Annotated in this window: 71 protein-coding genes (1 of these 71 running past the window's edge); 33 read left to right on the plus strand and 38 right to left on the minus strand. The window is 55.5% G+C overall.

The genetic code is table 11. From position 1 onward, the window contains the following. Positions 1–82: 82 nt before the first annotated feature. Positions 83–634 carry a DUF1579 domain-containing protein gene (locus ABD971_RS22995; RefSeq protein ID WP_345325952.1) on the minus strand — a complete coding sequence of 184 codons (552 nt, stop codon included), beginning with the start codon at positions 632–634 and terminating at the stop codon, positions 83–85. Positions 635–1,839: 1,205 nt separating this feature from the next. Here ABD971_RS22995 and ABD971_RS23000 point away from each other — a divergent pair. The 3 genes from ABD971_RS23000 (at position 1,840) to ABD971_RS23010 (ending at position 8,469) form a co-directional block, all read left to right on the plus strand. After that, positions 1,840–5,559 (plus strand): DUF1553 domain-containing protein, encoded by a 3,720-nt coding sequence (locus ABD971_RS23000; RefSeq protein ID WP_345325954.1) that lies wholly within the window; start codon positions 1,840–1,842, stop codon positions 5,557–5,559. 210 nt (positions 5,560–5,769) lie between these two features. Further along, positions 5,770–7,056, plus strand: coding sequence for a DUF1501 domain-containing protein (locus tag ABD971_RS23005; RefSeq protein WP_345325956.1), 1,287 nt, complete (start codon positions 5,770–5,772; stop codon positions 7,054–7,056). A gap of 348 nt (positions 7,057–7,404) precedes the next feature. Continuing rightward, complete coding sequence (locus tag ABD971_RS23010; RefSeq protein WP_345325958.1) at positions 7,405–8,469, plus strand: NHL repeat-containing protein; 1,065 nt, start codon at positions 7,405–7,407, stop codon at positions 8,467–8,469. 53 nt (positions 8,470–8,522) lie between these two features. On the opposite strand, the gene ABD971_RS23015 is transcribed toward ABD971_RS23010, so the two are convergent. The 4 genes from ABD971_RS23015 to ABD971_RS23030 form a co-directional block, all read right to left on the minus strand. Next, on the minus strand, positions 8,523–8,846 hold the full coding sequence (locus ABD971_RS23015; protein ID WP_345325960.1) for a hypothetical protein: 324 nt from the start codon (positions 8,844–8,846) through the stop codon (positions 8,523–8,525). A gap of 206 nt (positions 8,847–9,052) precedes the next feature. Then, a complete protein-coding gene (locus ABD971_RS23020) occupies positions 9,053–9,622 on the minus strand; it encodes a CIA30 family protein (RefSeq protein WP_345325962.1) in 570 nt (189 codons plus the stop codon). Between the two features lie 762 nt (positions 9,623–10,384). After that, positions 10,385–16,168, minus strand: coding sequence for a PVC-type heme-binding CxxCH protein (locus tag ABD971_RS23025; RefSeq protein ID WP_345325964.1), 5,784 nt, complete (start codon positions 16,166–16,168; stop codon positions 10,385–10,387). A 379-nt stretch (positions 16,169–16,547) separates the two neighbouring features. Further along, positions 16,548–18,002, minus strand: a complete 1,455-nt coding sequence (locus ABD971_RS23030) for a sulfatase family protein (RefSeq protein WP_339938827.1) — start codon at positions 18,000–18,002, stop codon at positions 16,548–16,550. 687 nt (positions 18,003–18,689) lie between these two features. On the opposite strand from ABD971_RS23030, the gene ABD971_RS23035 reads away from it, so the two are divergent. The 3 genes from ABD971_RS23035 to ABD971_RS23045 all read left to right on the plus strand — a co-directional run bounded on the left by ABD971_RS23035 (position 18,690) and on the right by ABD971_RS23045 (position 25,353). Then, positions 18,690–19,607 carry an amidohydrolase family protein gene (locus ABD971_RS23035; protein ID WP_339938829.1) on the plus strand — a complete coding sequence of 306 codons (918 nt, stop codon included), beginning with the start codon at positions 18,690–18,692 and terminating at the stop codon, positions 19,605–19,607. A 2-nt stretch (positions 19,608–19,609) separates the two neighbouring features. After that, positions 19,610–22,858, plus strand: coding sequence for a dienelactone hydrolase family protein (locus ABD971_RS23040; RefSeq protein WP_345325968.1), 3,249 nt, complete (start codon positions 19,610–19,612; stop codon positions 22,856–22,858). 143 nt (positions 22,859–23,001) lie between these two features. After that, positions 23,002–25,353, plus strand: a complete 2,352-nt coding sequence (locus tag ABD971_RS23045) for an alpha-galactosidase (protein ID WP_345325970.1) — start codon at positions 23,002–23,004, stop codon at positions 25,351–25,353. A gap of 560 nt (positions 25,354–25,913) precedes the next feature. Here the strand turns inward: ABD971_RS23045 and ABD971_RS23050 are convergent. The 5 genes from ABD971_RS23050 to ABD971_RS23070 all read right to left on the minus strand — a co-directional run bounded on the left by ABD971_RS23050 (position 25,914) and on the right by ABD971_RS23070 (position 30,141). Beyond that, positions 25,914–26,084, minus strand: coding sequence for a hypothetical protein (locus tag ABD971_RS23050; RefSeq protein WP_339938835.1), 171 nt, complete (start codon positions 26,082–26,084; stop codon positions 25,914–25,916). 119 nt (positions 26,085–26,203) lie between these two features. Continuing rightward, positions 26,204–27,448: a DUF1559 family PulG-like putative transporter gene (locus ABD971_RS23055; RefSeq protein ID WP_339938836.1), complete on the minus strand. Its 1,245-nt coding sequence runs from the start codon at positions 27,446–27,448 to the stop codon at positions 26,204–26,206. A gap of 508 nt (positions 27,449–27,956) precedes the next feature. After that, positions 27,957–28,121, minus strand: coding sequence for a hypothetical protein (locus ABD971_RS23060; protein WP_339938837.1), 165 nt, complete (start codon positions 28,119–28,121; stop codon positions 27,957–27,959). Positions 28,122–28,273: 152 nt separating this feature from the next. Next, positions 28,274–29,512, minus strand: a complete 1,239-nt coding sequence (locus tag ABD971_RS23065; protein WP_339938838.1) for a DUF1559 family PulG-like putative transporter — start codon at positions 29,510–29,512, stop codon at positions 28,274–28,276. Positions 29,513–29,931: 419 nt separating this feature from the next. Then, positions 29,932–30,141 (minus strand): hypothetical protein, encoded by a 210-nt coding sequence (locus ABD971_RS23070; RefSeq protein ID WP_345325975.1) that lies wholly within the window; start codon positions 30,139–30,141, stop codon positions 29,932–29,934. Positions 30,142–30,307: 166 nt separating this feature from the next. Here ABD971_RS23070 and ABD971_RS23075 point away from each other — a divergent pair, with 166 nt between their 5' ends. The 5 genes from ABD971_RS23075 (at position 30,308) to ABD971_RS23095 (ending at position 40,993) form a co-directional block, all read left to right on the plus strand. Continuing rightward, on the plus strand, positions 30,308–31,879 hold the full coding sequence (locus ABD971_RS23075; protein WP_345325978.1) for a sulfatase family protein: 1,572 nt from the start codon (positions 30,308–30,310) through the stop codon (positions 31,877–31,879). 223 nt (positions 31,880–32,102) lie between these two features. Further along, positions 32,103–33,851, plus strand: coding sequence for a sulfatase-like hydrolase/transferase (locus tag ABD971_RS23080; RefSeq protein WP_345325980.1), 1,749 nt, complete (start codon positions 32,103–32,105; stop codon positions 33,849–33,851). 375 nt (positions 33,852–34,226) lie between these two features. Continuing rightward, positions 34,227–37,067: a hypothetical protein gene (locus ABD971_RS23085; RefSeq protein WP_345325982.1), complete on the plus strand. Its 2,841-nt coding sequence runs from the start codon at positions 34,227–34,229 to the stop codon at positions 37,065–37,067. Positions 37,068–37,076: 9 nt separating this feature from the next. Next, positions 37,077–38,567, plus strand: a complete 1,491-nt coding sequence (locus ABD971_RS23090; protein WP_345325983.1) for a DUF7133 domain-containing protein — start codon at positions 37,077–37,079, stop codon at positions 38,565–38,567. A gap of 80 nt (positions 38,568–38,647) precedes the next feature. Next, positions 38,648–40,993 carry a glycosyl hydrolase family 95 catalytic domain-containing protein gene (locus ABD971_RS23095; protein WP_345325985.1) on the plus strand — a complete coding sequence of 782 codons (2,346 nt, stop codon included), beginning with the start codon at positions 38,648–38,650 and terminating at the stop codon, positions 40,991–40,993. 309 nt (positions 40,994–41,302) lie between these two features. Here the strand turns inward: ABD971_RS23095 and ABD971_RS23100 are convergent, their stop codons facing one another. Then, a complete protein-coding gene (locus ABD971_RS23100; RefSeq protein WP_345325987.1) occupies positions 41,303–42,457 on the minus strand; it encodes a hypothetical protein in 1,155 nt (384 codons plus the stop codon). 1,024 nt (positions 42,458–43,481) lie between these two features. Here ABD971_RS23100 and ABD971_RS23105 point away from each other — a divergent pair. Then, positions 43,482–46,196, plus strand: coding sequence for a hybrid sensor histidine kinase/response regulator (locus ABD971_RS23105; RefSeq protein ID WP_345325989.1), 2,715 nt, complete (start codon positions 43,482–43,484; stop codon positions 46,194–46,196). Here the strand turns inward: ABD971_RS23105 and ABD971_RS23110 are convergent. The 7 genes from ABD971_RS23110 to ABD971_RS23140 all read right to left on the minus strand — a co-directional run bounded on the left by ABD971_RS23110 (position 46,193) and on the right by ABD971_RS23140 (position 56,664). Continuing rightward, a complete protein-coding gene (locus ABD971_RS23110; protein ID WP_345325991.1) occupies positions 46,193–47,101 on the minus strand; it encodes a DUF1571 domain-containing protein in 909 nt (302 codons plus the stop codon). The two genes, ABD971_RS23105 and ABD971_RS23110, sit on opposite strands and share 4 nt — an antisense overlap. A gap of 216 nt (positions 47,102–47,317) precedes the next feature. Beyond that, on the minus strand, positions 47,318–49,036 hold the full coding sequence (locus ABD971_RS23115) for a hypothetical protein (protein WP_345325993.1): 1,719 nt from the start codon (positions 49,034–49,036) through the stop codon (positions 47,318–47,320). A 433-nt stretch (positions 49,037–49,469) separates the two neighbouring features. Further along, positions 49,470–49,691 carry a translation initiation factor IF-1 gene (gene infA, locus ABD971_RS23120; protein WP_040764994.1) on the minus strand — a complete coding sequence of 74 codons (222 nt, stop codon included), beginning with the start codon at positions 49,689–49,691 and terminating at the stop codon, positions 49,470–49,472. Between the two features lie 253 nt (positions 49,692–49,944). Beyond that, a complete protein-coding gene (rpsI, locus tag ABD971_RS23125) occupies positions 49,945–50,358 on the minus strand; it encodes a 30S ribosomal protein S9 (protein WP_339938859.1) in 414 nt (137 codons plus the stop codon). 106 nt (positions 50,359–50,464) lie between these two features. Next, entirely contained in the window at positions 50,465–50,905 is a 441-nt protein-coding gene (gene rplM / locus ABD971_RS23130; RefSeq protein ID WP_339938909.1) for a 50S ribosomal protein L13, read from the minus strand. Positions 50,906–51,415: 510 nt separating this feature from the next. Further along, the gene (locus ABD971_RS23135) at positions 51,416–52,891 is read right to left on the minus strand and encodes a deoxyribodipyrimidine photolyase (RefSeq protein WP_345325997.1); all 1,476 of its coding nucleotides are present in this window, start codon (positions 52,889–52,891) and stop codon (positions 51,416–51,418) included. 86 nt (positions 52,892–52,977) lie between these two features. Then, positions 52,978–56,664: a mechanosensitive ion channel domain-containing protein gene (locus tag ABD971_RS23140; protein WP_345325999.1), complete on the minus strand. Its 3,687-nt coding sequence runs from the start codon at positions 56,662–56,664 to the stop codon at positions 52,978–52,980. Between the two features lie 352 nt (positions 56,665–57,016). Between ABD971_RS23140 and ABD971_RS23145 the strand changes: the two genes are divergently transcribed. The 3 genes from ABD971_RS23145 (at position 57,017) to ABD971_RS23155 (ending at position 59,953) form a co-directional block, all read left to right on the plus strand. Continuing rightward, positions 57,017–58,201: a prepilin peptidase gene (locus ABD971_RS23145; protein ID WP_345326001.1), complete on the plus strand. Its 1,185-nt coding sequence runs from the start codon at positions 57,017–57,019 to the stop codon at positions 58,199–58,201. Positions 58,202–58,306: 105 nt separating this feature from the next. Continuing rightward, positions 58,307–58,837 (plus strand): Spy/CpxP family protein refolding chaperone, encoded by a 531-nt coding sequence (locus tag ABD971_RS23150; RefSeq protein WP_339938867.1) that lies wholly within the window; start codon positions 58,307–58,309, stop codon positions 58,835–58,837. A 189-nt stretch (positions 58,838–59,026) separates the two neighbouring features. Beyond that, the gene (locus ABD971_RS23155; RefSeq protein WP_345326004.1) at positions 59,027–59,953 is read left to right on the plus strand and encodes a ThuA domain-containing protein; all 927 of its coding nucleotides are present in this window, start codon (positions 59,027–59,029) and stop codon (positions 59,951–59,953) included. 254 nt (positions 59,954–60,207) lie between these two features. Here ABD971_RS23155 and ABD971_RS23160 read toward each other — a convergent pair whose 3' ends face one another. Further along, complete coding sequence (locus ABD971_RS23160) at positions 60,208–60,372, minus strand: hypothetical protein (protein ID WP_339938871.1); 165 nt, start codon at positions 60,370–60,372, stop codon at positions 60,208–60,210. A 158-nt stretch (positions 60,373–60,530) separates the two neighbouring features. After that, entirely contained in the window at positions 60,531–63,590 is a 3,060-nt protein-coding gene (locus ABD971_RS23165) for a CRTAC1 family protein (protein WP_345326006.1), read from the minus strand. A gap of 547 nt (positions 63,591–64,137) precedes the next feature. Here ABD971_RS23165 and ABD971_RS23170 point away from each other — a divergent pair. Then, positions 64,138–65,319 carry a DUF1559 family PulG-like putative transporter gene (locus tag ABD971_RS23170; protein WP_345326008.1) on the plus strand — a complete coding sequence of 394 codons (1,182 nt, stop codon included), beginning with the start codon at positions 64,138–64,140 and terminating at the stop codon, positions 65,317–65,319. Between the two features lie 488 nt (positions 65,320–65,807). On the opposite strand, the gene ABD971_RS23175 is transcribed toward ABD971_RS23170, so the two are convergent. Both ABD971_RS23175 and ABD971_RS23180 read right to left on the minus strand, forming a co-directional pair. Then, the gene (locus ABD971_RS23175) at positions 65,808–68,117 is read right to left on the minus strand and encodes an AMP-binding protein (RefSeq protein WP_425571359.1); all 2,310 of its coding nucleotides are present in this window, start codon (positions 68,115–68,117) and stop codon (positions 65,808–65,810) included. A 493-nt stretch (positions 68,118–68,610) separates the two neighbouring features. Then, positions 68,611–69,711 carry an exonuclease/endonuclease/phosphatase family protein gene (locus ABD971_RS23180; protein ID WP_345326012.1) on the minus strand — a complete coding sequence of 367 codons (1,101 nt, stop codon included), beginning with the start codon at positions 69,709–69,711 and terminating at the stop codon, positions 68,611–68,613. 390 nt (positions 69,712–70,101) lie between these two features. Between ABD971_RS23180 and odhB the strand changes: the two genes are divergently transcribed. Both odhB and ABD971_RS23190 read left to right on the plus strand, forming a co-directional pair. Next, positions 70,102–71,427, plus strand: coding sequence for a 2-oxoglutarate dehydrogenase complex dihydrolipoyllysine-residue succinyltransferase (odhB, locus tag ABD971_RS23185; RefSeq protein ID WP_345326014.1), 1,326 nt, complete (start codon positions 70,102–70,104; stop codon positions 71,425–71,427). A 28-nt stretch (positions 71,428–71,455) separates the two neighbouring features. Beyond that, the gene (locus ABD971_RS23190; protein ID WP_345326016.1) at positions 71,456–72,367 is read left to right on the plus strand and encodes a universal stress protein; all 912 of its coding nucleotides are present in this window, start codon (positions 71,456–71,458) and stop codon (positions 72,365–72,367) included. Between the two features lie 110 nt (positions 72,368–72,477). Here ABD971_RS23190 and ABD971_RS23195 read toward each other — a convergent pair whose 3' ends face one another. Further along, the gene (locus ABD971_RS23195) at positions 72,478–73,548 is read right to left on the minus strand and encodes an SDR family oxidoreductase (protein WP_345326018.1); all 1,071 of its coding nucleotides are present in this window, start codon (positions 73,546–73,548) and stop codon (positions 72,478–72,480) included. Positions 73,549–73,644: 96 nt separating this feature from the next. On the opposite strand from ABD971_RS23195, the gene ABD971_RS23200 reads away from it, so the two are divergent. Then, complete coding sequence (locus ABD971_RS23200; RefSeq protein ID WP_345326020.1) at positions 73,645–74,523, plus strand: histidinol-phosphatase; 879 nt, start codon at positions 73,645–73,647, stop codon at positions 74,521–74,523. A gap of 409 nt (positions 74,524–74,932) precedes the next feature. Here the strand turns inward: ABD971_RS23200 and lipA are convergent, their stop codons facing one another. After that, a complete protein-coding gene (gene lipA / locus ABD971_RS23205; RefSeq protein ID WP_339938884.1) occupies positions 74,933–75,853 on the minus strand; it encodes a lipoyl synthase in 921 nt (306 codons plus the stop codon). Positions 75,854–76,054: 201 nt separating this feature from the next. Here lipA and smpB point away from each other — a divergent pair, with 201 nt between their 5' ends. The 3 genes from smpB to ABD971_RS23220 all read left to right on the plus strand — a co-directional run bounded on the left by smpB (position 76,055) and on the right by ABD971_RS23220 (position 78,799). Further along, entirely contained in the window at positions 76,055–76,558 is a 504-nt protein-coding gene (gene smpB / locus ABD971_RS23210; protein ID WP_339938886.1) for an SsrA-binding protein SmpB, read from the plus strand. A 116-nt stretch (positions 76,559–76,674) separates the two neighbouring features. Beyond that, complete coding sequence (locus tag ABD971_RS23215; RefSeq protein ID WP_339938888.1) at positions 76,675–77,367, plus strand: ABC transporter ATP-binding protein; 693 nt, start codon at positions 76,675–76,677, stop codon at positions 77,365–77,367. A gap of 67 nt (positions 77,368–77,434) precedes the next feature. Continuing rightward, positions 77,435–78,799 carry an ABC transporter permease gene (locus ABD971_RS23220; RefSeq protein WP_339938890.1) on the plus strand — a complete coding sequence of 455 codons (1,365 nt, stop codon included), beginning with the start codon at positions 77,435–77,437 and terminating at the stop codon, positions 78,797–78,799. 109 nt (positions 78,800–78,908) lie between these two features. On the opposite strand, the gene ABD971_RS23225 is transcribed toward ABD971_RS23220, so the two are convergent. Further along, positions 78,909–84,899 (minus strand): ATP-binding protein, encoded by a 5,991-nt coding sequence (locus tag ABD971_RS23225; protein WP_345326024.1) that lies wholly within the window; start codon positions 84,897–84,899, stop codon positions 78,909–78,911. A 667-nt stretch (positions 84,900–85,566) separates the two neighbouring features. Between ABD971_RS23225 and ABD971_RS23230 the strand changes: the two genes are divergently transcribed. Continuing rightward, entirely contained in the window at positions 85,567–86,604 is a 1,038-nt protein-coding gene (locus ABD971_RS23230) for a class I SAM-dependent methyltransferase (RefSeq protein ID WP_345326026.1), read from the plus strand. A gap of 44 nt (positions 86,605–86,648) precedes the next feature. Here the strand turns inward: ABD971_RS23230 and ABD971_RS23235 are convergent, their stop codons facing one another. The 3 genes from ABD971_RS23235 to ABD971_RS23245 all read right to left on the minus strand — a co-directional run bounded on the left by ABD971_RS23235 (position 86,649) and on the right by ABD971_RS23245 (position 89,637). Next, positions 86,649–87,980 (minus strand): OmpP1/FadL family transporter, encoded by a 1,332-nt coding sequence (locus ABD971_RS23235; protein ID WP_345326028.1) that lies wholly within the window; start codon positions 87,978–87,980, stop codon positions 86,649–86,651. Positions 87,981–88,147: 167 nt separating this feature from the next. Continuing rightward, on the minus strand, positions 88,148–89,245 hold the full coding sequence (locus tag ABD971_RS23240; RefSeq protein ID WP_339938896.1) for a response regulator: 1,098 nt from the start codon (positions 89,243–89,245) through the stop codon (positions 88,148–88,150). Positions 89,246–89,247: 2 nt separating this feature from the next. Beyond that, the gene (locus tag ABD971_RS23245; RefSeq protein WP_339938898.1) at positions 89,248–89,637 is read right to left on the minus strand and encodes an Hpt domain-containing protein; all 390 of its coding nucleotides are present in this window, start codon (positions 89,635–89,637) and stop codon (positions 89,248–89,250) included. Between the two features lie 435 nt (positions 89,638–90,072). Here ABD971_RS23245 and ABD971_RS23250 point away from each other — a divergent pair, with 435 nt between their 5' ends. Next, complete coding sequence (locus ABD971_RS23250; protein WP_345326031.1) at positions 90,073–92,151, plus strand: YgiQ family radical SAM protein; 2,079 nt, start codon at positions 90,073–90,075, stop codon at positions 92,149–92,151. 836 nt (positions 92,152–92,987) lie between these two features. On the opposite strand, the gene ABD971_RS23255 is transcribed toward ABD971_RS23250, so the two are convergent. The 4 genes from ABD971_RS23255 to ribA all read right to left on the minus strand — a co-directional run bounded on the left by ABD971_RS23255 (position 92,988) and on the right by ribA (position 99,409). After that, on the minus strand, positions 92,988–94,016 hold the full coding sequence (locus tag ABD971_RS23255) for an ATP-binding protein (RefSeq protein WP_339943880.1): 1,029 nt from the start codon (positions 94,014–94,016) through the stop codon (positions 92,988–92,990). 50 nt (positions 94,017–94,066) lie between these two features. Beyond that, positions 94,067–97,012: a phosphoribosylformylglycinamidine synthase subunit PurL gene (gene purL / locus ABD971_RS23260; protein ID WP_345326034.1), complete on the minus strand. Its 2,946-nt coding sequence runs from the start codon at positions 97,010–97,012 to the stop codon at positions 94,067–94,069. A gap of 248 nt (positions 97,013–97,260) precedes the next feature. After that, positions 97,261–98,118, minus strand: coding sequence for a prephenate dehydrogenase (locus ABD971_RS23265; protein WP_345326036.1), 858 nt, complete (start codon positions 98,116–98,118; stop codon positions 97,261–97,263). A 67-nt stretch (positions 98,119–98,185) separates the two neighbouring features. Beyond that, positions 98,186–99,409 (minus strand): GTP cyclohydrolase II, encoded by a 1,224-nt coding sequence (gene ribA, locus ABD971_RS23270; protein ID WP_339943886.1) that lies wholly within the window; start codon positions 99,407–99,409, stop codon positions 98,186–98,188. 155 nt (positions 99,410–99,564) lie between these two features. Here ribA and ABD971_RS23275 point away from each other — a divergent pair, with 155 nt between their 5' ends. Beyond that, complete coding sequence (locus ABD971_RS23275) at positions 99,565–100,629, plus strand: alpha/beta fold hydrolase (protein WP_345326038.1); 1,065 nt, start codon at positions 99,565–99,567, stop codon at positions 100,627–100,629. Positions 100,630–100,649: 20 nt separating this feature from the next. On the opposite strand, the gene ABD971_RS23280 is transcribed toward ABD971_RS23275, so the two are convergent. Further along, complete coding sequence (locus ABD971_RS23280) at positions 100,650–102,731, minus strand: vWA domain-containing protein (RefSeq protein WP_345326040.1); 2,082 nt, start codon at positions 102,729–102,731, stop codon at positions 100,650–100,652. Positions 102,732–103,034: 303 nt separating this feature from the next. Here ABD971_RS23280 and ABD971_RS23285 point away from each other — a divergent pair, with 303 nt between their 5' ends. The 4 genes from ABD971_RS23285 (at position 103,035) to ABD971_RS23300 (ending at position 106,538) form a co-directional block, all read left to right on the plus strand. Then, the gene (locus tag ABD971_RS23285; protein ID WP_345326042.1) at positions 103,035–104,039 is read left to right on the plus strand and encodes a ZIP family metal transporter; all 1,005 of its coding nucleotides are present in this window, start codon (positions 103,035–103,037) and stop codon (positions 104,037–104,039) included. A gap of 49 nt (positions 104,040–104,088) precedes the next feature. Then, a complete protein-coding gene (locus tag ABD971_RS23290) occupies positions 104,089–105,006 on the plus strand; it encodes a hypothetical protein (RefSeq protein ID WP_345326044.1) in 918 nt (305 codons plus the stop codon). A 48-nt stretch (positions 105,007–105,054) separates the two neighbouring features. Continuing rightward, positions 105,055–105,867 (plus strand): site-2 protease family protein, encoded by an 813-nt coding sequence (locus tag ABD971_RS23295; protein WP_345326046.1) that lies wholly within the window; start codon positions 105,055–105,057, stop codon positions 105,865–105,867. 419 nt (positions 105,868–106,286) lie between these two features. Next, positions 106,287–106,538 (plus strand): hypothetical protein, encoded by a 252-nt coding sequence (locus tag ABD971_RS23300; RefSeq protein ID WP_339943897.1) that lies wholly within the window; start codon positions 106,287–106,289, stop codon positions 106,536–106,538. 289 nt (positions 106,539–106,827) lie between these two features. Here ABD971_RS23300 and ABD971_RS23305 read toward each other — a convergent pair whose 3' ends face one another. The 4 genes from ABD971_RS23305 to ABD971_RS23320 all read right to left on the minus strand — a co-directional run bounded on the left by ABD971_RS23305 (position 106,828) and on the right by ABD971_RS23320 (position 110,515). Further along, complete coding sequence (locus tag ABD971_RS23305; RefSeq protein WP_339943899.1) at positions 106,828–107,922, minus strand: Mrp/NBP35 family ATP-binding protein; 1,095 nt, start codon at positions 107,920–107,922, stop codon at positions 106,828–106,830. 109 nt (positions 107,923–108,031) lie between these two features. Then, positions 108,032–108,523, minus strand: a complete 492-nt coding sequence (locus ABD971_RS23310; protein WP_345326050.1) for a hypothetical protein — start codon at positions 108,521–108,523, stop codon at positions 108,032–108,034. Beyond that, the gene (locus ABD971_RS23315; protein WP_345326053.1) at positions 108,520–109,980 is read right to left on the minus strand and encodes an AAA-type ATPase lid domain-containing protein; all 1,461 of its coding nucleotides are present in this window, start codon (positions 109,978–109,980) and stop codon (positions 108,520–108,522) included. Before ABD971_RS23315 ends, ABD971_RS23310 begins: the two co-directional genes overlap by 4 nt. Before the next feature lie 211 nt (positions 109,981–110,191). Next, entirely contained in the window at positions 110,192–110,515 is a 324-nt protein-coding gene (locus ABD971_RS23320) for a calmodulin-binding protein (RefSeq protein ID WP_339943905.1), read from the minus strand. A 348-nt stretch (positions 110,516–110,863) separates the two neighbouring features. On the opposite strand from ABD971_RS23320, the gene ABD971_RS23325 reads away from it, so the two are divergent. From ABD971_RS23325 to ABD971_RS23335, 3 genes are read left to right on the plus strand one after another with little or no spacing between them, the layout of a single operon-like run. Beyond that, on the plus strand, positions 110,864–112,363 hold the full coding sequence (locus ABD971_RS23325) for a hypothetical protein (RefSeq protein WP_345326055.1): 1,500 nt from the start codon (positions 110,864–110,866) through the stop codon (positions 112,361–112,363). Between the two features lie 35 nt (positions 112,364–112,398). Next, positions 112,399–113,076, plus strand: coding sequence for a DUF3299 domain-containing protein (locus ABD971_RS23330; protein ID WP_345326056.1), 678 nt, complete (start codon positions 112,399–112,401; stop codon positions 113,074–113,076). Between the two features lie 11 nt (positions 113,077–113,087). Next, complete coding sequence (locus tag ABD971_RS23335) at positions 113,088–113,783, plus strand: DUF3299 domain-containing protein (RefSeq protein WP_425571350.1); 696 nt, start codon at positions 113,088–113,090, stop codon at positions 113,781–113,783. Between the two features lie 226 nt (positions 113,784–114,009). Here ABD971_RS23335 and ABD971_RS23340 read toward each other — a convergent pair whose 3' ends face one another. Then, positions 114,010–114,201, minus strand: a complete 192-nt coding sequence (locus ABD971_RS23340; RefSeq protein ID WP_339943910.1) for a hypothetical protein — start codon at positions 114,199–114,201, stop codon at positions 114,010–114,012. 871 nt (positions 114,202–115,072) lie between these two features. On the opposite strand from ABD971_RS23340, the gene ABD971_RS23345 reads away from it, so the two are divergent. Next, on the plus strand, positions 115,073–115,343 hold the start of the coding sequence (locus tag ABD971_RS23345) for a hypothetical protein (RefSeq protein ID WP_345326057.1). 539 nt of this gene lie beyond the right edge of the window; the window shows 271 of its 810 coding nt (coding positions 1–271); it begins with the start codon at positions 115,073–115,075; the stop codon falls past the right edge of the window.

A 115,343-nucleotide genomic window follows, 5' to 3' on the forward strand; every position in this document is an offset into this window, starting at 1 on the left:
ACGTACGCGTGCATCTCGCCAAGGCGAGTAAAACTAAGTTCGGCCATGACAGTGCTTTGATCTCTCCTGATGATCAGCTCATCTACTTCTCTTTTCTTGTGTACGCCAATTGCATGAATTTGGTTTCTTCGCCGCCTTTGAGAGTGATGTACATGGTCATCACACGTCTTCCATCCTTGTAGACCGTGGTCAACCTGTGTTTGGCCGGGTTGCCGTCCATGCCAGGTGCAATTCCGACAAGAGTCATTGTCTTTTTGTCTTTGTCGTAGTCACCTTTCATGTGCATTATTCCAGGACTCAAAGAATCCACCCAGGTTCCAACGTATTTCTTTGCCTCGGCGTCGTAGCCAGTGGTTCCATGGCCTTTGAATTCTAACCCCATCATTTTGCCTTCAAAGTTGCTGATCAGCCAAAAGTCGCCTAGCATCCTGTTGGATTCAATGCCTTTGGTGACTTCAGGAGTTCCACTTGCGTAACTGGTGATTTCAACATCCCACTCCCCGGCATCGTCTTTAAGAACATCGTATTCGGGGCCTGCAGTTGGAAATTGAGCAACCGCGTTGGATTGCAAGAGTCCGCATTGAACAATCGCGCAACCGAACGCGAAGGTAAACAATTTGAGTGAGTCTGTCATTTTGACTTCCTGGAAAGTACTGAAACTGAATTGTATCGCTGACTGTCGGCGAGAATTGAATATTCTAGCGGACAAGTGATGCATACTATACCTATCCCAGGAAACACTATACCTATCTCAGGAAACACAGTTCCGAGCACGTAGTCCCTGCAGATCCCGCAAGTAACGCAGTCACGAAACCGACCAAGTGACCCCAGAAAGCCCAGGGCACTCATCGGTTTAGTCCAAACCAGACCACGAAGCGTGCCAACACGGAGTCCCGATTGCGGTTCACATTGGTAACTTAGGACGATCCGTCCTGACTCATTCACGACCAAGTTGCTAGGCTGCTTCGGTCACTTCGACCGAACGCAGTTCGCAAGTTTCCGAAATGAACGAGGTTGGAGCAGCCCCCAGCTCGAAGCCGATCCACCGCTTCAGTGCCCCCCACCGAAGTGATTTCCGACAACAGTTTCGATGCTCCGGCGGCCGACGCCGGAGCGAGTTCAGACGAGCGGCCTGCAAAGGCAAGGTCGATGAAGGCAATTCCAGTCTATTGACGTCGTGACCGACGTTTTATTGCCCCAAGCAAGTGCGTTCAGTTCACCGGTCACTTCCACCTCCGATTAATGCTTTTGTGGTATATCGACCACACGTTTGATTGGTCTTCTGTTTGGTCTTCTTGGATCAGCTGTTTTCGATCACGCCTGCCGCTGGCAAGAAAGTCGTCGCCGAGAGTCCGAAAATCGGATGCGGATCGATAAGCGGATTGTTGATTTCTTGACAAAATGCAGTTCCTGCGGTGCTCGCTACTCTCCGGGGTGACCGTTGCCCGGCTGCCCAACCACTTGCGACTAGCGATGCACTGTGGAGGCGATGCTTCCACGATCAATAGGAATCAGCAAGGCAAAATCTAGCGTCCACTTGCCTCGCCGTCCTTTTCTAGTCCTGGACTTCGTTCCCGCCGCCGGTGTCTTCGTGACCCCCGCAGTCTGGAATCAGCCCCTTAGTGCCACATAGTGGGTGAAAGTGCGGCTTCGATCGTGTAGAATCAGAGCCCCACCCCCAAGCACTCCCCTGACGCCCCACCTCGCAAGCCTGATTCCCCCACCTCCGCCTCGGGATTCGCGACGAGTCGAGACCGGTTCGATTGAATCGTCACGCACTAGCCTCACCCCCAGCTCCCCCGCCATCCTCCCGCCCGCTGCACGACCTCGAGTTTTGAAATGCGTCCCACCTGTTTCGCCCTCTTGCTGTTGCTCGTTTCGTTCACCTCGACGGTTGCAGCTGAATCGCCCGTCCGCTGGGACTTCGGCAGCGAAGAAACCACTCCATTGGCGGTGCATGGCAACGTGGCACGCGATCAAGCTGGTCCGCGTCCGCCCGAGTTTCCCGAAATGTCGGCCGACAACACAGCGGTGCGTATTGATGCCGGAGCCTACCTCTCGATTCCCGATTCCGGCGCGGACAGCGAATTTGATTTCAAAAACGGCGATCCGATTACCCTCGAAGGCTGGGTCAATCCAACCAGCATCCGCGACGGCGAGCCGCGGTACATCGTCGGCAAGGGACGCACCAATTTGCCGGGATTCGCGCGAGACAATCAGAACTGGGCGTTGCGGATCGTGGGCGACCAGGGCGAAGCCAAGGTGAACTTTTTGTTTGCGACCAAGCCTTCCAGCGGCGACAAGCACTGGCACCGCTGGACGTCTAAACTGGGCTTTCCGGTGAACACGGGTTGGCATCATGTCGCGATCACGTACCGCTTTGGCGAACCGAAATCGATCCGCGGCTGGGTCAATGGTAAACCGACCGATGGCCGCTGGGACATGGGCGGCCCGACCACCGAGCCGCCAGTGGTCGATGACGATGAAGTCCGTATCGGCGAAAGGTTTGCCGGTATATTAGATGCCGTTGCCATCCACCGCACAGTGCTCAGCGACAAAACCTTGGCCGCCCGATTTAATCGCGTCGGCGACGAGCGTGTCGTTCGCATGGCACCGGAGGTCATGCCCGACCTAGGCCCGATTCCCGCTGGCCGAGTGCTGTTTCAGCTGTCCGAAAGCATGCCCGCCGCCAACCGTTGGTTGTACGAGGCTGAGTCATGGCCAGCCGAATCGACTCGCTGGTTGGGCGACGCATTCCTGTTGTCGCGAATCCCGGTGCGTTATGACGACTGGGGCATCCGTTCGGGCTGGAAGGCCCCGTTGTTGTTGCGGATCGCTGGCGACGTCGAACTACCCGCTGGCGACCATCGATTCCTGGTCCGCGTCCGCTCGCTCAGCCGATTGTGGATCGACGGCAAATTGGTAGCTGACACCAAAACGGTCCGCAGTCGCGGCGGTAATCTCGAACCCATAGTGCCGATTCCCGATCCGCTGGTGCCCGGCGCCCGGCTGTTGCCGTTCCCGCAACAGGAAGCATTCACGTCGTTTGAAATCCCAACGTCCGAAAAAACAACAGCGTCCGAAAAAACAATAGCGTCCAAGCAAACCAATGCGTCGGAACAATACGGATCGCGGACCGCACGCGTGGTACTGGAGGTCATGGTAGGCGGCAATGGCGACCGCACGGAAACCGGCGAAGTCTGTGTGGCGATCCAGCCCCATGGCGAGGGGTCGCTGTTTGTGCTGCAACCCGACGCGTCGAGCCCGTTGGTGATGTCCGACGCGGCGGTTGAACCGGTGCTGCGAAAATTCGAAACCGACTTGGTGGCATTCGAAGACGCGACACGTCGCCGGGCGGCCGCATCGCAAGACGCCTTCTGGCAGCAACGACACAAAATGGCTCGGGAAACTGTCGCAGCGGAGCAAACATCCGACACCGATCCTGAATCACATCCGATCGACCGCTTTGTGGCTGACAAGATCTCGCAAGCAATCAGCCAAGCGGCCAAGACGGATGAAGCGACCACCGCGCACTTTCACAATGAGGTGCTACCGATTTTGCGTGATCAATGTTTCCGGTGTCATGGTGAAAAGGAACAGGGTGGGCTGCGGCTGAATTCCCGCGAGCACGCGTTGGCGATGGGCGAGTCGGAATTGCCGGCCGTGGTGCCAGGCGATCCTGACGCCAGCGAAATGATCGTTCGAATTCGTGATCGCGACATGCCGCCCACCGACGATGGACTGAGCGATCAGCAGATCGCGACGTTGGAGCAGTGGGTCGCCGACGGCGCCGTGTGGCCCAATCCGCCAATCGATCCGGCAGCCGTCGCACAATCGCCGTTGGTGGACGATGCCTCGTTCCTTCGCCGAGCATACCTGGACACCGTGGGCGTCGGTCCTCGTGCCGATGAAGCACGTGAATTTTTGGCCAGCACCGATTCCGACAAACGCAGCAAATTGGTCGAGCGGTTGTTGCAGGATGATCGGTATGCCGACCACTGGGTCAGTTTCTGGATGGACTTGTTGGCCGAAAACCCAACGCTCCTAAATCAATCGCTCAACTCGACGGGGCCCTTTCGCTGGTTCTTGTACGAATCGCTGCGGGATGGCAAACCGCTGGACCGCATGGTGACGGAATTGTTGCTGATGCGTGGCAGTCGTCACGAAGGGGGTAGCGCCGGTTTCGCGATCGCTGGCGAGAATGATTCACCGATGGCGGCCAAGGGACACATCGTTGCTTCGGCCTTCCTAGGCATCGAATTGCAATGTGCCCGTTGTCACGATTCGCCCTATCACAGCACGACTCAAGAAGACCTGTATTCGTTGGCGGCGATGTTGAACCGAAAATCGTTGGCGCCGCCCAAGACTAGTCGGGTGCCGGATGCATTCTTTGAAGGCATCGGACGCGAGTCATTGATCCGGGTGACGCTAAAACCGGACGTGCAGGTCCAACCCAAATGGCCGTTCGCATCATTCACCGGCGTCGAGGATGGGAAAAATATCGACGCTCTGATGCGCGACCCCAAGGATTCACGCGAACGGTTGGCGGCCTTGATTACCTCGCCCGAAAACGAGCGATTTGCCCAGGTCGTCGTCAATCATCTGTGGAACCGTTTGCTGGGGGCTGGTTTGGTTCAACCGGTGAACGACTGGGAAGGCAAGACGCCCAGCCATCCAGAACTGCTGCAATGGTTGGCCGACCAATTGGTGTCGCACGATTACGACCTGCGACATGTGCTGCGACAGATCATGATGTCACAAACCTACCAACGTGAAGCGATCGGGCGCAACAAGCACGCTGCCGCCGAACAGCGTTTCTTCAACGCCCCCGACCCACGTCGTTTGGCTGCGGAGCAAATCGTTGATTCGCTGTTTGCTGCATCAGGTCGTCGCATGGATACGGGCGAGTTAACGTTCGTGCACGACGGAGCCGAGCCAATTACCACGCGACAGACCTTGGGCGATCCACAGCGTGCCTGGATGTTTGCTGGGCTCAACAACGAACGGGACCGCCCCAGTTTATCCTTGCCGCGAGCGCAACCGATCGTTGACGTATTGGAAGCGTTTGGTTGGACCGGCACCCGACAGCAGCCGATCGCGCAGCGTGAAACCGATCCCAATTTGTTGCAGCCGGGGATCCTGGCCAACGGAACGCTGTCGATGTCGCTGACCCGCGCGTCGGACCAAAGCCCGCTAGCGGAATTGGCTCTTGAGGCTCCATCACCCGAGGCACTTTTGGACACGTTGTTCCTGCGGTTCCTGTCGCGTTACCCCAACGCCCAGGAACGAGCCGACCTGTTATCGGCTTTGGCAAGCGGCTTCGAATCTCGCACGGTCCCCGCAGATCAAGTGCAACGACCATCGCCGCTACCCCCACTGCCGCAATCGACTTGGTCCAACCACTTGGTCCCCGAAGCCAACGAGATCCAAGAAGAATGGCAGCGCCGGGTACAGCGTGGCCCCGCTGTCGATCCACGACTGCAGCCCGAGTGGCGTGAAGTTTACGAAGATGTCGTTTGGAGCCTCGTAAACCATCGCGAGTTTGTTTGGGTTCCTTGATCGTTAAGAACCTATTTGGAATCCAGTAGCGGAAGTCGTCAACGGTTTGTTGATTTAGTGAGCCGAGTCGCGTGAGCGGCCGGGTCCGACGCAATCCCCGGGGCCTCACGGCCCTCGGCTCACGAGTGCAATTCGAATTTCGATAAAAATCGACAAACCTTTGACAAATCCCGCTACGTCACGTGTTACCCCACGAATCTGAGACGAGTTATGCAAGATCCCAACCGACGACAGTTTTTGGCCAGCAGTATGGCGGCCGCCGGAGCGCTAAGTGTCGCACCGATCGCTCGAGGCAGCACGCCGCAAACGCTGCTGCAAGGCAAAGCCGAACATGTGATTTCAATCTGGCTCGGCGGCGGCATGGGCCAGATCGATACGTTTGATCCCAAAGCCAAAGGCGACCCCAAGGCCAGAAAGCCGGGCGCTTACTACGATTCTATCGACACCGCCATGGACGGAGTTCAGGTCTGCGAGCATCTGTCGTCGATGGCCAAAGTGATGGACCGCGTGACCGCCGTGCGGACGGTGAGTCACGACGTGATTGACGAACACGCAGCGGCCACCAATCGCATGCACACAGGTCGTGCGATCAGCGGAACGGTGACCTATCCCTCGCTCGGTTCGTTGATCGTGCACGAGCGCGGCTCGGCCAGCGAAGACGCGCCGCCCTACGTCTTAATCGGCTATCCGAATGTGACGCGTGGCCCGGGATTTCTGGGATCCAAATACGGCTACCTGTACCTGACCGAAACCGGTCGCGGCCCCGCCGGGTTGTCTCGCCCGGACATCATCACGCCACAGCGTCAAAGCCGACGCGAGCAGTTCCTCGCGTCGTTGCGGAAAAACGCAGGCTCCACTGCGGTGACCGAATTGATCGACTACGAAGCCGCGATTGACCAGAGCATGAAGCTGAGCGGCCCCGAATTCAATCGCGTCTTCAACCTTGATGGCGAACCGGACGATCTACGCAATCGCTACGGTGGCGAATTCGGACAACGCTGTCTGCTGAGCCGCCGACTGATCCAGCGCGGCGTGCGGTTTATCGAAGTCAGCCACAACCTGAACTTTTTGAACGGCTCGGGCTGGGACGTCCACAACAGCGGCATTGTTAACCAACACAAGTTGATCCAAGAAATGGACACCGCCGTTGCCACTCTGATCGCCGACCTCCAGGACAAAAAATTGCTGGACAAAACCTTGATCGTGATCACCAGCGAATTCGGCCGTCCGCCAGAATTCGACAGCGGTGGTGGACGCGGCCACCAAGGTTCGACGTTCAGCTGTGTACTGGCCGGCGGTGGTTTGGCGCACTGCGGAGCGTTTGGCGAGACCGACGAATTGTCCAAGAAGATCGTCGCCGATCCAGTCAGCGTTCCCGACTTCTTCGCCACCATCTGCGGCTGCGTCGGCGTCGACTACAGCAAGTACCTATACGCCGGCGACCGCCCGGTTCCCGTGACCGACCAGGGAACCCCGATCGCAAAACTGTTTGCCTAGGGCTTCGTCCACTCTTAGTCTTGGGGTAGCGGAACTCGTCAAGAGTTTCGTCCAGTTCAGGGGTTCGCCGAAAGTCTTGACGACTTCCGCTACGGACTAAACCCTCATTTTAAGGCTGGGTAAATCACTAGATCGACACACCGCTTCCTTTTCCTGTAGTGGAGCTTGCGAAAGCTCGCTGTTGCTAGGGGGCGGAAGGATCTTTAGCAAGATCCACTACCATTAATCCGCTGGATCACGTAGCAAATCAGACGCAACATGTGTCAACATCGCACCGTCCCGATTCACACCGCCCCGATTCGCACCACACCAGTCACGACAACAACCATCCTGAAAGATTTACACCCGATGCACCATCTTCTGATTCATCCTATTGCGTGGCGTTTGTCACCGTTGGCCGCGGTTCTGCTCACAGCGGTCTTCCTTCCGGCTTCGCCTGTTCGAGCCGAGCAGGTAACCGTGTTGATCGGCGACCCCACACCGGCGCCGCAATCGCTGACGACCGACAAACTGAATATCCCCTTTGGTGTCGAATTTGATCCGCAGGGAAAGATGGTGATCGCCGAGTACATCGGCGGTCGCGTGTTTCGCGTCGATGATCAGGGCCAACTTGAACGGATCGCGGGAACGGGAAAGAAAGGCTACCAGGGCGACGGTGGCCCGGCCACGGACGCCACGTTTGACGCCATCCACAACCTGGCGATTCTGCCCAGCGGTGACGTCCTTTTGTCCGACCACCTCAATCACGTGGTGCGGCGGATCGATGCAACCAACGGCAAGATTTCGACCTTCGCCGGCACCGGCCAGAAAGGATTTTATGGAGACGGTGGCCCGGCAGCCGAGGCCCAGATGAATGTGGTAATGGCCGTCGCCCTGACGCCCGATAAGTCGCGGCTGTTGATCGCCGATCTGGGCAATCACCGCATCCGTGCCATCGATATCGAATCAGGGCAAATCACAACCCTTGCCGGCAACGGTCAACGCGGCGTCCCCGAAGATGGCCAGCAAGCCACCGCGGCTCCGTTGGTCGATCCTCGTGCGGCGGCGATGGATGAGGCCGGCAACCTGTACATCGTGGAACGCAACGGAAATGCGCTGCGAGTCGTTCGTCCTTCGGGCGTGATCGAAACGGTCGCTGGCACGGGGAAGCCAGGCGACGCCGACGGACCGGCGTTGGAAGCTCAATTCAAGGAACCTAAATATCTGGCGATCGCCCCGGATGGCAACGTGTTTATCGCCGACGATATGAATCACACGATTCGCAAATACGATCCCGTTGCCAAGACGCTGACGACCGTGCTGGGCAAGGGCGAGTTCAAACTGCAGCGGCCGCACGGCGTGACCGTTCGCGGTGATTGGTTGTACGTCGTCGACAGCTACCACCACCGAGTGCTGCGGATGCCGCTGCCGTAAGGCAGTCGTAGCTACCAGGGCACGTTGATCAACGGGGGGGGGCATTTTCCGCATCAGCAGCGATAGCTGCGGCAGCATTTAGCTGCGGGTGTCAACCGGCAGTTTGCTTTTCTCGGATGCCCATTGTTCAAGTGGGCCAGTGCCGTTTTTCGCAGTAGCCAGACTTTTCTGGGGGATGTTTCGACATCAAATTCCATTAGCCGCATCCCGTCATCGACACGGCCGTCCTTGATCAATTGATTTGCCAGCTCCCAGTTGGCGCCTCCCCAACCGCTGTTCTTTGTTGGCTTGAACCATTCGATCGCGGCTTCGACTCCTTCTGATTTCACGATTTGGTACATCCGCTGTACTTGCGTCAATCGGACTTTGCCAGGCATTTTGTAGGGCTGGTCCGTCCCGATTTGGTGTGGACATCAGTCTGCGATGCTTTTCATCCAGCAGCTGATCGGAATACAGAGCACGATCCCAGAGGAACATGTCTTCCACGGCCGAGTACAACTCTACGGCGGGTCCGGGCGAGGAGTCCAGCTCTACGAATGCGAGACGAGTTGCATTGAGTGCCGAGTGATATTCACTTTCCAGCTTAATCGACGTTGATCCAGTCCACTAAAATCTCGAACGGCCCCGACTTTTTATCGCCCAGTAGAATACCGACGGAGTGAACTTGGTTCGGGTCGAGTTTCATGCTGGGCATCGGCCGTCCGTACGAGTGAGCAACGAACTTATCAACGGGCAATCGCACTTCCGTCCACTCGCCGGCCTTCGTATCGAAATCCATCTGGTAGGAGAACGCGGTCCGGCGGTCCGGAGTGTACAGATTAAACGTGTAACGACGCCCGTCCCCTTTGACTCGCAAGACAATTGATTCGCCGCTAGCCAATCCCAGCGATCCGTCAGGTCGTGATCGTACTGACGCAAATCCGCCGTTGTTCTCTAGCGACAGAATGCCCTCAAACCGCAGCACGCCTTGATCGATGATCGTGGCCGTGCTGGTCGAGCGGCCTCCCATGACGCCGTCGTTGACGATCTGCCACTTTGCCACCTCATCCGCCTTGGCGAACTGAAAAAGCGTTTCTATCGTTTGTGCCGATGCGGTGGAGTAAAGCATCGCTAGACAAACGAACGAGCATAAACATCGATTCCAAGAATTCATGGCAGCGCCTTGATACGGGGGATGAGTTGACACAGCCACTGTAGAGGGCGATCAAATCGGGCAGCCAAATCAAAGATCCATCAGACGCAGAATCGCCAGTCGCCCGCGATGTGGGCAATGGGCGATAGGGGCTCGATTTCCTTTGATTGAGGCCACTCAGCCGTCCAGCCGCCACCACCCGAATCAGGGACAAAAAACCAACCCCGAATCTTCGGATTCCAAAGCAGTTAGGCAGGAGTCTTTCAGTAAATTGGCCGTTTTGGCGCTAACCCCGGTTCCGGCGGTGAACCGGCACTAGCGCCCAAACGCAACGCTGTGAATCATTCTTCCTAACCCGAAGGCGTAAGTTTTGAAGTTGCGCGTTTAGACGTTCTTCGGGCCAAAGGCTGGGCTAGGTAAACGTCCAGGGCTTTGCCCCTAAATACAAAAACAGCAACTTCAAAACTTACGAGTTCGGGTTGTGATGGCCTAGCAAAACACGACTCAGAAATGCTTCACAGCGTTGGCCCAAACGGCTAACGGGATTTCAGCCAATGACTCCTGCCTACCCGCTAACACCTACGATTTCACGATTCCGTGATCACAATCGTGGCGACGGCTGAGCGATGATCCGAAGACCATGCCTATACAGGAATTTCTGAATTCCCAGGTTCGCCAACGCGTTGGCAAGCCGTTGTCAGTTCCGCCTGACAATGCGCAAGCGGCACCACAAGCAGCAGGCTCCAAAATAACACAAGTCGTCGCATCATAGTCGTCGATGGGCTATTGGCTGGTTTTTGGTTTCGCGGTTAGCAAGGCAAACAAGTCGGCGACGGCTTGCGGCGACAGATCTTTTTCTAGCCCCTCGGGCATCAATGATTTTCCTGACGCACGCAATTCTTCAATCTCCGTACGCAAAATGGTTTCGCGTTTGCCTTCGTTGGATATCAGCGTGATGCTGCTTCCGGTTTCGGTTGCCAACAACCCGTTATGAACGCGACCATCCACCGTGACAACGATATAGGTCAAGTAGCGGGCTTCGACTTCGGCGCTGGGGTCCATAATGTTGGCCAGCAAAGTGGGTGGTCTCTTGTCGGTGATCGAGGCCAGGTTTGGGCCCACGTCATGGCCGACGTTGCCAATCTTGTGACAGGCCGCGCAGCTAGTCGCAAAAACTTTGCGTCCACGTTCGACATCACCAGTCAATGTCAACGCAGTCTGGTAACGCTCGATAACCTGTTTGCGATCAGGGCTTGTCGACGCAGTGAAGGCTTCCGTCCAAGCGGTGCGCAGCATTTCGTCTTTGGTTGCCAGCAAGCGTTCTCGCATCGAGGGACTGATTTCGCCACTGGAAACATGTCGCGATTGAACGTTTGTTAGCAGCACGTTGCTCCACTGCGTACGACTCGCCAGTACGTCCAGCACTCGCGCTCGCAGCGATGGCCCATGGGACTGCCAACCTGCCAGCAGCACCTCGGCGACCTGTTGATCGTCCTGCAGTGCCAAGCGATCGACGACAGCCAACTGCAACTCTACCGCCGACTGTGGCACCAACAAGTTTGACAACAGCCGCATATCGTCTGCATACATGTCGTCCTGCCGCAACAACAATCGCAGTGAAGCCGCGGTCAACGGCGTCAACCGTTCGGAAGCTTTTGAAGCTCTTGAAGTTTCAGAAACCGATGCACGTGCCTGATCGATTGATTGGACAATCAGCGTTTGGTGATCTGTGGTCAGCTGAGCAAGTGAAAGTTTGCGTTTCGCTAGTCCGTCCAGCAGATCCGCCAGTCCGGAAAGCTGCCACGGCTTGAGCGGGCCGTCCGCACTGTCGCAGATTCGCTGAACGACTTGACCAATGGCCGTGGCATCGCCGAGAGCCGCGACCTGCCCGAACAACTGTTGTTGCAAGCGACGTTGGTGGTCCGTGGATGCCGCCACATCGGACGACATCGCAATCGTGGCAGTCAGTACCTCTGCGATGTTGCGTTGGTTCAGCGAGCTCATGACGTTCGCCAAGATGTAAACGTCATCCGCCGAATCCGCCGCCAACTGGGCCAGCAATTGTGCGGCCATCGGATCATTGTAGGCACCCAGAGTCGCGGCCAGTTGTAGTCGCACTTTGGCGTTGGGGTCATCGACAAGCGGCTTCAACCATAGGACGTCAACGGTATGCTCCGCCGCCAGCCGTACGGCTTGTCGACGAACTCCGGCATGCGGATCTTGCAATGCGGATTGCAAAATATTGGTGCGGAGTGCTTGCATGCCATTGAGCGTACACAGGGCTTGTAATCGCTGTTCTGGTGTGTCGCCCCCGGTTGCCATCGATTCGATAGAGGGCACGGCGGCGGCGGCTTTATTGCGGACCAAGCTTTGTTGAGCTGCATCGCGCTGCCAACCGTTGGAACTTGCCAGAGCACCCAGCAAGCCGGCCGTCGTGTTTGCGATCCGTGGCGTGGCGAGCGATTTGCCGGTAGGCACGACGCGATAAATGCGGCCATGATTTTCACCGAGCCGGTAATAAGGTCGCAGTTCGTCTTTCCCGTTTTGCGGCAGCCATTGCGGATGTTCGATCATGTAACGATACATATCGACGATCCACAATGCTCCGTCCGGCCCGGTACGAGCCATCACCGGTCGGCACCAACGGTCTTGGCTGGCAAAGAAATCGAAGTCCGACTCAGCCGGATCGCGGTGAAAGTCAAAACTGACGCCGTCGTCGGTGATGATGTTGTGCTGGACCAAGTTATGAAACGGTTCGCATGTGAACGCATGCTGTTGGTTCTCGGCACGCGGGAACAACACGTTGTCGCGATAGATGATCGCTGAACAAGCCGATGTAAAGCGGCCCGATTGGTCAAAGTTGTGGAATCGTTTTTGCAGCTGCGCCGCGGGATAGACAGGCGGGTTGCTGGGTGTTACCACCTGCCGTTTGGGATCGGGCGGAGCAAAGTGTGGGTTGCGGCGAATGTCTTGATCGGCCAACACATAGTGCCACAGCGGAAGACTATTCTGCACCCCAAACCAGTTTCCCCAGTCGTCACGATTGCGGCCGTATTGCGAGGGACCACTCTGCGGATCGATGTCGCCACTATCAGGCCGAATGCGAAAGTCGCGACTGCCAATCTGGTGAGCCTGGCCAGTCAGCACGGAGGTAATCTGATTGCCTTTTCCGTAGCCCGAGTGGTGGCTGCCACTGGCACAGTGAACCCAATTGTCCAGCCCCCAGCGCAGACCGTTCACTCGCAACTGCTGATTGCCCTCCAAGAATCCGCTGAACACACTGCGGCGTATGTCGGCTTTGCCATCGCCGGTGCTGTCTTCCAAATACAGGATCTCGGGCGCGGCGGTCACCAGGACGCCGTCCCCCCAAACCAAAATCCCGTTGGGGAAACTGAGCCCTTCGGCGAACAGCGTTGACGAATCATATCGGCCATCATCGTCTCGGTCCTCGAGTACACGGATGCGGCCTCCTGGTTTACCGGCCCCGTCCATACCCAGCGGATAGTCCGCCATTTCAACCACCCACAATTTGCCGTCGAGTCCCCAGTCGATGGCGACGGGGTCTTTCACGAGCGGTTCGCTGGCGACCAACTGGACTTCGAACCCGTCTCGAATGTGAATTTTTTCAAGGGAGGCTTCAGCCGCTGTTGGCTGGAGTTCCTGCGACGGCTCCGTTTTCGCTTGGGCAACCGATTTTGTTTGGGCAATTGGTTTCGTGCCAGCGGTGGCAAAGTGAGTTTGGGCTTCGTCGGCCGAAAGAGCTCGATCGTATACCGCGACCTCGTCGATCATGCCCTGAAAATTTGCGAAGTTATCGTTGCGGCCACCGATCTGGATTTCGGGGCAACCATCGGGGTAGGTTTTGGCAAGCTGGCCGTCGATTTCAAGTTCGCCGTTTAAGTAAACTTTCACTTGGTTTGCATCGCGGACAAGCACAACGTGGTTCCAGCTATCGGTTCTCAGCACGGTTTCGCCGCTGATTAGTTCGCCGTGTTCGTTGCCGTTGTACACCAGCAACCGCCCCATCGATGCATGCGTGCCACCGATTCCCAGGCTATCGCCGGGTGCGCCATGGGCGCCGTCGACGCCACGCGTAAACAGGTAACCGGTGACCGCACGGTTGGTGTGGGGCAGTTGATTGCAGAACCAGAATTCGACGCTGCATTGGTCTTTCAAATCAGGAACGCTGGCCAGCATCCGGCCACCCGAAAAATTCGGCTGCACCGTACCGGGTTTGCGAGGCCCCGATTTCGGTTCGTAGCGTCCATCGTGGGCAGCCCGTTCGTCGCCGGCAGCGGTACGGTTGCTGTCATGTAGCCGCCAATAAGCGACCGGCTGCGATTTCTGAATTCCCTCGGCGTACTGTTTTAGGGATTCGGCGTCCGACGGTTTTTCACCGAGCACGACGGGTTTCGGCGGCGCCTTGGGAGCTTTCATGTTCGAGGCACGATAAAGGTCCACCGCATCGTCCACCGACAGGGCACGTGCGAACAAGGCGATTTCGTCAAGCTTGCCATCGAAGTTGCCAAACGAAAATTCAGTCGATGCGGGGCCGGACAAACGCAGCGAAATGTCCAGTTCCGGCTGGACGTTGCCGTCCAAATAGATTCTCACGGCGTCGGCATCGCGGACCACGGTCACGTGATGCCACGCCTTGCTGACCAGGGGCGTCGATCCCACGTGCTGCTCGGACCGTTCCTGTTGGGTCGTTTCTTGTTTGGCGACTCCGCTGCAAATGGCCAACACCGGCAGACCCTCATTGCTGCTGACAATCGATAACGACTCTTGTGCCTCACCCGACCCACGAGAAAACAAAGTTGCCGACGGATTTTCACTGCCAGCGGGCAAGCCGTTCCAAAACCACATCGACAGACTGTAGTTGGCAGGAAGGTTTGACACGTTTGCCTGCAGCGAACCGCCAGCAAAATAGACGCAGCGGTTGGGGGATTCCTGTGCTGCAGTGTTAGAGTTTTCCTGCAGATCAGGTCCCTGCAGGTACAGAGCCACACCACCGTCGAACTGCGCAGGGTGCTTGCCGGTCGCGTCGGCGGCTTGGTCCGAGACCATGTCGCCAAGTCGCCAATAGGCAGTGGGCTTGGCTTTCATCACTGCCTGAGAAAACGCATTTGGCGGATCGACGAGGGCTCGTCGCTGTTTTCCCGATACGGACTCCAACAACGTTAAAACGCGTTCGACGATCTTCGGTTCCGCTTCGACTTCCAGACCTGCCGTTCGCGCGGGCCAGGTCGTGTATCCGCCCAGACGATGCTGTTCCGGCGGCGGGATGTAACCTTCGGCGCCATTGGCAAGTTCCAGGTTGAAGGTGCTGACCAGGGGGCTCTGTTGTTTCAGTTTCAGCCCCGTGATTCCATAGACTTCGTTGGGCAGTGCAGTGATACCCAGGTCGCCGATCCGCACGGCCTGCAACACCACCTCGGTTTCCGGATGTTCGTGAATCCACTCCGCCTGCTGGGCGTAAACCTCCGTGCGGTTTTTGGGTGGGGCATCGCCGCGATGCTCGTTTATCGGCTTGGCCCAGGCGAGCCGCTCGGCGTCGGGAACTCGTCTTTGTAAATTCATCCGAGATTCGGACATCGCGATGGTCATATCCGATCGATGTTCGATCTGTTTCCAGGCCGTCAAAGCTGTTTCGGCAATCGTTTTCGCATACTCCGTGCGGTCGACGCGTCGCTGCGACTTGCCGTAGTCCATCCAGTGCAGATCGCCGCTGGTGCCTTGCGACATAATCCCCACGAAGTGGCGAGGCGTGTGTTCCGCCGTCGCGGCGATACCCGATTCCAGCAAGCTCGCGACTTCGCCAAAGTAGTCGGCCGAAAAGCCGGAGCCTTGTCCGAAGTAGTGCATCGAATAGTTGGCCAGCAAGCACAGCGGAGCGTCATCGGCGGCAGCCACCACGCTTAGCAACGACAGTTGCGGGTCGATCGGACCGGCGGGATGAACGTAATCGGGGTTCAGATAGCCGGGATGCATCATGGCCCGGACCGTTTGCTGACCAAAGGGATCCGTCCCCTTGCGATCGCTGCGGGTGATCCAGCGACGGCAATTGGTTTGCCCGGCAGCGTCGACGGCCGTCCAACCGATCTTTGCCGGTTGTAATTTTGCATGCGCCGAAACGATGGCTTCCGCCACGCGCGGCACAACGTACTGGACGTAAGCTTCATCGCGGCTGGTGCCCAAGCAATACGCCATGACTGAGGGAGCGGAATGCGTGTGGGTGGCACTGATTAGGATCCGATTGGCGGGCAGGCCTATTTGTTTCGCCACTCTCGACTTGATCGCATCGCAGATGTCGGTGGGAAACATACACGAATCGACAATCGTGATCGCGATCGTTTCATTGCCATCGGACAGTACCAAACATCTCGCGTGCAATGGATCGGCGACCCGCGTCTCGGTGGCTTGCAGAAACCCTCCATTACGGATGGCGGGAAAATTGCGAGGAGAAATATCAACCGACGATGCTCCGGCTCGTAACACAGTGTCAGCAGAGGCCAAGCTGATTGGGCATACCAGCCATATCAACAACGTGGAAAACAGAATTTTCATGAGCGTTGAGGCATTCGAAGATGGTTAAGAATTGGCCGGCGGTAGGACAGTCGCACAGCGGGCGGGGGTTATAGTGTAACCTAAGTCGCAGCGGGTCGGTCGCCCGCCAGCACCGTCTCGGCTGAGTAACCAACAGAAAGAATTTCGGCGGTCGGCTGAACCAATTGATTTGCACTCGAGCAAATTGACGAAAGACGTCGGACATACGCGGTAGCTGCATGCTGGTGAACGAGTCTGCTTTTTAAGCTACCGCATTTCTCATAACGCGTTAGACGGACACAGGCCAGACGGGCCGAGGGAGGAAGGGGCGTGTAATCTGGATGGCCGCGTTCACCGAGCGGCGTGGGCGTCTACAAGCTTGAGCGAATTGATACCAGTGCTATTGATGATAGTCCTTGCCGTTGATGCTACCGACGACCGAAACCATCCAGCCACTGAGTTCTCGTTTCATCCGTTCCAGTCGCGTTTGCTGATCTGGATCGGCAGCGCGATCCGTTGTCTCCATGGGGTCGTTGGCGAGGTTGTAAAGTTCGTACTTTGTGCCGTTGATTCGATGCAACTTCCACGGCCAGTCGTTCCACGCAGCGTGGCCGGTTGCGACGTCTTCGGAGAACTGCGGGAACTCATCGACGTCCTTGCGGATCCGTTCTGGGTCGTGAGGCAAGGGGGCCCCGGCCTGCTGCTTCTCCATGATCGCTTTCTGGATTCGGTCACTCCAAGTCGCCTGGCCCTGTTGGAAGAGGTGCCAAAAGCCCATCGGCTTACTATGCTTGTCGGCTTCGCCCGAGATAATGTTGCTGATGTCGGTTCCATCAAGAGGGTGCGGAGCATCTAAATGAATTCCGGCCATTGCCAATAGCGTTGGATAGATGTCACACGTCCAGGCGGGTACGTCAGTTCGCCCTTTAAGATTGCTCGCCGGCCATTCGATAATCGCCGGAATTCGCAGACCGCCTTCGTAGATGCTGCCCTTTCGGTCGCGACCACCGGAAGTCGCCTCAACCAGGCCTCCATTGTCGCTGCAGTACCAAAGGATCGTGTCGTCAGCGATGTTCATGGTCTTCAATTCACGACGCAACCGCCCAAGTTGTTGGTCCAGCAGCGTAATTTCACGATAGTACCCGGCATGCTTTTCGCCATCGTAAAGCGATGGGCCTTCGGGAACTTCCTGATGAGGATCATGAGGCGACGGGAACCAGACGACTGCAAACATGGGTTGATCGCGGTCCTTATGTTTACCGAGAAACGCCAGCGTATCGTCCATCGCGATCACCGAACCTTTGCCCTTGCGGTGTTCGATCTTGCCGTTGCGACTCAGGTAGGGATCATTGTCAAAGAAGTTCAGGCCGATGACCCATTCGTCGAATCCCATCCCCGTGGGATTGCAGGGCGAGTCGGGTTGACCGGATCCTAAATGGACTTTGCCGAAAATCCCGGTGACGTATCCAGCCGCTTTCAAAGTTTCTGCAATCGTTTGCTCATGAGGACGCATGTAGCGACCGTGGTTGGTCACTTTGGTTCGAATTGGGTTGCGTCCCGTCATGACGCTGGCGCGAGTTGGCGAACACACCGGCGCCGCGGCATAGAAGCGGTCGAACACAAAACCGTCGTTCGCCATCGCGTCCAACTCCGGCGTCTGCACGAACGGATGGCCATTGTAGCCGACATCCCCCCACCCCTGATCGTCCGCCATGACAAGAATGATGTTGGGCTTGCGATTGCTCTCGGCGCGGTCGATCGCTTTCGAATCCGCGGCCAACGGCGGCTCGGCTCCAGACGCGACGGAAAGCATCAGAATTTCCGCCAGTAGCAACGATTTGATTAGGATTTTCATGTGGGTGTCCGAGGTGCGAGTTGGCAGCGTATTACATCATAGATGCTGTGCATCCGCCATGCATCGAACGAGATGAGGCGAGAAGATGCGTTGGGGGCGGGTGAAGGACCGGGTTGAGGGGCAGGGGGGAAGTGGCAGGAAATTCGTATTGGACAATGGTAAGCAGCTAGGCAGGAGTCTTTCAGTAAATTGGCCATTTTGGCACATGCGGGCTGTTGATTTAGTGAGCCGCTCGCGCGTGAGCGTCCGGGTCCCGCGCATGACCCGGTGCCTTACGGCCCACGGCTCACAACTGCGAGTTGCATTTCGAACAAATCAACAACCCGCTAGCCACGATTCCGGCGCTGAAACGAGGCTAGCGTCCAAACGGCTAACGGGATTTCACCCAATGATTCAAGCCTAACTGCTTAGTTGTCATTCGTTATCCCGCCAGGGCAAGCCCGGCGGAAATGCGTGACTTGCACAGCTTATAAATCACACGCCCCAAGTGGTTATAGACATGAGGCGACGGTAAGCGATTCGGGGTATGCTAAGCAAACACCGCCAGCAGCGTCCGCTTCGAAGCCGGAGGGTTGGCAGGCACCGCTGTGAAGCATTTCACGTAGCCGAACTCGCCAGAGTTTGGATTTTCCGCCGAGCCATCCAAAGTATGGCGATCTCGCGTTTTATCCGATATCCGATACATCCATGAATAAACTCAATCGTCGCGATCTACTTCGTTGTCTTAGCACCCTACCGCTTTCATCGGCTACAGCCTTTGCGGATGACGCCGCGCCGAGCGTGGTTGTTGACACGCATCTTCATTGTTTCGCCGGTCAGGACCGACGTTTCCCGTATCATGCGCGGGCGCCGTATCGGCCCGACGCTGCGGCAACTCCCGAGCATCTTTTGAAGTGTATGGACAATGCCGACGTCGATTTTGCCATCGTCGTTCATCCGGAGCCTTATCAAGACGACCACCGGTACTTGGAGCACTGCTTGAACGTTGGCCAGGGAAGATTGAAGGGGACGTGTTTGTTCTTTGCCGATCGCCCTGGTTCGGTCGAAAAGATGGCTCCGTTGGTTCAGCGAAATCCGGGACGGATCGTTGCCGCTCGCGTGCATGCATACGCGTCTGATCGTCTGCCGCCCTTCGGTACAAAAGAGCTGCGTCATCTTTGGAAAACAGCGTCGGACCTAGGGCTTGCGATTCAACTGCATTTCGAGCCTCGATATGCCCCGGGGCTCGAACCGTTGATTCAAGAGTTTACCGACACAACGGTCATAATCGACCATCTGGGGCGACCGATGCAAGGCACGCCTGAAGAGCATGAGGTTGTTGTTCGCTGGTCACGGTTTCCCAATACGGTGATGAAGATTTCCTCGATACCTGATCAGAACAGTTATCCTCATCGCGATGTGCAACCCATCATTCGGCGTTTGACGGACGCATTTGGCGCGGAACGAATGATCTACGGAGGAGGCTTCAATTCGGGAGCGACCGGAGAGTCCTATCGAGACTATCGCTTACGCGTCGCGGATTTACTGTCACATATGTCGGCCGATGATCGCACGAAAATTCTTGGCGGCACCGCGGCAAAACTATTTGGATTCACCGGTTCCTGAACATGCTTCGAACATCCGCCATTGTTGTTGCCATCCTTTTGTATGTTAGCTCCCACTGCCATCTGCTGGCGGCCGCGGAGCCGCTGGGTTTTACGGAACGGGTGCACGATGCAGTCGAACGATCGCTGCCACTTCTGGAAATCGCGTCGGCCGAAACGGCGCAGCGCCGCACATGCTTCACCTGTCACGGGCAAGCGATGCCGGCCGTGGTCTTTGCCGAGGCCCGCAAACATGGCTTTCACATCGACCCTGACAATCTGCTTCGCCAGCTTGATCATACCTACGCGCATTTGAAACGATCGCAGAAACAATATGCCGACGGTCGAGGCACGGGAGGGCAAGTCGATACGGCCGGTTGGGCTTTGTGGGGACTGGAAGCTGGCGAGCGATCCGCAGACGACATTTCCGATACGGTCGTCGAGTACTTGCTGGGTAAGCAACGTGAGAGCGGCGTCTGGTCGTGCTCGAGCAATCGCCCGCCATCGGAGAAAAGCAATTTCGCGACGACGTACTTGGCGCTTCGCGCGATCGAAAACTTTGGTCGTCCGTCGCATCAGTCGAAGATTGACGAGGTCACGCGGAATGCAGCGAAATGGTTTGAAACCGCCGAACCGAAAGACACCGAGGATCGTGTGTTTCAACTGCTATCTCTGCCCTACATCGGTCTTGATGAGCGCTCCGAAAAACTGATTCAGGACTTGATTTCCCAGCAACGACCCGACGGCGGTTGGGCTCAACTAGCGGAGATGGAAAGCGACGCCTACGCGACCGCAACGGTTCTGTATGCGTTGGCCGAGTCGGGGATTGCGGTAACGGCAGACAGTTACAAACACGGTCTGGAGTATTTACTGCGAACGCAATTGGACGACGGGTCGTGGCATGTCGTATCGCGTAGTAAGCCGTTCCAAACCTACTTCGAAACCGGTTATCCGCACGGCAAGGATCAATTCATATCGACGACGGCGGCCTGCTGGGCAACATTGGTGTTGTTGAAGGTCCTGCCAGAGCAGTCGGCTGCGGAGATTGAAACGCTTGCCGGCACAAAGCCGCTTCAGTGGCCTGAATCGGATCTATCAAGCCGCTTGATGAGCGGAGCTCACAAGTTCGTTGACTCGCAGATCGCCGTCGCCAACGAAAAACGCCACGAACTGGAAATTGATGACATTCAGCAAGCATCGCTTCGATCGGAGCTTCTGTCGGTACTTGGGATTGCCGAACAACGTCTGCCACCGCAATTGGAACAATACGGCGATCAGTTGAACCCGGCACTCGTTGCCGAGTCGGATCGTTTTCGCATTTTTCAAGTTCGCTGGCCGGTGTTCGCCAATGTTTTCGGCGAAGGACTTAGGGTGCAGCAAAAGGAGTCCGCCGTCGGCATGTGCGTTGTGGTTCCCGACGCCGATCAGTCACCCGAGCAATTGCTGGGACTCGCGGGCGGACTCGGCCCCAATGAACAGATTGCGAAGCGACTAGCAGCCAACGGTTTCGACCTGATCGTCCCGACAATCATCAGTCGCGAAAAAATGCAGACCGATGACGAACGGATCATGCGAGCGGACATGACGGATCGCGAATGGATCTATCGGCAAGCGTTCCACATGGGCCGGCACGTGATCGGTTACGACCTGCAGCGAGTGTTCGCAGCCGTCGATTGCTTCGCAGATCAAAACGCTGCCAACAAGCCGATCGGAATTGTCGGCTATGGCGAAGGCGGATTGATCGCGTTGCACGCCGCAGCGATTGACGATCGAATCGACAGCACGCTCGTCAGTGGCTACTTCGACAGCAGTGACGCCGCTTGGTCCGAACCGATCTACCGCAATGTGTGGCGGCGCTCGGTGCGGCTTGGCAATGCCGAAGTTGCCTCACTGATCGCGCCTCGCGAATTGCTGATTGAGCACAGTCCGTTTCCGACCGTCATGCAGCACAAGGGCGACATCGTCACTCCGCCAGCGGAACGTGTGCAGACCGAATTCAACAGGATTCGGCAAACCTCGAAGGAACAAGCCCCACAACTAATCCTCGGTGATAACGAGGGTCCGGCGACTCGTTGGTCCGACAAGGCATTCACTGCATTCCTTAAAAGCTTTGACGCTACAGAAATCGCCACAGTAATCGACGGCCTCGATGACCGACGCGCCGATGCCGAATTGCGAATTGCACAGCGGCAGCAGCGATGCACCGATCAGGCCGAGCAGCACGTCCAATCTCTGGTGCGGCAATCCGAGCACATTCGAGACGACTTCTTTCTGTACAACGTGCACCCGGAATGGAAGAACCAACCTTGGAGCACGAACAAAACGCACGACGTCGTCGCGGATGACGCTTTCATTGCAGCCACCCAAAAGTTCCGCGAGCGTTTTGTTAGCGAAGCAATGGGCCGCTTTGACGTGCCGCTTTTGCAACCCGATGCGCGGACGCGAAAGGTTACAGAAACGGACAAGTGGACTGCATACGACGTGGTGCTAGACGTACACGAGTCGTTGTTTGCCTGGGGCACATTGTTGATTCCGAAAGATTTGAAGCCAGGAGAACGACGACCGGTTGTGGTCTGCCAACACGGTCGCAATGGCGTCCCGCGTGATACGATCGACAACGGCAAGACGGCCTACAACGACTATGCCGCCAAATTAGCCGAGCGAGGCTTCATCACATTTTCGCCCCATAACTTGTATCGTGGTGAAGACGAGTATCGTTGGCTCGATCGCAAGGCCAATGCGATCGGCTGCACGCTGTTCAGCTTCATCATCGCCTCACACGATCAAATGCTACGATGGCTGGATTCATTGCCGTTTGTCGATGGTGACCGGATCGCGTTCTACGGCCTAAGCTACGGCGGTGAATCCGCAGTCCGAGTGCCCACGGCGCTGCCGAAGTATTGTCTATCGATCTGTTCGGGCGACTTCAACCAGTGGACTCGCAAAGTTGCATCGACCGACCAACCATTCTCGTTCATGCGGTCCATCGAGTGGGAGATGCCATACTGGAATCTCGGACACACGTTCGACTATGCGGAGATGACTTATCTGATGTACCCAAGACCCTTCATGGTGGAACGCGGTCATCACGACGGCGTCGGCCGCGACCACTGGGTGGCCCATGAATTCGCCAAAGTCCGCTGGCTGTATGCACAATTCGGAAAATCCGATCGCGTCGGCATCGAGTTCTTCCAGGGCGGCCACAGCATCAATGGTCAAGGTACTTTCGATTTTCTTCACAAGCACCTGAACTGGCCACCACCGCCGCAGTAAGGAACGACTAGAAACAACTTTGTCTTGACCGTTCGGGAATCCGGCTGAATGTCGCACGTCCCGTCCGCAGGACCAACATCCAATCCGCTCGACGCAAAGGAAAGCGGTGGTTACATAACTCGATAAACAAGATCACTCGATTCATGACAAACCTCATTGGCCGATGGCTTGCTGTTGCCGTGTTCCTCCCAACGTTGTGTTTGGCAACGCAAGCGGAATCCAGCCCGAATCAACAGGGCTCGTTCGTAACGCTCGAGAATGCCTTCCTGAAACGCAGCATCTCGACGGTGGGCGAGGTCCACACCACCTCGATCACGAACAAGCTCGACGGCAAGATCCTCACGCCGATATCTGGTCACGCATTTGTTATTCATCTCCGTGATGGCAGGCAACTCAGCTCGGCGGACTTCCGAATCACGGATTTCCGCAAAACTCGACACGGCGAAACCGATAGGCTCAGCATCCAGTTGTCCTGCTCGAAGCTGCTGCTGAAGGCTGAGCTGATTTATACGCTCAACGATAGAGACTTTTTCCTGCGAAAACAGCTCACGCTGACTCCCGAAAAACCGCTGAGTATCGAACGCATCGACCTCGAATCGATGCAGTTGGACGAGGCGTATCAGCCTTACACGATTTCTCAAATCACCGCACAGGGACCCGCTCAGTGGCGGCCCGGGCTCGGTCAACCGCTTTATACAAAAACGACCGGCACTTTCTGGGGTGTCGAATTTCCTGCCGCCGAAAACACGGTACGTGATGGTGTGCTCACCTGCTCGTATTCGGCCGCTAGAACGATTCCCACTGGGGCAACCTTCACCACACACACCTCCGTGATGGGCGTCTCGGACTCGCCCGAATTCATTAAAGACGCGTTCTTCGAATACATCGATCGAACTCGCGTGCGTCCGCTGCGGCTGCAGACCCAGTACAACTCCTGGTTCGACTACGGCGGTAACGTAAACGCGGCGAAGTTCGCCAGCAGCGTCGCGCTGGTTCACCGGCAACTACACAAGCAGCGCGGCGTGCCGCCGCTGCGTGCGTACGTGATCGACGACGGTTGGCAGAACACGAGTGCGGATTGGTCGCAGCAGGTTTGGCAGGTGAACGGAAAGTTCGACGCGAATTTCTCTCGCAGCCGGCAAGCCACCGATGCCGCCGACTCATCGCTTGGCCTGTGGCTCAGCCCCGGATGTCTGTTCGGCGGCCAGGCCGCGATTCCCAAAATGCGTGCCGCGGGTTTTCGTTCGCTCGACCCCTGGATGTCGCTAACCGACCCCGGCTACATGGACAAATTGGAAGAACGCATGACCGGCCTAGCACGTGATGGCGTCAGCTATTTCAAACTGGACGGTGTGTTTGGCCACCTCAACACCCGCAACTTCGATGTGCCCGGTTTCAAGGGCTCCGAAGCAGCGCTCAACGCCCCCCAGTACGATCCGCAGAAGATCCAGTATCTCGCGGCCGGAAGCGAACGCCTGATTCAGATGTTCGCCGCGATGCACGATGCGAACCCGGATGTCTACATCGTCATCTCCAACGGAGCGTGGCTGTCGCCGTGGTGGCTGCAGCACATCGATTCCGTCTGGATGATCAATGCCGGAGACGCTGCGGGTGGCTCCACGCGAACACAAGAACTCGTCTATCGCGACGGCGTTTATCATGATCTTGCCGTCACCGAGAACACACAATTTCCGCTGCACTCGCTGTTTAATCACGAGCCCAAGAAGACCAGCAGCAAAGAGACGAAGGAAACCTTTCGTCAGTATCTGTACATGAACATGTCACGCGGTACCGGATTCGTCGAGCTGTACATCAAACCCTCCGTGTTGCAGGACTACGACTGGGATGTGCTTGCCGAAGGCCTGCACTGGGCGCACGCCGTTTTTCCGACTTTCAAAAGGGCACGCATGCATGGCGGGAATCCGAAAGCAGGCGAGCCCTACGGCTACACCGGCTGGCTGCCAACACAGGGTTATATCTCGCTCCACAATCCGTCGGATGAAACGCAAACGTATACACTCACGCTCGACCGCAGCTTTGGGCTTCATCCGGACGCCAAGAACACCACCTACTTGCTTTCGTCACCCGTCGCAAGCTGGCTCGACGGTCTGAACGAGCAATACCGTTACGGCGATTCGCTCCGTTTCACGCTCAAGCCCCGCGAGATCCGTGTTCTCAACTTCGACGTCACAGAGCGTGATTGGAAAACCCTTGTCGCGCTACAGACTCGCACCGCGGACGACTTCACACCTCCTCAACCTATCCCAATCGCAGACCACGCCATCCTCGGTATCTGGAAATACGGCCCGCACACCCGTGAGTTCAAAGCGGATGGCACTTGCACGCTGCGTTCCAGCGGCGTCGAGCAATGGACAAAAAACTTTGTCGCCAACTCGCCGACGCAGGTGACCATCGAAGGCACCTATGGTCATAAAATCCAGAAAGACGGCAGCTTGAACATCGAGGGCAGGTACACTGCGACGAAGGTCAAATAAGCCCACCGCTGCCACCATTTCGGCGACGACAATAGACGCCCTACCGGAATTTCATGTAGCCGAACTCGCCAGAGTTTGGATGTTTCACCAAGCCGTCCAAAGTCTGGCGACTATCCCTACTGGCAGAATGGGTAGAAGGTTGGCTTGAGTTTGAGTGGATGCCTGATCCTGGCGATTCGTGATAAAATGAGACCGAAACAACTGTCTTCCTCAGAGCAGGTGGAGCCTGGAATTGGCTAATGGGTCGTGATTTCAGATGCGATTTCATGATCAGCGCAGCGACGAACACTCAACAAGCGGATTGAGCAAGACAAGAAACGGGGCAGGTACCTTTGTTGTGCGTCAATGCTGTGCGTCAAACGCTTCAAATTCGCCGTCTTTTTGAGAGATCGCATTCCGCCGATTGGCCCGTTTCCGCGTGGGGTAAACCGCACCGGCCTCGTCACGTCGGTCAGAGCAAAAAAAATCGAGGGCAGCCCGATGGCTGCCCTCGATGGTCGTTTACTTGATGCCGGAGACTCAGGACGCTGATCGATTGATGCGTCGAGCCTCCCGATTAATCAATCGGGTTGTCCCTGACCTGCTTTTTCTTTTGCATCCACAGCCGCCTGGATTTCTTCGGCTGATCTTTCTGGCACGATCATTTTTGGCGGGCCGCCCGAATCGCAACCCGCGAGGGCCATCGAGATGCAACTGATCGCCAATAACAAAATTGGTTTCATTTGTTTCATTTGGTTTCTCATCATTTGTAGTTGTTACTGAATGTCTCGCAACGAGGCCTACCTACGTTTTAGCAAGCGGAATGAGCCGCCTCACGAGACAGAACACTGATTTGCAAACACGCGGTTGACTAAAGCGGATCCGAAACGATTTCGCGAGATGCTCGAGTCCCTAATGCGCCCCAAAGTCCATATGGGCTCGCACCGCCGACAAGGTTGTTATTTGAACTGCTGTACCAATAGGGCGTTGCAGCTTCTGCATTACCTGCTTCGATCGAATCGGTGACAAATTTGATGGCACCGTCTCCCATCAACACATGCGTACCACCTTGGTGACGACTACTTGTGGACATGGGACCACCATAGGTCGCCGAGTTGCTCGAAGTCGTACAGGCAGCACTATTGGGTGCGTGCAGAGTGTAGAAACCCGAGAACACAGGCCCCCAATCGGCCCAGCGATACCCACGTTTGTCAGACGACGGCATCAGGGACACGCCGGAAGCCTGCCAAAATTTTGGACGGGCGGGATCAACAAGATCGTCGCATAGACCAGGCTCGAGAAAGGCCTGGCCGGCCGAAGGTGCCTGGGTTGACGAGGCAGAAACGATGCCTAGATCGGTGCGTACATCACGATCGCCTAGGTCGGTTGCAATTTCGCCACCCATGATCGTATTCGACAATCCATCGAGCGTATCACGAAACTTCATCGCTACTCGCGGACGAAACATCCCACGATGACTGCCGCGTGCCCGCTCGCCTGCGGTGGCTTCCGAAACGCCACCGGGATAACCTCGATGATCGCCCCAAGGATGAGGGTCGGTGTAATGGTAGACGTAGATTCCATCACCGAGACAACACGCGTAATTGGTGCGGCCTTGTGCTGGTAGTCCCGTTCCAGGATCACTTGGGCAACGGAATCCTGGAATCTCGCTCGCCCATGGCACGTAACCGTCTTGGGTCCAAGGGTTGGGCCCCATCGGACTCCACGGGCCGGTCATGGCGGTACCGGTCGTATTTTCGAGACTTGGGTTCGAGATTTTTTCCCACAACGCTTGCTGTTCAATGAACGGGGTCAAGCCAACGAGAAAACTGAGACGCCGCGAACTGCGACCACCACCCGAGGTGATATTGCCTCCGCCGTCGCCAAATCCATTGCCGTTTGCACCGCCGCCTTGGACCGGCATTTGATTGAACGTCGAATGATAGTTGTGAATTGCCAAGCCAATCTGCTTGAAATTATTGCTACAACTCATTCGTCTAGCGGCCTCACGAGCCGCCTGTACCGCCGGTAACAGAAGCCCGACGAGCACTCCAATAATTGCGATCACCACTAGTAACTCAACTAGCGTGAATCCCTTCGAAAACTTCGATTTCATTGCCTACCCTTTTTAAACTAAACAGAAAAGAAAACTGAATGTGACACACTCGCGAGACTGCTTGAGTGAAGCCTTCGTGTGTCGTAATGGGGACGCGAAAAACCCAAAGGGGACGCGGCAAGAATCGGAATGTTGCGTAGGTACAACGCATTCCCCACTTACAACATCATCCTAGAATTCATCCACAACGAGTGCTTGGACAAATTAGTTGCTATATGAAGTATTTGCGCACAACAGAAATTTGCCAACACATTCTCAACGTTTTGCAACTGCGATCAGGGCAGGCAAAAGGGGGCGCCCAATCACCCCATCCGCCCCGCACTAACCTGCAATTTCGTCCCGTCGCAAATTTGAACTCACTTCAACGCCGTCTCGAATGGAGCGCAAAAAAAGCCCACCTCATTCGGCCTTGCCGACGGAGATGGGCTCTTGTGACGCAACAAAACCACGCGGACGGTGAGAATCAGATCCCGCTCCCGTCTTAGGCTCGTTTCTCGTCAATCGTAATTCACTCAGCATATTCTGGCGGAGGGGGATCATTCAGTTCGGGATGATCCTTCAACAGCTGCTCAACATCAGAAGCGCTATAGCTTTTTTCTACTTTCTTCTCTGCGCAACCCACAGAGCACACCGCCAATAACAAAACAACAAACGAAACCACGCGAACGTTCATAACAAACTCAGATTCCTGAGGAAACAATAAGACAACTCATCTCAAGTGCAACGAGATTGATTTCGCTGCCCTCAAACACGAGAAAACAAAAGAACCAGCAACCAAGCGTGCCCGAACTCCGGGCACGCTTTCTACAAGATGGCACTTAGCGATTAAATCTCATCGCTAAGCACTTCTCGAGAAGCTCGGGTGCCCAACGCTCCCCATACTCCAAACGGACTCGCCGAACCGGGCATCGACATCGGGTCATCGTTCTGGCTGTCGACAGAGACCATTGCTCGGCCACCCAGATTTCCCGCGTCAATGGAATCCGTCATGAATTTGACAGCTCCATCGCCCATCAAAACGTGAGCACCGCCTTGGTGCCGGCTACTCGGTGGGCACACAGCTTCGGATTGGTGCCAGTTCAGGCTGAAGCACATCTCTCGGTTTGGTGGCAGGACGGTGTAAACCCCCGAGTGGAGATGCAAGCCCCAAGCCCAGCGATAGCCACGCCGATTGTCAACGGCGCTCGAGGTGAAAGGAGCACCTGAATCCCAGAACAAAGGTCGATTCGAATCGACAAAGGTTTCGCATGACAATGCACCGCCCGTCGATTTCAACGGTCCGGTTGGGCCGGAGGTACCGTTGACAGGAGTCGATCGTTTGTCATTGTCACCAATGTCGGTGATCATTTCCCCCATCGCGATTGTGTTCGACAAACCATCCAACACATCACGAAAGGCGGATTTCAACTGACTCTTGAAAAAGCCTCGGTTGCTGGCGTTGGCTTCCTGGAAGATGGTTGTCGATTTCGCCGTCCCATTCGTGTTATAGATCTGGCCAAGATTGGTCACATCGACAGAGTCTCCCATGCATACGCCGTAATTAGTACGGCCCATCGCAGGAAGCCCGACACCTGGATCGCTCGGGCAACGGAACGTTGGAATATCCGATTCGAACGGATCGTAAGGGCCAGCATCGGACGCAACGAGACGGCTGAACGCACGGCCAGGGTATGGCCCCATAGCCGCGTAGACGTTTCCGGCTCCGGGTTCGCCCGCAGGAACCTGGTACGGATTTGAGATTTGCTCCCAAAGCGCTTGCTGTTCGATGAATGGCGTAAAGCCGACCAACGCGGACAATTCAAGACTGTTGCTTCCTGGAGTCTTTTCTCGGCCCGAAATCAACGTGGAAGTCCCACCGCCTTGGGTAGGCAACTGCTGATAGGTCGATTCGTAATTGTGCATCGCCAAGCCGATTTGCTTGAAGTTATTGCTACAACTCATTCGCCTAGCAGCCTCACGAGCCGCTTGCACCGCCGGCAACAAAAGCCCGACGAGCACCCCGATAATCGCGATCACCACCAGCAGCTCGACTAGTGTGAATCCCTTTGAAACCTTCGATCTCATTGCTTACCCTTTTAATCTAACCAGATAAAAAAACGTGATGTGATACACCCGCAAGACTCACTTAGTGAAGCCTTCGAGTGACGCAGTGGGGAGGCGGTAAACCGTAAGGGGAGGCGGCAATAATCGGAACGTTGTTTAGGCACAACGCTTTCCCCACACAAAGAGTTTAGAATTCATCTTCGATGGGTGATTGGATGAATTAGTTGCTCTATGAAGTATTTGCGCACAACCCAAAAAATTGGCCATGGTTCGCGTCCTGCGTGATCGCAATCAAGACATGCGAAAAGCGACACCAAACAGTGCCAACCACCTGCTGCGACCCCATCCTTTAGTGACCATGCTTTCGTGACAAACACCACCACCGCAGGCCATCTATTGCGAAACAATCCACCACTACAGCGAAGTGCAGTCGCTTGCCACTAACACACCACCCAGCGAGCGACAACGTTTAACGCATCCGTGGATCCCGCCACCTGATCGTTATCAACAAAAAACTGACGAGAAAATGCCAATTGTCCGATCCAGAGCGCACCGCCCGATCGACAGTAGCACGCGATCCTATCTTCCGTTAAAACCGCTTCGCCCATGGATTCGGCTACCGCCAGCATCAAACGACGAAGACGCGACATTTCGATGGGATCTTACGAAACCTGCTCGGCCGCGTCCTCTTGCACGCGGAAGTCCGCATTGCAATCGCCATTGCCATTACTAACATCGATTAGACTGTTGTGTCTGCACCATGCCGATTGTGTAAGCCTTTCACCCACCTGTGACGCTAGCGTCGAAAGCAAAAAGATGAAGTTCTCTATCACTACGATTTACGCCAGTATCATTTGGCTCGTGTTATGCCCGTGGATGACCGAGTTATCCGCAGCCGATTCAGATCGCCCTAACGTCGTGTTTGTTTTCTCAGACGATCATGCCGTAAACGCAATCTCCGCTTACGGTGGTCCGTTGGCCGAAGTGGCCCCGACGCCCAACATCGATCGCATCGCAAGAGAAGGAGCGTTATTTCAAAATTCGTTTTGTGCAAACTCGATCTGCGGCCCATCACGTGCATGTATCTTGACGGGGAAACATAGTCACAAAAATGGCTTCATGCGAAACGACGGCAAGGGCTTTGATTCGAGCCAATGGACGTTTGCAAAATCGATCCAAGCTAGCGGTTACCAAACCGCGGTGATTGGCAAGTGGCACTTGCACACGGATCCCGTCGGGTTCGATTACTGGGAGATACTGCCGGGACAGGGGCACTACTACAATCCCGTTTTCCTACAGATGGATGGCTCGCAGAAAAAGTTCGAAGGCTACGTCACGGATCTAACAACCGACAAATCAATTGAATGGTTACAGCAACGAGACAAGGACAAACCGTTCCTGCTAATGTGCCAGCATAAAGCTCCCCATCGAACGTTTGCACCGGCGCTCCGTCATCTGGGATCGCTAGACGAAGTGGAGATCCCTGAGCCTGCGACGCTGTTTGACAACTATGCCAATCGTTCTGCCACGCTGGCGAAGAACGAAATGGAAATCGATCGTCACATGACTTGGGCCTACGACTTGAAACTTCGCGACGATGAACGAGGTGATCTCGAGTTGCCATCCTTTCGAAATTACGGAACGCCTGAATACAACCGAATGACAAGCGAGCAGCGAGCCCAATGGGACGCTCACTTTGCACCGAAAAACGCCGAGTTCGTCCGTGACTATCGCGCCGGCAAAATCAATGACCGCCAGTTGGTGCAGTGGAAGTATCGCCGCTATGCACAAAACTATCTCGAAACAGTCAAAGCCGTCGACGACAGCGTGGGTCGTTTGCTGAAATACCTTGACGACAATGATCTGGCAAAAAACACTATCGTGATCTATTCGTCCGACCAAGGTTTTTACCTGGGCGAGCACGGCTGGTTCGACAAACGTTGGATGTTCGAAGAGTCATTCAAAATGCCTTTCGTGATTCGTTGGCCCGGAATGATCAAACCGGGTTCGCGACCAGAAGCCATGATTCAAAACATCGACTACGCACCGACTTTCATGGAGTGTGCCGGATTGCCAATTCCTGAGGAAGTGCAAGGACACTCGTTGATGCCCGTTTTACGTGACAGTTCTAAGAAGGTGCGAGATTCGCTGTACTATGCGTATTATGAACTCGGCGAACACGCGGTTCCGCAACACTTCGGAGTCCGCACAAAGGACCACAAACTGTTCTATCTTCCCGCGACCGACGAATGGCAGATGTTCGATCTAAACAAAGACCCGAGCGAGTTAGTCAACGTTTATCACAATCCAGAATACTCGGCCGTGAGAACCCAATTGTCACAAGAGTACGAACGTCTTCGTCGCAAATTCGACGCGCCGAACTACTAAGAAGCGATGACGGCTGGCAATGCCGTATAACCCAACGCTGTGAAGCATTTTTTGCTCAGAGGGTTTAACCAATTTTGCGTAGCGGAAGTCGTGCGTGACTTTCGCTCTATGGCGTATACCCCCGAAACTCTTGACGAGCTTCGCTTCCCATTGCTTCATAGCGTGACGTATCGCCGAAAACACGATTACGGGACTGACCCCCTTTTACGCTCGGAGAATAAGAATGCAACCGCTTGCCACCCTCGTTTGTCGCGTGCGATGGATGATTCCGTCGCTGATGCTTTGTCTGCTATGGACATCGTTTTTGCCCCCGTCGATAGCGGAACAGCCCAATGTCTTGTTCATTTCGGTTGATGACCTAAACGATTGGATCGGATGTTTAAAGGGACACCCTCAAGCCCGCACACCAAACATCGATCGACTTGCACAATCGGGAATGCTGTTCAGCAACGCTCATTGCGGATCCCCTGCGTGCAACGGATCTCGATCGGCCATCATGTCGGGTCAACCGGCCTACGTGTCAGGCATGTACGACAACCTGCAAAAAATGCGGAGCGTGATGCCTGACGCGGAATTGATCCCGAAGTATTTTTCGAAGCATGGATATTGGTCGGCCGGTTCTGGCAAAATCCTGCATTACTTCATCGATGCCCAGTCCTGGGATGAATACAATCCGCCCAAAGAGACCGAGGATCCGTTTCCAAGAACACTGTACCCCGAAAAACGTCCGGTCAGCTTGCCACGCGGTGGCCCGTGGCAATACATCGAGACCGATTGGGGAGGACTCGATGCCACCGACGAAGAGTTTGGAGGTGACTGGTTGGTCTCGAAATGGATTGGGGAACAACTAAGCCGCGAACATGACCAGCCCTTTTTCCTGGCCTGCGGGATCTATCGTCCTCATGAGCCCTGGTTCGTCCCTCGAAAATACTTTGACCAATTTCCGCTCGACGAGATTCAGCTTCCCCCCGGGTATGCTGCTGATGACATCGACGACCTGCCGCCCGCAGGGAAAAAGCTTGCCCGCAATCGCTATTTCGCTCACATCCAAAACGAAGGCCAATGGAAGAAGGCGATCCAAGGCTACCTTGCGTCCATCGCGTTCGCCGATGCGATGGTCGGCCGTGTGATCACGGCGTTAGAAGAGGGGCCCAATAACGACAACACGATCGTGATGCTGTGGAGCGACCATGGTTGGCATCTAGGCGAAAAAGAACACTGGCAAAAATACACCGGCTGGCGAGTTTGCACCCGCGTGCCGCTGATTGTTCGAGTGCCCCCAGGCACAAGTGGATTGGAACAGGGCACACAACCTGGCAGCGTGTGCCAGGCTCCGGTGAGTTTGGTAAGTCTGTATACAACCTTGATCGAACTAGCGGGCCTGCCTGCCAAAGCATCACTGCATGAACCCAGCTTGGTTCCGCTACTGAAAGACCCGAAAACCGCTTGGCCTCATATGGCGGTGACGCAGCTGATGACACCCGAGAACTTCAGTGTCAGCGGTTCACGCTATCGCTACATCCACTACGCCAACGGGGATGAGGAGCTGTACGACATCGAAACGGATCCGTACGAGTGGAACAATTTGGCCGGAGATCCAAAATTCGCCGAACCGCTTACACGACTGAAACAGCATGGTCCCAAAGATCCCGCAAAATTTGTCCCTCCAGCTGCCTCGTCGTTAACAAAATTAAAATGGCATCCGGCTGGATCGACGACGGTCCCGGCATCCAATCCGGATGGCAATCGCTTCAATGTGACCTTCTCGAATCAAAGCGGTCAGCCAGTCAAAGTTTTCGAGAGTGTTCGCGATGGGTCCCCTCAGCCCTTCGGAGTTTTGGAAAGCGGCTGGTCGAAACCGCAACTGACTCGCCCCGGCACTGTCTGGTTGATCACCGACACCAACGACCGACCGCTTGGTCATTTCGTTGTCGGCGATCGCACCGCCCAAGCGATCATCCCGAAACCTTAGGCGAGACCATCAGCATTCAACTCGCTGTGTGCGCGGATTCCTTGTTTCCTGAGGATTTCAAACAAGAATATGCAAAGCAGAGAGTTTAGGCTGTGGGGTGGCCTTTCAGGCAGTTGGGCAGGAATCATTGGGTGAAATCCCGTTAGCCGTTTGGGCCAACGCTGCGAAGCATTTCGTAGCGGAACTCGTCAAGAGTTTCGGGGGGCATACACCATGGAACGAAAGTCTTGACGACTTCCGCTACGCTAGATTGGCACAAATTAAGTACTCCTGAGATTGCGGCTAGACGAAAATCATATGTTTATTTGCCAATTGCATTTGCCAGCGGCAAGTCCGTGTCCATTTAGCCGAACCAACATCAGAGGTCGCGTCGTCGTGAAAAACGCTTGCTTTATCACGTTCATGATTCTTGCCTTGGTTCAGAGCGTCTTGCCCGTCCAGGGGCAGACGTTAAGCGAGCGTCTTGTCCAAGAAGACCCAATCAAGCTCGTTCAGCAGGCTCGTCAAAACGGTGACATCGTTCGCGGTGCGATCCTGTTTCACCAAGGCAACATCAACTGTGCGAAATGCCATCGGCCGATCAGCGAGAATGATCGCATTGCTCCCGACCTGAGTCGCTTGGGACAAGAGGTTACCGACGAGTCGATTGTCGAATCGATCCTGCAGCCTTCGAAGACGATTCGGCAAGGCTTCGAAACCGTTTCGGTCTTAACCGCCGATGGGCGTATTATCAATGGAAGCGTCGTTAGCCAAGACGATCAGAAAGTTGTTTTGCGAAGCAGTCAAAACATCGAACAGCTGATTACGATCGAGCAAGACGACATTGACGCGATCAAACCTAGCACCAAGTCGAACATGCCTGACGGATTGGCGAACGAACTAAAGGATCGCCAACAGTTCCTTGACCTACTTCGATACACCCTTGATCTGAAACAACGCGGTCCCACGGACGGTGCTTCGAACGAAGAAACAATGGTTCGTCGCGAACTAAGCGACGAGACCCAAGGGATCGTGCTGATCAAGAAGTTGAATTGCGTCGCCTGTCACGATTGGAAAACTGCCGAGACGCTACCGCCGCTGCAACACGCACCTGATTTGAAATGGTCCGCCAAATGGCTGAACCCGAATCAGCTCGCAGAATTCATCGCCGATCCCCAGCAGATCAAGCCTGGGACAAGCATGCCTCACATGCTCGGACACCTGGACGCCCCGCTGCGAAAAGATTCGGCAACAGCCATTGTTCACTTCCTAACATCCATCGCAGGCAACCGGATCGCGGGCAACCGGATCGCGGGCAACCGGATCGCAGGACAGGCGGATTCGGAGCAACACGCGGACCTGGGGCATGATGGCGAGGGAGCTCTCCGGGGCGAGACGCTGTTTCATTCAGTGGGCTGCGTTGCTTGTCACTCGCCACGCGATGCGATGGCGATCGAGCAACCGCTGGATGACTCGATTCCACTTGGCGATCTCACCGACAAGTACGACATCAATGCACTCACGGCGTTTCTAAAAAATCCGCATGCGGCTCGGCCCTCGGGCCGGATGCCGAACATGCAACTGACTCACCCCGAAGCTCTGGATCTGTCGCGTTACCTGCTGCAGCCGAGTGAGCATGGCGAAAACACGTCAACCTCGTCATGGGAAATTGACAGCAAGCTTGCGAGAAAAGGCAAACAACTTTTCGTAGAATTTCGCTGCGTCAATTGCCACACCGGCATCGTCGACACCGCTTCTTCCTTGACCAGTCTAGGTGCTCTCGCAGACCTCGACCCGGCGCGAGGATGTTTGTCTGGCGACCCAGGCGAATGGCCGGAATACCGTCTTGATGAACTCGACCAGCAACGCATTCAAGCGGCGCTACGAAGTTTGCCAACGGAGCTAACAGCGAAACAGGAAATCGACATCACGCTTGCGACGTTTAATTGTGTCGCGTGTCATCGCCGGGACGATGTCGGTGGCGTCACTGCGGCTCGCAGCCATCATTTTCAAACCACGAATCTGAATCTGGGTGAACAAGGAAGAATCCCGCCAACGCTTACCGGCGTCGGTGCCAAACTGAATGAAAAATGGATGCGTGACGTCCTGGTCAATCATCGCTCGATCCGGCCGTACATGAAGACTCGGATGCCTCAGTATGGCAAGCCGAACGTGAGCCGGCTGATCGAGCTGTTCCAATCCAACGACCGACTCTCTGATACGGAATTTGCGACTGTCGATGACCTCAAAGAGATGCAAGAGCTGGGGCTGAAGATCGCTGGAAACCAGGGACTCAATTGTGTCGCCTGCCACACATTCAGGTACGAACAATCCGACACGATGCCCGCCGTCGATTTGACTGAAATGGCAGAGCGACTGAAGAAGGATTGGTTTTACCAGTACATGCTGGATCCCCCACGATTTAGCCCCAACACCGTGATGCCATCCTTTTGGCCTAATGGGAAAGCCATCCGGCCCGACATCGTGGGCGACGCAAAATACCAAGTGGAAGCATTGTGGCAATACCTGCTCGATGGCCGGCAAGCCCGTACGCCCCGAGGCCTAATCGTCGAACCGATTGAGTTGCTTGCCAGCGATGAAGCCGTCATGCTTCGCCGCAGCTATCCGGAAATCGGGAAACGTGGCATCGGTGTCGGTTATCCGAACCAGGTCAATTTGGTGTTCGACTCGGAACAGATGCGGTTGGCAATGATCTGGAAAGGGAAATTTGCGGATCCAGGCGGGGTCTGGCGAGGCCAGGGACATGGCACGGTGCGGCCGCTCGGTGACCATTTGGTCCGCTTTGCTCGGGGGCCTGAGATCGACGACCCGGTATCCCCTTGGATCGTGGACGACGGTCGGCCTCCGCACCACCGATTCAAAGGTTACTCGCTCGATGAAAAAATGCGTCCGCAATTCAACTACGAATTCGACAATGTGACTGTCCGTGATTACTACGTCGACGCCATCGACTCTTCGAAAAACGCTCCCTTTATTCGCCGCACACTGACACTGAAATCGAGCTCCGGTGAAAGTAGCATCTCGTTTCGTGCTGCGGCGGGAAAGACGATTAAGCAAACCGATGACGGCAATTTCCTTGTCGACGATCGACTACAGATACGCGTTGACGAAAAACACGTTGGCACGATTGTGAATCAACCCAACGCCCAACACCTTCGCATCCCACTGAAAGTGAACGAGGGCGTGACGCAATTGACCCTGGAATACAGGTGGTAAGGAATTGAAATGAGAATCCTGATTGTTTTCATAGTAATGCTGATTTCAGTGGGGACGCTGCGCGCCGAGCCTCTGGGTGAGTATTGGGGGACCGCAGAACAGGAAGCGAAATACTATCGCATCGTTGACATTCCATTCCCCGACGAGATGGCACTCGAGGCCAGCAGTTTCGAAGTGCTGCCGGACAATCGATTGGCAATCGGCACTCGTCGTGGCGACATCTATTTGGTCACTGGCGCAATGGATCAATACCCGAGTACCAAGTTCCAACGGTACGCAGCGGGGTTGGATGAAATCATGGGACTGTCTTACCAAGACGGCTCCTTTTTCGTCACGCAACAAACCGAGGTAACTCGGATCACAGACACCGACGACGATGGCCGTGCCGATCAATTCGATACACTCAGCGATATTTGGGGCTTTCGCAATTACCACGAATTTGCCTTCGGTTCCAAACTCGACCCCGACGGCAACATTTGGGTCGCACTGTGTTTGTCAGAGTCCTACCAATCGAAGGTGCCGTTTCGTGGATGGTGCGTGAAGGTAACGCCCGACGGCCAGACCATTCCCATTTGCAGCGGCATTCGAAGCCCTTGTGGTATCGGACCGAACGAACATGGCGTCATGTTTTATGCCGAAAGCCAGGGACCTTGGAACGGTTCGTGCTCGTTAAAGGTGCTGCAGCCAGGCGGATTCATGGGGCATCCTGCAAGTTTCAACTGGTATCCGTTGGCGAAAGAACTTGGACCAGCCCCCATCGTTCCCAACACGCCATCACGTTTGCTCACCGAAAGCAAACGGGTGAAAGAGCTTGTTCCCTACGCGGTGGTATTTCCGTACCGAAAAATGGGGCGCTCGATTTCAGGTTTTATGGTTGATGACACCGGAGGCAAATTCGGACCGTTTGAGAACCAAATCTTCATCGGCGACTTTAGTCTCAGTGTGATGATGCGTGCGACCACCGAAAAGGTGAACGGGGTATGGCAAGGCGCCTGCTACCCGTTCCGAGAAGGCCTGGCAACAGGCCTGCTCGCGTGCCAGTTCACTCCGCGTGGCGACTTGATTGTGGGAGGCACCAATCGTGGCTGGCCAGTCCGCGGACCGCGACCTTATGCCTTGCAGCGACTTGATTGGACCGGCCTTGTGCCGTTTGAAGTAAAGGAAATCAACGCTCGCCCAAATGGCTTCCTGGTCACATTTACCAAACCAGTGGATCGCGAAATCGCGTCTCAGCCCGAATCCTACTCGCTCTCGACCTACACGCATCTTTATCGACAAGCTTACGGTAGTCCGGAAGTCGACCATACCACGCCTCAAGTTACCGGCGCCAAGGTTTCCGCCGACGGATTGCAGGTGCATCTGCAAATCGATGGACTGGTCCAAGGGCACGTTCACGATTTTGATTTTCACAAAGTGCGGTCAAGCGAGGACGCTCCTCTGGTGCACTCCAATGCCTACTACACGCTGAACGAAATTCCGCGGTCTCCGATCGCTGATTGATTTGCTGCGGCCGAATAACTTGAATTGAAAGAGCCGATGCTTGCCTTTCGCCAAATCCATTTTTTAAAAGAGCGGTCCTGATGCTGTTAAAGACACGGTATTCATGCTGGGTTGTCATCCAAACGATTCTCTGCGTGTTTGCAGCAGTCAATGTGAATGGTGTCTTCGCGGCAGACACCGTGACCGATGCCGTCGACTGGCCTGCCATGCTCGCCCACTACGATCTCCGCTGGAACCGGCTGCCACAGACTTGGAAAGAGGCACCGTTTCTTGGCAACGGCGAACAGGGCACGATGATGTACCAGATCGACGCCAAGACGCTTCGCTGGGACGTGGGAAACTCCGCAGCTCACGATCATCGTCCCTTCGAACAGGACGATTTCACCGAAAAGAATGCGCCGGTGCTCAATCGCGGCCGGCACTTTATCGGTCATCTACGGGTGATCTTCCCCGAAGCGTTGGTCGCAAGTGATTCTAGGTTAAAGCTATGGGATGCGGAGGCAGTCGGGACAATCCATTCGGCTAACGGCGTGGCCCGCTGGACAACGATGGTCCATGCCACCGAGCCCGTGATGCGACTGGAGCTTAGCACCGAAGGCGGACTCGACGGGGCAAGATTCTCCTACGTGCCCGAACAAGCCACCAACCCTCGCGCGATTCGTGCCAAAACACCCCGCGAACCCGCAAACCCTCCACCGGTGATCAACAAGTTTGCCGATGGCGTGCAAGTGGCAGTACACAACCTGCAAGCTGGCGGCCAGACGGCGGTGGCTTGGTTGACGGTGAAATCGGGTCATCAACAAACTCTCTGGTTAAGTGTCAAGCACAGCTATCCAGAATCGGACGCCTCGGCGCAAGCGGTGTCGTCGGTGCGAACTGCTGCCGCAGCTAACTCTACCGAGTGGACCACGCGACATCGCGATTGGTGGCACCGTTATTATCGTCAAAGCTTTGTGGCGACCGGCGATCGTTTTTGGGATGCATTCTATTGGATCCAGCAATACAAATTGGCCAGTGCGACCCGAGATAAAGGTTGGATCATCGACAACCAAGGTCCCTGGCTACAACCCACTGCCTGGAACGCGATATGGTGGAATTTGAACGCTCAACTGTCGCACAGCGGATTCGCGACAGCAAATCGACGCGAGATGGGCTCGGCGCTGAGTCACCGTTTGTACCTGTGCCGAGACAACCTGACAAAAAATGTCGCTGCGGCCTACCAGTCCGACTCTTACGCACTGGGGCGTAATACTTCCGGCTGGGATTTGCTCGGTCACGCTGGGCAACCGGGTACCGGACGTCCTCCGATGGACGCAAGCATCGGAAGGGAATGTGGAAATTTGCTATGGGCGTTACACAACGTCGATTTAGAGTATCGATATTGGCAAGACACCTCGCTACGCGATCGGGTGCTTTATCCGCTGTTAGTACGTGCAATAAACTATTACCGTCATTTCTTGACCGAAGAAGCGGACGGCTATTTGCATTTGCCGGAAACCTACAGTCCCGAATACCGACGGGCCGCCGATTGCACGTATGACTTGGACCTGCTTCGCTGGGGGAACGCTCGACTTCTTTCACTTGCCGTGGAGATGGGAAAAACGGAAACGGGCGAACCTTTGATCGCCACATGGCGAGAAATCCAAGCGAAACTTGTACCGACTCATGTCAACGAAACTGGGCGAATGATCGGGCGTGACGTTGCTTTAACAGGTCGTCATCGGCACTTTTCCCATTTGCTCGCCATTTATCCACTATGCACGCTAACGCCCGAAACCGCAGCGGACCGCGAACTGATTGAAACGAGTCTGAACCATTGGCATAGTTTTGGTGGTGCGATGGCAGGTTACTCGCTGACCGGCGGCGCCTGCTTGTCAGCGATTCTCGGTGACGGAGATCGAGCACTGGATTTTCTCAATGGGCTGAAATCGTTTCTACACACAAACACGTTTTACTCCGAAGCGGGCGGTTTGCCTGTGATTGAGACTCCACTGCACGGTGCCACCACGATCCAGGAGATGGTACTGCAAAGCTGGGGAGGGCGTCTGCGTGTATTCCCCGCTGTCCCACAAAAGTGGAGCGACGTTCAATTCCACAAACTCCGGTGCGAGGGAGCCTATCTTGTCAGTGCTCGTCGCGAACAGGGCACAACCAAGTGGACACACGTGTCGGCGGAAGTCGGAGGCAGCGTCGAAGTGCAACCGCAATTGGTAGATGCGCAATGGACTGGGTCCGAAGGCGTGCAGGTCAAGGTTCTCGAACCGGGCGTCTATCAAGTGGACTTGCCCAAAGCGGGATACGTGTTGTTTTGGCCCCAAGGCCAGCAGCAACCCGAAGCTATTGTTACTTCGGTCCCCCGACATGGAATGGAACATCGCTTTGGTTTAGTCGACACCAACGGCACGCGTGACTCGAAAGAAGAGTAAAACGCCGCAGTTGGTGCCGCAGTTGGTGCCTGCCGCAATTGGTGCCAGCCACCATCTATATTAACCAATTGGTGCCAGGCACCCTATCTGCTACTATCTGCTATCTGGAGTGATGTTGGGGACTGGTGTTGCAACTTGGCGCACTTGCTTTTGCGAGAATCCGAACTCGTTGCGATTCATGCTCGCCAAAGAGTTGCCAACGATCGGTACAAAAGACGTAGCGGGTGCAGACATCTCGTTGAGAGGCTGGATTTTTGCTGACAATGCACTAAATCTTCGCAGCACTCGGATTCTGCGAAATGCGATACCCTACACGAAGCAAGCGGATGCACTGGATTGGCCGCGGTGCCAATGGTGCCCCGTACGCTCCGCATCGGCTTGCATCGACTCGGAGCGTCCCACACAAGTCGAATGACCAAAATACTCTTTCCAGTGCCACACCAAGTCCTGCCACATCGATGCATCAATACCGAGCGCCGCAAGTGTTTTGGCCATGCCCGCGGGAACTGTCGCTGCATCATCACCGTGTTTGGCGGTCCAGCGGAGGAGTCGAAGATAGTCGTTAAGTGACAAACTCAGAAAACCACGGTCGCTGCTGCGAAAACCATCGTTGTGCGTTTGAGGTTCGCTGGAGAGTGTACAGGGGTCGAGCGGCAGCGGAGCGAGCCAACCGTCGCGGCGCACCTTGCGTCCGGTCGGATTCTTACGCCTCGCACGCCGCTCTTGACGGAGCTTCTTGACGGGCGTGTTGCGTATCTTCTCGACCGCCTCGTCGGTCGGAATCGGCTTCAAGTCGAATGCCGCTGAATCGATCTGTTTGCCTTTCTCTGCTTCAATGCGATCAAAGGCGGAGGTATGAGGCGAGTGGTCGGGGGAATCCGCCATCGCAGCTCGCACCGGATTTAGGTCGACGTACATGCTGCAAGCCAACAGCCCTGTCTCATCGACGATTCGCTGTGCTTTGAAACGGCCTTCCCAAAAATGCCCCGTGCACTCGTCGACCTTATTGGCTCGGCGGGCGATCGGCTCTGAAAGCGCCCGCATGAACCACGAAATGTCCGACAGTCGCTGCCGAATCGTGCCCAATCGCTGCTTGTCACGGACGAGCGTTTGGATGTCATTTTCCGTCGGCTCGGCGAGATGCTCTTCGAGCCGACGGCCTGGGTAGACTTTCAACCAGCGGATTGCGACGTCGCGATCGGACCATTCCGCTAAGACATCCGGCCGATTGCGAACGATCAAGTGCATATGGTTGCCCATGATCGCATATGCAAGCATATCAACGGCAAAGGCAGATGCTAGCAATTCCATGCGTCGCCGAATCCACTCGCGGCGGCAAGAATAGTCCTTGCCCGTGGCCCCATCGATTCCTGCCAGGAAGGCACGGCGGACGCACCGCTGTGTCACGTTGACGATACAGACTTGGTCAGGGCTGAATTGCTCAGCTCGTGGTGGTCGCGGCATCAGACACCTCCGCGTGTTCGAGGGACGCTTCGACTACTGGTATTAGAGCCGAAATCCACCGCAAGTCAAATTTGGGTGCCTGGCACCAACTAGGTCAAATTTGGGTGCCTGGCACCAACTAGGGAGCAAAGAGGGTGGCTGGCACCAAATTTTACTTTTACAAGCGGCAATATCTCCGCGACACACCTCAAAATCATTTTGACAACAAATGTGCCGGGCACGCTGCCACGCTTCACTGGCTCACCCAAATCCCCTCAGCCCACCCAGCCCCCCCTAAACAGATCGCCGCAACCGCCTGCCGTTAGTAGATACACGTCGTCCGGTGCCCCCGAATCCCTGCTGCTTCAGCGTGAGACCGCTTCGCTTGATGCAAACCGTTGCGACAAAAGAAGTTGCGACGCCCGCTGTTGCGTTGACATCGCCGCGACAGCCCGAGCCTCGCCTTATGTCGACTCTTAGCCTTTTACCACCGCAGATTCAAATAGGTGTACATTACTGATGACACCGCCCTCTTTCCGCTAAAACAGGAAGGTAATAGCGGAATAGCAGGAGCTGATTTCAGGTTACATTTGCATTAAGCAGCCCCACAGATGCTTGGAGTTGAAGTTGTCCAATCGCTTGGCCCATCTTATGCTAAGGCCACACACCTTAGGGCCAGAAACGACGCGGCATTTCCCACCCATCGCCGCTGCCCCCCTTCCCCCCCTTTGCCCTCCCCAAATCGTCATCAGATTGCCCCATCTCGCAACACTCCCCTCCCACGCAGTAACCACGTGACTACTTGTTCAATACAATCTTGTCCTACGACTGCAACGCTCCTGTGCCTCGGCATCCTGCCATGCAAAGGGACTCCAGCAATGCGGCCTGCTTTGTACGATCCCCGCGCCCCTCGTTTGCTTACCACCGAAAACCTACAACGCTCTCGACCTGAATCAGATATCGCCTAGGCGATGTCCGATAGGGAACACCCGAGGACCCGCCATCATCAAATCAAACCGGTCGGATGGGGCAAGAGGATTGTTTTATGCATAGAGAAACGAAGCTTCGACCGACTCCCAACCGCATCGATTCACTGCTGTCTTACTTGCTAGTCGGCAGCATTGTGTTGATCGGTTGCGGGATGTTCTATCTACGCGAAACGAAACATCTTGAACAAGCGTTGCTTAATGAAGAACGCAGCCGCATCGATACATTTGCTCAGCATATTCAATCAAGTTTGCATCCCGTGGCCGACAACCTCCGGCTACTGGTCAATGACGGCAGTTTGATTTCTTACGTAACCACCGGTCGCCCTGCGGCGCTCGAGCGAGCGATTCAGCAAGCCGTCGTCTTCAGCCGGCTTAAACCCGAATACGACCAGATACGCTATTTGAATTCACAAGGGTTCGAGGTAATGCGTGTCAATCAGCCAGGCCAGGTCGTTGCCCCAGAGAGGCTGCAAGACAAATCCGACCGTCGATATTTCCGAAAAGCAAGCGAGCTCGCCAAGGGAGAACTCTACCTTTCCGCATTCGACCTGAACGTCGAACATGGCGAGATTGAACAACCGTTTCGCGAAGTGTTGCGGTTTGCGATGCCAGTATTTGACGAGACAGGACAGCGGCGCGGGGTCTATGTGATTAACTATCTCGGCGCCAATACACTCGCACACCTCGAAGAAATGCGTCCCAAGACGCAACACCGCTTGCGGATCATTAATGACGACGGCTATTGGCTGAAAGCCGCCAAGCCGGAATTAGAATGGGGATTCCTGTTCCCTGAGCGACAAACAAATCCACTAAGCCAAACGGACGCCGAGCTGTGGAGAAAAATCCAGACCCATCCGCGAGGCCAATCGCGAACGTCATCAGGGTCGTTGACTTGGCGCAAAGTGGGATTGAAGGAGAGTGTCGCCGACGATTCGAACACCAACTCCGTCATCGCAGAGGAAAAGTTTATCGTCGTCGCGTCCGAGATTTCTGACGCGGAATACGCCGAAATCTTCCTTCACATACGCATCGTGTTTGCGATCGCAACGGCAACTCTACTTGCGATCTCGCTTTTTTCAATTCGCGCCATTCGCTCGAAGCAACTCGCCAGCGAATCACTACGACGCAGCCAAAAGAATCTCAAAGAATCACAGCATACGATTGATCACGCGGTTCAGGCACGAGATGCAGCCGAACTTGCAAATCAAGCCAAGAGCGATTTCTTGGCCTCGATGAGCCATGAGTTGCGTACTCCGCTGAACGGCATCTTGGGGATGAACGAATTGTTGATGCAGACCGAATTAACCAAGCAACAACGTAAATTCGTCGATGCGGCACACACCTGTGGTCAATCGTTATTGCAACAAATCAATGACATCCTTGATCTGTCCAAAATTGAAGCGGGAAAGATCGAACTCGAGATCCAAGAGCATGATATTGAATCGCTCGCCTATTCAATCACCAGTATGTTTTCGCTCAGCGCTCAACAGAAAGGGGTCCCCTTGCTGTGCCACATCGATCCACGTATCTGCGTGAAAGCTCGCTGTGACGGAAATCGCCTGCAGCAAATCCTTGTAAACCTTGTCGGCAACGCGGTGAAGTTTACAAAATCTGGACGCATAATTTTGCGGGCTGAATGTATCGAGCAAAAACAGCAACAGATGCGAGTCCGTTTCTCTGTCGAAGACACCGGTATCGGCATCCTCGCCGACCGACGTGATCGCTTATTCAAACCGTTTTCACAGGTGGACCCCTCCGCTTCACGCGAATTTGACGGTACCGGATTGGGGCTTTCGATCTGCAAACAACTGGCGGAATTTATGGGTGGTGAGGTCGGCGTGGAAAGCCAGGCGGGCGTCGGGTCAACATTCTGGGTGGAACTCGATCTGGAACTGACCACCGAGGAACCGTCTGTTGAAACGCGACGCAAAGCCCTGGCGGGAATCTGCGTGGTTTCGGTGGATACGAATGAAAGCGAACGCAAACAAATCTACGACAGTCTGCGAGCATGGGGCTGCCCCTTCAAACTAGTCGATACACTTGCCGAAGCACTACGAGCGATCACCGACGCAGAAACCAAAGGCACCCCCTTCTCACAAGTACTACTGGATTGCCGCGGTATCGAGGGCAACCCTTATGCGACCATCAAAGAATTTGCGAAGAAGTGCCCACTGCCCCTGATTGGCATGGGAGCGAACTTTGATGACACAACGCTTGAAAAACTGAAACAATCCGGGGTGCAAAATGTGCTACTCGATCCGGTGCGACCGAGTGCGTTGTTTGACGCATTGGCAGCGGGCATCCACAAACCGGCCGCGAAGCAAGCTCCGGACTGCGACTCAAAAGAGACACCGCAGAGGGAAACGTCACAGTTTATGGGGCATGTCTTGGTCGCCGAAGACAACTGCATTAATCAGCTGTATGTCTGTGAACTGCTTAAACACATCGGCTGCAGTTACGACGTCGCACAAAATGGCGACGAAGCAGTCTCATTGACCAGCGAACATCACTACGACGTCGTTTTGATGGATTGCCAGATGCCTGAGATGGACGGCTTTACTGCGAGCCGTGAAATCCGACGTCGCGAACGCAACTCGGAACCATCCCACCGTTTGCCGATCATTGCGTTAACCGCCAACGCCCTGACGGGAGATCGAGAGCGGTGTTTACAAGCAGGGATGGATGAATACCTTAGCAAGCCGATCGAGTTCGAGACGCTACGACAAATGCTTGCCAAATTTCTACACAAGGCAGCCGCCGCCAATCCTTAAGGATATCCATACTCGGGATTCTTCGGATCGAAATCCAATTCAGTCAAATCCACGTTGGTTTGAATATCATGATAGGTGTAAGACTCTTGCAGCGGAGCGACCTCATCCGCTGACGAAGGCCAACCAAAACTGCGATAGCGAAGAATCAATTGACGCGTCGGATCGATCACGATTTCCGCCAGCGAAAAATCACCTTCTTTTCCCGACGGCTTCGCTCGCTTGACTTGGATTAAGTCGGCCGAAACGTTATCGAGCAGAAAGTCACGCGTGATTGTGACCTGGATATCTGGGTTCCCGAGATCCTGCTGTCCGCGTTCGATCAGCTTTTCGACAAGACGTACGATTCCAATTTCTGAAATCGGATAGCGTTGGCCTCGCATCGCCAAAAAACCATTGGGATCCAGCGGAGGAATGGGAGCTAGGCCCAACAACCCCGTCTCGTGAACCAACAATTTTCCATCATGCAAATCCTCGGCCCAGATGACTTCGCGTCCTTTGACCGATTCCGGGGCAAGGAAGTGCAAATAGACACGCTTGCCTGCCGTCTCATTGCCATCGCGAAATCGTGTCTGTACTTTCAACTGCATTTCGGTTTGCTCGCCAAGCACGCCGCTACTATCGACTTCCTGCTTGACGAACCGCGCGGTGTAGCTGTGCAGAGAACGCGCCATCGCGGCACGCGCTTGAGTCGCGATCTGAATCACTTCCTCAAGCGACGACTCTCGCGTCTTCGGCTGCAGTGCCGCGTCATCACTATCATGCGATGTCGAATCCGAGAGATCGGTAGGCAACACCCGCTCGGAACTTCCACGCCCCGAACTGGTAACTGCATTAAATAACAACACCACTGCGACCACCCCAAAGGCAGCGCCGCCAAGCAGCACATGTTTATTTAGCAATTTCATACTACGAAACTCGATTGAATACAAAAAGCGTCGATTGTCGATAAATCCAAATCCCTCGGGGCCAGTGCCCCGTGCCCACTATGTCAAGAGCAACGGAGTGTTCTTTTTTGTAGCGGAGCGGCAAGGGTGTCAGCCCTCCCATGTCCACTACCGACAATAAAAAAGTCGGCCTCCAAAGAGGCCGACCTACAAACGTCTACGAATCGCGTTGGCGAATTAGAAGTTGCCGTTGTTCTGCATTTTCTGCTGCTGAACTTGACGCACTGCGGCACCTACTGCCTGCAACACACCTTCGCTGACCAGCATTCGCGATTCCTGTCCATTGACGATCGATTTTTGCACGACCATGACGTCCCCACCATCGCTTGCTCGCGACAGCGTATCGATCATCGCGGCGATCACCTCGTTCGTTTCGATCGATTGGGCGTATTGCAGAATCGGCAGCAATTGGACACGGAATTGACCCACCGGACGCACACCACCTTGGTCACTGGCCCCTGAATCGATCAAGTTTTTCATTAACGATTCGCTGTCTTTGCCCACAGCAACAAACACCGACTTGGCCCCCGTTCCCACATGGACTCGCAATTTGGGACCGAACATTTTCTGCAGTTCGTCTTCCCCCTGCGGCACATCGGCTTCGATCAAATGCATCGTGACCCCCTTGTAGGTGCTTACGTCAAACGAAAACTTCGGAGCCTTAGGCTCGTTTTGAATCTTGGCTGCCAAGTCTTTGACAATTTGAGCCGCCTCATTGCCATCGGCAACAAAACCGCCAAACACGAATTGGAAATCATTTTGGTTGGCCAACAACAGAGCGCCCACGTCTGCTTTGCCTTCTTTCACCGAACGGCTGGCGAGATCAATGATCCGTTGGACCAGAGCTTCGACATCGTCACGCTGAGCATCGGACAAGTCGTCAGATTGATCCAACGCGGCACGAATGGCTCCGGTTGCATTTTCGAGACTTGCACTGACCTGTTCGACCGCCTGAGGACCGATCGACATCGCCGTGTGATAGTAGGCAGCCGCATCGTCACGGATGACCGAAGCAAACTGCGATGGAATCGCTTGTTGGCCACCGTACATCGCGGCCAACTCGCTGCCGGCAACCGCGGTGAAGGATCCTTCGAACATCAACTGCTTGCCCGCTTGATCGATATTCCAGCCGATCTTGAGCTCGTCGGTATCTTGGATCAATTGCTCGATTTGCTTGATCGAACTTTCGGCCATTGCCTTGGTGCCTTCGGCATCCGCTTGGTCTTGCTTGGAAATCGCTTGCTCGAACCCTTGACGAAGCTGAGCAACAAGCATGTTGCGAGTTTCGGTGGGTACCAATTGCATTCTCAAGCGAATCGCGATGTCATAATCGTTGCCCATTCCTTCAAACAACGATGCGGGGTCGGTTGGCGCCAGGGCAAGCAAGTCGCGGTTGCGAGCGATCGCGGCCCACGTGCCAACTTGGCGGATATAGACGGTGTTCGCTCCGACTGCGATTACAAGCGTGCCGTCATCGAGTTCATCCGCAGGCCCGGTTTGAGCTTCCAAACGCTTGAGTACCGTTCGAACGTCGGCGGTTGGCAACAACGCAATCGGTTCAGGCGTTCCGTTGACAAGCGGAACGATAATGCCAATCGGTTGATTCAGATCAACGCCTTGAGTGAACGTGCCGGCCATCATCTGAAAGATTCCGCCGTATTGAGGCTGGCCCACAACGCCGGTCAAGTAGTTGATGTCTTGCATCAATTTATTGACGGACCCCAGCGTGACGACCACGACAGGCTCGGTGGCATCCGTGACGACCGTGCCGCCTTCGGCTGCCGGTGCCGTGCCTTGAGCGCGAACGAGCGAATGCGAACTAGCAAACAGCGTTGCGGATGCAAACGCAACGACTGCAAAAAGTCGGTTGACCGTAATGGAACAACGGAAAGACATTTTCAAACCATCCTTAGGGAATGCGAAGCAAGTGTTTCAGAAATCATGTACCCGGACTTTAACTGTGAAGGCAAGCCAAAGACATCTAGCGAGCCAATCCGGAGTCTCTATCTAAGTTACCCACACTGAACCGCAATAGTTTCATCCAAGCTCAAGAATGCAACAACCCACCTCAAGATCACTCGCGTGCTAGCTGCAATCACAACCGCTGAAACGGGGGGGGGCAGTGGGCGCACACACGCGTTGGTGCCGAGCTATCAAGCCAGAACAGGGATCGATGGCGATCCAAACCTATTGAACGACCACCCGAAAGATCCACCACCCAAAGCACCCGAAAGACATCAGTGGTGACGCGCATCGACAATGGAGCGCAATGACACCCGAACGCTGGCCAAGAGGTGCCCAAGAGAGAGAGGGCCAGCGGATGTGAACGCTATCGTTCCCGGAAAATGATTCGACCTTTGGTCAGATCGTAGGGCGACAATTCAACTCGCACCTTGTCACCCGGAACAATACGGATGAAGTGTTTACGCATTCGGCCGGCAACATGCGCCATTACTTCGCTGCCGGTCTCAAGCTGGACACGGAAACGAGTATTAGCGAGTGCCTGGGTTACAGTACCTTCGACTTCGAAGGCCTCTTCTTTCTTTGCCAAGAGACAAAACCTGTTTCGTTTGAGGGTATTCGCTGGTATTTACAACAGCAGAAAGTGGCATCGATTCCTACAGGAACGCTCGATCGTTCGTAAGAGCACACCTCTTACGAACATTCATTTACGAACGCTCATCATTCCCGAAAGAACCATGATCGGAGAACAAACTAACCCGCCAAGATGGCGGGAAAGTGATTTCCCATCAAATGGGAATGCATATTTCGTGCCACAGTTCTCTTTTGAAAAAGAGCCGCGATTAACGCTTGCTGAACTGGACACCCCGGCGAGCACCACGAAGACCTGGCTTCTTTCGCTCTTTCATACGCGAATCGCGGGTCAAGTAGCTGCCATCGCGAAGCGGTTCGTGCAGTGCTTCGTCGTAGCTAACCAAGGCACGCGCCAGTCCCATACGGACGGCACCGCTTTGGCCGGTCATGCCGCCGCCGCTAACACGGACAAGCACATCGACCTGTTCGTTCAAACCAACCGCATCGAGCGTTTGCGTGATGCTGGCTTGGTCTTGAGCGTTAACAAAATACTCACCGATCGGCTTCGAGTTTACTACGATCTTGCCGCTTCCAGCACGAACTCGCACGCGAGCTACACTGCTTTTACGACGTCCCGTACCGAGGGCGTCACCGTTGATTTTGTCCTTTTTTACAGCGACCATAAATATCAGTCTGGTGTTTAATTTTTTTCAGATGGATTAACAGCACGTGCGGAAAATCCGTCACGCATCAAATAGAGGGTAACTAGCAGAGCAAACTCTACCAGATTTACTTATCGCTACTGGCTTTCTTGCCAACTCGTTGCAAAACGACTGGCTGCTGTGCCGTGTGAGGGTGCTCGGAACCCGCATAAATCTTCAATTTCTTGAGCATTTGGGTTGCCAATTTGTTCTTAGGCAACATGCGACGCACCGCGTGGAAGATCAAATCTTCGGGTTTGCGTTGTTGACGATCGCTGTAGCTTTCCAAACGCAATCCAGGATGCCCGGTGTACCAAGTGTAGTGACGAACGTCCATTTTGCGGCCGGTCATGGCCACTTTGTCGGCGTTGGTGACGATCACAAAATCGCCGCAATCGACGTGCGGAGTGTATTCAGGGCGATGTTTTCCCATCAGCACGACGGCGATATCGCTCGCCAACCGACCGAGAACTTCGTCGGATGCATCGACGATGTGCCACTGCTTATCAACTTCGCCAGACTTGGCCATGTATGTTCGTTGAGCAACCACGAGATTGACTTTATTTATCGAGAGCTAAAGGGTGTTTTGAGGTTGAGCCGCCTACGTACGGGTTACCCCGGTGGCTGGCGAGAATCGAGGAATTTATCGGGCAGGGCGGTTAACGGCAAGGCCTTTCGTTCTAGATTCCCGCTGAATTGCCATGATTTCCCGCCAAAGATGCCGTCTGGGAAACAATCGACCACCTCAAAAAGTTGAATTTAAGTTATCCAGAGGATCGATAAGATCGCCAAAACCGGCCACTCTCGCACTCACCCCCCCAATATTGGCTGGCAGGGAAACTCGTTCATCGCTCTGGGCCACGGCGGGTGAACCTCCGAAAGTCTTGGCGACTTTCGCTGCGCCAGCAAGGGACCGCAGCAAAACCATGCATTCCCTCGCTTACGCGTCGGGTTGAGAATACGCGTCGGGTTGAGAAACGCGTTGCGAAAATCGCACAACTCCAAAAATGCACGAAGCTTTCTAAGTCGGACGCTCTCTCTACGAATCGGTCCCCGGCCCAAAACGCTCTAAATAACGATCGAGTCTCAACTTGCGACGCGCACTATCGCTGGTCATGTAGCGGACGCTGCCGAAAATGGGGCGTTCGGGCCCCCAGGCTCGGTCGAATCGTCCGAGCGTCCAAAAAATTCCGCTGTAGGAATTGGGATCCCGCCCATCGAGCCCATATTTATTGTTGAGCTCGATCATGATTCGCAACGCTTGCTGCGGCGTTTCGGTCCAGTGCAAGATTTTCTTGCCCCACAACATTCGCATGTAGTTGTGCATCACACCGGTACGAACGAGCTCGCGTTGGGCGGCATTCCAGAGTGGATCGGCTGTTTCCGCCGCCTCAAACTGCCGCAGTGTGTAGACCTCATCGCGAGCGTCACTCTGATGTTTTCGCAGCGTTTTGACCGCCCAATCGGGCAGCGTGTCAAAGTGGTCATACGTCCCACTCTCGCGAAACGTACGATTGAAACTAAGTTCACGCCACGTGATCAATTGGTCCAACAACGCCTCGGCCGACTCGCTGGTGTTCCAAAAACCGTTGTTTTTTCCGTTCGGCTCCGACGCTTGGTCAGGAGTCCAATCTTCATGATCCAGGATTCGGTCGACAATTTCGTGAGCCGAGATGTGCCCAAAATGCAAATACGGACTGAGCCCCGTCGTGGCATTTTCATCAGGATGATTCCGATCGTCGGCGTAGCGAGCCAGATCGTTTTTTATGAACGCAGTCAATCGAGCATTGGCCTGTTTGGCTCCGCCGCGTACCGTTTGACTCGGTTTGACATGATGGTCAATCGGAATCTTGTCGAGTCCGCCGGACGAGAGCAACGCGTCGATGTCCGCAGGAGGCCAGCGCCGCGTGATCGCCGCAGGCAACGAGTCGAGCTGCGGCAACGTGACTCTCGACAGCGGATCCGGTTTGGGCATTTCCAACAGCGCGTCGAGAATATTTTTCTGCATCCAGCGGCGGTAGCTATGAGCGACGGTGAAGGTGCGGTCGGGCAACCGCAGCGGCATCACCCCATTGCTGTCAACCAATTCCAACCGCGCCGGAATGCGGTCCTTCACTGCGTCGATCATGTCCGGCAAAAAGAAACAAGGGTATTCGTCTGTGACAACAGTGCACGCTTTCTTGGCCAACGTGTGCAGCAGTGGACTTCCCGTTCCTGGCTTGGGTTCAACGTACGGATAATACGTCACCGATTTCTTTGATAACGCGGCGGCGTTGTCACGCATCCCCTCGATCACGAAGCGATGCAGCCGATCGCTCGCCCATCGATAGCGAGTACGAAGCGGCTCGAAAACAATCAGCGGCTTGCCAAATTCCTTTGCCCGATCGACTGCGTGCTGCAGTGCAAAGTTGGATCGAGTTCGCCGAAACGCGATCATCCAATACAGCACATAATCGCCCTGCGGGCGCAGCGGATGGGTGTTGGCATCACTGTGACGAATCTCGGGAATCAACATACAGAGGCCACATCCAGAAAACAAACAACCTATCGCCCGGCCACAACCCGCGCGGCAACTGAGTTCATTGTTGATGCGTGACAAGCTTAGCTTGGAAGATCCGGACTCGGCTTGCTGCCCAACATCGCGGCACTGACCCCATCAATCGAACGCACGTGCAGGTCGCGTTGGGGAAAGGCGATTTCGATCTTATGTTCGCGAAATGCGTCATCAATTGCGATATGCAGTTCGTGTTTAATGCGGCGATAACTTGCCACGCCTCCGACAAACACTCGCAGCTCAAAATTCAGTGTGCTGTCCCCAAACTCGTTAAAAATCACCATCGGCGGCGGATCCTCCAGCACCGAGGTGTTTTTATCGGCCACCTCATAAAGCAGCTTCGTCGTCAAACGAGTATCACTGCCATAAGCGACACCGACGCTCGTTACCAATCTCAAACTGGCGTTGCTGAGCGTCCAGTTGACCAGATTCCCCGTCACAAATTCTTTGTTGGGAACCACCAATTCTTTGTTATTCCAATCCAGGATGGTCGTCGCCCGAATCCGAATTCGTGTGACGGTCCCGGTCACATCGCCGATGGTGACGGTATCGCCGACGCGCGCCGGTCGCTCGAACAGCAGGATGATTCCAGAAACAAAGTTCGCAAAGATCTCTTGCAAACCAAACCCCAGGCCCACAGTCATTGCGGCGACCAACCACTGCACGCTCGACCAACTAACGCCCATAAAATGGAACGCCGCCAAGGCACCGACCAAGATCATCAAGTAGCGTGACATCGCGCTGGCGGCATAGCGGGCACCAGCGTCCAGCGGCAACCGCTGCAGCAGTGTGATGTCCATCAATCCCGGGACATTGCGACAAGCAATTACGGTCAATACGACCGAGACAATCGCCATCACCAAGTCCCCCAGCGTGACCCACACCGGTCCCGAATCCGACTCGGCCGACAGATGCACGTTCAGCCACAGCGGATAACGATGGACGACACCGAGCGCCGGAATAAACTCGCTCCAGGTCAAATACAACCCGATTGCACCGAGCAGAATCGGCACCAATTTGACAAATCGCTGAGCTTGGCGATTGAGGTCGGATAATTGGACATGCCCGGCACTTTCGATCATTTCGACGGCATCGGCTGGCATCTCGGGAGTCGCCTCTTTGACTTGCGCCAACGCTTCGCGGCGTTCTCGGGCGCGTGCGATGGCAACACGCCGATAAGTGATCAGCAACCACCGCATCAGCAAGGCGCGAACGAAGATCAAAAAGGAAACGATTCCGACCGAAACCACCACCCGCCATGACAATTGAACCGCCGCATAGTGGTACCCCGCTAGCGACCCCGCCAACAACACCAACGGAATCAGTGCCAACAATGGCGCCAGCGTGCCCCCAATCCTAGCAGACGGGGTATCCGCGGAAGCACGAATCTGAGCCATAACCGTACTGCGAGGACCGAGCCAGCCCCACAAAATGACCGCTCCGGTGACCATCGCGATGGCAAAGGCGAGTCGTCCGATCGAGGTTGTCATCAACTCATCGCCTCGGAGCTCGGTATACATCACGATCACCGAGCAAGGGACGATCACCCGAGCACTCCAAACCAACCCGCGGCGAATCAAATGCGTCGCGGTCAGATCCCAATCGAAATGGTCTTGGGCAATCCCATCGGTACGAAAGACATGGCGAACGAAATCGATGACGTACATCAAGATGCTGCCGCTAAACAAGGCCTTGCCAAACAGATGCAGCGGTTCACCGATCAGCGTCGCACTTTCTAATCGCCATGCGATCCACAACACGAATAACGCTGCAGGGCTGGCAATCAACATCGTCATCAGCACCGCGTGCGTGGTCGGCGCAAACAGCGTCGCGTTGGGCCGTGATGCTTCGTGTCCCAACCGGCTTATCTCGCTCTTGATGCGTCCGCGTGAAAACAGCAACCAACCGATCAGGATCCAAATCGGTATCGTGGCAAGCGGTTTCTCGCGAATATCGCGAGCCAATACTATCAAACCGTCTTTCCATGGTTGTAAGTGAAACGCATCCATCAAAGGTTCACGCCACGAGAATCCCGCGCGGTACCAAATCGGCGTGGTGCTGGGCACCCACAACACATGCTCGGAAACGAATGCCGCATGTTCGTCGATCAGGTCTGCTAAACGACGCTGCTCGACTTCTAAGTTGCTCAAACGGTTCAGTCGTTTGCGGGCAATTTCAGTCAGCTCGCGATAGAGCGTCAAACGATCGTTAAAAACGCGGCGAAGCTGGTCTTCGACATGCTCGCGATCGTCCCCGGGAATCAACCCAGCGTGATCTTCGACATAGCGATCCACGGCAGCATCGAGGTCCAACAGTTTGCGCCGTTCGTTCTCCCACTTCAAGATTTCGACCGTCAGCTCACTGATCGCCGCACGTCGTTTGCGAGATTCCTGGCGATACGCCGACGTACTGGGCAGCTCATTTTTCTCGTTGCGAAGCAGTATCCCGATCTCTTCAGAAAACTGAGCCGCTTCGGCTTGATCTCGGATTTCCGTGAACTGAGCGTTGCGTGCAAGATACTCTTCGCGAGTGACGACGATCGCTTTGCGATTTTTTTCGAGCTCTTCCAGCAGCGACGTTTTCCGATTTGCCAACGCCAGGTTAATTTCGGCGGCATCCTTGATTTCTTGGTCGGCGGCTTGAACTGCCTCGACCGCTTGGCTGGCCTCTTGCATCGCCTCGGCTTGTTCGGCTTTTGCCAACGCTGACTGCAAACTTTCGACCTGCTTTTGTTTCAGCGTCTGTTCGCGAGCGGTGGCGTCACGCTGAAGGGCAAGCAGTCGCTGGGCATCCTCGGCCACGCGGGTTTCGGTATCAAACAAATCCAAGTCGTTTTTTAGTTGCAGTATTTTTGCCTGCAACGAACTGCGTCGCGCCGCCTGAAGTGGATCGGTATCGTCTTCGGCGATCTCACTCAATTGCTTTTCCGACTCGACCAACGCCGACCGCGACGTCGCGATCAAGTCGGGCAGCTCCGCCATCCGCTTGCCCCAGAAATCGACTTGATCGTTTAACGCTTTTAACTGTTGATCCAAGGCAGCGAGATCCGCAAACGCTTGCCGATGCTGGACCTGCAACTGGCTCAGCGGAATCTCGCTAAAATTAACGGCTTCGGTGACGGGACGCGTCGCCAATTTTTCAAGTCGAGCTTGGGCAGTCTTAAGATCTTCGGCGACGGTGGTCGACTGCTTCGTTAGCAACTCGATTCGCTGGGCTGCCACCTTCGCCTCGTCGATCCGTGTGATCGCCTTTTTCAGTAGCTCGGTGATTTGAGCCTTTAGTACATCATCTAAATCGACCGACGCAGCAACTAGCTGCATCCGCGTTTCCAGATCACTCTTGCTGGGCACCTGCTGGTCAGGAATCCCATTGGACGCCGCCACTCCGTTCGCCTCGGTGGGACCACTGGACATCGACGGAGCATTCGCATCGGGCGACGAGACTCCGTCCACTTGGTCGGCCGCCGAGGTGGCCTGGACTGTGGGCCTGTCATCACGCGGCGGGCTGCCGGATTGCGGACCGGCCGACTCGGGGCGCGCGGACTGGGGATCCACGTTACCTAGCCTGTTTGTCCCTGGCGAATTCGCATCCCCGGGCGCGGTCAGCTGTAGCGGTGGCACATCCTGAGCCGTCACCGGATGGATCAAAAAGAAGACCAGCAAACAGAGCAAACCGGTTGAATAAGTCCGGATGTTGCCATCCGACACGGCCCTAAAAAAAAACAAACGATGCAAAAGAGACTCCATCGGGTCGAAATCGCATACCGGACGACAAGTCTGCCCTCCAAAGCAGCGATAGCCACTCAAGCTTACGCAGCGTAGCATGTTGCGGTCAATTACTTTCGACCGTGAACTTGCCGCCGTTTTTACATTTGGCCAATCCGGAGCGTCGTGACATACCGCTCACTCGGTTTCCGGGGGTTCGCGGTTCAAAGCCGAGCGACTTCGGCTACATTCATGCACAGCACGGCGGTGCACACCATTTTGCCATCTCCCCGCTTTCCACTTTCCAGCTTTCCATTTCCCGTGATAGTTTGAGGTTCCCGACGTGGGACGTAGGCGACGATCAATTCCTTGGGCCCTTGTATTGGCAACCACGCTCGCTTGCATCGCTGCGGCTTATGTCTTCGCAGTGGCATGGTGGCAATCGCGTGGCACCTCGCATTACAGCCCAGCCGATCTGTACCTAACTCGGTTGATGGACGTCACGATCGCGGCTTGGTTGTTCTGGATCGGATCATCGATTGGCAGTTTCCTGAACGTGGTCGCATGGCGAATGCCGCGAAACCAAAGTGTCAATGGACGATCCTATTGCCCCCGCTGCAACACCCGGCTGAAGGCACGCGACAATTTCCCGGTGTTTGGCTGGCTGGCGCTGCGTGGACGATGCCGCACTTGCCGGCTTCCGATCTCACCTCGTTATCCGATCGTCGAAGCGGCGGTCGGGATCAGCATCACTTTAGTCGGGATCGCCGAGATCTATCGTTTAAGTCTGCCGTATCAAAACCAACACTGGCACGGAGGACCTTTGTGGGTCCCGATGGTGGATCAAGCGGTGCTGGTCACGCTGCTGTATCACGTGATCGCAATCGCACTGAGCTGGGCGATGGGGCTGATTCGCATGGACGGCCATCCGCTGCCGCGGCGGCTGAGCACGACCGCGGCGGTGATGCTTGTCGGCGGCATGTTGATTTTCCCAACGGTGATGGTGGTGCCCTGGCAGATGCAAGTGCCTGCGAATTGGCGAGCCGATGGATTGCACGTCGACGCCGTGATGCGAGTGATCACTGCGCTCGTCGCCGCCACGTTTTTGGGACGCTGCTTGGCTCGCGGTTTGTGCATTGGTGCGGATCCCAAGCTCGATCCGCTGGGGAAATCAACGATTCGTTTGATCGATTTGATCACGATGATTGCCGTCCCCGCATTGGTGTTGGGATGGCAATCGTTGGCAGCCGTGCTGGTGGTTGGGGCCTGCATCACGCTGGGTCTAGGTCGCGTGTTGCCCAAGTCGACTGACATGCTTGGCCGCTTTGCAATCGCGATGCCGATCACGCTCTGTTTGTCGATCCTGTTTTGGCGACCGCTACACGCGGCGGGGTTTTGGCCAAGCGACGGCAGCTCGCCCTGGGTGCTACTGACAGCCGCCGCGCTACTGCTGTTCACTCCGACATGGCTTCGGGAAAGGCAAACTTTGCCCCCTGAAGTATTACCGCTAGAAGAAGCCGAGGATCACGACAGCGACCAAGCTGACTCAACTGTTTTGGAAAATTGACGCGCAAGCCGTAGACGCTGGATCGAGTGGGCAACTAAAATTTGCGAATCCGAAATCGGCGATTGATCCGGTTTCCTATCCCCACTTTTAGGCGAGTTCGCAGTCATGAAAAGACGCATGTTGAGTGTTTTAGTTTTGACTTTGGCTTTGGTCGTAACGGTATCCGCAGATGATGCCAAACCAAAAAAGAAAGGCGAGCGGGCAGGCGGAAAAAATGCAGGTGCAGCACAGTTGCTGAAACCGTTTGAAGCGGTTGACTTGACGGAAGAACAAACTGCCAAGATCAAAGCCTTGGGCAAGGCGATGAACGAAAAGAGCAACGCGATTCGCGAGGAAGCGGGCGTCACCCAAGAACTGATGAAGAAGCGAGCCGAAGCGATGAAGGCGGCTCGTGAATCCGGCAAGAAAGGAAAAGAGTTGGCTGCCGAAGTCGACGCCAAAGCAGGGCTTACCGATGCCCAAGCCAACGCGATGAAAAAGGTGGCCGAGCTTCGCCAAAAGTTCATGCAAGAGGCCGTCGCGGTACTGACGCCCGAGCAAAAAGAAAAGCTTCCCGCCCGTATGAAGGGTGCTGGAAAAGCAGAGGGCAAAGAAAAAGGCAAGGGTAAAGGCAAGAAAAAGAAAGAGGCAGAATAGGCCTAGCCAATCGGCCTGCTTAGGGCTTCCCCCCGACCGCGATTCAGCTTAAACGCTTGATAATACGAAGCTTCGATTCATGATTGGATCGAAGCTTTTTTTGTTATGATACGCTTTCCGGCGCGGACGCAGGGCGGTTACCTGGGTGCCGACCGGCTGCTCCATTCACTCCCACAAGGTAATCCACACGTGAGACTATTTAGTTCGGCGATCCTCGCTCTCGCTTTTTCAACTAGCACGCTTTTGACTGGCGTCGCTGCGGCCGAAACCGCCAAACTCGTCCTGGTTGCGGGCAAACCATCGCACCCGCCTCGGATGCACGAATTCAACGCCGGCGTGCAACTGTTGGCCAAGAGCTTGGCGTCGGTCGAAGACTTGGAAACCGAAGTGGTCTTAAACGGTTGGCCCGAAGACGAATCGATCTTTGAGGATGCCGACGCAGTCGTTTTCTATATGGATGGTGGTGGTCGGCACGAAGTGGTCCAAGAAGAGGGCCGTCGCTTGAAGCTAATCGACCAATGGGTCAAAAACGGAGTGGGCGTCGGATTCATGCACTTCGGAGTTGAAGTGATCGCGGATCAGGCGGGGGAAGAATTCAAAGACTGGATCGGCGGCCACTACGAACACATGTTCTCGTGCAACCCGTTTTGGGAACCGATGTTTGTCACGCTGCCAGACCACCCTATCACCCGCGGGGTAAAACCGTTCCAAATCAAAGACGAGTGGTATTTCAACATGCGGTTTGTCGGCGACATGGCCGGAAATAAGCCAGCAGAAGTCGATGGACTAAAGTTTCAACCGATTTTGGTTGCCGTGCCTTCGGATGACGTCCGCAATGGCCCCTATGTGTACCCCAAAGGCCCATATAAACATATCCAAGCAAACCAGGGCCGCGCCGAAGCGATGATGTGGGTGGTCAATCGCGAAGATGGTGGACGGGGACTCGGATTCACCGGTGGCCATTTCCATGACAATTGGGGCAACGACGATTTCCGCAAAGTCGTGCTCAATGGCTTGCTATGGGTCGCCAAGCACGAAGTGCCCGAGGGCGGCGTCGAATCGACGGTCACTCAAGCCGACCTGGACGCCAACCTCGACAAAAAGAACCGCCGTTAAAAACGATGCGGACTCGAAAGCGTTGACAAAACGAAGACAGGCAGCGAGTCATGTTGATTCGCTGCCTGCTGTTGCGTAGCAATTGAAAACGCGGTCAATCGGAAATGCGGTCAATTGAAAACACGGGCAATCGGGACGGGTAACGTCCTCGACCTTCCGTTGACGAGCTTATCCAAGGACAAGTCCATGATTCACGACAAGTCCATGATTCACGATGACCGCAGTGCGTTACACGGATCGGCCCGTGCTAGCCGCTACTGATTATTCGCGTCGCCCATCGACATTTCTTCGTAGTTCTCGGGTTGAGCCGATTCATTTGTTGCTTCGATCACTTCAGGCTTCTTTTCGCCACAGCCAGAAACGACACAAGCGGTAAACGCGATCATGGGGATCAAAAGAACAAGTTTGCGGAGATTCATAAGGTCTTGCTTCAGGAGTAGAAAAGTAAACAGCCGTGTGGCAGTGATTTAACATCAGTAACGAAGTTTACGCGATCCTGATAGAGATTGCCACACGAAGGAGCTAACCCGTTTCACTTTTTTCTGCAAGGAAACGGTACATCCCGCGGACGCCTCCCTCACCAGCGTTTCCAAACGGAATCCTCGTCCTCGATAATCAAAAAACGGCTATCAACCGACAACTGCTCGAACGTTTGACTTTCTCCACTTGGCCAGGTGATTTCCACTGCATCCACCTGCTGGTAATCGCCAAGACCGAAGCATAAGACATTTTCATTTCGAGACAGGTATCCATCACCGGTTTGCACCGTGGCGGCCCACGTTTGGTCATTGCAGCGGATGGTGACATTGGCACCGATCGCGTCGCGTTCGGAACGGGATCCCACCAATTCCAGCTGCAGAAAATGGCGGGTTGAATCCGTTCGATTTTCCAAAAGAGCAACGTTCTTCTTCAGATCCGTGACCACCACATCAACGCGTCCATCACGATTCCAATCACATCGGGCCATGCCACGGGAAAGATGACCGGTTTGCCAATAGTCGTCATCACCGTCAACGGTCGCTTCCCGAAATTGGCTGCCACTGCGAACGAGAAGCTGTGAACGCATTTCGAAATCAATTCCACGCTCACTAAAATCTTCGATATGCCCATTCCCGGTTACGAGATCCCAGGTCGAGTTGTTGTCGTAATCGATTGCCTGCGTTCCAAAACCCAACATGTTTCGTGTTAGCGCATCCAGCCCATATGGAACAACCAAATCGGAAAAAACGCCCGAGGCATTCTGCATCAGCAGGTTGGACCACTGGTTTTCGAAGTTAGTGATATGCAGGTCCATCAACAAATTGCCATCGAAATCGGCTGCCGCAATTCCCATGCAGGCCATTGGCATTCCGCCTTGACCATATGCGACTCCCTTGGCGACCGCGACGTCCGACCACTGCTGCTGCTCCGTGGCGGTGGACTCTCCCGTCGCAGCCGTCTCGCGATGCATCCACAACTGGTTCGCGCGCTGGTCATTGGCCACAAAAACATCGATCCCACCATCGCCGTCGATGTCACTGACCAGCAATCCGAGCCCGGAACTGGCTGTTTCGGAAGCTGAGTTACCAAATGTTTTCGCGTTGAAACTTCCTGCGGGGGCGGTTTCAAAATAGCGATCAAGCCCCGGCTGAAAATGCAACGGCCCAGGCAATCGAATCGGCTTTCCTGTTGCATCATATTCGATCGGTCGATAGATATCGGAATCGTCGATGTAGTTGACGGCGACTAGATCAGGCAAATGATCGCCAGTCACATCGGCAATCGCCAGCGAAGTGGTGTACTCGGGCTCGTCCCAGATGGGGTCAACGTTTTGCACCCGAAACGTCCCGTCACCTTGGTTGACCAACAAGCGGTTGGGGCCGAGGTTGGCCAGTGCGAGATCTGGAAAACCATCTTGATTCCAATCGCCTGCGGTGACCCCCGTGGTGTAGTGCCGATCGTCCGCAGCGGAAGCCGAGATGACATTTTCAAATTTTGCTCCCCGGTTGCGAAACAAACCATTGGGCAGCTCCGACGTATCCTCGGGCGGGTTGCAAGCAGCTTGACCAAAATACAAATCAATCAAGCCATCGGCGTCAAAATCCAAGCAGGCGACGCCAGAACCGTAAGCCTGGAAAATCTGAAAATGGCGAGCAACCGGAGGCGCCGCATTCTGATACGCGAAGCGAAGGCCCACGTCGGAGGCCACGTTCGTAAAAACGGGAGGAACCGGTTTCGCCTTGACTATCGCATTGTCCAAGCCCCGCTGCATCGACGTCGTCGGTACCGTCAACGTTTGCTGCTCAAGCGATGCTAAAAAAGTCTCCACGACCGCTGGATTCACCGGCGCAAAACCGCACAGCAGCCGCGTCATGTCCAACCCATCAGGTCGTTGGGCTAACAATTTCGGCTTATACTCGGCCAATTCTCTAAGCTGGTCCGATCCCGGAGCCAGCTTCGTGAACATCAATTCTTGCCATAGCACGGATTCCAACGGACGTCCCATCGCCTGCATGATCGCAGACATTTCCGAATAGTCACGCGGATCAATTTGTTTTGAATTGATCATGCGGCGAATCAATTGTTGAACGTGCTGCACCATGCGGACTCGCTCTCGAAACGCCTCCGCCATTTCTTGGTCTCCCGCTAGTTGCAGCGACTGCACCATCGCGTTGTGTGCTTCCACGCTGTTGGGTTCCAAGCGGATCGCGGTCGCGAAACAGGCTGCTGCCGCGTCGGGCGATTGACGGATCGCGGCATGCCCCGCCGCCAACCAATACTCACTGTACGATTCCCATTGTTCACTGCGTCCACCAAGCCAACGATCCAGTCGGTCCTGTTGTTGAGAGTCGGCTAATGTCCAGCCGTACAGCGTTTCGACTGCGGCGTGCTGTTGCCAGAGCTCATCGCGGGAATCCAACAGCTGCAAGCATTCTCGTATATCCCCTTGGGAACGAAGTGCTCGAGCCGCATTCAACACGCCAAGGGACCCAAGCTGTTGGGCATCATGAATATCAGGCTTTTCGGCAATATCGACCCCCACGCGATGAGGGAAGCAAAGTGCCCTTAGTTCGGCAAGCTCAAGCGGTGCTTGGTTCGACAAAAGTCTTAATTGACGATTTGCCTCACTACGAAAGCCTCGCTGATTTAGCTGCTGAGCAAAGCGGCGTCGCGCATCGACAAAATCGGGGTGTTGCTGCAGCAAGGTGTCAAAACGTTGTATTGCTGCCAAGTCGCTGCCATTTTCGAACAGCAATTCCGCAGCCTGCACTCTCAGCAGCACCGCGTTGTCCGGGTGCGAATTTGCCAGTTCGTCCAGGGCAACCACAGCTTCTTGCACCTGATTTCGCTCGCACAGCAGCAGCACCCTCAAGGTGCCAGCGGACAAATCGTTCGGATACTGAATTTGAAGTGGATTCAGGATCTTTTCAGCGTCGTCCAGACGTCCATTTCGAATCAGATTCGCAGTTTGAGCCAGCTGCTGCTGTTTTTTTGCTTCTCGGTTCGTCTCGGCATCAGCTGGCTGCAACTCCGCAGGCGAACTCGCCGGCGGGGGGCCCTCGGACGGCTGACACCCGCATAACGCCAGCGAGAAAACGCACATCACGACAAAGTGTCGCGCACGCAACGCTACGAGTTGTTTTTTGTGACCAAACATTTCTTGTCTCGCACGATCCCACACAAATGGGTCAGCCGCCTTTTCGAATACCTGCTGAAATGGTTTCGAGTCAACCTATCGAAGTCGGCGTAGAGGTGCAATCGATTGACGCAGGATGAATCATGACCGCCCCCCTTTTGGTGATCTTGTTTGTCGTCATTTCGCATTTGGATGCCTGATCGATCTCCGACCAATGCCTGATCGATCTCCAACCGTCGACGGGAACGGAGAAAAAAAAACTAGCCACAAAAGTGCACATGCGAACACGACCTTGTGTTTTTTTTCGCCAATCCAGCTCCGCTGCAACGTTTTCAGGTTGACATAATTGTGGGTGGTCCAATAATCGCAACATCTTATTTCCGCCGACATAACGGTGGCTTATCCAACCCTGCGAGCCGACTATTGACTTTACGGTCACATTACTGGTCGATCCGCTCGCAGTGCTAATCTGACAGACTGCTTATATTGTCTATTTTGCTGACTTTTGTGAGGGAACACCAAACCCCTCCAATGTCATTTTTTACTCTTTTAAAAAAGGGGCTTTTCGATGGTTTTGCGTCATAAAACCAAGACCGGTTTTACGCTGGTCGAACTACTTGTGGTCATTGCAATTATTGGGGTACTCGTGGGGCTGCTGCTGCCAGCGGTACAGGCCGCTCGCGAAGCAGCTCGGCGGATGAGCTGTAGCAACAACATGAAGCAAATCGGGTTGGCGTTGCACAATTACCACTCCGCCTACAAGCAGCTGCCGAAGCAATCTGGGGGCACCTATGACCTCGACAGCAATGGGGGTAACAATAACCGCTATCGCCTCAGTTGGCTGATTGGGATCACACCGTTTATTGAACAACAGGCGTTGTGGGAACAAATCAGCAACCCGATGGACAGAAACAATGATGGCACGATTGATTACTACTCCATGGGACCTTGGCCTTGGCAAACCAACTACGAGCCTTGGATGACAGAGCTGCCGGCATTCCGATGCCCGAGCGATCCTGGAACCGGAGCCCCGGCGATGGCTCGAACCAATTATGCGGCCTGCATCGGCGACAGCACTGACTGGGTCAACTGGGGGTACTGGCGATGGCAGGGTGGTTCATGGAACCAGGGCCACATCAACAGTGCAAACGCTTCGAATCGCGGTTTCTTCTACAATCGCAAGTCGATGAAATTCCGTGACATGCTGGACGGTTTGGCAAACACGGTCGCGGTCGGTGAAATCGCCACCGGACTAGGTGACCGCGATATTCGCACCGATCCCTACTTCGGTATCGGCTGGGGAACGATTCACGCGAACCCTTCGGCTTGTCTCGATGCGGGGCTGACGGATCCCGAGCGACCTCAGTTCTGGGAACCGTCGATCGGCAATTCGAATCCCGGACTGCGTAGTAACAGTTGGAAGCGTGGCTTTCGCTGGAGTGATTCGGTGCCAACCTACACCAGCTTTACGACCATGCTGCCGCCCAATCGCGAGGTTTGTATCGGTGGCGGTGGCGACTTCGATACTGGGGTTCTGCCACCAAGTAGCCGTCACCAAGGCGGTGTCCACATCTTGATGGGTGACGGAGCTGTGAAGTTCATTACCGACTCGATCGAAGCCGGAAATCCACGTTCGCCGGTGGTCAAGCAAGGCAGCCCCGGCGTCGCCCCTGGATCGAAAAGCCCGTACGGTTTGTGGGGTGCTCTGGGTACCCGCGCGTCCAAAGAAACGATTGACGGCGAATTCTAAACGTCTTTCGAAAATGATGACCGAATTCCGTTCGGTTCGCTTTCGCCGCTCTGCGAGTGGGCGAAAGCTAGTAGTCAACGAGAGTCAATTCTGAAACACCGGCACACCTGCTCCGGCAGAGTGTGCCGGTGTTTTTTTGTGTTCATCGAGCTGCTGTCAGGACGCATTTAAGGGACGGGGCAGTCTGCAAAACACCGAAGCGTTTGATGCGGATGCTGAGTAGTTCGGGCAATCCGAGGTCAGACGATCTCTTTGCGACGATCGCTCACCTGCAAGCCAACGAAGTCATTTCATTCGAGGTGATCGCAGAGAGATAATCTTGCAACGCAAATGCATCACTCGGACCCCTACGCTGGCGAGCGTCTTCTACGTTGGCGAGCGTCTTATCTGTAAAGATGAGCTAGCACTTTTCTCCGTCGTCCCGCGATGAACGATCGAAACTCTAGACGAGTCCCGCTACCCGGAAAACGGCGGCGGCGACGGCGGGCTTAGACTTCGCCAAAATGCTTTTTGGCGACCATCTGAGCTCCCTTGATGTCAAGTTTGCCGGTGCCAAGCTGTGGGATCTCTTCGACCTCCAGAAAACTGTCCGACGAGGGAATGAACAGGTTTGGCAAACCAGCCGAGACCAATCCGGCCCGCACTTCGTCGTACGTTTTGGAGGTCCGCAAATGCAGCACGACCAATCGTTCGCCTTTTTTGGCATCGGGGACGGCGGTCACACAAACCGTTGGCCGCTCGATGTCGGATTCCTGTGCCGCTGCGTCCGCAGCCTCACTTGCGGCACCGCAGCCATACACTTTGGCGATTTCTTCTTCGACGCGAAGGTGTGGCACCATCTCGCCGCCGATCTTTGAAAATCGACTCAGCCGGCCGGTGATATGCAGGAAACCTTGATCGTCGACGTTGGCGATGTCCCCGGTCACGTACCAGCCGTCCTGGACGACTTTGCGAGTCAATTCGTCTTGATTGACATAACCTTTCATCACGTTCGGACCGGTTACCATTAGCATGCCGTCTTGGCCTGCCAACAGTTCGCTGCCATCCTCGGGCGAAACGATTCGCGCGCCGATTCCTGGCAGAGGGCGTCCCACACTGCCTTCGATGCGGTCGGCCTGATACTTCGCCGCCGAACGGCTGGGGGGAATGTTGACCGAAACCAACGGGCTGAGCTCGGTCGCTCCATAGCCTTCGACGGGACGGACGCCAAATCGTTCTTCAAAGGCATCAAACAGTTCGGCTGGCATTTTTTCGGCGCCGACCACGACGACATCCAATGTCGCGAATTGCTCTGGTTCGACGCGGCGCAGATAGCTTCGCAAAAAGGTGGGGGTTCCGAGCAGCACGGACGCCTTGAACTTGGCCGCCAGCTTACCAATTTGGCGAGCATCGAGCGGGTTGAAATGATAAACCCCGGTCGGTCCCAACGTCATCACTGCCCACAGCGTCACGCTGTAGCCAAACGAGTGAAAGAAGGGCAGCACGCCGATGACGACGTCTTGGTAATTAAGTTTGACGGCGCGTTCGATGGCGTCGACGTTATGGCTGATGTTCGCCTGAGTCAGCATCACTCCCTTGGGCATCCCGGTCGAACCGCTGGTGAAGATGATCGTCAGCAAGTCGTCTTTGTCGACTTTGTGTAGCCCCAGGACGCGGTCGAGCACCGCTGCGGGCAGCAACACCGCCTGGATGAACGCAACAGCCTTGTCCCACTTTGTGACTTTGTCTTTGAGCGATTCGAGCAGCACGACATCGGCGTCGAGTTGCAAATCCAATTTGCTGAGAAACTTTTCACTCGTCAGCACATGTTTGATTCCTGCATCGTGAATACAGTGGTTCATCACCGTGCTGGATACGGTGTAGTTCAGATTCGCGGTAACTCGGCGATCCATCGTCAACGCGATGTTGGTCGCGACACCTCCGACGCTCGGGGGCAACAAGATCGCCACCGTGGACTCATCACGATCGAGCACATCGCGGCGAAGCACACGCCGCAGCGCCAGCACTCGAATCAGCAGTTCGCGTCCAGTGACTTCGGTGCCCATCGAATCCGCACACTGGATCTTGCTTCCCTTTTTTCGCCAGACGCGGATCACGCGACGTGCGAGTGTGGGAAACTTGTCGCGTTGTTCGATGGTCGCCCGCGCCCCGAGCGATTGAACCTGCGATCGAACCAGCTCCAACGGCGCGTCTCCTTCGAACGGCGGTCCGATATAGAGTGTCAGCGTGCGGCGGAACTGGGTCGGCCATTTGAAGAAGAACTTGCCACCCGAGAAACTAAAGATGCTGCCCCACATCCCTTCCAACCAAACCGGCATGATCGCGGCATTGGTGCCCTTCAATATTTTTTGGATCCCTGGCTTGAAGGCTTGCAGTTGCCCGGTCCGCGTGATCGTGCCTTCGGGAAAAATCCCGATCACATCGCCGTTGGACAAACCTTCGCGGGCCGTCTTCAGTGCGCGGCCGATCGACTTGGGGCCCGAGTACATCAGGATGGTGTCAAAGGCTCGGCCCAAGTAGCCACCGATTCGACTATTAAAGTTGGATCCATCAACGACAAAGCGAATATTTTTGGGCAACATCCACAACAGCAAGATCCCATCGATCCAGGAAATATGGTTGCTGGCGATCACATAGCCACGGTCGCGGGGCAGATTCTCGAGTCCCACGACTCGCTTGCGATAGAACGTAGCAAGAATCGGACGCATGAATCCGCGGACAAAGGTTCGTGGCGAGTAGATCGCCAGCAGCACGATCAGGACCGCCAACACGGCGATGACAAGCAGTCCAATTTGCAATCCGTTCACTTTGAAAATCTCTCGCAATAAATTCGTGGTCGTCACAAAGCAGCCGAGCGATTCAGCCGGGCTGCGATGTTGTCATGATTTCGTGTTACCATAATGCAATCACGCGGGGGGCGAAATCAGCCTGACGGAGGTAGCCCCGTCTCGAGAAATCCCCCTAAAAAGGGTTCCTGCCGATTGTTTGGCCCCCCATAACAATCGTCCGCGCCACCTTTCCCTGACCAGTGCGAATGATACTGCCAGACTCTCTTACCTGAGCCCATCCTTTGGCTCGCGCTGCGCTGGAGATTGGCTCGACCCGAGCGTTTGTTAAGCGGTGCGATGTGGGACGTCGCCCGCTATTTCCCGAACGCTTTATCCACGCTGCGACCGGGCGGCTCGCGCCGCTCCGCTATAAACACCACTCGTTTAACGCAAAAGTAGACGGCATTGGGCTCGCGGCGTTTCGCTAACAGGCCTCGATGGGGCCTCGATGGGGCCTCGATGGCTACAGCCGCCCGCCTTCGATTGCGGTGAACTCGGCGTACACGGGCAAATGGCTGGTCACGACCTCCGCATCAGCGAGGCTCATGTTGTAGACTCGCAGAAAGTCGAGGGCACCACCGCGGCCGAGATACTCACTGCAAAAGGTTGTATCCATCAAGATATTGCTGGTTTGGTAGCGGCCAAACACATCCGTAGGAACGCTCCGCACCGCCGCGACCACGTTGTCACCGACAAGCGTTGGCACCAAATACGCATCATCGGCTTGGAACAGCCCAGCCAGTACGACGTCGTCCTCGCCGCGTCCGTCATTGCGAACACTTTTTAGAATCCCAGGCAACAAGGCGACTTCGACCGGGGCTTGGCCAAGATCGACCCGAATATTGACGAGCGAGAAGGTCCAAGCGGTTTCCACTGGCGGTTGGGCGGCTTGGAACCATGCCACCAACGGATCATACCCCATTTGATTTTGGGGGTCGGCGACGGTGTAGGTTTGATTGCGATCGACGCGAACTCGCGTCGTATCGAATACAAACGCCAACTGTTCCTGACGCCCGGCGGGCCCATTGGACTCGCCAAGTACAAAGTCGTATCGGCGGCCGGATTGGTTGATCTCGTCGATCAAACGAGGGATCAAATCACGTTCGATCGCGGCAATTTGCTGTAGCGCGACGATGTCAAACTGGTGCACAATCCGCACAATGTTTTGACGGGCGATCGGATTGGCCAACTTGGTCGGGCCAAATCCATCGAGCGCCCATGATGCGATTCGCAGGTTGGCGATGCGGGCCGATGATCGTGGCGTCACGCTGGCCGGCGTCGCGGTCACCGCAGTGCGAGCTGTCGATGTGAACGGGTTCTCAGACGCACTTGCGCTGGGGGCTGCGGCAATGCCGGACACGAATCGAGACGAATCGCCGCTGAATTCAGATTCGCCCGGAAAACTCGTTAGCTCGGCATCATCCCACAACTCGTTCTTGGGCGAGACACGCACCCCGTCGAGCCCTTGGATGTTATAGTTCTTGAAAAAATACCAGCCGCCACCGACAAGTAGCAGTACTACCACGGCGACTTGAATCGGATTGCCACGGGTAGAGTCTTCCATTGCTCAAACGAGTGATGTTTTAAAAGGAGTTTCAAGAATAAGAGGGCGGCTCTGATTGAATTGAAAAGGAGGGAATCGACCCGAACGTGCCTCGATCCCAATTGCCGCCTCATGCGTCATCGATCCGAAAGCGGTCGCTTCATCATGCGGAGTGGTAAATTTGGACGCACTCGTACCTCGATCGGCTACCTGCGCGAACCAAGAACTGCATTCGGCACATTCGCTAGGCTTTAACGTCGTTTCGTCGCACGCCCCCATTTTGAAACCGCCGAGTCGCTGACACGATCGGAAACACGCGGTAGGATGATGCGAACGTGCCAAAGTCTGTTTTGCACGATCAAACCAGTAGTTAGTCCGTTTTGCCCTCTTTCTTACGAGCTGATACGAACCGTGAGCGAATCTATTAACGTCGACGTCCCTACCGTTGGTGAATCGATTAGCGAAGTGCAAATTGGTCAGTGGCTCAAACAAGAGGGAGATTGGGTGAAGGACGGGGAGGACCTCGTCGAAATCGAAACCGAAAAGGCGTCGGTACAGATCCCTGCTCCCGGATCCGGATTTCTTGAGAATATTCAAAAAGCATCCGAAGAATTTGCCTTGGTCGGCGAAACAATCGCTTCAATCCGCCTCAGTGACGCTCCCGCCTCAAACGGCACCCCCCCATCGGAATCTGCTCCTTCGGCCAGCGCCGGGGCGAGCCCCTCGGCGTCGGGTGGGCCATCCGCATCAAGCCAGCCCGCGGCGGGCGGCGGCGCGACAGCGACCGCAGGCGGCACATCCGCCTCGTTCATCATGCCCGCTGCGAAACGGTTGCTCGAAGAGCACGGGTTATCGCAAAACCAGGTGCCAGCCACCGGACCGGGTGGTCGACTGCTAAAAGAAGACGTGTTGGCGTTCGTTCGCAACCGCGGCAATGCCCCGGCAGCCCCTGCTGCCCCCAAACCAGCGGCAAGTGTTCCCAGCCCCGCGCCGCGTCCGACGGCGTCCACGTCGTTGGTGGCCGAATCGGTCCCCAACCGCAGCGAAGAGGTCAAACCGCTGAGCATGCTGCGGCGTACGATTGCCGCCCGCTTGGTCGAGGCTCAGCAAACCGCGGCACTGTTGACGACGTTCAACGAAATTGACATGCAGCCGGTGATGGCGATCCGCAAGAAATACAAAGACGCGTTCGCAGAGCGTCACGGGGTGAAACTCGGATTCATGTCCTTCTTTGCCAAAGCGTCCGTCGAAGCACTGCGGCGTTATCCGCTCGTGAACGCGGAAATTCGCGATGACAATATTGTCTATCGTCATTACCACGATATCGGAGTCGCGATCGGAGGCGGTAAAGGATTGGTCGTTCCGATTTTGCGAAACGTCGAACGCATGTCGTTTGCCGACGTCGAGGCGGGGATCTCCGAATTTGCTCGCCAAGCAGGTGAAAACCGATTGCAGCCAGCTGATTTGATTGGCGGCACCTTTACGATCAGTAACGGAGGAGTCTACGGATCGCTACTGAGCACTCCGATCGTGAATCCTCCGCAAAGCGGCATCCTCGGATTACACTCGATCCAAGAACGGCCTGTCGCGATCGATGGCAACGTCGTCATTCGCCCGATGATGTACGTCGCGTTGACCTACGATCACCGGATCGTCGATGGACGCGAAGCGGTCGGATTCCTGAAGACGATCAAAGAGATCATTGAGGACCCGTCTCGTTTGTTCTTGGAACTGTAAACCACGATTCGCAAGGAAAGAAGCAGCAATGACGAAGGTCATCCTCGCCACCGACGGTTCACCTCAAGCGGACGATGCGATTGCGTTTTTAATGCGATTGCCGATTCCACAACCGGTCCACGTCGACATCGTAACGAATGTTTTCTTTCCGCTGAACAATGGCGATTTAACGGATCCGTTGTTGCGAGATTTCCGTGACCACCAAGAAGCGGAAGCCAATCGCTATATGGCGCGATCCGAATCGGCATTGGGCGACTTCGCGACCACGGTCAATCGAAAGATGCTGCACGGCGATATCGGCCACAGCATTGTCGAATTTGCCGAGCAAAACGCGAGTGACTTCGTTGTCATGGGAGCGACGGGGCATTCGGGAATTGGCCGCATGTTGTTGGGCAGTGTCAGCGATTATGTTGCCACGCATGCACCGTGCAATGTGATTGTCGCACGCCAACCGCTGCATCAATGTTCGCAAGACGACCCGATGAAAATCACGATCGGATATAACGATTGCGAAGGTTCGAAAGAAGCGATCGACGAGTTCACGCAACTCGATTGGACCACCACCGCCGCGATCAGCCTGCTCGGCGTGGTGCCAGTATTTCAAGGCTTTAGCCCTGATTTGATGCCGAATATCGTGCAATACCGCAGTGAGCAACGGATTGCCGCGATGCATTATTTGAAAGCGGGCCGCGAACGACTGGTTAGCGAGCATTCGCAACTGTCCAGCGATCAAATCTCGTGTGACGTGGTGGAAACCGACCACGTCGGCAACGCGATCATCGAACGACTCGAAGAAGAAAAGACCGATCTGGTGGTGATCGGCGACTCGCACCGCAGCCGGATCAGCCGCATGCTATTGGGCAGTGTGTCGCGGTTCGTCCTGCAGCACGCTCACTGCAGCATGTGGATCGCACGAGACAAAAACGCAGTGAAGGATTGAGGGCAGGGCGGTGACGTAGCGAAAGTCGCCAAGACTTTCGGCGGATTACATTGCGAACCGAAACTCTTGGCGAGTTTCGCTACCCCAACATTAGCTACCCCCACATTAGCTTACGCAAACCGGCTCGCTCCCCACACTTCATTGCGACTCGGCGGCACCATGCCGGGCTTGTCTGGGTTCTGGTAAAGCAGGGATTTGATTTTTGCTTCCGAGCCTGAAAAACCGTCGTCGCGTTCGTAGTGCCACCGCTCGTGCGTCGGCAACCATTCGTCGGTAAGCGGCCACGGGTCAAACGGGTTGTAGCCGAGGTCCTGCTGCAGCTTGGACGAATCCATCGACACATCGCCGGCGCGGGGCGGCATCGGCCCGGCCTCGTGTCGCAGCGACTTGTGCAGCAGATCGGGATCGTAGCCGCCAACGCGATTGACGATCTGGCCAATTTGATACAACGTCAAACGCCGTGGTCCGCCGGCGTGATACAGACCGGTGAGAGGCTTGTCCAACAGCGTGGCAAACAATCCGTTCATGCAATCGGTATAGGTCGGCGTCCGTACTTCGTCGGTAAACAGCGTTGCCGGTTTGTTCTGCTTGAACCGTGACGCAATCCAGTCGATTGCACCGGCGTGCTCATTGAAACTGATCCCCATCGGTAACGAGATACGAAGCACACATGCATTGTCGCACTGCGAGAGCACGACGTTCTCGGCTTCGACCATCTTTGCGCCGTACACGGTCACCGGATCCGTGGCATCTTGTTCGTCGTAGCTTCCGCCGTCGCGGCCCGCGAACACCAAGTCGACCGACAAATGGATCACGCGGGCATCGTGCCGGACGGCTTGAGCAATCATGTTCTCGGCACCGACGACATTCACCCGATGCGCCATGTCGACATTTAATTCACATGATTTTAATCGACAACAACCACCGAAATTCAGCAGGCTGCGGAAACGATATTGGTCCCACAACCTGGCCACACTGTCGGCGTCTTCGGCATCACAGGCGACGATGCCGTCGCCCGATAGCGGCCACATATTGGATTGACGAACCCCGATGACTTGATCGCCATACCGGTCGCGAAAGTAATGAAATGCGTTGTATCCTGGCACGCCCGCAATCCCGCTGACCAACATCGGCAGCGGCGGGGAAGCGTCGTCTTCGTAGCGAGGGTCCAGCAGATCCATGAACTCGGTTTCGTCGTATGCGTCAAATTGTAGGCCAGGGTGCCCTTGTCACTTTCGGGGAGCGACAAGTATGGTTGAAATGAAGTTTGCCTAAAAATGGCGTCCGAGAACACCCACAATGGAAATCGACGAGTCGTGACAGAGCGAATTTTATTTGAATCCCACTCCCACACCCCTTTATGCATGCATGCCGACGGGATGCCAACGGAGTATGCCGAGGCGGCCTGGCAGCGTGGTCTGCGTGGGATCAACGTGACGTGCCACAACCCGATGCCCAATGGCTTTTCGGCACATGTCCGCATGCGAGAAGACCAGTTCGACGAATACGTTTCGCTGGTCGAGACAACGCGAAACGAGTGGGCAGGACGCGTCGAAGTCCGATTGGGGATGGAAGCCGACTATTTCGAGGGACACGAGAGCTACGTCGAAAAGCAGCTACAATCGGCCGATTTCCAATTTGTGCTCGGATCGGTCCATCCACAGATCGGCGAGTTTCGCGAGCGATACTGGAACAACGATCCGCTGGAATTCCAACGCACCTATTTTCGGCTCCTTGCTCAATCCGCCGAAACGGGGCTGTTTGATTCGTTGGCTCATCCCGATTTGGTCAAAAACGTGACCGCCGACGCTTGGGATCTGGACCTGATCATGGACGATATCCGCGCGGCGCTGGACCGCATCGCAGCGACTGGTGTGGCGATGGAGCTGAACACATCGGGGGTCAACAAAACCATCTCACAGATGAATCCGTGTCCCGAGATGCTGGTGGAAATGCGTCAGCGAAACATTCCAGTGACGATTGGTGCCGATGCGCATCAACCCGAACGCGTTGCCGACGGCTATGAAACCGCGATGGAATTGCTGCAGCAGTGTGGCTACGAAAACATCAGCCTGTTCGAAGCCCGCAATCGCTACGAGGTACCGATCATTGATGCCTTGACCAGCTTGCAGTCGGCCGAGTGCAAAACGTCGTAGGTCGCGTGCGGTTTTGGCTTTGAAAAATCATAACCCGAAGCGTCAGCGAGGGACTCTTGAACCAGCCCCGCCCCCTCGCTAATGCGTTGTGAAGTTGCGTTATTTGCTGTCGAGGAGCGACATATTTCGATAGCCTCGGACTTTAGTCCGAGGGATCTTCGCCAATATCCATCGAGTCCCAACGGGACGTTTCGTGACTTGATCGTTCGCCACAGAACGTCGCTCTGCGACGGGGTGCCAATTTCAGAACCGATAACCTTGGACTAAAGTTCAAGGCTATCCCATAAAGTGCCTCCAGCACAAAAACAGCAACTTCAAAACTCACCCGTCGGGTGAGGATTGCCAAGCAAACCCCCGAAACTCTTGGCGAGTTTCGCTTCGGTTAATTGATCGGTGGAGTTTCGCGAGCTCAAACAGCTGTTTCGGCCATGTCGCGGGCGTGATAGCTACTGCGAACGAATGGGCCGCTGGCGACTTTCTTGAATCCCATGCCCCGTGCGATCTCGCCCAATTCGTCGAATTCTTCTGGCGGAACGTAACGGACTACGGGCAGATACTTTTCGCCGGGCTGCAGGTATTGGCCGAGCGTCAAAAAGTCGACGTCATGTTCGCGAAGATCGGCCAACGCGTCGAGCAATTCAGCTCGCTCTTCGCCCAATCCCAACATCAAGCCACTCTTGGTACGAACGCTGGCGTCATATTTCTTGACATCCAGCATCATTTGTAGCGTCCAAGCATAGTCGCTCTTCGGTCCTCGCACGCGGCGGTACAACCGAGGCACGGTTTCCATGTTGTGGTTGAAAACGTCGGGACGGGCTTCGATCACGCGAGCCAGCGAAGGTTTGCAGTGAACGAAGTCGGGGGTCAGCACTTCGGTGGTCGCCCCGGTACGTTCTCGCACGGCGACGACGCAGCGGTAAAAGTGATCGGCCCCGCCATCGGGCAAATCGTCGCGGGTCACACTGGTGATCACGACATGCTTCAGCCCCAAGCGGGCCGCCGCTTCCGCCACACGCTCCGGTTCATCCGATTCAGGCAATTCCGGCGGTCGACCACGATGTACGGCACAGAATCCGCAGGGGCGTGTGCAAACGGCCCCCAAAATCATGAACGTCGCGGTTTGCTGGCTATAGCATTCCATCCGATTGGGACATTTTGCGTTGTCACAAACCGTTTCCAATTTCAATTCTTCCAACAATCCCGCCGTCATATGGTTGGAATTGCTGCGGGGAATCGGGCGTTTCAGCCAACGAGGCAGCCGCCCCGATGCACTGACTTCGGCACCTTCAGGAATTTCAGGGTCAGAGACGACAGGTAATCGAAATGCCATGGACGTAGGGGGATCGGTGGAACGAATGAACCAAATCGGGTTATCGTTCGCATTGTAGTAGACGACGGGCGATTGGTCACGCGAGGTGGGCACTACCGCAGTGCACAAAATCCCGTCGTTCTGTAGGAAAAGTGGATGTGCCCTGGATAATCGAAGCCCGGCTGCGCTAAGTCGCAGCTTGGCGGTACAATTCGCCTCGTTATGGCAAAAAACAAGAAAACGAAAAAAAAGGCTGCGGGTAAAAAATCCGAGCCAACGATGACCATTGTGACCGAGAATCGCAAAGCGAGACATCGCTACGAGATCCTCGATTCGGTGGAGTGTGGACTGATGCTGATCGGCAGCGAAGTGAAGTCGATGCGGGATGGCAAAATGTCGCTGGACGAAGCCTATATCCGCGTCAAAGACAACGAGCTGTGGCTGATTGGCAGCGACATTGCCCATTACAAGAACGCGGGGATGTGGAACCATGATCCCCGCCGTCCTCGCAAACTGCTTGTCCACCGCCGCGAATACGACAAGTTCGCTGGCCGGGCGCACGAGCGGGGACTGACCTTGATTGCACTGCGTGTCTATTTCAACTCGCGTGGCATCGCCAAATGTGTGATGGGATTGGTCAAAGGAAAGAAACTGCACGACAAACGCGAAACCCTCAAAAAGCGGGATAGCGATCGCGGTTTGCAACGGGCAATGCGACGCGGCTAGACCCTTTTGACTTTTGCTGCAGCTATCGTCGCGTTCGCGGTGGACCACGTTCCGGCGAACGCGACAACGGCTTGAACATGAATTTCAAAACCTGAAACATCCCCAACAATTCGACTATGTCTAACGTTGATACGACGCTGCGGATCTCGGATCTGACCAAGACTTTTGACCAACCCGGGGGTGGTCGATTGACGGTGCTGGATGTCCCCCAATTTGAAATCGCCGCGGGCGAACAGGTCGCCTTGATCGGTGAAAGTGGGGGCGGAAAAACCACGCTGCTGCATCTGATCGCAGGGTTATTGGTTCCCGACTCGGGGTCGATTCGAGTCGCGGGAACCGAACTGACGCGGCTCAGCGAACAAGGTCGCGATCGTTTTCGCGCCTCCACAATCGGCTACGTCTTCCAAACGTTCAATCTGTTGCCCGCGTTCACGGCAATTGAAAATGTGCGGCTGGGGATGACCTTTGGACATGGCAACACCGACTCGGGACGTGCCAAGGATTTGTTGGACCGGGTCGGGCTTGCTGATCGTGCCCATTATCGCCCCAGCCAATTGAGTGTCGGGCAACAACAGCGTGTCGCGATCGCTCGATCATTGGCGGGGAAACCGCGACTACTGCTGTGTGATGAACCGACCGCAAACGTGGACCCCGTCAGCGCGGAAAACGTATTGGATTTGATTCGCACCTCCTGCAGCGAGGAAAACATTGCGATGTTGATGGTCACCCACAGCATGCACGTGGCCGAGCGTTTTGATCGGATCGACAAGCTCGAAGAGATCAACCGAGCTTTTGCCAATAGCCAATAGTCCTGTCGCCCATTGTTCGCTAGCCCGCCGCACGCACTCGAGATCCACTGAAAGAACCCTCAGACGCATGTCCTTGATTCAAATTGCCTGGCGTAATTTCTGCCATCGTTCCTTGTCCAGTGCCCTCACGACGCTGTCGTTAGCGTTGGGGGTTGGGTTAGTGGTGTTGGTGTTGTCCATTTTTGGCATCATCAGCGAAGCGTTCACTCGCAACGCATCCGTCGGCTACAACTTAGTCGTTGGGCCGAAAGGCAGTGCGTTGCAATTGACGCTGAACAGTGTTTATTACTTGAGCCAACCGATCGAGAACCTGCCTTTTACCGAGTACATGGAGTTTTTCGGTCAAGCCGAACGGGCCGAGATGGTGCGTGACTATGGTGGCGATCCGGCGCTGGGTGAACGCGATGGCATCTACGCCGGCTACATGGCGGGCGGCTATGCGATTCCACTGGCGTTGGGCGATTACTACGGCGAATTTCGCGTCGTTGGCACCACGCCCGAGTTCTTTGAAAAACTACGGCATGGCCCCGACGTCGACGAACCCTTTTCGTTCTCCGAAGGCCGGGCGCTACAGGAATTCAGTGCCGAAAACGGCTACTTCGAAGCGGTGCTCGGTTCGCGTGTCGCTGCCGAAATGGGCAAACACGCAGGCGAGGAATTCTTCCCCACCCATGGCGATCCCGAGGGCGAAGGTCACGGGCAAGGATTCAAAATTGTCGGCATCCTCGATCCCACGGGAACGCCTAACGACCGCGCGGCGTTTGTGAATCTCGAAGGCTTCTACTTGCTCGACAACCACGCCAAACCACTCAAGGGAGACGAAATCATCGAGGAACCTGCGGATTGGCAACAGCGTGACCCCGAGCACAAACCGCTGGTGATTCCGCAACGCGAAGTGACTTCGATTTTGATTCGCAATGGTAATCTAATGTTTGCACCAGGGATGCAAAACACGATCAACGAAGGACTACAATCACAAGCGGCAGCCCCCGTCGGTGAGATCGCCAAGTTGATGTCAGCGATCGTCGGGCCGCTACTCAAAGCGTTGCTGGCGATCACCTTGATCACCTGCGTCGTGGCAGCGGTGGGCGTGTTGGTGGCGATCTATAACTCGATGAACGACCGTCGTCGCGACATCGCGGTGATGCGGGCGCTGGGGGCACGCCGCGAAACCGTGACCGTCATTATCCTGGCCGAAAGTTTGATCATCGCGTTAGTCGGTGGAGTGCTTGGATGGTTCCTCGCGCACTTTGCAATCTGGAGTTCGAGCGGTTACATCGAAGCACAAACAGGGGTGCGAGTTGGCCTGTTCACCACCAGCACTTACGAGATTGCGGTATTGCCGCTGGTGATTGCGTTGGCTCTGTTTGCCGGATTCTTGCCGGCGTGGAGTGCGTATCGCACGGACGTCGGATCGAATTTGTCGGCATAACGATCGTTTTCGCGGGCGCTCTGTGACTCCGATGACGAGTGCTTATTGCAGTTGCGTTGCATTTCCGCGACCTCTGCCGAGCTTTAACTTGGCAGAGGTGACGGGACAATTAGCAATCGACGATCGCCGTGGCACCGTGACGCTCGATCATCTCGAACAGCGTCTCGGGCTGGATCGGTTTAGCAAGGTAGCCGTTCATCCCGGCGGCCTCGCAGGCTTCCCAAATCTGATCGTCGCTGTGGGCTGTCATCGCGATAATGGGAAGATTCTTACACGCTTCACTTGACTGCTCTCGAATCAATTTAGTCGCATCGATTCCGTCCATACGTGGCATGTCGACATCCATCAAACAGATATCAAAGGCGTTACGTTTTGCCAACTCAACGGCTTCCACTCCGTCGCTCGCCACGATGACCTCGTAGCCTTTCATCTCCAAAATCCCCATGATCACTTCCTGATTGATCACGCCATCTTCGGCGACCAGAATACGCGTCGCCGAAGCGGACGGATCGTCGCCCTGCGGTACTGGCGGTTGGGCTGGAGAATCGTTCAGCCGGGAAGACGAAAGATGATTGAGCACATTGGGTTTCCGCCGCATTGAATGAGCTTCGGCCTCGTTCAGCGGATCCTGCTCCTTTGACGACAGTCGCTGCGTGCTCGATTCCGCATCCTCCGGAGTCGTCCAGCGAACCTCGGGATCACGACGCAACAGTGCGGTGGTCGTGGCGAGCAGATCGCTCGCAAGCACGGGTTTTCGCAATTCCGCCGACCACTCACCACGTTGAACATCCAGCGTCACATGGGCAGGCAAAAGGAACAAGCACGGGATGTTCAGCTCAGCACATCGATTGGCAAGGCTTTCGATCTTATCACAACCGAAGATGACCAAGTCCCAAGTGTGATCAAAGAAACTTGCATCAAATTGCCATTCGCCGAACTCGGAACGACACGGCCACACTTGGACATTTGCACCGATCGAGCCGAGCGCCGACTCGATCGCTCGTGCCGATGCATCCAGAGGCTCGATGATCGCAACGCGAGGATTGCCGAGCACGGGGCACGGTTGCATGTGCGGTTGCTCGTCGGCGAGTTCCAACGGCAACAAGACATTGAATGTACTTCCGATACCGACAACGCTCTGCAATTCGATCGTGCCTTGCATTCGTTCGGCGAGCTCACGACAAATGGCCAACCCAAGTCCGGTACCGCCATATCGCCGCGTCGTGCTGCTGTCGGCCTGCGAGAACGATTCGAACACTTTGCCCTGTTGTTCCAACGGAATTCCAATACCACTGTCTTGGACTTCGATCGACAACTGGTCCACACCATCATCAACACTCAACGCCGTGATGGTCAGCGAGATATAGCCTTGTTCGGTAAACTTGATCGCGTTACCAATCAAATTCATGATAATTTGACGCAGACGAGCGGGGTCTCCGAGAATCGCTTTGGGCAGCAGTGGATCAACATCACACACCAACTCGACCCCTTTCTGCCAAGCGGACGCGGCCATCAAACGACTGACCTCGCCGGCCAAACGCTCGAAATCCATCGGAATCCGTTCCAAATCCATCTTGTTGGCTTCCAGTTTCGAGAAGTCGAGCAAGTCGTTGATCAACGTTAGCAGCGACTGGCCACTCTCTTCGACGGTTTCCAGGTATCCGGTTTGCCTTGGATCGCTGGATGCACCACGAGCCAACCGAGTCATGCCGAGAATACCGTTAAGTGGCGTCCGAATTTCGTGGCTAATCGTGGCCAAAAACCGGCTTTTTGCTTCGTTTGCGGTGTTGGCTTGTGCGATGGCGCGTCGCAACTGTTCTTCGGTCGCACGAAGCTGTTCGTTGCTATTGGAAAGTTGACCGGCACGATCTTCGGCGGCCTTAGTTCGTTCCAACACGCGTTGTTCGAGCGTATCGTTCATCTGTTGCAGACGCAGGAATCCGTCGGCATTTTCCAGTGCAGCACCGGCCAACGTGGTAACGAAGTCCGCAATCCGCCGCTCGTCCGCCCCAAACAAATCTTTTAATTCGAGGTGAGTGACCAAGATCACGGCGACCGGATCTCCACGAAACGCGATCGGGGCAGCAATTGCACTTCCACTGCCTCCGCCGACATTGCTCGCATCGTAATCCAAGCAAACAGCTTGATTGGTTTGCACGGCCATCCGAATCAATTTCTCGTTTGCCTCGGTTCGTCGCAAACACGCAGGTTCACAATCCTTGCCGTTCCAAGGTTTGAAAACCAGTTGGCTTAGGTTTTGATGGATCGTGACAACATCGACATGTTGGCCACGCAACAAACGACGTGCCGACTCGCTGGCTTCGGCATATACCAAATCTGCCGAGAGTGCTTGGGCGATCCGACGGCCTGATTTCAAGACCGTGACGAAGCGATCCGCCAACGACAAGTTCGTCGATGTTAATCCGGAAACCTTCGCCTCATCGCTGCCGGAAGGATAAAGTTGCTTGAGCTTGGCAAGTCGCAACGAGAGCGATTCGGGAAACGTTCCAAAATAGTCCGCTTCGCTTTCGTACAACGCTTGCAGCAACTGCAACGAGTCACGTTCTTCGACCGCTTGCGACAACCGCACGGCGGCTTTCAGACTGGACCGAAGTTGGCTCGCCGCGCGACGGACGTTGCCCCGCATCAGATGGCAGATGGCGATTTCACGGCGAACTTGGGCAAGATCGGCGGGAAATCCTCGTGCCAAGGTCGCTGCTTTGTGCAACGCCGAACGCGTCCGTCGCAATTGTTTGCGGAAGCGACGGCCATCACGACGATCAATCAATTCGAGTTGGCGACGCATCGCGGTGCCCAACCACACATAGCAGGGACAGATGTACGTATTGAGGTGTCCTGCTTGTTCACAGCGTTTAATCGCATCCTGCAATACCACCACCGCCTCATCGACTCGGTTGTGATGCAACAGCATCACGGCAAATGCGAGCTGCGTTTGTGCGTGACTTTGCGCGTCGGGCCGCGACCGCGCAGCCTCTTCCAAGACAAGCGACAACGAAAGCGTTTGCGGTGTGGTACGCGCCCAGACATCCAGACTGATTCCGGTCGCTTGTCGGTCGCCGATTTGACGGCCCGATTCAAACATTTGCGAAGCCATTTCGGCCGCTTCGGCATAACGCCCGATGCGATAATACGCGTTGGCCGCTTGATAGCGAGCCATGTTCATTTCCCAAACATCACCGGTTTGCCGCAATAGATCGACCGCACGTTTACTCGTCGCGATGGCGTCATCGAAACGACACTCGGCCAACATCACGACACAATGATAGTGATGCGTTTGCCCCTGTCCCCACACATCGTTTAGCGAGGTGCGAATCGCCAATGAACGCTCGGCGTATCGGTTGGCGCGTTTGAACCACCGCAGCAAACTCATCACCGGTCCATGTTCGCTGTAAAACGCAGCAAGAGTCCCCGAGGGTACAAACCGCTCGGCTTCGTTCAACGAACGCAAGTGATTCCCCAGCGTCCACAGCGTGTGGCGACTGAACCAATAGACGCGTGAAAGACGGCTGAGCAATTCGAGTCGCAAGCAGTCAATTTCGGACAACGATGCATTGCGAGCGATCCAGCGGGCGGGCAAGAAGCTATGGATGACTTGGAAGAAGATCTGGGCGACAAGGCCGCAAAACATCGTAAAAAAGTTCCCCGGAACTCGGATCCCGGTCACCGCCAACGCTTGTTCATATTGGGCAGCGGCCTCGTTAAAGCGGCCGCGTTTGAACGCCACCTCGCCGATCTGCTGTTGGATCCGGGCGCGTTCCAAGGGCGTATCGGCCAATTCCAACGCATCGTACAAATGGTCCGCTGCTTGGTTATAGCGACCGGCAAGCAGATGAATCGTCCCGAGTCCCTCAAAGATCTCGAGTCCCGTTTCTCGATCGTCACTGGAAAACCAGCGTTTAGCGATCTCGAGCTGATCTTGAGCCACCGACAACGAAAATCGTTGACGTGCCGCTCGAGCCGCCTGGAGTGATGTCGTGAGCGCGAGCTCGCCTTCCCCCGCGGCATCATAATGGAACGCTAAATCGTACAGATTCTCGGGATCATGTTGACACAGATAGGCCACCGTTTGCTTGTGGATGCCGCGGTGTTCGACCGGATCAAGATGCTTGCGAAGCTGTTGATGGATCGGATCGTTGGCGAAACAAAACCATCCGGGCCGCGTTTCACGCCACAAAATGCGTCGTCCCAACGCCTCGTTGACGACCTGCAGCACGTCCGCGTAGGGGACTCCGGTCACCGCGGTCAACATGTCCAAGTGGAATTGTTGGCCGATCACGGCGGCGGAGGAAAGGATTCGTAGCGAGTGATGCGATAACGCGTTGACTTGTCGGTCCAACAATTCCGCAAACGATTCGTCGCCCCGCAACGCTTCGATCAACTGGCCGCTGGATACCCAGCCATCCTCGGAAAGGGTTACGACTTTCGTATCAATCATGCGTCGCAACAGTGCTGATGCCATGGTCACACTGCCATCAGCAACATCGATGATCGAGCTCTTGATCGATTCGGAGATTTTGCCCGCAGTCGATTCGAGATGCAATTCCAACGCTTCGGCGGATAGACGGCCGAGTCGAATCGGGGCGCCACCGGGTGTCATGCTTAAGGATTCAGGCGAGTTGCCGGTGACGACACACAACATGCGATGTCCCGGTGCCAACGCGACCTGGTCCATGATCGTACGGATCACAGTGCGGCTGAGGTCATCGGCAATATCGAGGTCATCAAACAGCAGCACCACACCGCTCGGTTCTTTGGCCAGCGCAGCAAACACCTCGGCCAATGCAATCGCCGCTCGCTGGCTGCCGTAAGCTTCCGGTCCAGTATGGTCCGCTGAACTTGGCCACAGCGGGGCAAGGCCCGGCCACAACTCACGCAGCGTGGCGGCATGATTCTTGGTACTGGCGGCAAGCCGAGCCGCGAGTTCGGGCTGTTTTTGACAGAGCAGTTCGATGGCCGACAGCACCGTATCAAGCGACTGTAGCGGTTTAGGGTTGGTCGACGAACTCGCCCCGCCACGAAACACAAACAATCCTTCCGCTTTTGCCCGCAGCAGCAGCTCGTCGGCAAACACGCGGCGATGGCTGGTTTCCGCCCCCGTAACCACATGTAACTGGGCGTGACCTTCCGGTAACGCCAGCATCGATTTTTGGATCGTTTCCAGCTCGGCGTCGCGGCCGACCAAAGAGGCTTCGGCCAATTCGGGACGAATGTCACGCGTCCCAATCGCAAACGTTTTTGTTGCTACTGGCGACGCTTGTCGCTCGGCGATCGACTGCAAGTCGTAAAGCAATGCCGATGCGGTCTCGTAACGATCCCGAGGATCGCGGCGTAACAAACGGACGACCAAGTCATCGAGTGCCGCTGGCACTCGCAATCCGAGTTCACGTAGCCGCGGCGGCTCGAGACAAAGTTGATGATCAAAGAAGTCGCTCGCATTGGCGGCTTCGATCGGGGCTCGGGCCGACAGCATGCTAAAGACGATCGCGCCCACCGAATACAAATCCGAGGCGGGACAGACCATCCGCGGCAGCAAGCCACTCGATTCAGGCGAAATGAACACAAGATCCTCTACCGGAAAGGCGAGGATGTCTTGCTGTGCGTGAACGTTTAACACCGAAACGTCACGCAGTTCCACCTGATTATGTGAATCACGAAAAACGTTCTGTGGGCTGAGCCAGCCGTGCACCCGCGACATGCGGTGCCAATCTTGTAGACACGCCGTTAACGAGATGGCGGTCTTGAGTGTGTCTTGCAGGTCAAACGGATGCCCTAGGAGATGCTGTTTCAAGGGAGTGCCGCGAGGCACATCAGTGACGCGGGTCAAGCGACGCGAATGATCGTGAAATTCTCGCTGCTTTAGACTCCCGAGCGGCTGCTCACGAACATTGTTCTGCCACTCCAAACGAAGTGATGCAAACCGCTCGGCAGTGGTTTCCTTGGCATCAATCCATTCGGCCAAATAGATGTCGCCCAACGCGTACGACTGCACACGACAACTTTTCACGGATCCGTGATCCTCTACGGCTTGGATCGCCGCATAGTCGCTTAATTCGGGCAGAGGAATCGGAACAGTGATCATGGATGTGATGTCGGTTGAGACGTAGCCGGACAATGCCGAACTTGATGACGACAAGGTTTGTAACGGTCGCCCTGAAAAGGAAGGGGGTGATCGTCGTGTAAAAGCAAAACAGTAAGTAAGCAGCAATGCCTAGGAACGGCTGCGGACAAACGCACCCAAACAATGGGCTTCGGATGAAACCGTTTGCGAAACAAATGCGGGTGTTTGCGCCGCGTCCTGCCGAAGCCTAGATCACAAATTGAGTTCAAGCGGTCTTTACAGCAGAAATAGAACTTTTTTTCAGCATAATTCGCAGGGCCACCGACCCCTGCTGCAGCAGGTGTCCGAGCCGTGCCAACGCGCATCGGAGGCGCAAGAATGCGCTGACCCGCAAGGCTTGTTCTGACGGTCATAGCGGTTAGTCAATAGAGTTGTTTGCAAGGAAAAGCCGCTACAAATTCATGTTTGCGCGACGCGCAAACCAGCTTTCCTGGACGCTACAACCGGAACGTGCCCCTTTTTCACGCGAGCTGCGAACAACTCCTTGCATCAGCTTGACAGTTTCCGCAGCTATGGAATATTGCTCGCAACCTGTTGGCGACACGAGTATGTTTTGAACCTGCAGGGTTTAAACCACTACATCTTTTCGCTGGCTATTCTCATTTTTCTTCGTAGGGGCAAACGCATCATGAACGTGATGTCACAGGATTTCCGCAGACGTGTCCGACCGTCGGACGTAATACACTCAACACAAACCAAGAGCGAGACGCCACCGTCTCCGGCAAAAAACAGCGCCGCTTATCTCAAGACCTTATTGGATCATGTGAACTCGGTGTTGGCTTCGCCCGCATCGGACAGCGACGCGATTGAAGACGCCGTGGACGTTTTGTTCCACGAACTGCGTGACATCCGCCACGAATCGTCCAAAGACCAATGGGCCGAATTCATCAAAGAGGGGCGAGCCCATCCCGTTTGCCAATTGGTTCATCAAGATCCGTTCACCTCGCGAGCGTTCAATAAACCGCGTGGCTATGCGGGTGACGCGGTGATGATGGATTACATCTACGGTCGCGAAGAGGATTGGCAGCGCCCGGCAGCGAGCCATGTCGGTTCAGCCGTGTTTAATTACACCACCGCGGCCCCAGCATCCGCTGGCGTGCGTGAACGACGCTGTTATGTTGCGGAACTGCTGGACAAAATGGCTCGCCAAAAAAGTGGGCAAGAGGTCTTGGCCGTCGCGGCGGGACATCTTCGCGAAGCAAGTTTGTCGGTGGCCGTCCGTCGCAACCGCTTCGACCGGTTTGTCGCCATGGACGCCGATGCCGAGAGTCTCGAAGAAATCCAGACTCGCTATGGACGTTACGGAATCGATCCCGTGACCGCCAACATTCGCCAAATGCTAACCGGGAATCTCGATCTCGGCTCGTTTGATTTGATCTACACAACGGGACTGTACGACTATTTGGCCGATTCGACCGCGATGCGATTGACCGCAAATCTGTTCGATTGTGTCCGCCCCGGTGGCAAGTTGGTGATTGCGAACTTCTTGCCTGAGATCCGCGACGTTGGCTACATGGAAATGTTCATGGATTGGCATCTCATTTACCGCAGCCGCGGTGACATGTTGAAATTGGCCGACAAAATCGTCCAATCCACGGTCGAAGAGATCCGCGTGGTCGCCGAAGTCAACGAGAACGTCGTGGTCATGGAAATGACGAAACGATAATCGTGCTGCGGCAACCCTAATGCCCGCGAAGAGAATCGACGTGATCAGAATCGACGCATCGCACTGACAAACACCATGTGCGTTTGCGTCGAGACGGTGGCATTGGAAAAATCATCACCGGGATAAGCACTTGTCCCGGTGTGCACGTCCGGTGCAAAGGCGAATTGATACGCCGTGTCGATCTCCCATCCGCTGTGCTTGAATCCATAGCCCGCCGAAAAGTGATGCTGCAACGTGGTCTGCAGATAGGTTGATGTCGTTGCCGCGGGAATGGGATTGTCTTGATAACGATATCCCAAGCGGACGGTTCGATGATCATCAAGATCGCGTTCGTATCCCGTGCTGACGATCAATGCGTCTTTCCATCGCAAGGGAAAGACCTCGTCAATCTTCGGGCCTGCGACAGTCCTGAAAACAGGATTGGTTGGATTGGTAAAGACAAGGTTCGCGTTGTCATAGGCGCTAGACCAATCTTCCCATTCGAAATCCAACCCGATCCGCTGACAGGAATCGACTTGGTGCATGATCCCAACGCCCACCGATCGCGCCCAGGTCAAGCCAAACTCGACGTCATAATAGCTCCGCCCTAGTGGCGTGATGTCGACCGCTGCTTTGCCATCCGATTTAAATTCATTTTCGCTTTGATAATGAACACCGATCGTGGTGCGATCACTCACAGCGTACTGGGTTCCGCAGGACCAAGAGAGGGCTGCCCCGGTGGCCTGGATATCCAACATGGTCGGGGTGCCGCGGAGTGGTCCCGAATTCAAGTAATACGGTCCTTCGATTTCAACGTGGCTTACCGCCGTGCCAAGCGTAGCCCCGACGGTCCAGCGATCGGTCATACGAACCGAGATTCCAGGCAAGATGCGAACCAGCGCACCAAAGGATTTGTAGGTGTGAGTCCCGGGCAGCGTCGCGGGGCCTTGCAAATCGTAGTCCGATGCAAAGCCGGCAGGAGCAAACGCACCAAAGCCCAGCACGATGTCTTCGTTCCAGCGGCGGGCCATCATGAAATAGCCAAGTCCAGTAGGATTGTCTGCCGCGTCGGTGGTGGGGTTGTCGTCGTCAGAGTAGGACAAGTCGGTAAACAGTCCGGCGCCACCGATATCGATGTACGAATCGCTGCAACGGCAATCGCTGCATCCGCAATCGCCGAAGAGACCTTGCATGCCGGCGGCGTTGTCATGCAGCAGTACGCCATTGTCGCCAAAGCCGAGATTGGTTCCGCCACGTCCCGCTTCGCGTGCGGACAAGGCGTTACTAATTGTCCCTGCGGCGTACGCGGGAGTCGCAAGGAGTGCGACCGTCAATGTGATTGCCAACCACTTTATTGGCGAATGATCTCGCCCCGCACGCAGATTTAGAACCTTCACCTCGATGCCCCCATCGTCCTTGATTATTTCAGCCCCATCAATTGACGCGCGGCGGTTCTGCTACGCACAACGACTATTGGGATTCAATCGGTCGGTGGGGTTGTTCGGGCTAGCATGAATCGAAGTAATAATCCGATTCGGTGGCTCGTCATTGTGGGTGGGTGGGATTAGTTAATCTGTAACGCCCACGATGGAGTTGACGGAGTTCTTAGCAACGGCAGAAACTCGGAATCTTCGGTTTCCAGCGCATCATTGAGATTTTCTTTGATCTTGGCAAACTCGTCCTCGAGCTTCAGGAACGCGGTGACCATATCGGGATCAAAATGTGACCCCGAACCTTCCTTGATCACCTCGACCGCCTTGTCATGGGAAAACGCCGGCTTGTAAACGCGTTCGCTGGTCAACGCGTCATAAACATCCGCGACGGCCACGATACGTCCACAAAGCGGGATCGTCTCGCCCGCCAGACCGTTCGGATAACCGGTTCCGTCCCAGCGTTCGTGATGCGTCATCGCGATTTCATAAGCCATATGCAACACGGTCGATTCGGGATGAGCGTCCACGACCGAGCGGAGCGTGTCGCCGCCAATCTTTGCATGCTGAGTCATGACCGCAAATTCTTCGGCCGTCAACTTTCCCGGTTTAAGCAGAATGCGGTCGGGAATGCCGACCTTGCCGATGTCGTGCAGCGGACTGGTTTCGTAAATCGATTGGATATAGATCCCGTCAATCGTCTCTTGAAATTTGGGCCATGTCGAAAGCTCGACGCACAGCAATCGACAATATTCGCGGATTCGTTCCAGGTGGCTGCCGGTTTCGTTGTCGCGGCTGTCGGCCAACTTGGCGAGCGCAAAAATCATTAACTCGCGGCTTTCCTGCAGCAAAAGTCGCTCGCCTGCGCGAATTCGCATCAACATCTCGCTGGGGCTGAACGGTTTGGCAATGTAATCGTCGGCGCCGGCATCAAGCCCCTCAACGACGCTTTCGGTGTCGCAGCGTCCGGTTAACAAAATGACATACGTGTAGTCGCACGAATTGCGTCGGCGGATCTCGCGACACAGATCGATGCCATTCATATGCGGCATTTCGACATCCGAAATGACCATTCGATATTTGCCGGTGCGAACGTAGCGCAGCGCCTCGACCCCATCCGCCGCAACGGCGGTGGAGTATCCGAAATACGAGAGTGCATGACGCAGCGTTTCCGCGGCGATCGGATCATCATCAACGACCAAGATATGAGTCGTCTTACTAGTTATTTTCATGGTCATTTCTGCTCTCCACGATCCGAAGGAACGCTCACTGAGAACTCATCATTCAAAAACTCTCGGACCTCGCAATGCAGCGAACGCAGTTCATCCACCATGGCGAGTAACTCGGAGGTTTCATCACAATGAGCCCGTGTTTCGAGCGCGGCGGCCACTTGAGCCACGCGGGCGGACGCCATCGTTTGAGCGGTTCCTTTATGCCGATGGGCTAGCGAGGCGAGTGAACTTTTGTCCCCCATCCGCACTGTGGATTCGATCAGGTCGCATTCGTTTCGCGACGTCTCAACAAACCGACAAAGCATCCGTTTCGCCATCTCTGCACTTCCCATCATTCGCTGAATTAATTGCTCGCGATCGATAATCGGCATGGATGGTTCGGTAGTGGTCATCAGAACACTCAAATTACAAACGAGTTCAGTCATCGGATTCCCGATGTCTACACGGTGCCCCACCGTGTCAAGCAAACGCTAGCTTCCGCTTTAGCCCCATTGCCCCTTTTTCACTCATTTATTCGGTGAACCGAACCAATGCCCCCATCCCCCCCCACGGCTTAGTCGCCTTAACCGGCATAAATGGACTCATCCAGCGCGGATCGTTGCCCCCCCGACGAGCGTTTAGCCTCGCCATCCGCTCTTTTGTGATGCCCCGTCTCGCGCTTTCGCGACGCCCCGTCGAGCTCTTTCACGACGACTCGTCGAGCGGATCACAGATTATCGCTATCGGATTGGGGGTTTCGCCTTACAATGGGTGCGCCGTCGCGAATTCTCATCGGCCCTCGAGCCTCGCTCGCAAATAAACCCGCACTCTAATAAACCAGTTTTTTGATGCAGTTACCGGTTATTGATCCTTCCAGCAGTAATTCGCCCGCTCCTGCGATGCCACGCGACTACTTGTCCGATTTGGCTGCGGGAGGCCGCGCCCCGACGGGCCCAGTGGCCGCTCGCCCGTTGCCGATGAGCATGGAGGAGGCTCGCCAGCGTGGTTGGGACGAGCTCGATATCGTGTTTGTCACCGGCGATGCCTACATTGATCACCCCAGCTTTGCGATGGCGATTCTTGGCCGGACGCTTGAAGCGGCCGGTTTCCGCGTCGGCATTGTCAGCCAACCCGATTGGCGATCGTGTGATCCATGGAAAACGTTCGGCCGTCCACGTTTGTTCTTTGGCATCAGCGCCGGCAACATGGACTCGATGATCAACCACTACACCGCCAATAAAAAGGTCCGTAACGACGACGCCTATTCGCCGGGCGGAAAGATCGGCTTGCGGCCCGACCGAGCCACGCTTTCGTATTGCCAACGGGCACGCGAAGCCTACAAGGGTGTCCCCGTGATCGCCGGCGGTGTCGAAGCCTCGCTGCGACGCTTGGCTCACTACGACTACTGGAGTGATAAAGTCAAACGCTCGATCTTGTTGGACAGCAAAGCTGACCTGGTCGCTTTTGGGATGGGCGAGAACGCGATCGTCGAGATCGCCCAGCGACTCGAAGCAGGCGAGGACGTTAAAGCGCTCCGCGACATGCTTGGCGTCGCTTATGTGCTCGGGGCATCCGAGTCCGACGCGATTCCCGAGGACGCCTTGACCCTGCCCAGCTTTGACGAGGTCACTCGCGACAAAGTAGCGTTCGCCGAAGCGACTCGTATCATTCACAACGAAACCAATCCGTACAACGCACGACGGTTGGTGCAAAACCATGGCACCCAAACCGTGGTCTGTAACATTCCACAACCGCCGATTTCCGAAGCGGCGATGGACCAGATCTACGGGCTACCCTACACCCGGCGTCCTCACCCGAGTTACAAGGAACCGATTCCCGCGTACGAGATGATCAAGAACTCGGTCACGATCATGCGTGGTTGTTTCGGGGGTTGCACGTTCTGTTCGATTACGGCGCATCAAGGCCGGATCATCCAGTCTCGCAGTAAAGAATCGATCCTTGGCGAGATCTCGAAAATGACCAAGGACAAATCGTTCAAGGGAGTGGTCAGCGACATCGGTGGTCCGACCGCGAACATGTACCAGATGAACTGCACTAAACCCGAGGTCGAAGCGGTTTGTCGTCGCCAATCGTGTGTGCATCCCAAGATCTGCAAACTGTTGGGCGTGGACCATACGCCGGTGATTGAACTGATGCGAGAATCGCGAAATCTGCCAGGCATCAAGAAGGTGCTTGTCGCCAGCGGTATTCGGATGGACTTGGCGCGTACATCGCCCGAGTACTTGAAGGAATTGACGGCGCATCACGTGGGCGGCAAGCTGAAAGTGGCACCGGAGCATGTTGACGCTGGCGTGCTGAACAAGATGCGGAAACCGAAGAACGACGACTTTGAACATTTCACCGACATCTTCAAAGAAGAGTCGCAACGAGTTGGCAAGAAGCAATTCATTGTCCCTTATTTCATCGCATCGCACCCCGGCAGCGATGTGCGAGCGATGATCGAGTTGGCGTTGTTCTTAAAACGCAATGGCTACAAGCCGGATGCGGTGCAAGACTTTATCCCCGCGCCGCTGGATATTGCCACCACGATGTATTACACCGAGCTTGACCCGTTTACGAAGAAACCGGTCTACATTGCCAAGGCAATGAAAGAGCGGAAGATGCAGCGGGCATTGATGCAATTTTTCAAACCAGAGAATTATTTCGAAGTCCGCGAGGCACTGCGTTCGGTCGGCCGCACCGATTTGATCGGTGACGGTTGTGATGGATTGATCCCGTCGAAGCCACCTCAAGAAGCGATCCGAGCGCGACGTCAAGACGCGAACAAACGGTTCCGTGGCGACTACGTGCACACGATTGCCAAAGCGGATGCGAAGGGCAGCGGCGAACAGAAGAAGGGCAGCAAAAAGCAACGCCGCGACCGCAAAAGCACCGGCTATCGCCCCGACCGCCGCGGCGCAAATTAACCGCCTCCCGTTGTGGATCTTGCTAAAGATCCCTCCTATCCAATGCCAAAGCGGATCTTGCCAAAAATCCCTCGCCCAATCGTCACTTCGGCACGTCGAGGCAATTTTAACGCGGCGACCGAACGTAGTCCCGCAGGGACGGCTGGCTTTAGCCATGGGCGTGAGCAAAAAACGATCGCAAAGCCCCGAACGGGCGACAGGAATGGGTTTCGCAACGGTTCCTGCCGTCTCTTCGAGACTCATGGCGCGGGATTGATTCTTGGTCCATGGGCTGACGCCCATGGCTACATCTTGTCGCCACTTCGTGGCTTTTCGAACGCTGCAACCGTACATAGTCCCGCAGGGACGACAGGCTTTAGCCATGGGCGTGAGCCCATGGATGCGTGAGCGAACACGATCGCAAATCCCCGAAGGGGCGACAGGAATGGGTTTCGCAACGGTTCCTGCCGTCCCTTCGGGACTCATGGCGCGGGATTGATTCGTGGTCCATAGGCTGACGCCCATGGCTACATCATTTCGCCACTTTGTGGCTGGGTGCGATGGAATCATCGAACGATCTCACGCTTCAAAACGTGCAGCGTGTCGAACTCAGGGACTAAAGATCGCGTTGCATGTCGGTACGTCATCGCTTCCGTTCGGCTTGTCCGGGCGGAGCGGGCAAGCGACATCAACGGGCAATATTGACGCCACGAGGCCCTCCCCGGAAGTCTCGCGGAAGGCTCGATTTCCGACCCTCCCGGCGTTACTGGGCGGGTGAAGCGTTGCCGATACAACCAAACGCAAAGTTAATTCACACCACCGTTCGCGAGTGAAGTGGCGATGGGGCGATCGAAACTCTACAGATCGAAGTCGTCCAACGAGTCGATCAGGCGGTCGAGTTGGTCTTTGGGTTTGGCGGCGTGCTGCTGTTGCCGTTTGAGCAGTTGGTCGTCGATGCCAACGGTGTCGCGGCCTGCTAACAACAACTGTTCGTCGCGTTCGCGGGCCGCGGTTGCAATCGGATCGTCGCTGCCGGCCGGGGCGCCAAACAATTGCGACAAGTCAATCTTGAATCCCTCGTCCCCTTCGACTTCGGCACCCGCGATCGCGGGCGCTTTGTGCTGCGGGAAAATGATCGCGTTCTCGGGACAGACCCGACTGCACGCCGGACACCCTTTGCGACAATTGTCGGGCTGTTCCACCAAAATGGTCTCGGCAGCATCGACGCCATAAACCCCAAACAAACAAAAGTCGACACACTCCATGCAGTTCGTGCAGCGGCTGAAGTCGATCACGGGATACCATCGTCGCGAAGTCTGCTCTTCGACCTCGACCAATTTCCCACCGATGATCGGCAAACTTCGTGGCGACGTTTCGTCGTCAATCTGCTGACCGAGAATCCGCTTCAGCTCGTTGAGATACGGTTCCGCATCGCCAGCGATTTTCAAGTCGATGCAGTGAATCTTGCGGTCCGGCCGCGGATACAACGTCGCGACTCGGTCGACAGCGTCGTCCCCGTCCTCGGCATCACTCGCTTGCCCGTTAACGGGTTCTTCGGCTTCGTCATCCGACTCGTCCGCATTCGCCTCGCCCATCTCCGTTTCGACTAATTGGCCGCGGACGCCATTGCGGTCCAGAACCCAATGGGCGGCCCGGGAATAGATCCACGAAAAGACGATCAAGTCGCCCTCGACCTGAGACAACTGCTGATACGACTCGCTCGTTTTGGGCAAGTCGTACAAATGGGGAACCACCAACACGTCGACGCCGTCGATTTTCGCAGCGGCGTCAGCGAGCTGTTGTTCGATCGCCCGCTTCTGCGGGTTCCGCGATTGACCTCGCGAGACAACAACGGTGTATGCGGCTCTTTCGATCGCTGAAATCATTGTGGTTTCGTCGGTTTTCAATGCGGCGGGTGATCGGGGAAGTGAAGGGACTACCAGTTCAGCGGCTTCAGCCAAGCTGCCTTGGCATCGGCCAGCGAAACGCTTAGCGCAGGTCCGGCATCGGTCATGATCGCCAATTTGCCAGAGGCGTCCATTGTACCAAGCCGTGTCGCAGAAACAGCTGATTTTGCGAACAGCTCGGCAAATGCGTCCGCTTGATCACTTGGCACTTCGCAAAGGAAGCGAGTATTCGACTCGCTGAACATCACCTCGGTCGCCGAGAGCCCCGATTTTTTGCAGATCGCGTCGATATTCAAGCTCATCCCCAACCCGCCAGCCATCGCCATTTCGGTAGCGGCAACCGCCAAACCACCTTCGCTCAAATCGTGACAGGCGCGAATCATGCGTCCACCAATCGCTTGATGGACTGCGGCAAAGGTGTTCTTCGCTTGCACCGCGTCCACGGATGGCACTTGACCGCCATCTAACCCGAGCGAAAGCAACAAGTGCGATCCACCGAGTTCCGATTTCGTTTCGCCGACCAAGAAGACGGCATTGCCCGCCGCTTTGGCATCCATCGTGATCGCTTTGGCGACGTCATCAATTTGCCCCATCGCACTGATCAGCAAGCTCGGCGGAATCGCGATCGTTTGACGATTGCCATCCGCGTCGTTGTAGCTGAACTCGTTGTTCAGGCTGTCTTTGCCGCTGACAAACGGAGTCCCCAGCGTGACCGCCATGTCTTGGCACGCGATCGCGGCGCGGACCAGCGAACCAAGCGTTTCGGAGCGATCGGTGTACCCCCAACAGAAGTTATCGAGGATCGCGACCTTGGCCGGATCGGCGCCCACCGCGACCGCGTTACGCATCGCTTCGTCGATCGCCGAGGTTGCCATGTGATAGGTGTCAAAATCACCGTAGTGAGGATTCATGCCACACGAAATCACCAAACCGCGACGACTTTCCAATCGTGGTTTGACCACCGCCGCATCGCTGGGACCATCGCACATCGGGCCGACCAACGGTTTGACGACGCTGCCCGCTTGGACTTCGTGATCGTATTGGCGGATGATCCAGTGCTTGCTGGCGACGTTCAGGCTGCCCATGATTTTCAACAGCACGTCGCGATGACCGGCATCGTCCAGCGATGGCAACTCGGCCTTCGTGGTCGGTGCCGGGTGATAGACGGCGTCGCGAATGATTGGCGGTCGTCCATCGTGCAAAAATTCCATCGACACATCGCCGACGACGTTGCCGTGGTAAGTCAGTTGCAGACGACCGGTCGCAGCAAAGCGTCCTAGGATCGCCGCTTCGACCCCTTCGCTTTCGCAAAGCTCGCGAAGTTCGTCCCAAGAGTCCTGAGGTACGGACAAGACCATGCGTTCTTGCGCTTCGGAGATCCAGATTTCGGTATAGCTGAGACCTTCGTATTTCAGCGGCGCCTTTTCGAGCCAGACTTCGGCGCCGAGCTTTTCGCCCATCTCGCCCACCGCACTCGAAAAACCGCCCGCACCACAATCGGTCACGGCGTTAAACAGGCCACGGTCGCGAGCCTGCATCAACACATCGAGGACCATTTTTTCGGTGATCGCGTTACCGATTTGCACCGCACCTCCGGAGAGCGATTCCGATTCGCTGGTCAATTCCGCCGAACTGAACGTTGCGCCGTGAATTCCATCGCGGCCCGTGCGTCCACCGATCGCCACGATCAAATCGTCAGGCTGAACTTCCTTTTCTTCCATGCCAACGGGAATGATGCCGACGTTGCCGCAATACACCAACGGATTGCCGAGATAACGACGATCGAAGTAAACCGCGCCGTTCACGGTCGGTATGCCCATCCGGTTGCCATAATCACGCACTCCGGAAACCACCCCTTTCATCACTCGCCGAGGATGCAGCACGCCAGGTGGCAAACCGGTCGGATCGGTGTCCGGCGGCGCGAAACAGAACACGTCGGTATTGCAAACCGGCTTGGCGCCCATTCCGGTGCCCATCGGGTCACGGATGACGCCGCCGAGTCCCGTGTTGGCTCCACCGTAAGGCTCCAGTGCAGAGGGGTGGTTGTGTGTTTCGACTTTGAAACAGACATGGTACTCGTCATCAAACGTGACGACGCCCGCGTTGTCTTTGAATACGCTGACGCACCAATCGTCATCGCCAAGTGTTCTACGAATCGTTTGCGTGGCGGCAAAGATCGTTTCTTTGAGCATGTTGTCGTACTGACGCTCGTCCGCCTCGGGGGTCCCGTCGGCACCGGGGCCGCGATAATGGATGCGACCGGCTAGCGTTTTGTGGCTGCAGTGCTCGGACCACGTTTGGGCAACGGTCTCGAGTTCGATGTCGGTCGGGTCGCGACCAATCGATTCAAAGTGATCGCGAATCGTCTGCATCTCGACCAGCGTCAGATAGAGCTGCCCTTCTTTGGAAAGCGTTTCGAGTTCCGCATCACTGAGCTTGCGAATTGGAATCGTGTTGAGCTCGAACTGGCCGGCCGATCCGACATCCAGCTGGTCCATTTCGAGCGGTCCCACCACAACCTGCTCGACCGAGTCATTCGAGAGTGCTCGGCGGCAAATCGCATCGAGCACCGAATCGTCCACATCGCTGATCCAAAATTTGCGAAGCGTCCGCACGGCGTCGACGTTAAACCCGATGTCCTTGGCTGCCGCAATCGTACTGGCGGCCACCGGGTCCATCACGCCGGGCTTGGGCAGGACGTTGACGAGGGTCAAACTGTCGCCGGGCGGCTCGTTGAGCACGTCTTGGCCGGCAATCGCAACGACGGAGCGTTCGGTGACGGCGTCCACCAACAGGGTGTTGGCAAGCTGGACCGCTTGGTCGTGAGCGAAATCGCCTTGGATCAAAAAGCTGCGGGCACAGTCGACGTCCAAATTGTCATGCAGCCCAAGTTCGTGAATTTCTTCTTGGGTTCGCTTGGCTTCACGATCGACTTGACCTTCGGCCGGATAAATATCAATTTGCCAAAGCGGCATGGTTGCGTTTCCAGTATTTCAAAATTTCGAAGTGAAGTGTATTCGCTGAAGGGCCAGCGTTTGGATCGTGGTCGAACGTTTGGATCGTTGTCGAGGTCGACGTCCCCGTTTTTTACGCCAACGGCGCTAAATTCCATAGCCCCGGGGGCCTCGGTATCGCCGGAAATCCAAGAAGCAATCGCTCGTCCTCTCTGCAGAAGGCGAAGTTTTGCAGTATCGTGCGGCGTTTTTATCACGCCCGAGCTGACTCAAAACGAATCTCGAATCGTTTTCGCCTCTTTTAGCCACCGCAGCAGACTCTCGTCGTCGTGGGAGTGCATCCATTGGCGGACCTCTTCGATCGAGCCGGCGAGCCGGCGAAGTTGTTCTTCGATCGCGGCCCGATTTTCTTGACAAATCGCCAACCACATCGCGGGATCGCCTGCGGCAACGCGGGTGATATCGGTCCATCCGCTGCCCACCAAATCCGCTGATTGCTCACAGACCAATTTGGCCACCGCCGAGGACGCCAAGTGCGGCACATGGCTGACCGACGCCAAGTGCGTATCGTGTTCCTCGGGGCTGAGCGTGACAATCCGTCCACCAGTGAGCCGCCAAAATTGTTCCGCTCGCTCGAGCAAACCCGCGGGTGTCTGGTCGCTGGGGGTCAACACGACCACTTTGCCGACGAACAAGTCCGCTGTGGCATGTTCGGCGCCCGTTTTCTCGCTCCCCGCGATCGGATGAGCCGCGACAAACTTGGCAACCGCGGCGGGGCATTGGCTGACCGCATTGACGATCGTTTGTTTGGTGCTGCCAACATCGGTGATCAAACAATCTGGCTTGGTCGCCTGAGCAACGGCGATCACTTTTTCGGAAACCTTATCGACGGGTGTCGCCACCACGACGACGTCAACATCGCGACACCCCTGTTCGATCGATTCGGTGACCGAATCGACGACTCCCAGATCAACCCACCGCTGGCCTTTTTCAGCATTGCGAACAATGCCGACGACATGCACGGCGGGGACCGATTGGCGGATCGCCCGAGCCACGCTGCCACCCAGCAGCCCCACGCCCAGAATCGCGACACGAGCGGGTCTAAATTCCGAGAGAGAGTCTTTCATTCTGGGCAGCTATTCGGCGTCGTCGTGTCGGATCTAGTAGAAAAAGAAACGCTGGCGTTGCGACGCCTTAGAGGTTCGGCAACTTGTGACCGAGTTTTTCGCGTTTGGTGCTGAGATACTTTTGGTTGTGCTCGTTCACCGCCGAGACGATCGGAACCTGATCGACCACACGCAGATCAAAACCACGCAGGTTGAAGGCTTCGGTCTTTTTCGGATTGTTGGTCAACAACCGAACTTCGCTCAGCCCCAGGTCCTTCAAGATTTGCAAGCCGATCCCATAGTCACGCATGTCGGCCTTGAAACCGAGCGCGTGATTGGCTTCGACCGTGTCCATCCCGTTGTCTTGTAATGCGTAGGCCCGAATTTTCTGAGCCAATCCGATCCCACGTCCTTCCTGAGGCAAATAGACCAAGGTGCCTCGGCCCTCTTTGCTGATCGTTTCGAGAGCCATCTGCAGTTGATCACCACAATCGCAACGCAGCGACGAGATCAGGTCACCGGTGAAACAGCTGCTGTGCATCCGTACCAACGGCGCCGCGGCGGTGCCATCTTGATCATCATTCAAGTCGCCATAGACCAATGCGATCGGTTGCTGGTCTTCGTATTGAACCGCGTAGACGATGATTTTGAAGTTGCCATATTTGGTCGGCAATTCCGCCTCGGCAGCTCGGCTGATCAGTTTTTCGCTGACGCGGCGATGGGCGATCAACTGCTCGATGCTGATGATTTTCAGATTGTTTTTCTGGGCGATCGCCGAGAGCGAGTCACGCGAGGCGCGGTCTCCGGTTTCATCGAGGACTTCGCAGAGCACTCCGGCGGGCTGCAAACCGGCCATTCGGGCCAGATCGACCGACGCTTCGGTGTGTCCGGCGCGGCGAAGCACGCCCCCCTCTTTGGCCAACAACGGGTAGACGTGTCCAGGTCGGACAAATTCGTTGGCCGCACAATCGTCGGCGGTCATCCGCAGGATCGTTTCGCTTTTTTCGCGTGCCGTGATCCCCGTTCTCGCGGTGCGGATATCGACGGGGGTCATAAAGGCGGTTTTCAGCGGGGCATCATTCAGCGCGACGATCGGCGCAAGCTCAAGTCGCTTACAGACGTCGGGCAGCACCGAAACGCACAATTGGCCGCGGCCGGAGAGCATAAAATTAACGGTTTCCGGCGTCGCTTTTTCAGCGGCACAGATAAAATCGCCTTCATTTTCGCGATCTTCTGCATCCACGACGATCACAACTTCGCCTCGGCGAATGGCTTCTACCGCTTCGGGAACGGTGTTTAGCTCGATGGCCATATTGAACTTTGTACGAGTAAGACGACTAAACAGGGTCGACAAGGAACGTATTATACGATTGTCAACGCAACGCTCCCACCGCCCCATTTTCACGGTTGGACGGAATTTTCGCGACCGCGAGGATTCGATTGCATTCGGCGTTTAAAGGATTTTTGATGCATCATTTTGAAAGTTTCGCGACACTCTGTCGCCGCTTCACGACAAACGCCTCCGCACGGCTTGGCTGGGCATGTACCGCGATCGTTGCTCTGGCCGCCACCAGCCCGCTGACGGCCGCCCCCCCCACCAAAGTTGCCGAACAAGCTGGCGAAGAAGTTACCGAACAAGACAAATCGACGTCCCAACCGGCCGCCATTCCATCCGAATCGTCTAGCGGCGGATCGGCTTCGGCAGCCAAGTCGACCGAACCGCGGACGTTTGTGAACCAGCGATACAGTCAGCGGGCGGATCGGACGGGGCTCTGCGACGTCATCCTTCCCGGCGGCCAAGAGACGCCTCCCGGCGGCTTCCCCACCGTGGTGATCATACACGGCGGGGCATGGATGAGCGGCGATAAATGGACCATCGAAGGCTATGCACGCTTTTTGGCCGAACATGGCTACGCCACGATCAACATCAACTATCGCCTGGCGCCTCGCTACAAATTCCCCTCGCAAGTCGATGATGTTCGCGAAGCGCTGGTGTGGGCCCAAGAGAATGCCACTCGCTTCTCACTGGACCTCCGCCGCATCGGACTGTTCGGCTATTCCGCGGGTGGCCATTTGTCGTTGTTGGTTTCGGTACTCAGCGACGAACCGATGGAAACCAAGTTGGCGTCCAGCGAGTGGGCTGCGGACGACGAGCGTTGGCAGAAACTGCCAGCGATCCAAGCGGTTTGCGTTGGCGGCCCGCCGTGCGACTTTCGCAACCTGCCGCCCGAGAACACCGGATTGGCGTACTTTCTCGGTGGATCCCGCAGTGAAAAACCGAGTGTCTATGAAGCGGCCTCGCCGACGGCGCACGTCTCTGCCCAGGATCCGCCGGTTCATCTGATCCATGGGGAAACTGACTCGATCGTGCCAATTCAAAACAGTCTTGTGTTTCGCGAGCGAGCCAAAGCGGCGGGGATCCTCTGCGACTTAACCACCATCCCCGGGCAAGGCCATTTGATCACGTTCTTGAATCCTCAAACCAGCAAGGCGATGATCGAATTTTTTGACAAAGTATTGTCACAACCTTAGCCGGATTGGCGTCGTGGCCGCTACAAGCGGGGAAACGAAAATGACGACCCGGACGACGACTTTGTTGAGTAACCGGGGCCACCGGGTGGCCGCGGGGGCGGCGGTGGAGGACGAGGAATGACCGCAGGCTGGATTCGCAATCCCACCGGAACATCAAGTTCCCACTGAGCCAAATAGGCCCACGGTGTGTCGGGATGCTCAGCGATGCACTTTTGCAGTGAATGGACCGCCGAATCGACCAAATACCTTGACTCGGACGATCGCAGCGTAGCATCGGGCAGCAACGTGATCTCGTTAGTCTCCAGCGACAATGACGGTTTCACATTTTGTGTCGCCGCCAAGTACTCGAGATAACGTGCTTGCGTGGCATACACGCGTCCTTTGGTCAAATCGAACGAAGCTTGCCATCGTGGTGAGGTTTCATCTTGCCACGGCACCGCCGTGTCCTCCAAACGCACAATCAACGACTGCAATACTTCACTCGCTCTTTCAATCCGAGTCCGTTCGCTTTGCAAGACGCGTGAAAGCTGAGTGCGAAAATTAGCGGGCACAACGTAAGGATGCAGGACCGGGTATGGATAAACCGGCGATCGCTCGCCGAGAAACGTCATCCGTGGTGGCACAAAGAGCTCGACTTGCTGGTAACTGAGCGTCGCGGCATCGACCACAAATTGTCGCACCGGATAATCATGCAGCGAGCGAACATACTGATTGACCGAAGCATAATCGGGCAAATAGTCTTTTCGATTAGCCCATTGATCGACGCTGCGAGTGGCGTCTTCATCGAGCATCGTGAACGAGCCGCCGGTTTGCAGTGCCAACCGCGTCAAGGCAAACGGTCCGAACCCCGAGTGCAACCGCTCGCGATAGGGACCACCGTACCACGGCGTGTTCGCCGCCACGCTGGCGCCGGATTGTTGCCACAGCGGAAGCGCGGACTCGTGCCAATAGGGAACAAGAAAGCGTTCGGGCAAAGATGTTTCGGGACCTTTCTTGACCGGCAACCAAAACGCGTACTCACGCCCGCCGCTAGGGATTTGACACAGTTGCGACCCACGTTCGCACCCCATCACCGCATTGGGACCGATCACGTGCACGGCGACTCCGGCGCTGCGGCAATACTCGATCGTGTCTTCGAGCTGCAATGTGTCGTCGCCTGATTCGTCAGTCAGGATGACGATCATGATGCGTTCTTGGCGATTGCGTTGTTCGCGGTACAACTGAACCGCTTGCGTGACCGCCGACATCACATTTTCGTCTCCGGTGGTATCGATCGGAACTTTGGTCATCGCTGAAATCGCGCGAGCCCCGACGTGAGTGGGCCGCAAGATTTCTCGCCAATTTTGTCCAAACGCAATCACGCTGCTAAATAGCGTGTTTTCATTCTCGGCTTTGTCGCGTCGCTTGGTATTGAACGCCTCGATCGACTTGTAAAACGATTCCGCATGGTCCGCCATCTGGCTGCGCTTATGCGTCAAGCTTGCCGATGCGTCAAATAGCCACACGATCAACGTGTCACCTTGTTCGAGTTCGCTACGGATGGCGCCGGTCACCACTTCGCCCGCCTGGCCGATTCCCGTCGCGGCGATCAACTTGTCGGCACCCGACGCTTCGCGAGTGAGGTTGGACAACTTTTTTTTCGCTTCACCGACACGGACTTCTTCGCCCCACACGTCACTGCGTTTAAATAATTCCATCGACACTAACGATGCCGACGGTGGATTGGACATGTCCAGGGCATCGAGTGGCGAAAGATCCGGCGGCGTATCCAACCGGGCTGCTACGGGTTGCTCAAGCACCGCTGCGGGGGTCATCGATGCCGCCACTGTTGGATCGTACGCGCTGACGGATGCCACCGTGAAATCGGCCATCGCGGAATCGTCAGCGGGATAGGTCGCCCAGATTCGGTGCCCTGCGTCACCCGCCAAACGGTCAAACACCCACAATCCCAACGCCAGCAGAAGCAGCGTGTGCAGCACGATCGACAAAAACCATGGCTGCAGTCGTTTCAGCACCGTCCTAGGCGCAGCCGGTGAGGTCGAGAAGTTCAACGACGTATTCGGTTCGGCGAATCGGCTCGCGTTGGCTGAGGACGAATTCAATTTGCTGCCTCGATCGTTCGTGTTTCGAGAAACCAAGTACAGATACCGTGCCCCCGTCCCTCATTGCATTTCTCGCCGCCCGGGGGAAAACCGGCAATCCCCTACTTTTGCATCATTCACAATCAGCGATGCGATCCGCCATGACGTTCAGGATACCCATAATCGGTGTCGATTCGGAGCATTTCGAGCAAAAAATTGCGACGGACTGACGGGAACCGCGACTTGCGGGTCCAGTGCAAAAGCGTACCCTTTGTGGCATTCCTTCCTCTCAATGTGCAAATTTCGACGGCAAACTCACGATTCATGACAGGCTCTTTACTGGCGGTTTATTGCATTTTGATCATTGCCGGATCCGTCACGGGAGGATGGCTGCCGGCGATTATGCGGATGACGCACCTGCGAACCCAGCTGCTGATGAGCTTCGTCGCAGGGCTGATGCTGGGCATTGCGATGCTGCACATGCTGCCTCACGCGTTTCACCTGATGCAATCGGCCGCCATGACCGGTGGCGCCGCGTTAGGGGGCATCATCGCGATGTTTATCTTGCTTCGCGCCTTTCACACCCATGCTCATGGGGCGATCGAAACGCCGGGAGGATTAGGGCCTGATGAGGCAACCGACGAGCAGGGACACGAGCAGGGACACGGGCATAAACACAGCCATCATCACTCGCACGATCATGGGCACGGGCACGATCATGGGCACGGGCATGATCATGGGCACTCACATGATCACGGGCACTCGCACGGCAAACATGACCATGCCAAAGACATCGGTTGGCTCGGCATGCTGTTGGGACTCGGATTGCACACGTTGATGGACGGCGTCGCGCTTGCCGCCAGCGTGACGGCAGAATCGCATCACAACCCGTGGCTAGGACTTGCCGGATTGGGGACCTTTCTTGCCGTGGTGCTGCACAAACCTTTGGATGCGTTTGCGATTACGTCCGTGATGAAAAAGGGAGGCTGGACGCCTACCCAGCAGAGTTTAGTGAATTTAACTTTCTCGTTGGCGTGTCCGCTGGGTGCGATCGCTTTTTACATCGGTGCGAATCAACTTTCCACGGATGGCACGGTTTTGGGCTGGGGCCTGGCGATCTCGGCAGGCTTTTTCATCTGCATTTCCTTGGCTGACTTGTTGCCTGAAGTTGCCTTTCACGATCATGACCGGCTCAAATTGACCGCGGCGTTATTGATCGGCGTCGCGTTGGCTGTTGGAATCGAAAGCTTGCCAGGCCATAGCCACACTCCCGCCGCCCCGGCACCGAACATCGAGATTCAAATCCAGACGCCAACGCAATCCGAGTGACGATTGCAACGAAACGTGTGTTGTCCCCTCAAGCCCGAAGGATTCGAACGTGCAATTCGTAACGGACTGGTTCTGGAGTCTCCAGTGGGAGCGTTTGGTTCCCGAATTGATCGGCAAGGCGTTGGGCTTTCTGAGTGGTTTTGCGGCGAGTTGGTTTTTGCTGTTTCGACGGCGGCTCAATGCACTACAGCGAATGCAGTCGGGCGATTCCGATGACTTCATCTTCCAGATGCACCATTTGAGTCCCGCGGCGGACCATGACGAGGACGTCGTGCTGCTGTTTCGCAATGTCGCTCCCAAGACCACGCTGAACGATCTGTACGACAACGAAGCGGTGCGGGACGTTGTCAAAAAAATCGCGGATCAAACCACGCTCGACGACCCTATTTTGAAGACCGAGGGGACACTTGGTTTTGAACTGCTTAACGATGCCGTTGGCCATATCGCAGGCTTGTTAGCGACCACGCCATTTCCGCGCAAAGCGTGGTTGTTCGTGATGACATGCGAAGACCGACAAGCGGTGCGAAAGAAGTGCGTTCGCTGTTTCTTGATCCAACCCGCGGACCTGGAAAAGTTTTTCGATTGGGATTGGTGCCAACACCATGTGCAGGTGGAAAAGCCATGGCACTGGTTCCGCGTGGTGGCGCTGCACCGGATCGCATGTGCATGGAAGTCCGAGCAACAAATCGCGATAGAGGAATCCTCACGCTCGCGGGAACTCGACATGCCGCTTGTCGACAAACAAGTCCGTCACGACCGCGTACGCGTGCTGTCGCTCGGTTTAAACGAAGATGAGTGTCCGATCGGCCAACCCCACCGAATCGCCTGGAACAGCCATCTAGCAAGCCTGGAAGCAATGGGACTACAACTCACCACCGCGACATCGAAAACGAACAACGACGCGAACGACGCCAACGTTAGCACCGCGACGAATCACGCCGCTAACGACCCCAAGTTGTTAGACTAACGCAGCGATTGCATTCTCACCGTCCATCCACCCCATACTGCAGACCCGATGCTTCAAGATCCCCCGGAATCCAATTACGACATTCGTTTTGAGCTATTCGGATTTCCGGTCCGAATCGCCTGGTCGTTTTGGCTTGGTGCGTTGATTTTTGGATTTAATTTGGTCCGTGGCGTCGACGGGATGTTCCTTCACTCGGGCGAAGGCAGCCCTGGGCAACTGCCGCTGCTGATGCTCTGGGCGCTGTGCATGTTGGTGTCGATTTTGATTCACGAATTGGGGCATGCGTTTGCGTTTCGCCAATTTGGAATTCAGTCGTCGATCGTGCTGTATCACTTCGGCGGCCTTGCGATTCCGAGCAGCTCGTTTGGGATGGGACGTTCGGCGGGCCGGTTAACCGAGAAGCAAGATTTGTGGGTCGCTCTGGCCGGTCCGCTTGCTCAAATCGTGTCTGCCGCGTTGTTAGTCGGCGGTTTAAAAGTCGCAGGCTTTCGAATCGAAGCGCTCGCGATCGTCGACAGCGTGGTGCCACTTGGATTGGCCAAAATCCCTGGCGTGATGGAAGGAGATCCGATCACAAGTCATGGTTTGTATGCGATTGTTTTGTTTTACCTTTTCCCAAGTGTCTTGTGGGCGCTGTTGAATTTGGTGCCGGTATGGCCACTCGATGGTGGCCGGATCATGAACTCACTTGTGTTGATCAATGGTGGCCAACGTGATCAAGCATTGTGGATCAGTGTGATCAGCGCAGGATTGTTGACGGTGTACGCATTCAAACAGCACCAAACGTTTATGGGCATTTTGTTTTTGTCATTAGCGTTTAGCAATTACCAAATGTTGCAACAGACGGGGCGTTGGCGATAAATCATTTGCAAATTTTGTGTTCACAGAGCAAGTTTTTTTGCAGTCATGTGGCTTGCAAAACCGAAGTTGAATTTCAATCACGTGCAAACGCTTAAACAGGGTCTATGCCAGATGATTCAATGCATTTTTCATCTTCAATGACTCAATCCTAAGCAACAAAAACGCGTTCACTTACCAAAAAAAAATTTCATCGCAAGCACTTTTTTCATGAAAAAGATGTTGCGGAATTCTCAGAAGCGCGTACAGTTACGCGCAGTTTCTAAACGGTTGAAAGCAAGAGCAACACTGATGTGGATCATCAACGCTCTGAGATTCAACTTCCAATCACGATTGGTGAGCCGTGGCCGGTGACTTTTAGAACGCTGTTCTAATAAAGTCACAAGGACTCACTAACGTGCCCTTTCTCGCGGAGGAAGAACGTGGCCAAGAAAAAAGCAACCAAGAAAAAAGTTACGAAGAAGGCAGCACCTAAGAAAGCTGCAAAGAAAGTAACGAAGAAGAAGGTTACGAAGAAGGCAGCTCCAAAGAAAGCTGCTAAGAAAGCAACCAAGAAGAAGGCTACTAAGAAAGCAGCTCCAAAGAAGGCTGCTAAGAAAGTAACCAAGAAAAAGGCCGCTAAGAAAGCAGCCAAGAAAGCTACTAAGAAGAAGACCGCTAAGAAGCGTCGCTAGTCCGCTGGACAGCTCTTCTCTTCTGAGTAGAACCGAAGTTAAAAAAAGCCGCGTCGGAGTTCATTCTCTGATGCGGCTTTTTTCGTTTTAAAAAGCACAAAAAGTGCCAATTTGGCAGTTTTAGCGGGGATAACAACCGATCCCTGCAATCGGGGCTGCACCGGCAATGAAGCCCGAAAGCTGGTTGTTTGCGTGGCTGTTTCGAATCCGTAACTCCAAATCTCCGCAATCGTTTTGTGGATCCGACGAAAGCCTTGGCGACTTTCGCTGCGATGCGTTCGGCAATGCGTTACAGCGTCGGCAAGCTTGGCTTGGGTGGGTTCGCAGCGGCCTTAGACGCCAGCGTGCGAACGAGCGCTTTGGCGGCCGCTTCGATCGGAGTTCGCGCTCGCGCGTTTTCAGCAAGCACGTTGGCAAGCCGTCCTTCGTCGCCACCGGTTCGCAAGTCGATATCGATCGGTAGTGCTCCCAGAAACGGAACATTCAACTCTTCGGCCTTCGCTCGAGCACCGCCACGGCCGAAGATGTCGTAGGTCTTGCCACAATCGGGACACATAAACCCGCTCATGTTTTCGACCATTCCCAAAATCGGAATGTTTACCTTGCGAAACATGCTGATCGCCTTGATCGCATCGAGCAGTGCAACCTCTTGCGGGGTGCACACCACCACACTGCCTGCCAACGGCAACGCTTGCGACAGCGTCAGCGCGACGTCTCCCGTTCCCGGTGGCATATCGATCACCAGATAATCCAGCTCGCCCCAATTCGTATCGCCTAGGAATTGGTTGATCGATCCATGCAACATCGGACCACGCCAAATCACCGCTTGATCGGGCTCGACCAGAAATCCCATCGAGATTACCGGCATCGGCGGATGTCCGCTGTCATCATTGAGCATGATGGGTTCGATTTTCTTCTGCGCATTCACAGCCGGTCGCCCCGACAACCCAAGCAGATGAGGAATGCTGGGGCCATAGACATCCGCATCCATCAACCCCACACGGCTGCCGAGTTGACGTAGCGTCAATGCGATCGACGCGGCGACGGTACTCTTGCCCACACCTCCTTTACCGCTGCCGACAGCGATCACACTTTTCACACGCAGTCCCACCTGTCCCAGACGTGCCGGCGGACGCGGGTGATCGACAATGTCAACTTTCACCTGGGTCCCTGGTAACGCGGCAACGACTTTAGAATCAATCGCATCGGCGATTTCGTCCGCGATCGGGCTGGAATGGGATGTCAATCCAAGCGTGATGGTGGCGGTGTTGCCCTCGACTTGCACCTCTTTGATTTGCCCCATCGAGCCGATGGGACGCCCGGTTTCAGGATCAGGAAACGATTCAATCGCGGCGCGAACAGAGTCAGTATTCAAAGCGGACATGGATATCGATTCAGCGAAAGGAAAGTAGGAACGGGATGGATTCGAACCAGAAAGCCTGACCACAATTCGCCACCCTGGCAAGGTCGGTAGCCGCGGCAGTCCCGCAGATTCAGCCCTCGAGAGCCGTCGTGATAGCGGACGACTCGCTAGGGGACAACGTGCGAAAGGCCCGCGAGTTGATTCGGCGAGCCACATTCTGCAGGGCTTCGGGCGCCGCCAGCGTGATCGGGATCCCTAACTCGGAAATCGTGGCCTGCATCGAACCGGGGATCCCCGTCATCCCGGCGATTTGAATCACCCCCGGAAACGCCGTTTTGACTTGCGTCACCACCCGCAACATTTTGGCGATCGAGGCCGGCGTCAATTCCCACAGCACGATAATGGGCATGCGGCGGCACGAGCCAGACTTGGCCAACGGGTGACGCGAAATTCGCCGTGGCACCTCGCTCGCTTCACAGGACACTACCCGCGGGATCCAAGGATCGGACAACCCTTCGGGACTGAATCGACGGGCCGCGTCGGACCAGCGGTTGTCTTGCTCCGCCACGAGCCATGTGACCTCGTTGGACGCCTCGAGCCATTGGCTTGCAATCGTTTTCATGCACTTTCGCCATCGCTGGGTGAAGACGATTTTTTGGGTCGCGGTGGCGACGTGGTCGCTTCGGTTTGGACTGCATCAATTCGCCGCAGCAATCGCGAACGGGTGATCCCCAGCAACCGTGCGGCGGCAGCACGATTGCCATCACTGATCTCCACCGCACTCTTGATCATCTTGAGCTCAAACGACTCGAGCATCTCATCGAGCGAAATGTTTTGCACTTTCCGGCGAGCCAGCGAGTCGCCGGGCCGAAAGGAGCGAATCGCCAGCGGAAAATTCTCCGGTCCAATCGATTCGCGAGTTGCGTTTCGCACGGCATGTCGCATCGCTGCGTCAAGTTCTTCGAAATTGTTAGGCCATGGATAGATCACCAATGCATCGATCGCGGCGCGGCTCAGACGTTCTCCGACGCCATCTCGGGCGGCATGATGTGAATCGACCAACGCAGCGGCTAACAGAGGAATATCCTCGACGCGAGACGCCAAGGGTTCGATCGTCACTGTCAGCGAGGCCAACAGATCGGCCAAGGCGGCGTCGATCTGCCGCGGCGGTGGCTTGATCCCAATCACCACTTCGCGATCACTCACATTCGCCAGAGATCCTTCGTCCGCTGGCACATCGAGATTGGATTGATCGCTACACAATCCGATCAATCGCAACCGATCGCTGTAAGAACTAATCAACTGGACCAAATGCCGCTGGGCATCCAATGGCATTTCATCCAACCCCCGTACTAAAACGGTGGCTTTTGCGTCGGCGGAATTAGCAAGTTGATTGACCACCGGAACGATCGACGCATCAAGTAGTTCGGGATCCATCAACGGTCCATCGACGATCGCGATCGGTTCACGCGGCGCGGATTGCTGATGAACCCGCAGGGCAATCGATTCGCAATTAGCGCCGGCAGGAGCAAAAAATCCCAGATGCGTTCGCACATTTGCGGCAACCTGGATACGAGCTCGCATCCGTTTAGCCGACGAAGAGACACCAGCAGTGGCGACCGTTGCGATGGAAGCGTGCTTTTTTCGCCAGGCATCGAGTTGTTGCCGCACGATTGCCGCGTCAGCAATTTCCTCGTCGGGAACACGGTCACTAAACCGGCCTCCGATCGCGATCGTCAGCCCGGATTCACCCGAACCGATGCGGACAAAGCGAACATCGATCGGATCGATGCGATGTTTTGCATCTCCAGCCGGTTGCACTCGCAGTGACGCGGTCCCGCGGTGCTTTAGCCCTGGAGGCGGCGAGAGCGTTGCCGCCAAAAGATCAAGCGGATCATTGGAAACGGGACTGCCTGCGACCGCACGCCGCTGCAATAACCGCTCAACCTCTAATCCCAGCCAACGTGCCGTGGCGGCCGACAAATACACCAATTTGCCTGCGGGATCGATCGCCCACACCGGAGCGTCCGACGCATCGAGCAGCCGCATCAGATTACGGATCTTCGTGCCTGAGGTCATGGATTCCGTCTGTTCGCGGCTCGCGCTTGAGTAAACCGGTTTGGCTTGAGTAACCCGGTTTGGCTTGAGTAACCCGGTTTGGCGATGTCTCGATCGATTCACCGCCGCGCCGCGAATCAGCAGTGAGCCGTGGGCTCACTGATTTCGCGGCATCACGCCAAGACGTGGCGTCCCGTTTGTAAACCCAAGTTTAACCCAACGCTGCGGTGACCTAAAACACATCCAGGATAAAGTGATGGCCTTGGTGGTAGCGGCGACTGCTGGGGTAATAGTTGTGCCACTTCTTGTTGTAGACAGGAATCCGCATTTCTTGCGGATAGCGGTGGTACAAACTGTCACTGCTCTGGAAATATTCCTGGCTGTAAAAGTTTTGGGGGTAGTACACGTAGGGGTAGTGATAGAAGCGATTCCAATCGTGGGAACCTGCTGCTCCACCCCAATTTTGACCATAGGCACGCTGTTCCGCCGAAGCCGAATCGGCCAAGGCACAACAACTGCAAACGAGGACAGCAGCTAACAATAAATGGCGGAGCATCCGTGGCTCTCCCTCTGGGGGGCGATGATTGGAGGGCCGGCAACGGCCCGATGGGTGACTCGCAAACATGCGTACCGTCACTATCGGCACATCTGGTATCATCGGTTGAGTCGTTTTGGCTTACGATTTTGACTACAATTTTTGTCACAACGCTTCCTCCGACCACCCCGCCACTTCACCGCCCCCCTACGATCCACCTAAGATTGCGTGTGCAGCGTGCTTGGGATTGATCAAGAATCTCGAATTTGCTGCGGATTTCGATACAAAAATCGAATGATTGCTATACTGGATGATTGATCCAGTAGGGCAACCGCCCCTTTGTAAATCCTTTCCAACTTGGTTCAACGTATGTCGTTCCGTCGATTCACCACGTCACTGCTCGTTATCGCGATCCTCGTGACGAGTTTTGTTGGCAATACAACATTGGCCTGTCCCTTCTGTAACGCCGTTTCGCAGACGCTACGTCAAGAGATGTCGGTGATGGATGCCGTCGTGATCGCGACCGCCGTCGACCGCGAAAATGCTCGCAACGAAGAAACCGGCGAAGTGCTGATGCGAGTCGAAAAAGTGCTTAAAGGCGATTCGCTGGTCAAAGTCGGCCAAGAGGTCAACGCGATCTATTACGGCGATGTGAAAACGGGCCGCACTTTCATGCTGTCGGGGGTCGATCCACCCAAAATGCAGTGGTCTTGCCTGCCGCTATCCCCACGCGCGGAAGCCTATTTGATGAAGGTCACCAAATTGGCAGGCGAGGACGACGTCACTCGATTGCGGTTCTACTACGACTACCTGCAAGACGAAGAAACGATGCTCTCGCGAGACGCCTACGACGAGTTCGCGATTGCCCCCTATTCGGCTGTCAAAGAACTCGCACCAGAAATTGACCACGCCGAACTGGTCAGCTGGATTAACGATCCGGAAGCCACGGTGGATCGCCGACGATTGTATTTGACCATGCTGGGGGTTTGCGGCGACGAAAAAGACCTGCCGATGCTCGAAGAACAACTTCGCAGCACTCAAAAGAGCACCCGTAGCGGGCTCGACGCGTTGGTGGCTTGCTATCTAACGCTCTCGGGCGAAAAAGGGCTCACCGTGATCGACGAACTGTTCCTGAAGAACAGCAAGGCCCCCTATGCGGATACCTACGCCGCAATCATGGCGATCCGTTTCCATGGCACCGAAGGGGATGTGATCGCGCGAAGTGCGCTCGTTGAATCACTGCACCATGTGCTGGATCGCAAAGATCTGGCGGATCTGGTCATCCCCGACTTGGCACGTTGGAGCGATTGGAGCCAAATCGATAAAATGAAGCAGCTTTTCCTCGAGGCGGATCCCGACAATAACTGGGTTCGCGTTCCGGTCGTGAACTACTTGCGTGCCTGTCCGCTGCCCGCCGCGAGCGAGGCGTTGAAGGAGCTCGAGAAGGTCGATCCCGAAAGTGTCAAACGGGCGAATACTTTTTTCTCGATTCCTGTGCCCGCCAAAGACACCACCAAACCGAACACTTCGGCCATTCCCAAAGCGGATGAGTCGACGGTTGCGAATGCGGCCTCCGGCTTTCCGAATTCCTCGATTGCAGCGGATTCCCCCACGGGCGATCGTTCTGACCGCGAAGCGATCCACGCCAATCGCCGCTTGGCGGATCGTCCCGTTTTGGGGCGTTTAACGGCCGCTAATTCACCGCTTGCCGCGGCGTCCTTAGCATCACAAACGAGCACGACGCCTGCGAACCCTTGGCGGTTGGCCTACGTAGTTTCACTGGCACTGTCGACCATCATGATCGGCCAGTTCCTGTTGCTCTCCGGTGGCCCGGCGGTTGCGCCCGTCCCCGTGCAAGAGCGTGAATAAGCTATCGCGACTTCGATCAAGGCTCTATTACCCCCATGTCAGCTGAACTTCAAATGTCATCGTCAAGCGATGTGGTTGAATTCCCGTACCGAGCAGTCAGTCGGGCGGCAATCGCTTCGGTGGTTTTCTTTGTTCTCGCTTTCCCCGGGCTGATTCCGACCTTCTCGCCCTTGCTGATCCTGACTGCGGTCGGAATCGCGGCGGGGATCGTTGGTTTTCGAGCGACCAAACAGTTCCCCGACGAGTACAGCGGCGGTACGCTCGCCAAGTTTGGCGTGATTGGCAACGCGTTGCTGATGGCCAGCGGCATTGGGCTGCACACGTACATCTTCATGACCGAGGTTCCCGATGGCTATACGCGGATCCCGTTCTATGAGCTTCAGCAGCCGGAGGGCATGCCCGACATTCCGACTCGATTTGCCTACGATATCGATGGTGATAAAGTCTTTTTGAAAGGCTACATCCATCCCGCCTCAGGCAGCGGAGCGCTTCGCCAATTCATCCTGGTCCCCGACCTCGGAACGTGCTGTTTCGGCGGCCAGCCCAAAAGTAGTGATATGATCGAAGTGACGGTGACGAACGGGAAAAACGTCAAAGCGGGGCTGACCAAGCGAAAACTCGCTGGCAAATTCCAACTCAATCGGGCACCGCAAAAACTAACCGACTTTGACAATAACATCTTCTATCGAATAAAAGCGGACCAAGTGCGTTAAGCCTCGGTGCCGTGAAATCGGCGGCTTTAGGAATAACGCCGCTGACCCCAGCCCCCACCCCCAAATCGGCCCAACTCGCGGGTTATCCCTCCAAAGACGATTTTCATATGCCTTGGTACAAGATCTCCCTCGCCGTGCTGCTGCCATTCTCGCTGCTGGCGGTCACCGCAGCGACCACTTACGCCGATTCCCCCAAAACGGCGTCCACGGCCGCTGAAACGTCGAAAAAGCCAGCCGATACGGATCAGTCGACCGAGGACCGCACCAAAGGCGTGGTGGAACGCAAAAGCAGCGAGGCGTCGATTGCCAAAGGGGACATCACCTTTGACGATCTGAAGTTCGATATCGAAAAGGATGCGGCGTTCGAGAAGAGTGCTCTGACCCCCGACGTCAAACGGCTCGATGGAATCAAAGTGAAGCTGCGCGGCTATATTTTGCCCAGCACGCTGTTTAAAGACACCGACATTGATCAGTTTGTGTTGGTGCGTGACAACCAAGAATGCTGCTTCGGCCCCGGAGCGGCATTGTTCGACTGTGTCATCGTCGAGATGTTACCGGGACGTACGACCGACTTTGTCACCCGCCCCGTGACGGTCGAGGGCAAGTTCAAGATCGACACCGAAAAGTACAAATATCCTGGCGGCAAAGGGCCCGGCGGCGCCAGCCATTTCGCGATCTTCAAGATCGAAGGGATGAACGTCAAATAGAGAGCGTTTTCGCTAACGCTGCAGCGAGTAAAACGGCAGCGAGTAAAACGTTCGAAATCTTCCGGACGGCTCGCGCCGCTCTGCTATGACAGAACCTCGCCGGATGGCAGCGCAGAGTCGAGTTCTCGGCATCAGTTCACCCCACGAGCCACTGCACGCGGTTTGAGAGCGGATCGCATGCGCGCGACCCAGCTTCGCTTGTGCTTCTCTTTTCCGCGTTCGTTTCCTATCCGCGTAGGTTATGACACACCGAGCGAGGAGACTCAAAATCGCCGAGGCGTGCTTCGAGTTCCTTCAGTTGATCGCTTACCCATTGACCGAAAACATCGGTCGATTCAGGCGAAATGGTCGCCGAGAGTGCGTGCCACCGCTCGTCACTCGGATTGGGTGAAGTCTTTAAGTCGCTTGATGTAGTCATCGGGATAATCTCCTGCGCGTTGCGATCCAGCGCATCAATTGATTAGATAAACAGGCGGAGACGATATACAAACATTACGTTCTGTTTCGCCGTTTAGGTCAACGAATATTGACTTAGACAGCCTTTTCAGTCGTGGGTTCAGTGCAAGTGGTATGCCTATCTGCAAAGCGGAACCAAACTTTGCGACATAACTCTTTCTAAAACAACAGGTTAGGAAAACGGTCTAAATTTTTCAGCAAAACGGGAAATGTCATTAATGCGATGTCGCTGTGTCGCGATATGTCATTGAGGCATGTTTCCCAATGATTAATGTCGGCAAATCGAACACCACGAGCCAATAATAATCCAATAACCGTCATTAGCGAAGGCGGATCCGTCACGATTGCGATTACTTTTCCATAGATTAAAGACCGCAAAGTTGCTTTTGCGCAACACCCCCCGTGGCGAAAATGCCCGATTGTGGGCAAATGCCCCACTTAATCGCCCTACTTTTCGGCAGCTGCGAGAGAGAATTCGTTGTAAATCTCGTAAAATTGCCTCGCTCTTTTTCGAATCGCTACTTTTTCCTGCAGCAGGGGCTCTCACACACCCTCGCTATCGCCCCCCTTCTCGCAGCAGGCCTTTTCCTAGCAGGCATTTTGCTAGCGGGCTAATTCCTAGCGAACGTTGGGGATCCACTGAGCGTTTTCTTAGATCGCTGCTTCTAGATCGCTGCTCCGACATCGCTGGCACCGCTGCCGGGTTGCGGTTTTCGCTCAAAAGTTTTTGTCGGTCTGCCAAGAAGCTCATCTTCTGTGCGAATTCCTTTTTGTACAGCGGCCGATGTGCCGCACGAAAGAAAGATCAGCCACAGTTTTTGGGAGATACATCGATGTTAAAGAAGATGATCCTGGCGGGCGGTGCGGTTGCGTTACTGTCCACAATGACGATGGGCGTTCCATTGTTCAGCTATGCGAGATGCGGCGTGGATTGGTTGCGATCCTCGACATCGGACGCCATGCCATTGGAATGGGAATTGAAACGGGCTCGGCAGATGATTGCCGACTTGAAACCCGAAATTGAACACAATGCCAAGCGAATCGCGTTAGAAAAGGTCGAGGTTGCTCGACTGGAAACTCAAATGAGCGATACGGACCAGCGGT

The organism is Novipirellula rosea, from assembly GCF_039541335.1.
Classification (GTDB): Bacteria; Planctomycetota; Planctomycetia; order Pirellulales; family Pirellulaceae; genus Novipirellula; species Novipirellula rosea.

Bases quoted from the DNA above. Each gene is read 5' to 3' on its own strand.
- ABD971_RS23065 (WP_339938838.1), bottom strand. From the start codon at position 29,512: ATGAGATCGAAGGTTTCAAAGGGATTCACACTAGTCGAGCTGCTGGTG.
- ABD971_RS23195 (WP_345326018.1), bottom strand. From the start codon at position 73,548: ATGGATCTGCTGGACCCTCGCTACGAAGACGACGCTTCCCCGCCGCTG.
- ABD971_RS23165 (WP_345326006.1), bottom strand. From the start codon at position 63,590: ATGTTTGGTCACAAAAAACAACTCGTAGCGTTGCGTGCGCGACACTTT.
- ABD971_RS23230 (WP_345326026.1), top strand. From the start codon at position 85,567: ATGAACGTGATGTCACAGGATTTCCGCAGACGTGTCCGACCGTCGGAC.
- ABD971_RS23100 (WP_345325987.1), bottom strand. From the start codon at position 42,457: ATGCCGCGACCACCACGAGCTGAGCAATTCAGCCCTGACCAAGTCTGT.
- ABD971_RS23050 (WP_339938835.1), bottom strand. From the start codon at position 26,084: ATGAAACAAATGAAACCAATTTTGTTATTGGCGATCAGTTGCATCTCG.
- rpsI (WP_339938859.1), bottom strand. From the start codon at position 50,358: ATGGTCGCTGTAAAAAAGGACAAAATCAACGGTGACGCCCTCGGTACG.
- ABD971_RS23325 (WP_345326055.1), top strand. From the start codon at position 110,864: ATGTCGTTCCGTCGATTCACCACGTCACTGCTCGTTATCGCGATCCTC.
- lipA (WP_339938884.1), bottom strand. From the start codon at position 75,853: ATGGCATTTCGATTACCTGTCGTCTCTGACCCTGAAATTCCTGAAGGT.
- ABD971_RS23015 (WP_345325960.1), bottom strand. From the start codon at position 8,846: ATGCCTGGCAAAGTCCGATTGACGCAAGTACAGCGGATGTACCAAATC.
- rplM (WP_339938909.1), bottom strand. From the start codon at position 50,905: ATGGCCAAGTCTGGCGAAGTTGATAAGCAGTGGCACATCGTCGATGCA.
- ABD971_RS23320 (WP_339943905.1), bottom strand. From the start codon at position 110,515: ATGCTCCGCCATTTATTGTTAGCTGCTGTCCTCGTTTGCAGTTGTTGT.
- ABD971_RS23035 (WP_339938829.1), top strand. From the start codon at position 18,690: ATGAATAAACTCAATCGTCGCGATCTACTTCGTTGTCTTAGCACCCTA.
- ABD971_RS23020 (WP_345325962.1), bottom strand. From the start codon at position 9,622: ATGAATTCTTGGAATCGATGTTTATGCTCGTTCGTTTGTCTAGCGATG.
- ABD971_RS23095 (WP_345325985.1), top strand. From the start codon at position 38,648: ATGCTGTTAAAGACACGGTATTCATGCTGGGTTGTCATCCAAACGATT.
- ABD971_RS23330 (WP_345326056.1), top strand. From the start codon at position 112,399: ATGTCAGCTGAACTTCAAATGTCATCGTCAAGCGATGTGGTTGAATTC.
- ABD971_RS23070 (WP_345325975.1), bottom strand. From the start codon at position 30,141: ATGTCGCGTCTTCGTCGTTTGATGCTGGCGGTAGCCGAATCCATGGGC.
- ABD971_RS23000 (WP_345325954.1), top strand. From the start codon at position 1,840: ATGCGTCCCACCTGTTTCGCCCTCTTGCTGTTGCTCGTTTCGTTCACC.
- ABD971_RS23040 (WP_345325968.1), top strand. From the start codon at position 19,610: ATGCTTCGAACATCCGCCATTGTTGTTGCCATCCTTTTGTATGTTAGC.
- ABD971_RS23010 (WP_345325958.1), top strand. From the start codon at position 7,405: ATGCACCATCTTCTGATTCATCCTATTGCGTGGCGTTTGTCACCGTTG.
- ABD971_RS23340 (WP_339943910.1), bottom strand. From the start codon at position 114,201: ATGACTACATCAAGCGACTTAAAGACTTCACCCAATCCGAGTGACGAG.
- ABD971_RS23025 (WP_345325964.1), bottom strand. From the start codon at position 16,168: ATGAAAATTCTGTTTTCCACGTTGTTGATATGGCTGGTATGCCCAATC.
- ABD971_RS23255 (WP_339943880.1), bottom strand. From the start codon at position 94,016: ATGATTTCAGCGATCGAAAGAGCCGCATACACCGTTGTTGTCTCGCGA.
- ABD971_RS23105 (WP_345325989.1), top strand. From the start codon at position 43,482: ATGCATAGAGAAACGAAGCTTCGACCGACTCCCAACCGCATCGATTCA.
- ABD971_RS23285 (WP_345326042.1), top strand. From the start codon at position 103,035: ATGACAGGCTCTTTACTGGCGGTTTATTGCATTTTGATCATTGCCGGA.
- ABD971_RS23315 (WP_345326053.1), bottom strand. From the start codon at position 109,980: ATGACCTCAGGCACGAAGATCCGTAATCTGATGCGGCTGCTCGATGCG.
- ABD971_RS23245 (WP_339938898.1), bottom strand. From the start codon at position 89,637: ATGACCACTACCGAACCATCCATGCCGATTATCGATCGCGAGCAATTA.
- ABD971_RS23275 (WP_345326038.1), top strand. From the start codon at position 99,565: ATGCATCATTTTGAAAGTTTCGCGACACTCTGTCGCCGCTTCACGACA.
- ABD971_RS23160 (WP_339938871.1), bottom strand. From the start codon at position 60,372: ATGAATCTCCGCAAACTTGTTCTTTTGATCCCCATGATCGCGTTTACC.
- ABD971_RS23295 (WP_345326046.1), top strand. From the start codon at position 105,055: ATGCTTCAAGATCCCCCGGAATCCAATTACGACATTCGTTTTGAGCTA.
- ABD971_RS23005 (WP_345325956.1), top strand. From the start codon at position 5,770: ATGCAAGATCCCAACCGACGACAGTTTTTGGCCAGCAGTATGGCGGCC.
- ABD971_RS23090 (WP_345325983.1), top strand. From the start codon at position 37,077: ATGAGAATCCTGATTGTTTTCATAGTAATGCTGATTTCAGTGGGGACG.
- smpB (WP_339938886.1), top strand. From the start codon at position 76,055: ATGGCAAAAAACAAGAAAACGAAAAAAAAGGCTGCGGGTAAAAAATCC.
- purL (WP_345326034.1), bottom strand. From the start codon at position 97,012: ATGCCGCTTTGGCAAATTGATATTTATCCGGCCGAAGGTCAAGTCGAT.
- ABD971_RS23170 (WP_345326008.1), top strand. From the start codon at position 64,138: ATGGTTTTGCGTCATAAAACCAAGACCGGTTTTACGCTGGTCGAACTA.
- ribA (WP_339943886.1), bottom strand. From the start codon at position 99,409: ATGGCCATCGAGCTAAACACCGTTCCCGAAGCGGTAGAAGCCATTCGC.
- ABD971_RS23180 (WP_345326012.1), bottom strand. From the start codon at position 69,711: ATGGAAGACTCTACCCGTGGCAATCCGATTCAAGTCGCCGTGGTAGTA.
- ABD971_RS23055 (WP_339938836.1), bottom strand. From the start codon at position 27,448: ATGAAATCGAAGTTTTCGAAGGGATTCACGCTAGTTGAGTTACTAGTG.
- ABD971_RS23150 (WP_339938867.1), top strand. From the start codon at position 58,307: ATGAAAAGACGCATGTTGAGTGTTTTAGTTTTGACTTTGGCTTTGGTC.
- ABD971_RS23225 (WP_345326024.1), bottom strand. From the start codon at position 84,899: ATGATCACTGTTCCGATTCCTCTGCCCGAATTAAGCGACTATGCGGCG.
- ABD971_RS23080 (WP_345325980.1), top strand. From the start codon at position 32,103: ATGCAACCGCTTGCCACCCTCGTTTGTCGCGTGCGATGGATGATTCCG.
- ABD971_RS23045 (WP_345325970.1), top strand. From the start codon at position 23,002: ATGACAAACCTCATTGGCCGATGGCTTGCTGTTGCCGTGTTCCTCCCA.
- ABD971_RS23305 (WP_339943899.1), bottom strand. From the start codon at position 107,922: ATGTCCGCTTTGAATACTGACTCTGTTCGCGCCGCGATTGAATCGTTT.
- ABD971_RS23240 (WP_339938896.1), bottom strand. From the start codon at position 89,245: ATGAAAATAACTAGTAAGACGACTCATATCTTGGTCGTTGATGATGAT.
- ABD971_RS22995 (WP_345325952.1), bottom strand. From the start codon at position 634: ATGACAGACTCACTCAAATTGTTTACCTTCGCGTTCGGTTGCGCGATT.
- ABD971_RS23075 (WP_345325978.1), top strand. From the start codon at position 30,308: ATGAAGTTCTCTATCACTACGATTTACGCCAGTATCATTTGGCTCGTG.
- ABD971_RS23215 (WP_339938888.1), top strand. From the start codon at position 76,675: ATGTCTAACGTTGATACGACGCTGCGGATCTCGGATCTGACCAAGACT.
- ABD971_RS23250 (WP_345326031.1), top strand. From the start codon at position 90,073: ATGCAGTTACCGGTTATTGATCCTTCCAGCAGTAATTCGCCCGCTCCT.
- ABD971_RS23060 (WP_339938837.1), bottom strand. From the start codon at position 28,121: ATGAACGTTCGCGTGGTTTCGTTTGTTGTTTTGTTATTGGCGGTGTGC.
- ABD971_RS23310 (WP_345326050.1), bottom strand. From the start codon at position 108,523: ATGAAAACGATTGCAAGCCAATGGCTCGAGGCGTCCAACGAGGTCACA.
- ABD971_RS23110 (WP_345325991.1), bottom strand. From the start codon at position 47,101: ATGAAATTGCTAAATAAACATGTGCTGCTTGGCGGCGCTGCCTTTGGG.
- ABD971_RS23115 (WP_345325993.1), bottom strand. From the start codon at position 49,036: ATGTCTTTCCGTTGTTCCATTACGGTCAACCGACTTTTTGCAGTCGTT.
- ABD971_RS23200 (WP_345326020.1), top strand. From the start codon at position 73,645: ATGGCGTCCGAGAACACCCACAATGGAAATCGACGAGTCGTGACAGAG.
- ABD971_RS23190 (WP_345326016.1), top strand. From the start codon at position 71,456: ATGACGAAGGTCATCCTCGCCACCGACGGTTCACCTCAAGCGGACGAT.
- ABD971_RS23265 (WP_345326036.1), bottom strand. From the start codon at position 98,118: ATGAAAGACTCTCTCTCGGAATTTAGACCCGCTCGTGTCGCGATTCTG.
- ABD971_RS23135 (WP_345325997.1), bottom strand. From the start codon at position 52,891: ATGTTGATTCCCGAGATTCGTCACAGTGATGCCAACACCCATCCGCTG.
- ABD971_RS23220 (WP_339938890.1), top strand. From the start codon at position 77,435: ATGTCCTTGATTCAAATTGCCTGGCGTAATTTCTGCCATCGTTCCTTG.
- ABD971_RS23030 (WP_339938827.1), bottom strand. From the start codon at position 18,002: ATGAAAATCCTAATCAAATCGTTGCTACTGGCGGAAATTCTGATGCTT.